This window comes from Thermobaculum sp. T2p (assembly GCF_059335935.1).
Window position 1 is genome coordinate 1 of the sequence record NZ_JANZYQ010000009.1, and the last position, 103,631, is coordinate 103,631.

Annotated in this window: 99 protein-coding genes, 7 tRNA genes, 1 pseudogene, 1 riboswitch and 1 other annotated feature; of the genes and pseudogenes, 55 read left to right on the top strand and 52 right to left on the bottom strand. The window is 46.2% G+C overall.

The features are described from left to right. Positions 1-498 precede the first annotated feature (498 nt). From N2245_RS04705 to N2245_RS04720, 4 genes and pseudogenes are all read left to right on the top strand, one after another. Positions 499-2,367, top strand: a complete 1,869-nt coding sequence (locus tag N2245_RS04705) for a heme o synthase (protein WP_494535582.1) — start codon at positions 499-501, stop codon at positions 2,365-2,367. A gap of 22 nt (positions 2,368-2,389) precedes the next feature. Then, positions 2,390-2,764: a hypothetical protein gene (locus N2245_RS04710; protein WP_494535583.1), complete on the top strand. Its 375-nt coding sequence runs from the start codon at positions 2,390-2,392 to the stop codon at positions 2,762-2,764. 58 nt (positions 2,765-2,822) lie between these two features. Beyond that, positions 2,823-4,741, top strand: a pseudogene (locus tag N2245_RS04715) (alpha-mannosidase); the annotation flags it as partial. 267 nt (positions 4,742-5,008) lie between these two features. After that, the gene (locus N2245_RS04720) at positions 5,009-5,254 is read left to right on the top strand and encodes a glycosyl hydrolase-related protein (RefSeq protein ID WP_494535671.1); all 246 of its coding nucleotides are present in this window, start codon (positions 5,009-5,011) and stop codon (positions 5,252-5,254) included. Here N2245_RS04720 and N2245_RS04725 read toward each other — a convergent pair. After that, complete coding sequence (locus N2245_RS04725; protein ID WP_494535584.1) at positions 5,249-5,878, bottom strand: YesL family protein; 630 nt, start codon at positions 5,876-5,878, stop codon at positions 5,249-5,251. The genes N2245_RS04720 and N2245_RS04725 overlap by 6 nt on opposite strands. Before the next feature lie 53 nt (positions 5,879-5,931). Between N2245_RS04725 and N2245_RS04730 the strand changes: the two genes are divergently transcribed. Beyond that, positions 5,932-9,162, top strand: a complete 3,231-nt coding sequence (locus N2245_RS04730) for an alpha-mannosidase (protein WP_494535585.1) — start codon at positions 5,932-5,934, stop codon at positions 9,160-9,162. Positions 9,163-9,251: 89 nt separating this feature from the next. Here the strand turns inward: N2245_RS04730 and N2245_RS04735 are convergent, their stop codons facing one another. Next, on the bottom strand, positions 9,252-11,024 hold the full coding sequence (locus N2245_RS04735; RefSeq protein ID WP_494535586.1) for a sensor histidine kinase: 1,773 nt from the start codon (positions 11,022-11,024) through the stop codon (positions 9,252-9,254). A 39-nt stretch (positions 11,025-11,063) separates the two neighbouring features. Then, positions 11,064-11,246 (bottom strand): hypothetical protein, encoded by a 183-nt coding sequence (locus N2245_RS04740; protein WP_494535587.1) that lies wholly within the window; start codon positions 11,244-11,246, stop codon positions 11,064-11,066. A gap of 492 nt (positions 11,247-11,738) precedes the next feature. Between N2245_RS04740 and N2245_RS04745 the strand changes: the two genes are divergently transcribed. After that, positions 11,739-11,948 (top strand): hypothetical protein, encoded by a 210-nt coding sequence (locus N2245_RS04745; RefSeq protein ID WP_494535588.1) that lies wholly within the window; start codon positions 11,739-11,741, stop codon positions 11,946-11,948. Positions 11,949-11,980: 32 nt separating this feature from the next. Beyond that, positions 11,981-12,054, top strand: a tRNA-Gln gene (locus N2245_RS04750). Positions 12,055-12,189: 135 nt separating this feature from the next. Here the strand turns inward: N2245_RS04750 and gcvH are convergent. Both gcvH and gcvT read right to left on the bottom strand, forming a co-directional pair. Next, positions 12,190-12,570: a glycine cleavage system protein GcvH gene (gene gcvH, locus N2245_RS04755; protein WP_494535589.1), complete on the bottom strand. Its 381-nt coding sequence runs from the start codon at positions 12,568-12,570 to the stop codon at positions 12,190-12,192. Further along, the gene (gcvT, locus tag N2245_RS04760) at positions 12,567-13,682 is read right to left on the bottom strand and encodes a glycine cleavage system aminomethyltransferase GcvT (protein ID WP_494535590.1); all 1,116 of its coding nucleotides are present in this window, start codon (positions 13,680-13,682) and stop codon (positions 12,567-12,569) included. Before gcvT ends, gcvH begins: the two co-directional genes overlap by 4 nt. A gap of 245 nt (positions 13,683-13,927) precedes the next feature. Here gcvT and N2245_RS04765 point away from each other — a divergent pair, with 245 nt between their 5' ends. From N2245_RS04765 to N2245_RS04775, 3 genes are read left to right on the top strand one after another with little or no spacing between them, the layout of a single operon-like run. Further along, positions 13,928-15,667 (top strand): GAF domain-containing sensor histidine kinase, encoded by a 1,740-nt coding sequence (locus tag N2245_RS04765; RefSeq protein ID WP_494535591.1) that lies wholly within the window; start codon positions 13,928-13,930, stop codon positions 15,665-15,667. Between the two features lies 1 nt (position 15,668). After that, on the top strand, positions 15,669-16,085 hold the full coding sequence (locus N2245_RS04770) for a response regulator (RefSeq protein WP_494535592.1): 417 nt from the start codon (positions 15,669-15,671) through the stop codon (positions 16,083-16,085). Further along, the gene (locus tag N2245_RS04775; RefSeq protein WP_012875434.1) at positions 16,082-16,783 is read left to right on the top strand and encodes a response regulator transcription factor; all 702 of its coding nucleotides are present in this window, start codon (positions 16,082-16,084) and stop codon (positions 16,781-16,783) included. Before N2245_RS04770 ends, N2245_RS04775 begins: the two co-directional genes overlap by 4 nt. Before the next feature lie 106 nt (positions 16,784-16,889). Here N2245_RS04775 and N2245_RS04780 read toward each other — a convergent pair whose 3' ends face one another. From N2245_RS04780 to N2245_RS04790, 3 genes are read right to left on the bottom strand one after another with little or no spacing between them, the layout of a single operon-like run. After that, positions 16,890-17,471, bottom strand: a complete 582-nt coding sequence (locus N2245_RS04780; protein WP_494535593.1) for a TlpA family protein disulfide reductase — start codon at positions 17,469-17,471, stop codon at positions 16,890-16,892. After that, complete coding sequence (ccsA, locus tag N2245_RS04785) at positions 17,455-18,321, bottom strand: cytochrome c biogenesis protein CcsA (protein ID WP_494535594.1); 867 nt, start codon at positions 18,319-18,321, stop codon at positions 17,455-17,457. Before ccsA ends, N2245_RS04780 begins: the two co-directional genes overlap by 17 nt. Continuing rightward, entirely contained in the window at positions 18,297-19,652 is a 1,356-nt protein-coding gene (locus tag N2245_RS04790; protein ID WP_494535595.1) for a cytochrome c biogenesis ResB family protein, read from the bottom strand. Before N2245_RS04790 ends, ccsA begins: the two co-directional genes overlap by 25 nt. 77 nt (positions 19,653-19,729) lie before the next feature. On the opposite strand from N2245_RS04790, the gene N2245_RS04795 reads away from it, so the two are divergent. The 3 genes from N2245_RS04795 (at position 19,730) to N2245_RS04805 (ending at position 21,480) form a co-directional block, all read left to right on the top strand. Then, a complete protein-coding gene (locus tag N2245_RS04795) occupies positions 19,730-20,539 on the top strand; it encodes a histidinol-phosphatase (protein WP_494535596.1) in 810 nt (269 codons plus the stop codon). Positions 20,540-20,589: 50 nt separating this feature from the next. Then, positions 20,590-20,665: transfer RNA gene (locus N2245_RS04800), tRNA-Arg, on the top strand. Between the two features lie 461 nt (positions 20,666-21,126). Next, positions 21,127-21,480 (top strand): GYD domain-containing protein, encoded by a 354-nt coding sequence (locus tag N2245_RS04805; protein ID WP_494535672.1) that lies wholly within the window; start codon positions 21,127-21,129, stop codon positions 21,478-21,480. Positions 21,481-21,556: 76 nt separating this feature from the next. On the opposite strand, the gene N2245_RS04810 is transcribed toward N2245_RS04805, so the two are convergent. The 6 genes from N2245_RS04810 to N2245_RS04835 form a co-directional block, all read right to left on the bottom strand. Further along, the gene (locus N2245_RS04810; RefSeq protein WP_494535597.1) at positions 21,557-23,554 is read right to left on the bottom strand and encodes a DUF505 domain-containing protein; all 1,998 of its coding nucleotides are present in this window, start codon (positions 23,552-23,554) and stop codon (positions 21,557-21,559) included. A 121-nt stretch (positions 23,555-23,675) separates the two neighbouring features. Then, positions 23,676-24,983, bottom strand: a complete 1,308-nt coding sequence (locus N2245_RS04815) for an amidohydrolase (protein ID WP_494535598.1) — start codon at positions 24,981-24,983, stop codon at positions 23,676-23,678. 5 nt (positions 24,984-24,988) lie between these two features. Next, the gene (locus N2245_RS04820) at positions 24,989-26,242 is read right to left on the bottom strand and encodes an adenosylhomocysteinase (protein WP_494535599.1); all 1,254 of its coding nucleotides are present in this window, start codon (positions 26,240-26,242) and stop codon (positions 24,989-24,991) included. Next, positions 26,242-27,489, bottom strand: a complete 1,248-nt coding sequence (locus N2245_RS04825) for an adenosylhomocysteinase (RefSeq protein ID WP_494535600.1) — start codon at positions 27,487-27,489, stop codon at positions 26,242-26,244. Before N2245_RS04825 ends, N2245_RS04820 begins: the two co-directional genes overlap by 1 nt. Positions 27,490-27,537: 48 nt before the next feature. Beyond that, positions 27,538-30,213, bottom strand: coding sequence for a valine--tRNA ligase (locus N2245_RS04830; protein WP_494535601.1), 2,676 nt, complete (start codon positions 30,211-30,213; stop codon positions 27,538-27,540). Positions 30,214-30,258: 45 nt separating this feature from the next. After that, positions 30,259-30,503: a binding site (T-box leader), on the bottom strand. A 123-nt stretch (positions 30,504-30,626) separates the two neighbouring features. After that, on the bottom strand, positions 30,627-31,460 hold the full coding sequence (locus N2245_RS04835; RefSeq protein ID WP_494535602.1) for a class I SAM-dependent methyltransferase: 834 nt from the start codon (positions 31,458-31,460) through the stop codon (positions 30,627-30,629). Between the two features lie 973 nt (positions 31,461-32,433). Between N2245_RS04835 and N2245_RS04840 the strand changes: the two genes are divergently transcribed. Next, positions 32,434-33,423 (top strand): endo-1,4-beta-xylanase, encoded by a 990-nt coding sequence (locus N2245_RS04840; protein WP_494535603.1) that lies wholly within the window; start codon positions 32,434-32,436, stop codon positions 33,421-33,423. 70 nt (positions 33,424-33,493) lie between these two features. On the opposite strand, the gene N2245_RS04845 is transcribed toward N2245_RS04840, so the two are convergent. Beyond that, positions 33,494-34,708, bottom strand: a complete 1,215-nt coding sequence (locus N2245_RS04845) for a hypothetical protein (protein ID WP_494535604.1) — start codon at positions 34,706-34,708, stop codon at positions 33,494-33,496. Between the two features lie 147 nt (positions 34,709-34,855). Between N2245_RS04845 and N2245_RS04850 the strand changes: the two genes are divergently transcribed. Further along, entirely contained in the window at positions 34,856-35,476 is a 621-nt protein-coding gene (locus N2245_RS04850) for a CPBP family intramembrane glutamic endopeptidase (protein WP_494535605.1), read from the top strand. Between the two features lie 6 nt (positions 35,477-35,482). Here the strand turns inward: N2245_RS04850 and N2245_RS04855 are convergent, their stop codons facing one another. The 3 genes from N2245_RS04855 to N2245_RS04865 are packed head-to-tail and all read right to left on the bottom strand — an operon-like array spanning position 35,483 to position 39,917. Next, on the bottom strand, positions 35,483-36,247 hold the full coding sequence (locus tag N2245_RS04855; protein ID WP_494535606.1) for an HAD family hydrolase: 765 nt from the start codon (positions 36,245-36,247) through the stop codon (positions 35,483-35,485). Further along, complete coding sequence (locus tag N2245_RS04860) at positions 36,237-37,898, bottom strand: alpha-amylase family glycosyl hydrolase (RefSeq protein WP_494535607.1); 1,662 nt, start codon at positions 37,896-37,898, stop codon at positions 36,237-36,239. Before N2245_RS04860 ends, N2245_RS04855 begins: the two co-directional genes overlap by 11 nt. 15 nt (positions 37,899-37,913) lie before the next feature. After that, positions 37,914-39,917, bottom strand: coding sequence for an aldo/keto reductase (locus N2245_RS04865; protein ID WP_494535608.1), 2,004 nt, complete (start codon positions 39,915-39,917; stop codon positions 37,914-37,916). Positions 39,918-40,130: 213 nt separating this feature from the next. Between N2245_RS04865 and N2245_RS04870 the strand changes: the two genes are divergently transcribed. The 3 genes from N2245_RS04870 to N2245_RS04880 are packed head-to-tail and all read left to right on the top strand — an operon-like array spanning position 40,131 to position 42,394. Then, a complete protein-coding gene (locus N2245_RS04870; protein ID WP_494535609.1) occupies positions 40,131-40,676 on the top strand; it encodes an NYN domain-containing protein in 546 nt (181 codons plus the stop codon). 54 nt (positions 40,677-40,730) lie between these two features. After that, a complete protein-coding gene (locus N2245_RS04875) occupies positions 40,731-41,546 on the top strand; it encodes an SPL family radical SAM protein (protein ID WP_494535610.1) in 816 nt (271 codons plus the stop codon). Positions 41,547-41,563: 17 nt separating this feature from the next. Beyond that, a complete protein-coding gene (locus N2245_RS04880; RefSeq protein ID WP_494535611.1) occupies positions 41,564-42,394 on the top strand; it encodes a DNA-methyltransferase in 831 nt (276 codons plus the stop codon). Positions 42,395-42,445: 51 nt separating this feature from the next. Here the strand turns inward: N2245_RS04880 and N2245_RS04885 are convergent, their stop codons facing one another. From N2245_RS04885 to N2245_RS04915, 7 genes are all read right to left on the bottom strand, one after another. Continuing rightward, positions 42,446-42,859, bottom strand: coding sequence for a DUF4383 domain-containing protein (locus tag N2245_RS04885; protein WP_494535612.1), 414 nt, complete (start codon positions 42,857-42,859; stop codon positions 42,446-42,448). Between the two features lie 58 nt (positions 42,860-42,917). Further along, the gene (locus N2245_RS04890; RefSeq protein ID WP_494535613.1) at positions 42,918-43,358 is read right to left on the bottom strand and encodes a DUF4383 domain-containing protein; all 441 of its coding nucleotides are present in this window, start codon (positions 43,356-43,358) and stop codon (positions 42,918-42,920) included. A gap of 3 nt (positions 43,359-43,361) precedes the next feature. After that, the gene (locus tag N2245_RS04895; RefSeq protein ID WP_494535614.1) at positions 43,362-44,363 is read right to left on the bottom strand and encodes a C39 family peptidase; all 1,002 of its coding nucleotides are present in this window, start codon (positions 44,361-44,363) and stop codon (positions 43,362-43,364) included. Between the two features lie 104 nt (positions 44,364-44,467). Continuing rightward, entirely contained in the window at positions 44,468-45,274 is an 807-nt protein-coding gene (locus N2245_RS04900; RefSeq protein ID WP_494535615.1) for a DUF2085 domain-containing protein, read from the bottom strand. Between the two features lie 25 nt (positions 45,275-45,299). After that, complete coding sequence (mobA, locus tag N2245_RS04905) at positions 45,300-45,908, bottom strand: molybdenum cofactor guanylyltransferase (protein ID WP_494535616.1); 609 nt, start codon at positions 45,906-45,908, stop codon at positions 45,300-45,302. Between the two features lie 6 nt (positions 45,909-45,914). Continuing rightward, positions 45,915-46,802, bottom strand: a complete 888-nt coding sequence (locus N2245_RS04910) for a polyprenyl synthetase family protein (RefSeq protein WP_494535617.1) — start codon at positions 46,800-46,802, stop codon at positions 45,915-45,917. A gap of 186 nt (positions 46,803-46,988) precedes the next feature. Continuing rightward, positions 46,989-47,921 (bottom strand): DMT family transporter, encoded by a 933-nt coding sequence (locus tag N2245_RS04915; RefSeq protein ID WP_494535618.1) that lies wholly within the window; start codon positions 47,919-47,921, stop codon positions 46,989-46,991. 102 nt (positions 47,922-48,023) lie between these two features. Between N2245_RS04915 and N2245_RS04920 the strand changes: the two genes are divergently transcribed. The 4 genes from N2245_RS04920 (at position 48,024) to N2245_RS04935 (ending at position 50,741) form a co-directional block, all read left to right on the top strand. Next, the gene (locus tag N2245_RS04920; protein ID WP_494535619.1) at positions 48,024-48,914 is read left to right on the top strand and encodes a KaiC domain-containing protein; all 891 of its coding nucleotides are present in this window, start codon (positions 48,024-48,026) and stop codon (positions 48,912-48,914) included. Positions 48,915-48,940: 26 nt separating this feature from the next. Next, complete coding sequence (locus N2245_RS04925; RefSeq protein ID WP_494535620.1) at positions 48,941-49,318, top strand: regulatory domain protein; 378 nt, start codon at positions 48,941-48,943, stop codon at positions 49,316-49,318. A gap of 101 nt (positions 49,319-49,419) precedes the next feature. Next, on the top strand, positions 49,420-50,139 hold the full coding sequence (locus N2245_RS04930) for a glycosyltransferase family 2 protein (protein WP_494535621.1): 720 nt from the start codon (positions 49,420-49,422) through the stop codon (positions 50,137-50,139). Between the two features lie 80 nt (positions 50,140-50,219). Beyond that, positions 50,220-50,741 carry a YkoP family protein gene (locus tag N2245_RS04935; RefSeq protein WP_494535622.1) on the top strand — a complete coding sequence of 174 codons (522 nt, stop codon included), beginning with the start codon at positions 50,220-50,222 and terminating at the stop codon, positions 50,739-50,741. 41 nt (positions 50,742-50,782) lie between these two features. On the opposite strand, the gene N2245_RS04940 is transcribed toward N2245_RS04935, so the two are convergent. After that, on the bottom strand, positions 50,783-51,649 hold the full coding sequence (locus N2245_RS04940; protein ID WP_494535623.1) for an ABC transporter substrate-binding protein: 867 nt from the start codon (positions 51,647-51,649) through the stop codon (positions 50,783-50,785). A gap of 606 nt (positions 51,650-52,255) precedes the next feature. After that, positions 52,256-52,534 (bottom strand): Lrp/AsnC family transcriptional regulator, encoded by a 279-nt coding sequence (locus N2245_RS04945; RefSeq protein ID WP_012875399.1) that lies wholly within the window; start codon positions 52,532-52,534, stop codon positions 52,256-52,258. 147 nt (positions 52,535-52,681) lie between these two features. Here N2245_RS04945 and rpiA point away from each other — a divergent pair, with 147 nt between their 5' ends. Together rpiA and N2245_RS04955 are read left to right on the top strand one after the other, a co-directional pair. Beyond that, the gene (rpiA, locus tag N2245_RS04950) at positions 52,682-53,371 is read left to right on the top strand and encodes a ribose-5-phosphate isomerase RpiA (protein ID WP_494535624.1); all 690 of its coding nucleotides are present in this window, start codon (positions 52,682-52,684) and stop codon (positions 53,369-53,371) included. A gap of 93 nt (positions 53,372-53,464) precedes the next feature. Beyond that, positions 53,465-54,043 carry a phosphatase PAP2 family protein gene (locus N2245_RS04955; protein WP_494535625.1) on the top strand — a complete coding sequence of 193 codons (579 nt, stop codon included), beginning with the start codon at positions 53,465-53,467 and terminating at the stop codon, positions 54,041-54,043. On the opposite strand, the gene rnhA is transcribed toward N2245_RS04955, so the two are convergent. Then, positions 54,040-54,519, bottom strand: a complete 480-nt coding sequence (gene rnhA, locus N2245_RS04960) for a ribonuclease HI (protein ID WP_494535626.1) — start codon at positions 54,517-54,519, stop codon at positions 54,040-54,042. The two genes, N2245_RS04955 and rnhA, sit on opposite strands and share 4 nt — an antisense overlap. 120 nt (positions 54,520-54,639) lie before the next feature. Between rnhA and N2245_RS04965 the strand changes: the two genes are divergently transcribed. Continuing rightward, positions 54,640-55,428, top strand: a complete 789-nt coding sequence (locus tag N2245_RS04965) for an SDR family oxidoreductase (protein ID WP_494535627.1) — start codon at positions 54,640-54,642, stop codon at positions 55,426-55,428. Here N2245_RS04965 and N2245_RS04970 read toward each other — a convergent pair. Beyond that, positions 55,425-56,279 (bottom strand): SDR family oxidoreductase, encoded by an 855-nt coding sequence (locus N2245_RS04970; protein WP_494535628.1) that lies wholly within the window; start codon positions 56,277-56,279, stop codon positions 55,425-55,427. The two genes, N2245_RS04965 and N2245_RS04970, sit on opposite strands and share 4 nt — an antisense overlap. A 127-nt stretch (positions 56,280-56,406) precedes the next feature. Here N2245_RS04970 and N2245_RS04975 point away from each other — a divergent pair, with 127 nt between their 5' ends. The 10 genes from N2245_RS04975 to N2245_RS05020 all read left to right on the top strand — a co-directional run bounded on the left by N2245_RS04975 (position 56,407) and on the right by N2245_RS05020 (position 65,921). Next, the gene (locus N2245_RS04975; protein WP_494535629.1) at positions 56,407-57,615 is read left to right on the top strand and encodes a molybdopterin molybdotransferase MoeA; all 1,209 of its coding nucleotides are present in this window, start codon (positions 56,407-56,409) and stop codon (positions 57,613-57,615) included. 43 nt (positions 57,616-57,658) lie between these two features. Further along, positions 57,659-59,059 carry a dihydrolipoyl dehydrogenase gene (gene lpdA, locus N2245_RS04980; RefSeq protein WP_494535630.1) on the top strand — a complete coding sequence of 467 codons (1,401 nt, stop codon included), beginning with the start codon at positions 57,659-57,661 and terminating at the stop codon, positions 59,057-59,059. Positions 59,060-59,083: 24 nt separating this feature from the next. Next, positions 59,084-59,503 (top strand): nitroreductase family deazaflavin-dependent oxidoreductase, encoded by a 420-nt coding sequence (locus tag N2245_RS04985; protein WP_494535631.1) that lies wholly within the window; start codon positions 59,084-59,086, stop codon positions 59,501-59,503. A gap of 82 nt (positions 59,504-59,585) precedes the next feature. Continuing rightward, positions 59,586-60,830 (top strand): cysteine desulfurase-like protein, encoded by a 1,245-nt coding sequence (locus tag N2245_RS04990; RefSeq protein ID WP_494535632.1) that lies wholly within the window; start codon positions 59,586-59,588, stop codon positions 60,828-60,830. 2 nt (positions 60,831-60,832) lie between these two features. Then, complete coding sequence (locus N2245_RS04995; RefSeq protein ID WP_494535633.1) at positions 60,833-61,702, top strand: Cof-type HAD-IIB family hydrolase; 870 nt, start codon at positions 60,833-60,835, stop codon at positions 61,700-61,702. After that, positions 61,680-62,453, top strand: a complete 774-nt coding sequence (locus N2245_RS05000; protein ID WP_494535634.1) for an SDR family NAD(P)-dependent oxidoreductase — start codon at positions 61,680-61,682, stop codon at positions 62,451-62,453. Before N2245_RS04995 ends, N2245_RS05000 begins: the two co-directional genes overlap by 23 nt. Before the next feature lie 210 nt (positions 62,454-62,663). After that, positions 62,664-62,736, top strand: a tRNA-Ile gene (locus N2245_RS05005). Positions 62,737-62,876: 140 nt separating this feature from the next. Then, positions 62,877-64,313, top strand: a complete 1,437-nt coding sequence (locus tag N2245_RS05010) for a sensor histidine kinase (RefSeq protein WP_494535635.1) — start codon at positions 62,877-62,879, stop codon at positions 64,311-64,313. A 104-nt stretch (positions 64,314-64,417) separates the two neighbouring features. Then, entirely contained in the window at positions 64,418-64,810 is a 393-nt protein-coding gene (locus N2245_RS05015) for a response regulator (RefSeq protein ID WP_494535636.1), read from the top strand. Next, a complete protein-coding gene (locus tag N2245_RS05020; protein WP_494535637.1) occupies positions 64,782-65,921 on the top strand; it encodes a S1C family serine protease in 1,140 nt (379 codons plus the stop codon). Before N2245_RS05015 ends, N2245_RS05020 begins: the two co-directional genes overlap by 29 nt. Before the next feature lie 13 nt (positions 65,922-65,934). Here the strand turns inward: N2245_RS05020 and N2245_RS05025 are convergent, their stop codons facing one another. From N2245_RS05025 to N2245_RS05045, 5 genes are all read right to left on the bottom strand, one after another. Further along, positions 65,935-66,720 carry an ABC transporter permease gene (locus N2245_RS05025; protein ID WP_494535638.1) on the bottom strand — a complete coding sequence of 262 codons (786 nt, stop codon included), beginning with the start codon at positions 66,718-66,720 and terminating at the stop codon, positions 65,935-65,937. A gap of 1 nt (position 66,721) precedes the next feature. Further along, a complete protein-coding gene (locus N2245_RS05030) occupies positions 66,722-67,525 on the bottom strand; it encodes an ABC transporter permease (protein ID WP_494535639.1) in 804 nt (267 codons plus the stop codon). Beyond that, a complete protein-coding gene (locus tag N2245_RS05035; RefSeq protein ID WP_494535640.1) occupies positions 67,522-68,502 on the bottom strand; it encodes an ABC transporter ATP-binding protein in 981 nt (326 codons plus the stop codon). The genes N2245_RS05030 and N2245_RS05035 overlap by 4 nt, the downstream gene beginning before the upstream one ends. Before the next feature lie 98 nt (positions 68,503-68,600). Continuing rightward, complete coding sequence (locus tag N2245_RS05040; RefSeq protein ID WP_494535641.1) at positions 68,601-69,029, bottom strand: OsmC family protein; 429 nt, start codon at positions 69,027-69,029, stop codon at positions 68,601-68,603. A gap of 422 nt (positions 69,030-69,451) precedes the next feature. Next, positions 69,452-69,523 (bottom strand) — tRNA-Thr (locus N2245_RS05045). Between the two features lie 348 nt (positions 69,524-69,871). On the opposite strand from N2245_RS05045, the gene N2245_RS05050 reads away from it, so the two are divergent. Together N2245_RS05050 and N2245_RS05055 are read left to right on the top strand one after the other, a co-directional pair. Further along, positions 69,872-70,771: an ABC transporter ATP-binding protein gene (locus N2245_RS05050; RefSeq protein ID WP_494535642.1), complete on the top strand. Its 900-nt coding sequence runs from the start codon at positions 69,872-69,874 to the stop codon at positions 70,769-70,771. A 24-nt stretch (positions 70,772-70,795) separates the two neighbouring features. Beyond that, complete coding sequence (locus N2245_RS05055; protein WP_494535643.1) at positions 70,796-71,617, top strand: ABC transporter permease; 822 nt, start codon at positions 70,796-70,798, stop codon at positions 71,615-71,617. Positions 71,618-71,675: 58 nt separating this feature from the next. Here N2245_RS05055 and proC read toward each other — a convergent pair whose 3' ends face one another. Continuing rightward, on the bottom strand, positions 71,676-72,521 hold the full coding sequence (proC, locus tag N2245_RS05060; RefSeq protein WP_494535644.1) for a pyrroline-5-carboxylate reductase: 846 nt from the start codon (positions 72,519-72,521) through the stop codon (positions 71,676-71,678). A gap of 16 nt (positions 72,522-72,537) precedes the next feature. Then, positions 72,538-74,112: a phosphoglycerate dehydrogenase gene (gene serA, locus N2245_RS05065; RefSeq protein ID WP_494535645.1), complete on the bottom strand. Its 1,575-nt coding sequence runs from the start codon at positions 74,110-74,112 to the stop codon at positions 72,538-72,540. A 134-nt stretch (positions 74,113-74,246) separates the two neighbouring features. Between serA and N2245_RS05070 the strand changes: the two genes are divergently transcribed. After that, complete coding sequence (locus N2245_RS05070) at positions 74,247-74,948, top strand: response regulator transcription factor (RefSeq protein WP_012875376.1); 702 nt, start codon at positions 74,247-74,249, stop codon at positions 74,946-74,948. Here the strand turns inward: N2245_RS05070 and N2245_RS05075 are convergent. Further along, positions 74,941-75,384, bottom strand: coding sequence for a hypothetical protein (locus N2245_RS05075; protein WP_494535646.1), 444 nt, complete (start codon positions 75,382-75,384; stop codon positions 74,941-74,943). The genes N2245_RS05070 and N2245_RS05075 overlap by 8 nt on opposite strands. A gap of 137 nt (positions 75,385-75,521) precedes the next feature. Between N2245_RS05075 and N2245_RS05080 the strand changes: the two genes are divergently transcribed. The 11 genes from N2245_RS05080 to N2245_RS05130 all read left to right on the top strand — a co-directional run bounded on the left by N2245_RS05080 (position 75,522) and on the right by N2245_RS05130 (position 84,985). Then, complete coding sequence (locus N2245_RS05080; protein WP_494535647.1) at positions 75,522-76,520, top strand: LCP family protein; 999 nt, start codon at positions 75,522-75,524, stop codon at positions 76,518-76,520. 44 nt (positions 76,521-76,564) lie between these two features. Next, positions 76,565-76,650 (top strand) — tRNA-Ser (locus tag N2245_RS05085). Positions 76,651-76,677: 27 nt separating this feature from the next. Then, positions 76,678-76,767, top strand: a tRNA-Ser gene (locus N2245_RS05090). Positions 76,768-76,812: 45 nt separating this feature from the next. Beyond that, positions 76,813-77,664: a peptide chain release factor N(5)-glutamine methyltransferase gene (prmC, locus tag N2245_RS05095; protein ID WP_494535648.1), complete on the top strand. Its 852-nt coding sequence runs from the start codon at positions 76,813-76,815 to the stop codon at positions 77,662-77,664. A 287-nt stretch (positions 77,665-77,951) separates the two neighbouring features. Further along, positions 77,952-78,185, top strand: a complete 234-nt coding sequence (locus tag N2245_RS05100) for a hypothetical protein (RefSeq protein ID WP_494535649.1) — start codon at positions 77,952-77,954, stop codon at positions 78,183-78,185. Between the two features lie 119 nt (positions 78,186-78,304). After that, positions 78,305-79,804, top strand: coding sequence for a trigger factor (gene tig / locus N2245_RS05105; RefSeq protein WP_494535650.1), 1,500 nt, complete (start codon positions 78,305-78,307; stop codon positions 79,802-79,804). Between the two features lie 100 nt (positions 79,805-79,904). Then, entirely contained in the window at positions 79,905-80,537 is a 633-nt protein-coding gene (locus N2245_RS05110) for an ATP-dependent Clp protease proteolytic subunit (RefSeq protein WP_494535651.1), read from the top strand. A gap of 14 nt (positions 80,538-80,551) precedes the next feature. After that, positions 80,552-81,820 carry an ATP-dependent Clp protease ATP-binding subunit ClpX gene (clpX, locus tag N2245_RS05115; RefSeq protein WP_012875369.1) on the top strand — a complete coding sequence of 423 codons (1,269 nt, stop codon included), beginning with the start codon at positions 80,552-80,554 and terminating at the stop codon, positions 81,818-81,820. Positions 81,821-81,847: 27 nt separating this feature from the next. After that, positions 81,848-82,585 carry an FHA domain-containing protein gene (locus N2245_RS05120; protein ID WP_494535652.1) on the top strand — a complete coding sequence of 246 codons (738 nt, stop codon included), beginning with the start codon at positions 81,848-81,850 and terminating at the stop codon, positions 82,583-82,585. Between the two features lie 19 nt (positions 82,586-82,604). After that, on the top strand, positions 82,605-83,042 hold the full coding sequence (locus N2245_RS05125) for an FHA domain-containing protein (protein WP_012875367.1): 438 nt from the start codon (positions 82,605-82,607) through the stop codon (positions 83,040-83,042). A gap of 8 nt (positions 83,043-83,050) precedes the next feature. Then, on the top strand, positions 83,051-84,985 hold the full coding sequence (locus N2245_RS05130) for a VanW family protein (protein WP_494535653.1): 1,935 nt from the start codon (positions 83,051-83,053) through the stop codon (positions 84,983-84,985). A gap of 46 nt (positions 84,986-85,031) precedes the next feature. On the opposite strand, the gene N2245_RS05135 is transcribed toward N2245_RS05130, so the two are convergent. From N2245_RS05135 to rpmH, 6 genes are all read right to left on the bottom strand, one after another. Continuing rightward, positions 85,032-85,889, bottom strand: coding sequence for a PfkB family carbohydrate kinase (locus N2245_RS05135; protein WP_494535654.1), 858 nt, complete (start codon positions 85,887-85,889; stop codon positions 85,032-85,034). Then, complete coding sequence (gene jag, locus N2245_RS05140) at positions 85,864-86,619, bottom strand: RNA-binding cell elongation regulator Jag/EloR (RefSeq protein ID WP_494535655.1); 756 nt, start codon at positions 86,617-86,619, stop codon at positions 85,864-85,866. The genes N2245_RS05135 and jag overlap by 26 nt, the downstream gene beginning before the upstream one ends. Positions 86,620-86,646: 27 nt before the next feature. Next, positions 86,647-87,687, bottom strand: a complete 1,041-nt coding sequence (locus N2245_RS05145) for a YidC/Oxa1 family membrane protein insertase (RefSeq protein ID WP_494535656.1) — start codon at positions 87,685-87,687, stop codon at positions 86,647-86,649. Between the two features lie 77 nt (positions 87,688-87,764). Further along, positions 87,765-87,977, bottom strand: a complete 213-nt coding sequence (yidD, locus tag N2245_RS05150) for a membrane protein insertion efficiency factor YidD (RefSeq protein WP_174259464.1) — start codon at positions 87,975-87,977, stop codon at positions 87,765-87,767. A gap of 5 nt (positions 87,978-87,982) precedes the next feature. Next, the gene (rnpA, locus tag N2245_RS05155) at positions 87,983-88,318 is read right to left on the bottom strand and encodes a ribonuclease P protein component (RefSeq protein WP_494535657.1); all 336 of its coding nucleotides are present in this window, start codon (positions 88,316-88,318) and stop codon (positions 87,983-87,985) included. 8 nt (positions 88,319-88,326) lie between these two features. Continuing rightward, positions 88,327-88,485 (bottom strand): 50S ribosomal protein L34, encoded by a 159-nt coding sequence (rpmH, locus tag N2245_RS05160; protein WP_083768837.1) that lies wholly within the window; start codon positions 88,483-88,485, stop codon positions 88,327-88,329. 138 nt (positions 88,486-88,623) lie between these two features. Continuing rightward, a riboswitch (cobalamin riboswitch) is annotated at positions 88,624-88,745 on the top strand. A gap of 149 nt (positions 88,746-88,894) precedes the next feature. On the opposite strand from rpmH, the gene N2245_RS05165 reads away from it, so the two are divergent. Genes N2245_RS05165 through N2245_RS05175 form a run of 3 tightly spaced genes read left to right on the top strand, consistent with a single transcriptional unit; the run spans position 88,895 to position 91,955 of the window. After that, positions 88,895-90,034, top strand: coding sequence for an ABC transporter substrate-binding protein (locus N2245_RS05165; RefSeq protein WP_494535658.1), 1,140 nt, complete (start codon positions 88,895-88,897; stop codon positions 90,032-90,034). 8 nt (positions 90,035-90,042) lie between these two features. Beyond that, the gene (locus N2245_RS05170; protein ID WP_494535659.1) at positions 90,043-91,128 is read left to right on the top strand and encodes a FecCD family ABC transporter permease; all 1,086 of its coding nucleotides are present in this window, start codon (positions 90,043-90,045) and stop codon (positions 91,126-91,128) included. Next, positions 91,125-91,955 (top strand): ABC transporter ATP-binding protein, encoded by an 831-nt coding sequence (locus tag N2245_RS05175; protein ID WP_494535660.1) that lies wholly within the window; start codon positions 91,125-91,127, stop codon positions 91,953-91,955. Before N2245_RS05170 ends, N2245_RS05175 begins: the two co-directional genes overlap by 4 nt. A gap of 56 nt (positions 91,956-92,011) precedes the next feature. Here the strand turns inward: N2245_RS05175 and N2245_RS05180 are convergent. The 5 genes from N2245_RS05180 to mocA form a co-directional block, all read right to left on the bottom strand. Continuing rightward, positions 92,012-92,085 (bottom strand) — tRNA-Gln (locus N2245_RS05180). 50 nt (positions 92,086-92,135) lie between these two features. Next, on the bottom strand, positions 92,136-95,681 hold the full coding sequence (gene smc, locus N2245_RS05185; RefSeq protein WP_494535661.1) for a chromosome segregation protein SMC: 3,546 nt from the start codon (positions 95,679-95,681) through the stop codon (positions 92,136-92,138). Continuing rightward, positions 95,678-96,565 carry a molybdopterin-binding domain-containing protein gene (locus N2245_RS05190; RefSeq protein WP_494535662.1) on the bottom strand — a complete coding sequence of 296 codons (888 nt, stop codon included), beginning with the start codon at positions 96,563-96,565 and terminating at the stop codon, positions 95,678-95,680. Before N2245_RS05190 ends, smc begins: the two co-directional genes overlap by 4 nt. A gap of 144 nt (positions 96,566-96,709) precedes the next feature. Continuing rightward, positions 96,710-97,201 carry an NUDIX hydrolase gene (locus N2245_RS05195; RefSeq protein WP_494535663.1) on the bottom strand — a complete coding sequence of 164 codons (492 nt, stop codon included), beginning with the start codon at positions 97,199-97,201 and terminating at the stop codon, positions 96,710-96,712. A 1-nt stretch (position 97,202) separates the two neighbouring features. Continuing rightward, a complete protein-coding gene (gene mocA / locus N2245_RS05200) occupies positions 97,203-97,832 on the bottom strand; it encodes a molybdenum cofactor cytidylyltransferase (protein ID WP_494535664.1) in 630 nt (209 codons plus the stop codon). A 116-nt stretch (positions 97,833-97,948) separates the two neighbouring features. Here mocA and N2245_RS05205 point away from each other — a divergent pair, with 116 nt between their 5' ends. Then, complete coding sequence (locus N2245_RS05205) at positions 97,949-98,578, top strand: LON peptidase substrate-binding domain-containing protein (RefSeq protein ID WP_494535673.1); 630 nt, start codon at positions 97,949-97,951, stop codon at positions 98,576-98,578. A gap of 96 nt (positions 98,579-98,674) precedes the next feature. On the opposite strand, the gene erpA is transcribed toward N2245_RS05205, so the two are convergent. The 4 genes from erpA to mltG all read right to left on the bottom strand — a co-directional run bounded on the left by erpA (position 98,675) and on the right by mltG (position 101,248). Beyond that, the gene (erpA, locus tag N2245_RS05210) at positions 98,675-99,031 is read right to left on the bottom strand and encodes an iron-sulfur cluster insertion protein ErpA (protein WP_494535665.1); all 357 of its coding nucleotides are present in this window, start codon (positions 99,029-99,031) and stop codon (positions 98,675-98,677) included. A gap of 81 nt (positions 99,032-99,112) precedes the next feature. Then, entirely contained in the window at positions 99,113-99,583 is a 471-nt protein-coding gene (locus N2245_RS05215; protein WP_494535666.1) for a flavin reductase, read from the bottom strand. Between the two features lies 1 nt (position 99,584). After that, entirely contained in the window at positions 99,585-100,208 is a 624-nt protein-coding gene (locus N2245_RS05220; RefSeq protein ID WP_494535667.1) for a prepilin peptidase, read from the bottom strand. Then, on the bottom strand, positions 100,205-101,248 hold the full coding sequence (gene mltG / locus N2245_RS05225; protein WP_494535668.1) for an endolytic transglycosylase MltG: 1,044 nt from the start codon (positions 101,246-101,248) through the stop codon (positions 100,205-100,207). Before mltG ends, N2245_RS05220 begins: the two co-directional genes overlap by 4 nt. Before the next feature lie 83 nt (positions 101,249-101,331). On the opposite strand from mltG, the gene miaA reads away from it, so the two are divergent. Then, positions 101,332-102,237 carry a tRNA (adenosine(37)-N6)-dimethylallyltransferase MiaA gene (gene miaA, locus N2245_RS05230; protein ID WP_494535669.1) on the top strand — a complete coding sequence of 302 codons (906 nt, stop codon included), beginning with the start codon at positions 101,332-101,334 and terminating at the stop codon, positions 102,235-102,237. A 34-nt stretch (positions 102,238-102,271) separates the two neighbouring features. Further along, a complete protein-coding gene (gene hflX / locus N2245_RS05235; protein ID WP_494535670.1) occupies positions 102,272-103,630 on the top strand; it encodes a GTPase HflX in 1,359 nt (452 codons plus the stop codon). Position 103,631 lies beyond the last annotated feature (1 nt).

Below are 103,631 nucleotides of genomic sequence, written 5' to 3' on the forward strand. Positions count from 1 at the left end.
GTTGGAGATCACCAGGTAGAGGATGGCGGCAGCTGCCACCAGTCCCACAACCAGCAGTCCCAGGTTTCTTCTCCTCGTGGTGTCTACTGCTACAGCTTGTGCCATTCCCTTGGCAGTATACCATATGGAACAATCTCTTCAAACTTCCAATACTTCTGGGGCTGGCTTTTTGGCATCTTACTACTCCTGCATTAGCTATCTGCTTGAGTTTCATTTGCTAGCTGATAATTGTAATTGCTTGATAACGAATCCGTGCCTTTTTAAGGAGCTATGCTTGGGGACTTGATAAAGGTTGAAGGAACATAGGCTGACTTACTGGATATTTAATTTTTAATGTTGGTAGCTGTTATCATAGAGCAAAGAGCGTTTGCTAGTTTGTGTTTGTAGTCACAAAGTGCGACAATAAGATGCAGGTAGCTTACAGAGAGATTATTTCTTGGTGACCTCTTACTGATATTTTGTGTACTTACAACCATGCTGCAAGGGGCTATATAAGACATGAGTGTTTTGAGCACCTTATTTGCTAATAAGGCAAAGAGCGATGGTACAACCCCTATCTGGTATCGACGTATAACCACCTTCAATGCTTTTGCTGTTTGGATGCTTATAGTACTTGGTGGCATAGTCCGGGTTACCGAATCTGGAACTGGTTGTGGTGCTTCTTGGCCTAAGTGTAATGGTCAATGGATTCCTCCATTTGAGTTTCATCCTATGGTGGAATGGAATCATAGGCTATTTGCTGTGCTCGTTGGTTTCTTGATGCTTTTCACCGTGCTCTCGACGCTGCTATGGTTCCGAAAGCCTCGTAGGTTGTTGGTTTTCGCTCTTCTTGCAGCTGCTTCCTATATAGCACAGGCCATATTGGGTGCTCTCACCGTTATCTTCGAGGTTGGTCATGGATGGGTGGCAGCCCACATGGGTAATTCTATGATCCTAATGGGCTCTACTATTCTCCTGGCCCTGTTTGCCAGAATAGGTGCAGTTCCTTTAAGTGAAAAAAGCGGATGGCTAAGATGGTTTGCCATCGCAACTCTGATATGGACGTATATAGCCCTCTTCTCTGGATCAGCCGTCATTGGTGAAGGCGCAGATATAGCTTGTCCTGCATGGCCTCACTGTAGCGATGCCAATATACTTCCTCAAAACTACTTGCAATGGGTGAACTTCGGCCATCGTCTGGCTGTCGGTGTGGCTGACATCTTAATGTTATTGCTTGCTATAGGTGTTTGGAGGAAGAGGCGAGGTGACCGTTTGGTGATGTCTGCCACACATGTATTGGCTATGTTCTATGTTTCTCAGGTGTTCATAGGGGCGTTCACGATCTGGACTAAGGCTTCGCCCGCAATGAAGGGGTTACATCTGGCTGTAGCTGCAGCTACTTGGGCAGCGCTCGTGGTTCTTGTAACCCTTATTTGGGTGGGAGAACCTCAGGCAAGCAAGATCAAGAGGGGGTCTAAGGGCCTGTCGCGGCGAGTACTTTCTAGGGTGCCAGAGCCTGTAAGAGCTTACTTCGCTTTGATGAAGCCCAGGATAATCCCTCTACTGCTTGTGCCTACCATCGCTGCGATGCTTATAGCGGCTGTTCAGCATCCACCTCAAGGCTCTCTGCTGGGGTTGATGTTCTGGACCGTTCTTGGTGGTATCTTGGCCACAGGTGGGGCACACTCCATCAACAACTTCCTGGATAGGGATATAGACGCCAAGATGAGGCGGACCAGGAATCGTCCTGTAGTTACCGGCAGGGTTAGCCCTGAGCGAGCCCTCTGGTTTGGTATTTTTCTTACCATCCTCGCCCTGGTTGAGATGTGGGTATTTGTGAATCCTGTGGCGGCGGTATTGGCTATACTAGGGAACTTATTCTACGTATTCGTCTACACAGCTTGGCTCAAGAGGACTACTACACAGAATATTGTTATAGGGGGGGCCGCCGGTGCAGTTCCGCCGTTAGTTGGTTGGGCGGCAGTTACAGGTGACGTTGGTCTACCGGCCATACTATTCTTTGCGATTATCTTCTTCTGGACTCCAGCTCATTTCTGGTCATTAGCTCTGGTTCGCCAGGAGGATTATAAAGCCGCTGGTATTCCGATGTTGCCCGTAGTAAAGGGCCAGGAAGCTACCATGAACGGCATACTAAAGTATGCCGTGCTGCTGTTTCTCAGTACTATCTTACCTTTTCTAACCCATTCCCTCGGTTATATTTACCTTGTTGTAGCTATATCTTTGGGATTGCTACTTGTCATCAGGGCTATTCAGCTCAAGCTGCATCCTGAGATAGCTTTAGCTTGGAAAGTATTCAAGTATTCGAACATATACCTAGCAATGCTTTACGCTGCCATGGTTATCGACAGGTTAATCGCTCTAAGATAACAATCCTTTCTGGAGGTAGAAGTTGAAGCTTCTTTGGGTCTTAAGGATTTGTCTATATATACAGCTTCTGCTTGGTATAGTCCGTTTCTTTGGGCCTAGAGTATCAGATTTCATACTTAACCAACACATATGGGAGTTACACAGAGGACTTGCTTTTGTTATAGCGATACTTGCCATTATCGCCCTTAGGCCCAAGCCAGGTGTTGAGAACAATAGTATACGGATTACAGCCAGATTTTTCCCCTTGCTACCTCTGCTTTTAGGTCTGGGGTTTATGCTGGGAATAGCTTATAGCGAATCCCTGGTAATCCTACATATGGTGTTGGGAATAGTCTCACTAGCCTTGGTGGAGATGGCTGCTGCTCGCGAGAGGAGATCTAGGGTAGCTAGCGCCTAGAATAATATAGACTTGGAGATGGCTATTGCCTTCCTCACACAAACCCCGCATAGTTTATATGGTGGGCAACGCCCATATAGATCCTGTCTGGCTTTGGAGGTGGAACGAGGGGTTTCAAGAGACCAAAGCCACTTTCAGATCTGCTCTGGATAGGCTCAAAGAGTATCACGATTTTATATTCACAGCTAGTTCTGCTGCTTTCTACGAGTGGGTCGAGAGCAACGACCCAGATATGTTCGAGGAGATACAGGAGAAGGTAAAGGGGGGGGGAGATGGCACATTTGCGGTGGCTGGTGGGTGGAGCCAGACTGTAACCTGCCGGGTGGAGAATCCTTTGTTAGACAAGGGTTATATGGTCAGAGATATTTTCTATCTAGGTTTGGTATTACTGCTAACATAGGCTACAACCCGGATAGTTTTGGGCATAACGCTATGCTCCCACAAATTCTGAGCAAGAGCGGGATACGATTTTATGTTTTCATGCGCCCTGGGCCGCATGAGAAGGAGTTGCCCTCGAGGCTGTTTTGGTGGAAATCTCCCGACGGTAGTTCAGTGTTGGCTTATAGGATACCTTACCCATACTGTACTGACGAGGGGGATTTGCGAGAGCATTTGTTGAATTGCATAGCAGACGATGATCTTGATATCTCTATGTGCTTCTATGGTGTTGGCAACCATGGTGGAGGTCCTACTCGCAGGAACATAGAGAGCATAATCTCATTGAGATCTGAAGAAGATTTACCTGAGCTTGTATTTGGCTCTCCCGATATGTTCTTTAACGCTGTTTCGGACTTAGCTCAGGATTCTCCCATTATCGAGGATGAACTTCAGCATCATGCCAGTGGTTGTTACTCTGTGCACTCCAGTATCAAGAGATTGAACCGATTGGCAGAGAACAGGCTGATAGTTGCCGAGAAGATGTCCTCTCTTGCCAATCTGTTACTTCGATATCCTTATCCGGGGGACTTTGATCGGGCCTGGAAAAACGTGTTGTTCAATCAGTTTCACGATATTCTTGCAGGCACGAGCATAGAGCTTGCTTATGAGGATGCTCTTTATACTTACGGTGAGGCTATTAGCATCGCAGATAGAAACCTTAATGCGGCGCTTCAGTCCGTATCATGGAAGGTTAACATAGAGGGTGATACGCACGGCCTGGAAGACTCCAAGGCAGTATTTGTTTTCAATCCTCACCCATGGAAGATTTCAGAGATTGTTGAGGTAGAGTCAAGCCTTAGAAAGGACCTGCAGTACGAATTGGTGGATGCTTCTGGAGGTATCCATCCTTTTCAATACGTTAAACCTGATGCTACCACAATGTCGCATCGTAAGATATGCTTTGTTGCTAATGTCCCAGCCTTTGGATGGCATACCTATATTCTTAGGCCAAAGTCCTCTAAATCACTTGATGAAGATACTAATCTGGTCACCTGTATTGCTGATGACCTTTGGATTGAAACGCCTAGCCTTGTCATGCATGTCGATGATTCTTGTGGAGGGATAGCTAGGCTGTTTGATAAAAGATATAACGTTGAGGTCTTTAGATCAACAGCCGCGCTTCCAGTGGTTATAGCCGACAACTCTGATACTTGGAGCCATGGAGTCTTCAAGTTTGATGATATATGTGGAAGATTTGAATTCACTGGGAGCAAGCTGGTTGAACATGGAAGTGTTAAGTCTGTAATTAGGACTGAAAGTCATTATGGGAATTCCATCTTAGTACAAGAATTCACCCTGTATCCTTGGAGAGATAGGATTGATGTGGAAGTTGTGGTAGATTGGCGAGAGAAGCATAAGTTGCTCAAGCTTGTTTTCCCAGTGAATTGGAATGCTGATTACGTGACATACGAGATCCCCTACGGGCATATTACTCGTCCTCTTAATGGAGAGGAGGAACCAGGACAATCATGGGTAGATATATCTGGTGTGTTGGAGTCTGGCCAGGAGTATGGTCTTAGCTTGATCAATGACTGTAAGTACAGCTACAGTGCGTTCGACAATGCACTTACTGTCACAGTACTGAGAAGTCCTGTTTATGCTCACCATGTGCCTGCTGAGCTAAATCCTGATGTTTCTTACACCTACATAGATCAAGGGATGCAGAGATTTAGATACACGCTGCTCCCGCATAGTGGCAGCTGGAGAGATGCCCGCACTCCGCTTGCTGCTGCACTACTCAATCAACCTCCTATCGCCATTTTTGAGTCCTTTCACTCCGGGTTGCTCCCGCCTACCTATTCGGCTATGGAAGTTTCTCCGAGTAATGTGATCGTCAGCGTACTTAAGAGGGCTGAGGATGGATATGGATATATCTTGAGGGCCTATGAGACGAATGGAGAAAGGGTTACTGCTAGAGTAAGGCTCTTCATGTTAGATCTGGATATTGAATTACAGTTTGCACCATATGAGATCAAGACCATTAGGATAGATCCTGAGAGCAAACAGTTTGAAGAGGTTAACTTGCTGGAGTTCGCCGAAGGGGATTCATGATTTCATTTCTTCCTCTGAACGACTAAGCCCTCGGATTCTCTCAACCTTCAGGAATACGTTGTTGCAAAGTAGATAGATAGTGTAAGCTCCTACACTCGGAGTTATTAGTACACTGAGAGGTAGAAGCCAGGCTAAGTAGATAACGCATATTGCTATCAAAATGTTGACCAAAGTTATGTGTGGGTAGCTGAGAGCATAGAGCAAAGAGTTGCGTACGATGTACAAGGATTTGAGTCTATAAGTTACTGCTACTGGGAAGATGTATACAGATGCTGCTAGATACAACAAGCAAATTATGCTGGTAAATGGTATTAGCAGTAGTTTGATTATCCCTGTCATATGATATATTGCGTATATGTCCAGGAGTAGTATTACCCCTAGTGGGATCCAAAAAGCACCTATAAACAAACTTTGTAAGAACTCTTTTCTTAGGTGTCTCAGAAAAGGAAAGAAGAAACCATTGTCTTTGCCAGTAATCCAGTCCTTTACCACTCCAAACAAGGCGGTAGTTGCTGGAAAGATTGTGAAAATTGGGGCAGCAACAAATAGCCAAAGCACATTCAGAAACAGGAAGTTAGCTAATACTTCAAGAGCTTTGTAGATCCGATTTTCGGTGACGTTCATGGTTCATAATCTTACAATAAGTAGCGATATTTTGCTTGTTTAGGAGGGTCTGTATGGATAGTCCTTATGATATACAGCTTGCTCGCATAGCTCGGAGGCTGGAGGAAATACGATTATGGCGCCATGCTATGGAGTATCCAGTTAGAGAGTGGACATTCATATCGAGCAAGCAGGAATACAGTCTGAGGTTGGGGGATTTTTGGCCTGTAGTTGAGACTCCGGTAAGGATGAAAGCTACTGCGGTAGTCCCTACCGAATGGAAAGGCAAGGCAGTGAACCTAGAACTTTGGCTTGGAGGAGAAGGATTCGTAAGCCTTTCCAATGGGGTAAAGGGCGGACTGGATCCCTTCCACAGGTCATACAAAATAGCAGATGTAGCTGAAGGTGGCGAGTCTATAGATATACATGCTGAGGTTGTGCCTAAGGGCATGTTCGGCCAGCATGTTAGAGAACCGAGAATTGAGTGGGCACAGCTGGTAGTTCCTCAGCAAGAAGTGATTGATCTGGATAGAGACCTCACAATGATTCTTGAGGCTGCTCGGCAGCTCGGAAATCACGAGGTGGTCCCCTACCTAATAAGTGCTGCTGAGGAGGCACTGGCTATCATCTCACGTTCCTGGCCCTCTAATACCGAGGTTACTGTGAGGCGTTTGCAAGAGGGGTACGAGAATCCCATAGGCAACGGTGTTACTATGGTGCCTCTAACCTACTTGCGAGAGGCTATAGATATAAATCCCTTCGATAGAGTTATATGGAACTTCCCTTGGTCTGATAAACCCGCGCCGCCTCTGCCTTCAGAGGCCATAGAAGCTATCGATGAAGCTCGGAGGAAGCTCAGGTCTCGCTTAGAAGAGATAAAAGAAAAATTCCCACCGCATGGTGCTATCGCCCTCACCGGACATGCTCATATTGACTTGGCATGGTTGTGGCCGTTGGCTGAGACCCATAGAAAAGTTAGACGTACTTGGTGGTCCGTAGTGAACCTGATGAAAACATACGAAGATTTCACTTTTAATCAATCATCTGCTCAAGCTTATGAGTGGATGGAGAATGAGGACCCCGAACTATTTCTGGAGATTCAGAAGCTCGTCAAAGAAGGAAGATGGGAGCCAGTTGGTGGTTCGTGGTGTGAGTCTGATTGCCAAATTACTGGTGGTGAGTCCTTCGTCCGACAGCTGTTTTATGGTCAACGCTACTTTCAGGAGAAGTTCGGAATAAGGAACGAAGTAGCTTGGCTTCCGGACGTATTTGGATTCTCCGGAGGTATACCACAGCTACTACTTGGTGCTGGAATCAAGAACTTCTTTACTATTAAGCTTACGTGGAATGATACTAATCAGTTTCCCTATCACCTGTTCTGGTGGGAGGGAATCGACGGTTCGAAGGTAAAGGCTCATATATTTTACAATCCAGGGCAAGGCTATAACGGACACATAGCACCCCTGGATATACTTGGTACTTGGCGCAATTACAAGGCCAAGACTCTGCATCCTGAGACACTACTGGCATTTGGTTGGGGAGATGGTGGTGGTGGGCCTTCGGCGCGCATGCTTGATAACTACCAGCGCCTCAAAGAGTTCCCGGCTATGCCAAGGTTGAGGATGGCGCACGTGGAGGATTACTTCGCATCATTACCAGATGCTCTTCCGAAGTGGTCTGGTGAGCTCTACCTGGAATTCCATAGAGGGGTGTATACATCTCAGGCTAAGCAGAAAGAACTGAACAGAGCCTCTGAACATAGACTTCTCGAAGCTGAGATGTTTGCTGCCATCGCTAGTCGTTACGGATACACTTATCCGAAGGAACAGTTTGATGCTGCTTGGAAGGACCTATTACTTTGTCAGTTTCATGACATACTGCCGGGATCTAGCATTCATGAGGTCTATCAGGACTCACACAGAATGTTGGAGAATGTAATATCCACCGCTGAAGCTATAAGGGACGAGGCCCTGGCTTTTATCGCTAATGCGGACTCTAAAGGCAATGAAGCGTATAGTATTCTCATAGCTAATGCCTCTCTCAAGGAAAGACCGCTGACACTGGTAATAAGAGACTTACCATCTGGAGCTACTCTGGTTGATCAGGATGGCAATACCTTACCATCTCAGCAGGTAGATGAAGGTGTTCTAATACATGCACCGACGAGTAGAATCCCTGCATGTGGATGGCAGGTATTCCAAACGTCAAGCGAGGCACCTGGCAAAGTAGAGACGGAAGATCAAGTGTATGTAAAACATGCTGGTGAGAAAATAACTGTTGAGAATGGATATTTATTGGTAGAGATAGACGCTGATGGTACCTTAGCCAGGGTTTACGATAAAGAGGTAGACAGAGAGGTTTTGCAAGGCAAGGGTAACCAAATTTGGGCTTATGTTGACAAGCCCCGTATGTGGGATGCCTGGGAGCTTGAAGCTAACTACACTGCAGAGGGTACACTCATAGATCAAGTCGATAGTATAGAAGTGCTGGAGGTAGGTCCGCTTAGAGTAGCGGTAAAAGTGGATAGAAGCTGGCGAAGCTCTAAGATAACTCAAATTTATAGATTGCTCTCATCCTCCAGAAGGCTAGATATAGAGACTCATATTGATTGGCACGAACGTAATGTCGTTCTTAAGGCTCATTTCCCACTAATGGTACATACAAGAACTGCTACCTATGAGACTATGTACGGTGTGCATCAGCGTTCTACGCACAGGAATACGTCTTGGGATGCAGCAAAGTTTGAGGTGGTAGCTCATCGTTTTGTGGATCTATCTGAGACCGATTATGGAGTAGCCATACTCAACAATGCTAAGTATGGCTACGGGGTTTTGGATAGCGATGTTTCTGTGACGCTCCTGAAGAGTGCCGTATATCCAGATGTAACTGCTGACGAGGGTGAGCATAGATTTATCTACAGCCTCTACCCACATGTCGGGGATTGGACGGAGGCTAACGTGGTTGAAGAGGCATTTTGGCTTAACAGTCCATTGGTATCTATTACCACGTCTGGGCAGAGTTCTAATACTAGTCGTTTCTCTCTGATAACTAGCGAGGGGTTGCCTCTGGCAGTTGGTGCTGTAAAGTTGTCAGAAGACGGAACTGGTTTGATAGTGCGGTTGTATGAGCATAGAGGTGCAAGGGGAACTGCAATATTAAGGTGTGGATTGTTACCAAGCTCAGTGCAAAGGGTTAACCTTCTGGAGGAACCAGATACAGAATCTGCCCAGCCCAAGCTCGAGGATGGAAAGATAGTCCTAAGAGTCAGACCCTTCGAAGTTATATCTCTTAGGTTGGAGTTCTAGTGCAATATATAGCTACCCCAAGAACGGTGCCGTTCTTGGGGTAGCTCTTGTTCTGTTATCTGGTGAAGCACAAATGCGAAGTAAGCAAGCTATTTGTTAGCGTCTGCTTGGATTGTATCTGTGTCTCGATTGCTGATGGGCAAAGAGAAGCTGAAGGTACTACCCTTGGAGGGTTCGCTTTCTACCCATATATGGCCACCGTGCGCTTCTACTATCAACCTGCTGATATACAGTCCGAGCCCTAAGCCTTCATTCCTTCCTCTATTGGTCCTGTAGTATTTCTGAAAGAGTTTGGGCACATCTTCTGGTTTGATACCTGGGCCTTGGTCCTTCACAGATATTATTAGACTATTAGATGATACTTTTGCTCTGACTATTACATCCGTTTCGGGTGTGGAATATTTCAGAGCGTTTGTTACAAGATTGCCTAGTACTCTCTCGATTCGATCTACATCTACGTCTAACGTACATCCACGCTCTATCACTAGGTGCACGCGGGAACGGTTTGCAGGTACAGTTACTCTTTCTATTGCATCTGGAAGCCATCTTTCTAAGTCTACCCTTTGAAGCTTCAGCTTGACAGCGCCCGCCTCTAGACTTGCTCTATCTAGTAGATTCTCTACCATGCGGGTAAGTTGTCTTCCCCCACCTATAATGGCATCTACATTACGCTCTTCTCTTTCAAGTCCCTTTTCCCTAAGTAAGGTCTTGAGTATTTGTGAGTGCCCTATGACCACCGATAGTGGCGTCCTAAGGTCGTGAGAGATCAGCGATAAGTATTCTTCTCTAGCTTGCTCTAGCCTGCGGAACTCCGTCATATCCCTAAAAGCTACTATTACTCCTATTGTTCGACCATCTAGGGTGATGGGAGAGGATGTGCAAGCAACCTGTATAGTTCCACCGTCTAGAGTACGAAAGGTACAATCATCGTTACGATAGATCTTCCCTTCCAATGGGACATTTACTAGGAGAGAATTGTCATGCCCTTCGACTGATACGAGTTCTACAAAGCTCTTGTTGCGAACTTCATTGAGGGTACATCTGAGCATTTGGCAAGCTGCTGGATTCATAAATGTGATGTATCCTTCTCTGTCCAGTGCGCATATGCCCTCTGCTAGGCTTGTAACCATGACGTCGGTCATGGTCCGTTGCTGATCCAGTGCCCGTTGCGTTATCTGTCTTGCTTCTACATGGTGGGCTAGAGCACGATAGACAGCGATGGCAGGCAGCAATAACAAAGGTAATGCCCACTTATTGGAGTAAGCTACTACTACTATCAGTGCCCCTATTGCTAGCTGAGATATATATTCCAATACTCCGAATCTGGCTCGTTCAGTCCAAATCTTGACTAAGCTCTTGCCTGCTTGGAGGGCAACCACCATTGATACCGCTAAGGTGTTGATTACAAAGATAGCTATTGCTGCCAGTACTAAAGGTATCCAAGAGTACAAAGTCCCAAGCTCTGGATTTAGATAGTCCCAGCCTAGGGCCATCAACAATAGAGCTCCGCAGCCAGCTTGTAACATTCTTTGAGATGCATTGAAAATAGTCTGGATGAAGGGTCGCTTAGTCAGGAGTTGAGCTATAACAGAGCCAGTGCCAGCTATTATCATTGCTACATATGGTTGAAACATAAGAGCAGAAGCGAAGATGACGCTGGTATCAAGGGTGGCTCTCGTACCGGCCGCGAACTCGAGGGGGAAGAGGCAGGCAGCTATCATGAAGACTATAAAAGTCAGTATTAGTATAAATCTCTCATAGCTAATACTATTTGTATGTGTAAGTGAGATTAAGAAAACACAGCATACTAAAGCTGCAAGAACAAGTACATATATCCTTACAGCTCTAGAGCTGTCTTTCATACGTATATTTCCAAGGTTGAACTAGTATTACTAGCCCTGCTAGGCGCCTTGGTTGTGCTTAGTAACTACTGCCGCCGAATGGTTATGGCTGTTAACTTTGCCCCATTCCCATCCAGAGCTACCTTGACGGTAAGTTCCCCATTCCCAACCTGTAGCTGCTGCTAGGGCCGCTATTAAAGCCAGTACTACTAATACTTTTCTTATGCGCTCGTCTATCTTCATTATTTTGCCCACCTTGTATCTAATCGTCCTTAGAAGGAGTATAAAACATATTTTACTGAAGTACTAGTACTTGTAGATAGCAGTCCTTGTTCCTGCAAGTTTACGAGTCTTTTACAAATGGTTGTGATTTGTTACCGCCGCTTTAATTCGTTCGTTTCTATACTCCTAACACCTAGTGAGCTTAATTCTGGAAGGAGTGTGAATCAAGGTGGGAAAGTACCCATGCCTGGATGAGAACAGGCGATATAGATCCTTTCCTTGTTCAGAGTGTTGGGCAGAGACCTGTATATTTGGGAAGAAGCCAGCCAAGAAGCCCAAGATTACCTTAGCACCTGGCCAGAAAGCCTGTGAGATATGCGGCACGCCTTATCAAGCATACGGAAAGAGCAAATATTGCTCTGATGAGTGTAGGCGTAAAGCTATATCTCAGCAACGTAAGAGAAGACGTACCAAGATATCTGACATGATTTACTAGCTCGGAGGAGAAAGGTTATGGCAATCAAAATAATTAAGGGCAGAACTAGGTTTGAAAGGGTAGCAGCATTAGAGCAGCTTAGCAACGATTGGTGGCAGCTACACAAAGCGGCTCAAGCTAGAAGATACGATTCAGTTATATGGCATCTGCATAAGATGAAGGTTTTCTCGAAGATGCACAAGATGTCTCTTCCCGAGATGTTAGTGGCAAGTGGCTCGATCAAATAGGGGTTAATTTCGTATAATATGATCTGGGCCGTTCGGGGGTCGTCTAATGGTAGGACAACAGACTTTGGATCTGTGAGTCGGGGTTCGAGTCCCTGCCCCCGAGCCAAGGGCTGAGGTATAGTGTCTCCTCAGCCCTTATTTTATGAGCCTACTTTTCTACTGGGCTTGTTGAGGCCCAAGCAATATCTAGCTCCTTATTTATTACCTCTTTGTGCCCTTTTATAACTTGGCTTGGGAAAACTTATTCTTCTCGTACGTACTCTCTATACTCTTGTGGGGTTAGAAGATTATCCAGCTCACTCTTATCCCTGGGTCTTACTTTGATCATCCATCCTTTGCCATAGGGATCCGTGTTTACCAGAGCAGGATCATCAGCTAGAGCGGAGTTAATTTCTACAACCTCTCCTGATATAGGACTATAGAGGTCGCTTGCTGTCTTGACAGAGTCTATGCTCCCAAAAATTTCCCCTTGTTGAACGGTGCTGCCCACTGCTGGGAGGTCAACAAAGACAACATCTCCAAGCTCCCTTTGGGCATAGTCTGTTATCCCCACTACAGCCAAATCATCTTCTATTCTAAGCCATTCGTGTTCTCTGGTATACTTCAGATCTTCCGGAATCAACTTTCCCCTCCTCTTTTTCTACTGTAGAACGGTAGTTGTACTATCTCAGCTTTTACTGGCTTGTTCCTAATTACTATGTCAATCATGGTACCTGTTCTTGCGAAGAGGCTTGGTACATACCCCATACCTATTGGTTTCTTAAGGGTAGGCGAAAATGTACCACTTGTGACAAAACCTATTTGCCTACCCTGTTTTTGTATGGGCTGTTCTGCTCTGGGTACTCCCATCTCAAGCAGAGTGAATCCTACTAGCTTTCTAGCTGGACCCAGCTGTTTCTCTCTCTCAAGCGCTTCTCTGCCTACAAAGTCTCCTTTATCCAGTTTTACTGCCCAGTCAAGACCTGCCTCATATGGATTGACCTGTTCGCTTAATTCATGTCCATAGAGCGGCATACCAGCCTCGATGCGTAATGTATCTCTTGAGCCCAGTCCTGCAGGTTTTAATCCTAAGCCTTTACCTGCATCGAGTAGAGATCTCCATACGTCTGTAGCTTTATCCCAAGGCAGGAAGATCTCGAATCCATCTTCGCCTGTATATCCTGTACGGGCTATAAGTGCATCGATCCCTGCTACTTCTCCTTGGGTAATGTGGTAGTACTTCAAATTTCGAAGATCGGCTGACGTCAACTTTTGTAGGATCTCCTCGGACTTGGGACCCTGTATTGCTATAAGAGCGGTCCTATCGGATACATCTTCGAGGTTCACTTTCTCGAAGCCCAGCTTCTGATGAGATAACCACTCTAAGTCCTTCTGGGTATTGGCAGCGTTTACAACCAACAAATATTTCTCTTCATCCAGCCTATATAGTATGGCGTCATCTGCTACTGAGCCATCAGTGTAAGGGATGAGTGTGTACTGAGCTTGTCCGATCTTCAGCTTTGCAGCGTTATTGGTGAGGCAATAGTTCAGGAAATGTACAGCATTTTCACCCGTTATCTCCAGCTCACCCATATGACTTAGATCAAAAATTCCCGCATTTGTTCTTACTGCTTGGTGCTCGACCATTACTCCTTCGTACTGTAATGGCATTTCCCATCCGGCGAAGTCGGTCATCTTTGCACCCAGTTTGAGGTGCTCATGGTATAGCGGCGTTTGCTTAGTGTTTTTACTCAACCTAGAAGCCTCCTATTAGTCAAACCGCGGCGTATTCTAGAATCACGAACAAAGAAAGTCAACTTATAAGAAAATTTTTACACATAACGTAATAGTATTGCCCCTAAACCCTTTCTAGGTATAAACAAGGTTCACAGACAAAATGGGCTGACCAAATCCTCAGTATGTGATAGAGTATTTGTCTGTAAGGAACTGCCAGGATGCTTAGCTGGCACAAGCATATGGCCACGGGAACGGAGAGGGGAATGGCAGTAAGAGAACAACGTCACCTTGCTATATCTGATTCAAACTTTGCATGGCTTCGTTTGGCAATAGTTTTAGTTACTGGTATGGCGTTGTTGGTTGGCATGATTAGGGTCGGCAGCCCTATGGTATGGCTAATCGTTGGTATAGCAGCAGTCTATGCTGTTGCCAACAGCTTCCTGGACCTCCATCGAAGATTTAGGAGTGTATTTACATACAGAACGTATGCTTTCCTAGATCTATTACTGATCACCCTGCTTGTCTACTTCACAGGTGGTCAGAATAGTCCTCTATTTCTGCTCTATGGCATACCCCTCTCTATAGCTGTTCTGAGATATGGAGCAGATGCCGGCGCTGCCTACTGCCTGGTGACTACGGCTCTCTATTCTTCAGCTGTTCTCTTCCACGGCCTCAATGGAACCTTCCATTGGTTGGCTCAGATTGGACTTCTATGGGCCTTGTATTTAGTTATGGCGTATGTCTACTACTCTGACGATACTCGTCAGGATAAAGCACGTCGTAGAGATGAACTTGGGGCCCTCCACAGAGCGGCAGCTGCGCCTATACATACAGGAGATATACCCACCGTCATAGGGAATATACTTAGCGGAGCTTTAAGTGCTACCAATTGCTGTTGGGCTGCGGTGTATCTTTATGAAGAAAAGGACGACCGTTTTACTGATTGTTACTCCCTTTCTTGTAGCGATCTCGATAGCGATGTAAAACATGAAACCCCTTGGGTAGCACCTTCAGATATCCTATATACGGTAATCTACACCAACTCTCCAAGAAACACTCAGGACATACTATCAGACAAGCGTTTCCAGAATTCTGTACTGAACAACGGTATTATTAGATCGGCAGTTATAATGCCGATGTTCGCTCCCGGCGCAAAGAGGGTGGGAGTTTTTGTGTTAGGGAGAGAAGAACCTCATAGGGTCTCGCAGCATGAACTGCGATTCGCATCTACATTGGCTGTTCAGGCAGCGGTCAGCATACATACTGCATTCCTATTTGAAGAGGCAAAGACTATTGAGGCTGCAAAAGAGGCTGATAAGCTTAGATCCCAACTCCTTGGGACCGTAAGCCATGAGTTAAGAACTCCCATTGCTGCTATTCAGGGGTTTGCATCCTCTTTGAAATGTGCAGATGAGGTTGAGATACCTAAGGAGATGCAGCAAGATTGGATCAATGAGATAGAACAAAATGCTGAGAGGTTGCGAAGATTAGTTACAGACCTTCTGGACCTATCCAGGCTCGAGTCAGGTGCGCTCAGGATGCAGATGGAATGGCAGGATATGAACGATGTGCTCGATGAACTAGCCCCTGACCTCCAAATGATAGCTGAAGATCGTAACCTTGTAGTGCAGGTCTCGGATACGCTTCCGCTTATCAAGTGCGATGCTGAGAGAATAGGGCAAGTCCTGCGCAACCTGGTCGAGAACGCTAGGAAGTTTTCTCCTCCTGGCAGTAACATCGTTGTTGGAGCTGAAAGATATGAGAATGGTATAAGAGTAGGTGTTCTGGACGAGGGAGAGGGGATACCTCCAGAATATCATGACAAGATATTTGAGCGATTCTTCCAAATAGAAGGGGCATCATTCAGACCTCAAAAGGGTACAGGTTTGGGTCTCGCTATTTGCAGGAATATAGTAGAGGCGCATGGTGGACGTATATGGGTGGAGAGTAGCCCTGGCAAGGGCTCCATATTCTACTTCACCCTTCCAGTTACTGGGAGCTAACATGGCTAGGATACTTGTGGTTGAAGATGAACCTAGCATACTCAAGCTTATAAGCCAGAATTTAACTCTTCGAGGCTTCGATATAGAGATTGCCACGGATGGTGAGACTGGCCTCACTCGGGCTAGAGAGGGTAAATATGATCTCATACTGTTAGATCTTATGTTGCCAGTAATATCTGGCTGGGAGGTTCTGAGGGAATTAGGGAAGCAAGGCATACTCGATCGTGTGCCAGTAATAGTTGTTACTGCCGCAGCACGTGAAGAAGATGAGAAGAGAGCTCGCTCCCTTGGCGCTAGAGACTACTTAGTAAAGCCTTTCTACATAAAGGAGCTTCTGCAGTGCGTTTCAACGGCACTGTCCAGCCACAACCAGGCAGGTAGGAATAAACAGGAGAAGCCGAGCAGGAGGTCATCATGAAGAAGGAAACAATAGTAGTAGTAGATGACGAAAAAAGCATCCTAAAGTATATCTCTCAGCAATTGAAAGCCAAGGGTTATAACGTGTATCCGGGTATGAATGGTGAGGAAGCTATCAGCCTCGTAGAGCAACACGATCCTGATCTGCTGTTACTGGATCTAAAGATGCCTGTGATGAATGGTCTAGAAGTATGTAAGCGCCTAAGGGAATGGTCTAAAGTGCCGATTATAGTTATTAGTGCTTACGACGACGTTGAGTATGTTGTGGAGGCTCTAAACTCAGGCGCTGATGATTACGTGCGTAAGCCATTTCATCAGGAGGAGTTGTTTGCTAGAGTAAAGACTCAGCTTAGAAGGGCTGAAGAAAGGCCCTCACAGCAGGTACAGTCGGTCTTCAGGTGCGGTCCTTTGACTATTAACTTCTCTAGACGACAAGTCACTCTTAACGATGAAGAGGTCAAGCTCACACCCACTGAGTACTCTATACTAGAGCAACTTGTTCAGAATGCCGGCAAAGTAATGACTCATCAAATGCTTCTAAACAGAGTTTGGGGGCCTGAGTATACTGAAGAAAACGAATACCTTAGAGTCTATATAGGTAGGTTGAGGAGAAAGCTTGATCCAGGTCCTAATGGTCCCAAGTTTATAGTTACCGAGCAAGGAGTTGGCTATAGATTTGTGGATGCCTGCTCACAATAGCTGCTCGGAGGATAGCTTCTGTTATTAGAAGTAAATACGTTGAGGATTGCTGACCTCTATAAGTAACTGTTTGGGTAGCAATCCTCAACGTCTAGACTAGACAGATTCATCTCTGGATTTTACCTAGTTCCTCCTCCATTGCCTTGGCATCAAGCGATCCCATATGTACGTCTACTACTTTCCCATCGGGTGCTATAAACACGTGCACAGGTAGAGTATAGATTCCAAGTGCATTCGCTATCTTGCCATCCGAATCCAGAGCTACAGGTATCCCTTGCAAACCTGTGGTCTCTAGGTAGGACTCAATAGTACCTTCCGATTCCCCTACGTTGATCGCTATCAGCTTCCCGCCTTTGGACTCAAACTTCTTCCCCACACTTGCCACGTCGGGCATCTCCGCTCTACATGGTCCACACCAGGATGCCCAGAAGTTCAACCATACAGGCGATCCTCTCAGATCATTCATCTCTATGTGCTTTCCGTCCATCATAGTAATCGTCCAGTTAGGTACTTGGTCCCCTACTTTTATGTGCCGAGAAGGTAAACTTACACTGTTTCTTGAGCTGCTAAGAAACATCCATGCTAGCAAAGCAGCCAGAATCGAAGCTAAGATGATAAGCCAAACTAGTAGTCTTTGATTGGCTTTCCTGCTGTTTCTGATTTCTTCCTCGCTATCGTAAACCGCCATAGCTATGCAGACTCTCAAAAAAATAATTCCCAGTAAACGTCAGCCCTGCTAGCAGTATACTGACTAGGATAAATAGATCTCCTCTATTCTTTAGTTTACCCTGATCCCTCCTGGAATGCAGGTATGCCCCTATGGATAGCCAAGTTGCAAGTGTGGATGTTTCTTTGGGATCCCAGTTCCAGTAGTAGCCCCAGGCAACGGATGCCCATATCGATCCGAAAAGCAGTGTTGCCCCCAATGCTAAGAACGCTATGCCTGCAGTGTTATATGAGATAGATTCCGTTCTGTCTATTAGTAACGAATACTGTTCTTTCCACAGGAATTTACAGAGATACTTGAGTAGTGTACTCGACGCTGAGCACAATAGTGCACTATAGGCCACTAGAGCAGATGTCACATGTAGAAGGAGCATAGTGTTATTTTGCAATGCTGGAGGAGCAGGAGTAGGCAAGCTGTTTAAGAAGCTTGAATACACGAGGACGATCATGCTCAGCACCGATAGTGAGGCATTAAGTAACTTGGGGTACCCCTTTAGGTACAAGAATAAGTTGACTAACAACAAGCAAAAAGCTAGAGATACGGAGAACTCATACTGGCTACTAAAAGCAGGTTTATCTGTAATCAGGGATCTCAAAACGATAGATGATGCCAACAATAGAGCCGATGAAAGTGTAAATAGAGAGAATAACTTATAAGACACCGAATGACGTTTGTCAGCATAACTGATGCTAAGGGCGCTGTATCCGTAGCCCATTAGCAGCAAGTCGGATATGGCAGCGAAGACGGCGAATAAATTTAAGATTGCTGCTGCGTAAACAGCATACGTTAGTTGTTGTCCCAACCAGTACATAGTGGTTTGCCACCTAAGGACTTTAGAGTCTGTGAAAAGTCTACAAGAGGCATACAATCTGCCTTAAGATCGCAGAAGCAGTTGTCGTTATTAGTGTACAGGTCAAATACCAGCTTGCCTTTTTTCCTGATGAACATACCGGCAGAGCCGACTAGCAGAAGTCCTCCACCTAGCCACACCGCTGGTGAGAATGGTTGATAGCTGAATGATAAGCCGACGTATCTATCTTCCCTTAAGAGCATGAACCTCATCTCTTCCATTGTTTGGGGAGCTGTCCGAGATACTATTTTTGTCCCTATGGGGCTAGTGCCAGATTTATACAGATCTAGTTTGACGGTACCAGCTGGGATATCTGGATCATAAGTGTTCTCTGGTGGTACGCTGACTTTGAGTTCATAATTCTCCACTCGTACTACGCCATAGCTTCTTCCAAGATCATCCTTTGATATTAAAGGAACACCACCTTTGAACACTAATCTCCCGCTTGTATCATAGACTTTCATTATTGCTGCCTGTCCAAAAGATCTCAGATGCAGGCTGATGCCTTCGTAGGACATAGGGTTATTGACCCTGAGAGGATAGTTATCGACTACCTTCTTATTTCCTTCGTAGAGGTCTATCCTTGCGACGTAGTCTATAGGGGCTGAGATCAGAGGATCCCAGGAAGTACTCAGGCCGTTACTTATCACGCTTAGGTTCGTCTTAGGTATCTCTACCCTTTCCCTATTGGGTACTGGTATATCTGTTATCTGCCACCCGTATATAGAGTTTAGTATCACCCCCAATAAAAGTAACATAAAACCTAAATGGGCAATCCAAAGAAGCCAAGTGTTTTTCCAATGCTTGGTTGCATATATAGTCAGGCTATCGTCTGATACTTGTAGGGTAATGTTGAAGCTCAATAAACTTAGATACGCCCTGATTCTGGAAGCTACGAATAAAGGTTCAGCTGAACCAAAGTCGTAGGTTTGATGGATGTGGCTTCTCCTTGAGGAGGGTATTGCTTTGGATGGGAATCGCGTAATTAAATACGCACAAATTGATAAAGCTATGGATAGCCAAAGTATTACGAACCACCAAGAGCTAGATACAGTGAATATCGATAGGGAAGATAGAAACTCAGTTATGCTAGCCTGTAGGTTGATTTTATTTTCTAGCCATTCTAGAGACTTTACAGGGTCTGCTCGTATTTGTAACGGCACTTGTGGTATAAGCGTTGCAGCTACTAGTACTAAGACTAGTATTGAGATTTCTAGGATTACTAACCTTATCGAGAGTAGAGCCCTCATGCTGTTGACATAAGTTCTATCTTGTCTGGCCTTAGAGGACATAATTACAAGTCCAAGTAAGTATTTTGGTAATTATAATACTCCTTGCCGGTTTGCTAAGTTTCGCGTTATCATACGACATGTCCAAGACGTTGTTTGACTACCATAACCATACTTATCTCTGTGGACATGCCATCGGTACTGCTGAGGAGTACGTGGTTGCGGCTATAAGACTTGGTCTCACAGAGATAGGCATATCTGATCACATACCGATGTACTGGCTTCCAGAGGATAAGCGTGACCCTACCATTGCTATGTCGGAAGATCAGCTTGAAGCGTATGTTGATATGGTCCTGTCACTTAGGTCCGCCTATCCTGAGATAAATATCAGGCTGGGGATAGAGGCCGATTATATTCCCGGAGCGGAGGAAAAGCTGGAAAGATTACTTGAACAGTATCCATGGGATTACGTTTATGGCTCTGTGCATTTTATAGATGATTGGGGCTTTGATAATCCTGAATATGCCTATAGATACGAAGAATGGGATTTACTAAAACTTTATGAGAGGTATTTTGAGATTATAGCTTGTGCTGCTAAGTCACATTTATTTGACATAATGGGGCATATAGATGTGATAAAGAAATGGGGACATGAACTACAAGAGAGCCCTATAGGGCTTTATAAAAAGGTTGCTGAAGTGGTAGCTGATTCAGGAGTGGCTGTTGAGCTCAATACAGCTGGTTATAGAAAGCCTGTGGGAAAGCTATACCCTTCGGGGGACCTACTTAGGGAGCTGGTATCTAGGGAGGTAGATTTTGTGCTAGGGTCCGATTCTCATCAGCCTTCCGAAGTTGGTTATAGGCTAGAGGATGCCCTGCATGAGGCTCAGGCTTATGGGGCAGTTCACTTAGTTGGTTTTAGCCAACGCCGAAAGTTTTCGATGGGATAAAGCGAGTAACCCTTGGTATGGATTCTTACCTCATGCTAAAATATAAATAAGCCCGATTAGCTCAACGGATAGAGCACCTGGCTTCGGACCAGGGGGTTAGGGGTTCGAATCCTCTATCGGGCGCCATCTTCCTCTCCTTCCCTGACATCTACGCCTCCTCACGTTGCTGTCCGTACTGCTGTCAGGTTGCCGTCAGCACGCCACAGACCCATCGCCAGAGGGAAAGCTAGCACAGGTGGTACAATCCTCCTGCCAAGAGCGAGTTTGGAACAATTAGATAGATTGTTAGCAAGAACGATGAGCTAGCGAGACTTGCATCCGTTTTGATATATGAACCCTACCCGGAGATTGTGACCTTAGCCCCAATTGGTTTGTGCACTACTGTGGTAAGCATTAAGAGCACTTGTGAATCATTAATAACTAGCTTATCTACAAACTACCTTCGACGGATTTCCTTCCAATTCTAGTAAGGTGTTTGTCATATACTTTGCCTATATTCTACGTTGATCTGAAATTATCTGCAACAGATCAGGGGAATACCAAACCGATGACACTGTTTGGTTTTTTAGTTGGCATCTTATTGGTTAGTGTTAAAATCACCTTCTATCGGCAAGGGCGTAGGAGCGGAAGCCCAAGGAGGATTAGAGAATGGCTGCGTATGTAGTACTTTTGAGGTTTACGGAAGAGGGGAGGAAAAATATCGGGATATAACTGGCCTCGATGCGTCAAAGCAAGCCGCAGAAGGGATGGGCTTGCAGTGGAAGCACTGGTACATGATCTTTGGAAGATGTGATGCTGTGGCTGTGCTTGAGGCTCCGGATGACGATACATTTATGAAGTTTGCACTTTCGCAGGCAAAAACTGGCACAACTGTTAGCGAAACCCTCAAGGCTTTTACTGAGGACGATTTCAGGCGGATAGTCGCCTCATTACCTTCCTAAAGCTAGCTTTTACTTCGGAATGCCTAGTGGGGACATGTCTTAAGTTACCCCACTAGGCATAAAATTTTTCTCTATATTAGGCTACTGCTTCTGATGGTATACTACTACTTATCTCTGTAAAGCCCGCGAGCTCTGTTGATGGGTTCATCATGTCGATAGCCTCAAGCAGCATAAGCCCAGATTCATTTATACTGTTTTGTCCTACGAATCCAGCAACTCGGGCCAGCTCGAGAGCATCTTCAAATGATTTGCGAGCTAGACCACTAGCCTTTATTGCATGATCTAAGTTTCTCGGAAGCATTCTTACCTTTTTCTCTTTCACATATAAGGTACCGACATGATATAGGGCCTGTAGTACTCTTACTATTGTCGGATTGACTGGTTCACCTAGACCCTGCGGTCTACCGGATAATGCCGCATCCATGTGTTCACCGGCCAGAGTTTCTACGATGTTGCCGTCCGGTAGGATGTCAATAAGATGCCTGGCCTCTAATTTCTCCAGTGCCCACCGAATACGCTCTTTAGGTAAGTGGGTGAGCTCGGAGTATAGCTCATCTATCGTCATGCCCTTTGGGGGAATAGTCTGGAATACCTCCATCTCATACTCTGAGAGGTAAGGCATGCGTATGGGTTGTTCCGCAAGCTTTGCGTAGAACCAGCCGGAATCAGACGGCTCACTAGTACCGATAAGCCCTGCTTCCTTAGCTTCTTGCCACCATTCCACATTGGGTGAGGAGAAGGTTTTACGTGTCATAGTTATAGCTTTAACTGCTACCGAACTAATATCTCTCTGATTCTGTGTTTGTTCCTGTAGTACTCTCCTACCCCAATCAGTCAGGCGATATACTGCTTTGTTGTCATGCTCTTCCTCGCGGATAAGGCTAAAGGCTTCCAGCGCATACAGACCTTGTCGTAGATCGAAGTTGTCGTCATACCAAGCTGCCAGGTCCTTAGCCTCCTGAAATCTGCGAGCTATGAGCTGATATTTTTCAGGCATCTCCTCAAGCTTGCGCCCATAGCGCTCTAGGAGATCCTTGTACTGTCTGATCTTACGGTCTATCATCTCGCGCCGAATCCTATCGAATGTGGGTACGTCCTCAGGGTTGGATTTAGTTTTCTCCCATATCTGGTCTATAGCTTCTATTATCTCTACTTCTTCGGCTTCAAGCGCGAAACTCCACACGTCCTCACGAGGGCCATCTTTCCACAGACGGTAGGCCTCGAGCAGCCATTCTCCTGAAGGTAGCAATTCGCCATTATTGCCTACGTAATTGAGGGTTTGAAGTAGAGAAAGCCCTGCAGGTGTACCCTCGCCGTCTACATGCTTGGCCAAAGCTATAAATATGTCTTCGCTAATAACAGTGCCCTCGGCAAATCCTCCATCCCGGAGGGCCATTTTGATGGCTTGGCCTAGAGCAGTAAATGCATAAACATCTGAGTTTGGAACAGAGTAGGCTATCAGCCTCATTGCTTCTAATAGATGCTCTTCGTGGCTTCCCGTAGGTAGTAGGCTTGAGTGCGCTGGCCCTAATGGTACATCTCTTACAAAGCCTGCAATTCTGTCGTCTATCTCGATGCGAGGTGTTATCTCCCTGTACAGGTTCAATATTTTTTTACCCGCATTCGAAAGAGCTATGTATTCTTTCTTCGTCTCATCGTCCCTTACTCTCTGAGCTAAGCCCCTCTCCATGAGTGCCTCTTGTGCAACTGGCCCTACCCTGCCAGCTTTGTGAGCAGCATCCAACATTGCTATGATCTCGCTACCTAAAAATCTCCAATCCTCGGTCCATTCTTGAGGAGTGGCTAGCCTTCCCTTTTCTAGGATGGTTACGTTTACTTGCTCGTCATCGGCCTTTTGGTCTCTTCCTTGATAGAGGTCGTGTAGGGTATTTGCCAGCTCGCTGCCCGCATAGGTAAGGGTGATTCTTATGGGAGTCTCATATCTAATAAGCCCCATAGCCTCCAGCTCTTTGACCATCTCCTCCCCTTCAGGGACCTCGGTGAATGACCTACCATTAGATATATCGGTCAATATTTGTTCCAGCAAGAGGGCGTGCCGCTTAAGAATTACCATCGCTTATACCTCCTTGCATTATCGTGTAGATGTGACAAGAGCGATCTCAGGCATGGGGGATAATAGCCACCTTGATTACAGCAAGTTCTATGCAAAGGCATGAGGAATCAGCCAAACGCTATTAATTCTCCAGCAGCCTGGCGGCAACTACACCTGCTTTCATTATAGTTTCGGTTTCATCAAGCGTGAGCAACTGGCCGTTCTCTACTACTTTGTTGCCATTAATCCAGACATGTCTAACCATGTCTTTGTTAGCAGAATATACCAGGTGATGTACGTAGTCGGAGGCTTTGGTAATTGGTAGAAACTCAGCCCTGTCTATATCCAATGCAATAATGTCTGCTTTCATGCCGCTAGCTATAACTCCTATATCACTCCTATGGATAGCCATTGCTCCTAATCTAGTTGCCATCCATAGGGCTTTTTCAGCTGATATCGCAACTGGATCCAGCGATACGGCCTTAGCGATCAGAGGCGCAAACTTTAGCTCCTCCCAAAGGTTCAGATTATTGTTGGATGCTGCACTATCTGTCCCTAAACCTACATTGACCCCAGCCGAAAGCATTCTGTTTATAGGTGCTACTCCTACTCCCAACTTGGCATTACTGATTGGACAATGAGCCACGCCAGCTTGGTGGCGTGCATATATACGTTCATCTCCCTCTTCTATCCATACGCTATGTGCTGATATTACCTTGGCCTCAAAGAACCCAGCTTCTTCAAGAGCAATGACAGTAGATCCTAAACCTTTGGAGTTGAAATTGTCCCGTTCTTCCTTGGTTTCTACTAGATGTATATGAACCGGCAGGTCGTTGCGCTTAGCTTCGCTGCTTATCTCTTTGAGGGCCTCGAATGGTAAAGTATATGGAGCATGCGGACCCAAGCCTGTGTGGATCCTACCTGCGTAGTTTTCCCACTGTCTGCAGAAGTCTATTACTCTGCTGGTTCTCTGATCCCAGTGTCCCAAGGTCTTTACTAATCCAGGCACTTCGATTATTCCAGGGGTTATGATGGCTCTAATTCCCGTGTCTAGTGCTGCACGTACCAGACTTTCCTCAAAGAAGTACATATCTACGTAACAAGTAACTCCCGATCTAAGCATCTCTATGGCTGAAAGCAGAGATCCCACATACGCATCCTCGTCTGTAAGCTTAGCCTCTAATGGCCAAACTCTTTCCTGAAGGAAAGTTCTCAGGTCGACGTCATCAGCTTTGGACCTGAATAGGGTCATAGAAGAATGAGTATGAGCATTTATGAGCCCAGGCATCAGAAGGTATCCGTCTAAAGATACCTTCTGATCGTACTCACCTTCGTATCTGGGACCCACGAAAGCTATTTTGTCATCTTCTATAAGTACATCTCCCGCCTCTATTACATCGTGCGACTCGTTGCATGTAACTACCACTGCTCCAGAAAGCAACGTTTTCATGGCAGCTATCTCCAGCTATGAAGGTAGTTGATCTGCTCCTCAGTAAGAGATCCCACTCCCATGCCAAGAGACTTAAGTTTTAGTCTTGCTATTTCTTCGTCCAGTTCCTTGGGGAAATTGTGAACTCCTGGCCCCAATTGATCGAAGTACAGAGCTACGTGCCTCATTCCGAGTGCCTGTACTGCAAATGTCATGTCTATTATCTCGACTGGGTGCCCGTCTCCAGCGACTAGATTTACTAGGAAACCATCAGCAAGTAAATGTATACGTCTACCATCTGTGAGCACATACTCAGTAATGTACTTACGCGCTTCCCTCTTTTCCTTTGCGATGGTTTCCAGTCCTTTCACGTTAATTTCATCATCCAAGCCTCCTGCATTAGCTAAAATGGCACCATCTTTCATTTGTTCAATATGCTGGGTGTCTATCGCATGCGGGGAACCCGTGGATGTGATAAATATATCCCCGTAAGAAGCGCACTCCTCCAACGGATGTACCTCAAATCCATCTGCCCAGGCTTCGAGACCCTTCACCGGATCCACCTCTACAACAGTTACCCTCGCGCCTAGGCCTTTAGCCCTGCGTGCAAGCCCTTTACCGCACCACCCGTACCCTACGATTACTACTTCTCTTCCCGCGATGAACAGGTTGGTGGCTGACATTATCGCGGTCCACACGGATTGCCCAGTGCCATAGCGGTTATCAAAAAAGTGCTTACACATAGCGTTGTTGGCAGCTATTACTGGTAGTTTTAATACTCCTTGCTTCTGCATTGCTAAGAGCCTAGTTACTCCTGAGGTGGTTTGCTCGGAAGCTCCTCTAACTGTGGACAATAGGTGTTGATAGTCAGTGTGCAGCATGCGAACGAACTCAGCCCTGTCGTCGATCAAGACATCGGGTTGAAAATCTAGTACCTTCTCCAGGTACTTTCGGAATTCATTATCTGATACCCCTGATATCGCGTAAACCCTCAAACCTCTAGCGACTAAAGCGGCTGCTACATCGTCCTGAACATAGGCTGGCCCTGTACCTGTGACTACTACCTGAGCTCCGGCATCTGCCAGCACTGTTGCCAGAAAACCGGTTTTGGCCTCTAAAGGTACGATGATTCCTATCTTAAGCCCGCCTATGGACTCCTTGTTCAGGTATTTCTCGCGCAGAGCATTCAATACAGGGGAGTGTTGATCAACCCACTGTATTTTTCTTTCACCGCTAGGCGCTAGAGATGGGTCTTTTATTATGGATTCATTGGATATCATTATGATGTCCTCCAGGAATTGAGATATTGCTGCTGTTTCTGGGTCAGCCCCTCGAGCTTTACACCAAGGGTCTCTAGTTTGGTGTTCGCTATGTTCTTATCGATCTCTTCTGGCAGGTTATGTACTCCTGGCTGTAGCTTGTCTCTATGCTTGACTACGTAATGGGCGGATAGTGCCTGTACTGCAAATGTCAGGTCTATGATCTCTACTGGATGCCCATCGCCTGCCGCTAGATTCACAAGTTCTCCTTCTGCTATTACGTGTATTCTACGCCCATCTTGCAGCTTGTACTCCTTGATATAGGGCCTGGCTTCTTGGACGCTCACACTTATGCTGCTTAGATCTTGAAGGTTTATCTCATGCTCATAGTGTCCGGCGTTAGCAATTAGAGCACCATCTTGCATGACTTCGAAGTGTTCCTTGCGTATGGCGTCGATGTTCCCCGTAGCTGTTATGAAGAACTCGCCTTCTCGAGCTGCTTCCTGCATGTTCATCACTCGGAATCCGTCGGCTACAGCTTCAAGAGCCTTTACTGGATCTACTTCTACGACAATGACTCTTGCCCCCATGCCATCTGCATAGCGTGCGAGTCCTCTTCCACACCAACCATATCCTATGATCACTACTTTCCTACCTGCCATGAGTAGATTAGTTGAGCTTAGAATCGCCCCTATAGCTGACTGTCCGGTGCCGTAGCGGTTATCAAACATGTGTTTGCACATAGCATCATTGGCTGCAATTGCGGGCCATGGAAGTACTCCATCTTTTTCCATAGCCCGCAACTTGATTACTCCCGTAGTTGTCTGTTCAGAAGATCCTATGACTTTATCTGCTAAGTGAGGCCTGTGTGTAATAAGCCTGCTTACAAGTTCTGCTCCATCGTCTATTATGATCTCAGGTTCTGTGTCGATAGTATTTAGTAGGTGTTTCTCCCATACCTCTCGAGGACAATCCTGCTTGGCATAGACCTTGATGCCCCGACTTGCCAGAGCTGCGCATACATCATCTTTTGTCGAGTGAGGGTTAGATCCAGTAACGACCACTTCTGCGCCACAGTCGGCTAGTATAGTCGCTAAATAAGCAGTCTTAGCCTCCAGATGTACACACAATGCCAAGCGCTTGCCTTGGAAAGTCCCATCGTTCAGGATTGTATCTCTCAGGCGGTTAAGCACGGGAGAGTGCTGGGCTACCCATTCGATTTTGTGTTCACCTTCTTTTATCAAGTTGACATCCGGAGAGATACTCATGATGGCCTCCAGTATTATTGTTTTGATTGCTGCTGTGGACTCGGTGTTCTAGCTATTGCCCAACCTTTGTATATGCTCATCCAGTGTTCTTAGTCTTTCTTCCGCCGCCGTGAGCTTGTCCCGTTCTCTTTGAACGACGTGCTCAGGAGCTCTAGATGTGAACTGCTCGTTTGAGAGTAGGTTGCGAACTCTCTCGACCTCTGCCAAGGTTCTGTCTCGCTCTTGGGTTAGCCTCTTACGTTCCTCTTCTATGTCTATCAGCCCTGCTAGGGGCAAGTAGACTCGAGTGTTTCCTATGACTAGCGTTACTACATCTTCTGATGGCACATCGCCCTCGGACTCTATCCTAAGCTGAGATTGATCAACCCTTGCCAACCTGCTGATAATGGGTGCTTGCTCCCGCAGGATATTTGCATCGTTACCTGCGATTATCATAGCGCTCACAAGCCGGTTAGTTGGCACATCTCTTTCGGCACGAACGTTACGGATTGCTCTGATGATATCTGTTACGAGTTCATATTGACGTTCTGCCTCGCTATCTATATCTCCTGCCTCTGGCCAGTTGGCTATCATTATGGATTCACCTTTATGTGGCAGGTAGTGCCATAACTCTTCTGTTACAAAGGGCATATAGGGGTGAAGTAGTCTAAGTGCTCTTTCGAGGACGTATACTAGTGTCTGTCTCGCGGCCCGTTTTGCGGGCTCATTATCTCCAGCAAGTACGACTTTTGTTGACTCTATATACCAGTCACAGTACTCAGACCAAATGAAGTCGTAGAGTCTCCTCCCCGCCTCATGGAGCTGGTAACGCTCCATCATATTGGTGACATCTCTTATGGTCCTATGCAAACGGCTGATGATCCACTTGTCAGCAAGTGTTGTATCCTCTAACCTCGTTGGCAGTGGATCTCCATCAGGACTTGTCTCTATCTGGCTATCTTCACAAGCTCGAATAACATAGCGGGTAGCATTCCAGATCTTGTTGGCGAAGTTGCGCATAGCCTCTACGCGCTGGATTCCCAGCTTCATGTCCGAACCAGCTGGGGCCGACGTTATGAGAGCAAACCTCAAGGCATCACTTCCATACTGCTCTGTGATCTCTGTGGGATCCAGCACGTTTCCCTTTGTTTTGCTCATCCTCTGGCCTTTTTCGTCCCGTACTGTGCCGTGGAAGTAGACATCAAAGAACGGCACTTCGCCCATAAAGTGCAATCCCATAAAGATCATGCGGTGTACCCATAGAAATATAATGTCGTATCCGGTCTCCATTACCGATGTAGGATAGAAATACCGCAGGTCATCTGTATCATCAGGCCATCCAAGGGTGCTGATTGGCCACAGAGCGGAGCTAAACCATGTATCAAGAACGTCTGGATCCTGTTCTATATGAGTGCTACCACACTTATCGCATCGATCAAGAGTCTCTTGATCAGTAGCCATCGTGTGGCCACAGTCTAGACAGTACCATATCGGTATTCTGTGTCCCCACCATAGCTGACGCGAGATGCACCAATCGTGCTCATTCTCGACCCAGTTGATGTAAATCTGCTTGAAGCGATCGGGAATCATGCGCACGATTTCATTACGAACGGCTTCGAGCGCAGGTTTATTGAGCGTGTCCATTCGAAGGAACCATTGTTCGCTGATAATAGGCTCGATTACAGACTCGCACCGATCGCATATCGCTACTGAATGGGTATAATCTTCTACCCGTGCCAGGAATCCTTCTTCTTCAAGCCTGCGGACTACATTATTTCTAGCCTCCTGTATTGTCTGACCAGCAAAGGGGCCCGCATTCTCATTGAGGGTTCCATTTAGGTTCAAGATGTTGACTGCAGGTAGGTTATGCTTCTGCCCTATCTCGAAGTCGGTAGGATCGTGTGCTGGTGTGACCTTGACCGCGCCGCTGCCAAACTCGGGATCGACTAGCTCATCCGCTACGATCTGTAGCTTACGTCCAATTATTGGTAATGTGGCCGTTCTGCCAATGATCCCTCTATATCGCTCGTCATCGGGATGAACAGCGACGGCCGTATCTCCTAGCATAGTCTCAGGACGCGTCGTAGCAACCTCTATAAACTGGTCAGTACCGTCTATTGGGTAGCGTAGCGTCCAAAGGTGAGATTTCACCTCTTCGTGATCAACTTCGAGGTCAGATAGAGCTGTCATGCATCGTGGGCACCAGTTGATCATGCGTTTCCCACGATAGATGAGACCCTCGTCGTAGAGTCTCTTGAAAGCGGTGCGCACTGCTCTTGAGGGGCCAGGATCCATTGTAAATTTAAAGCGGGACCAATCGCACGAAGCCCCTAGTATGCGAAGCTGCTCTCTTATCCTACCTCGATAACGGTTCATCCAGTCCCATGTGCGCTCCAAGAACTTCTCTCTGCCTAGATCGTGGCGTGTAAGTCCTTCGGCAGCAAGCTCCTTTTCAACTACCCACTGTCCCGCTATGCCAGCGTGATCGGCGCCTGGTAACCACAGCGTTGGATATCCCTGCATCCTGCGCCAGCGAGTGAGAATATCCTCAACAGTGACGAAGAGAGCATGTCCCATGTGTAGCTCCCCAGTTACGTTGGGCGGAGGCATGATGATCGTAAAGGGCTTACGTGTCGGATCTATCTTGGGCGTAAAGTAACCCTGTTTGTCCCACCAATCGTACCAACGTGATTCTACTGCGCGTGGTTCGTAAGCTTTAGCCATCTCCTGCTCAGAAATCTGCATATTGTCGCCTCCCTAGAGGGTGTTAAATAAAAACCGCCCACACGTCCAGTGGACGGTGGGCGTACCGTGGTACCACCTCTGGTTCGGCATAGGAGGAATCTCCTATACCCTCATTATCGCTATAACGGGCTTGCCCGTCTGGCCCTACTAACAGCCTATTTGCTGCGTTCGAACCAGCAGCTCGCGAGCTACGTTCAGCGGATTGCTTTCCCCCGACGAGCTCTCAGCCGATGACTCGTCCTCTCTGTCTGGCGCTTAATCCGCTTACTCCTCTCGGTCAACGCCTTTGAACATCCGTGTTTCAATTCTACCGATGATAGCAAGGCATGTCAATGTATTTCTACTCATGTGGTGCTGCTTCAGCAGCTGTCAATTACAAACGTAAAGCTGCTTCTTTTCTTATAAATACTGGCCTATATGCTTTCTGGTTGCCATATTATCATCGATCGCTCATTAGGCTGAGCATCTCGAGGCCATATCAAACCATCGCGTTGTATAGTCAAAGCATTCATAGCAGCACGAAGACGTTCTTCCAAAGGGTGACCTTGCCCTATGAATAACCTACGTCTAAGTTCTGTGAATGCTTCTTCTGGATTACCAAGCGGTTGGACAGGATAAGGTGGCAACTCGACTATTTCTGGCTTAAATCCAAGTTCTACTAGGACGTCTATTAGCTCTTTTCGGCACGGAAGGGGTAATCTTGGTTCCCCGTATATGTATTCCCAAAACGGTGCTATTGCGCTTTGTGGTGGATTGGCATAAACTACAATTACAGCGTTTTTCAGGGCTTTGTCATTCATCTTTCGTAGAAAAGGTTCTATGTCCTGAATGCCATAAGTGACATGCGATGCAAGTACGATTTCTGCCGGTTCTACATTCGCCTCTTGCCATGTTGAAGGTATAACTTGTATGTTCTTGATATCATGAACTTTTATCTCTGTTTCGAGCGCTGATCGCATAGCAGGTGATGGCTCAACTGCTACTATCTCTCTCACAAGTTGAGATAAAGGAACTGCTATTCTTCCAGCACCAGCACCAACGTCTATAACTTTGCCATCTGCGCCTGCCAGTTCGGCTAATATGTCTACTACTTTATCCTTCTCTCGATTGTTAGGTCGGAATCGATGGGCTCTCGCATGCCATATGTCGGATGGGGTTTCAATATCAGTACGTACCCTTTCTGCCTGAAGTCTTTCTTCTCTCACCATTCTATTGTGTTTCTCGATTGCCGATTCTTTCCATTTCATCTATTTTCTCTATGATATGTAATAAAAACCTTAAGAATCATTGCTAATCAGAGCCTATAACAAGCTAGAGCATGCCAGATTTTCTTAATATAAGATGAGAGTATGGATTCCTTGCCAAGATTTACTAGCATATTCTGACATGTAAAGACATTTGTTACTTAGTGCATAGAAAGTGTGTGCCTTAGAAGGATCTGCAGCTAACCTCCAAACTATTGTACCTCTTAGCTTGGTAGACCTTGTGTAATCATTTGCCAATGCGAATTGCCTCTCGTCTGTATATAAAAGATCTTGCTGATTGCAAGCTGTGCCCCTCACTATAAGTACTTGCACTGGAAACTAAGATAGCATCTGGATCTACAGAGTCTACAGCCAGACCCTACAGGTAACGGTGTTGTAGTCCATCATTTGATCTCTATTGCTAACATCTCTGCTTTCGTTGCATTCCCTACTAAGTAGCGATATTCCATCTCCTGCAGCTGAGTATAGCCTGTTAAGTGCTAAATGATGTATGGCTAGATTGTATGAATTAGAGTGAGTCTAGTCTTCTGTCTTGCCGTTTAAGGCCACCATCGAGTGTGCAAACTAGCGCTCCTGCCTCCACTGCAACGAATATACGTTCAGGTACACATAGATTAGGCTTTATCCATTTGATATGGCTTGTCAATGGTTCGAGTGGGAAGATTTATGTGGGTGCTGAAGGAATGTACTTTGCCAGCTATTTTGGTAGCCCAAATAAACTATTGCAATGACTGTATTTGTAGATATATAGATCAAATTATATTTGAAATTACCAATCCTTCTGTTTTGTCTCATTGTGGCAATTAAAGACTTAGTGAATCTCAAAAGGTTTAGACTACAGTGGGTGCGAGTATAGCCTATATACTTCGTTCAGCATACAAGCAGGGGATCTTATGAACAGCATTAATGATAAAGGCGTTGATTTACGGAAAGATATTGAAGGAGAGCAAAGCTATTGGGTCTTCGAGACTATGCAGCAAGAACTCATCTTAGTATTGGAACAGCGGTAGATGTAAATGCTCTTTCTAATGAAGAACAATATCAGCTGGTGGTGGTCAGAGAATTCAATAGTGTTACCCCAGAAAATGTCATGAAATGGGATACTATTGAGCCCATACGTGGTCAGCTAAATTTTGAGCCAGCAGATCAGCTCGTAGATTTTGCACGGCGGCATGGTCAGATAGTGAGAGAGCACACACTCGTCTGGCATAACCAACTGCCCAGCTGGTTGACAAATGGTAACTTTACCAACCAGGAGCTGGAGGAAATACTGCGACAGCACATCTATGATGTTGTAAGGCATTTCAAGGGCAAGGTGTATTCTTGGGACGTAGTGAACGAGCCCCTGAATGAAGATGGTACCCTAAGGGATAGCATATGGCTTAGGGCTATTGGTCCGGATTACATAGCCAAAGCTTTCCAATGGGCGCACGAGGCTGATCCACATGCCAAACTCTACATCAATGACTACAACATTGAGTGGATCGGGCCTAAGAGCAATGGAATGTACGAGCTGGTGAAGAGTCTCAAGGAAGCAGGTGTGCCTATCGATGGCGTGGGATTTCAAGGACATCTCGGCATACAGTATGGATTTCCTGGGGATATTCAACAGAATATTCAGAGATTTGCTGATCTGGGATTGGATGTGGCTCTGTCTGAGGTGGATGTGTGCATGATTCTACCTGTTACCCAAGAGAAACTTGCTACACAGGCTGAGTATTACCGTCGACTCATGGATGCTTGTCTGAATGTACGACGATGCGTATCTTTCACGGTGTGGGGATTCACCGATGCGCACTCATGGATACCCGGATTCTTCCAAGGACAAGGGGCTGCCACTATATTTGATGAGAATTATCAGCCGAAACCAGCGTATTTTGCTTTGAAGGATGAACTTGCTGAGCGTTCAGGTCGACCTCAGGGCAAACATTATAGGAACGAATAATCATAGCTATTGTCTTAGTGCTCCCCCTAGGTGCAGTTGATCAACTGCACCTAGGGTTTTCACTTACGGTTTATGGCTGGAATGGATTAGAGCGGTTGGCCGCAATGCAGTACCAAGATGTGGCACCAATATGTAAGGATGCGTAGTAACTATATCCAAACCCTGTCTGGAGCCCATCGCTACTGGCTGCTACTATGCCTTTACCGTCTGTGTTAGGAGCTTTTTCTTGAGCCAGTTGTATGTATTGGATCAGCGATGCTGATTGCTTCAGGTCCTGCGCAGCGCCACGATGATTGAAAGCTAATGCCAAGTGAGCCGTACCTTCGAACCACACTTTACTAGTATCTGCGGTGCTGAAGCTCACACCGCGAAATATTGAATCCTGAGCTGCTAGGCTTTCTGCAGCCCAATCTATGGACTGCTGGAATTGGGACTCTTGGATAGCTAGATAGCTCCATGTTTGCACATCCTCAGGTATGGGGTAAGTATTAGTAGTGGTACCATCAGTTTCGGTGCCAGTCCAGAAGAATCCACCCTCCTCATTCCACATGGATATAATGAAGTTATAGGCATGGTCTGCGGCATTTTTCCAATTGATATTGCCTGATATCTTATATAGTGACTTGAAAAGCGAGTATGTATCTATGTTGTGCTCTGTAGATTTCCATGTAAGTAAGTTATTGTCTGCATCAATACCACCCATATATCCACCTGTACCTCTTGTGTCATAGGTGTTCTCTAGTATCCATATTCCAATACGCTGTGCAGCTTGGAGGAACCTTCCCTGTTTAGTAGTTAAGTACAGCCATAAGAATGCTAACCCAATCCAAGCCTGATTACCTGTAGTGCTACCGCCTTGCCCCCAGCGATAAGCAATGTTAGGTGTACCATCCTCCAGAAGTAGTTGTGATGGTTCATAAGCATCACGTATCCTGCCATCTCCAATAGGGTCGTGTTCTTGCACGTACAGCAGAGAATCCCCTAAGATAGTTGCTCGTCTCTTATCTCTGCTGAGCCCTCTTGATAGATAGGCAATTATGGCTAATGCATTATCGTAGGTGAAAGCCGGGTCAAAACCTATGCTACCTAGGTATCCTCCTTTATAGCTTTGTATAAGCCTGAGCTGGTCACCACGAGTGTAGAGATCCATCATTGAATCAATAAAGCTATAGGCTCTATTGATGGAACTCTTTATACTCGATCCTGCTGATGCTTTACCCCAGGGCATAAGAGTGAGTGAGATGGTAGCAGCTATGGACATCTTAATAAATTGTCTTCTATGCATTTTTTGTCTCCATTTAGTTGCAGTAACACGAAACAAAGGATGCGTAAATGGTAACCTAGCTGACGGATTTCAACAAGAGACGTTGCCTGGGGCTAGAGGATACAACTATACTCTCCATAAACGGCGTTGGGAGAAGATTGTTGATTGATGAGGTCTTTTACTTTCTTATTGGTCTTGGCTCTCCTTATCAGGTTAGTGTTGAGACAGTTGATAGCACCGCTAAATCAGGATTTGGCATTTGGGGTCTATCTAGTGTCTTCTTACTCCATATTGCCAGTTATGGTTTTCATTGCTAGGGACAGATTGAAAAATTTCTTCTTGCAGTCAGGGGACTTACAGGGAGCCTTAGTCGAGGGATGCTTACTCTTGCTGCTAGCTCTAGCCGAAGGAGTAGGTGAAGCCTACTTACTGCTAGGAGGCATATCTTTTTTGCCTCTGACGGCAGTACCAATTGTGTTATTAAATAGCTTCTTTACGGCTGCGCTTATAGAAGAAGTTCTGTTTAGAGGCTTTCTATTAGGTTATCTCTGTGAGATTGGTATTGATAGTAGCTGGGCAATAGTACTACAGGCTTTCCTTTTTGCTGGTGGACACCTGAGATACCTCTTAGAGGGTAGGTGGTGGATGCTTGTAATAGTGCTATGTTGGGGACTTATTTGGGGATGGCAGGTGCTGCGCCACAAAACAATAGCTGGTACTTTGCTGGTCCACACATTGAGTAATACGATAACCTTCTTACTTATAGGTGGGACTGTCCATAGCTTGTAATAATCCTTATCTATGACTTCTGATGGCATCCGTATTGTGAGGTATTGGAGCAGAGAGAATCGTATCTGCTATCTCTCTCGCCGGGACCAGAGATCTTATCTCCGCAGCCAAAGATGTATCTGGACAGGAAAGCCCAAGCCTATTGAACCAGACCCCTCTTATGCCTACTCTTGTAGCACCGATGATATCCGTTTCCCATACGTCTCCCACCATAACAGCCTGGTGGGCTTTGCAGTTGGCTATCTTAAGTGCTGTCTGGAATATATCAGGCTCGGGCTTGGGAACACCAACTTCCTCCGAAGTCACCATGAAGTCTACGAGATGATTGAGCCCACAGCACAGAAGCTTGTCACGCTGCTCCTGAACGAAGTTGTTCGTTACTACCCCGATCTTGACACCTTGGTGTAGATAGGATAGAAGTTCAAAAGCTCCTTCCACCGGAGTTCTAAGATCTAGATAGAGTTGGCGATATTCTGTTGCGAATTGTTCCGCTTTTTCTCTATCTATTTTGTTCCCACACCACTCTACGAGTAATTGGAAACGAATTATGCGTGATTCCTCCACGGACAGTTTGCCACGAAGTACATCTAGCCAAATATCCTCCAAGAGATCGGAGTATTTGGTCTCAAGCTCCTGGAGGGTTCTGGTCCTTAGTTCTTTATGCTTTTTCCTTAGCGCTTCAAGTGTTCTTAAGGTAGTGCCTCTATGATCAAATAGCGTATCGTCGAGGTCAAACAGCACTACTTTTGTATCTGATCGATTACCGTTCAACCTGCAAGATCACTCCTTCATTAGCTCTTAGATTGACCTCTCTGCTAACTTTCTCTCCATGCCTGTCCATATGTGTTGATAGTACCACTTGGCAGGGTATGTCACCCAGCTCTGTGTATGTCTGTGGTTGGTTCCCTAGGTTAAGTACCACAATAAAGCGCTGCTGCCCATATGCTCGCTCGTATGCTATCAGATCGCCGCTACGAGGTAGAGATTTGTAACTTCCTACATGTAATGCAGGCTCGGCTCTTCTTAGTCCTATAAGTGCTCGATATAGCGATAGGAAAGATTTAGGGTCGTTCTTCTCCACCTCTACGTTATACTCTTTGTAGTCGTCGGCAATAGGCAACCATGGGGTGCCGGTTGTGAAACCCGCATTGGGGCCACTATCCCATTGCATCGGCGTTCGCTCGGGATCTCGGCCAAGCCCAAGCCCGGGGAATCTCTTTTCTACGGGGTCTTGAACTCTATCAGGGGGGATTCTAACATCTTGCATCCCTATCTCATCGCCATAGTACATAGTGGGAGTACCTCTAAGTGTAAGGAGAAGCATTGCGGCCACTCTGGCTTGATCTCTGCCAACTCGGCTGGCAATCCGATGGTTATCATGGTTGCCGAGTACCCAATTGGGCCATCCGTTGGGAGGTAGAGCTGCCTCGTAGCTATCTATAGCATGGGCAATCTCGTCTGCTTTCCATGGTAAAAGTATGAGCTGGAAGTTGAAAGGCATATGGGCACCGTCGCCGTGCTCTCCGTAGTATTTCACCAAACGCTCGACTGGCAAGTAAATCTCTCCAATAATGACCCTTTCTGGGTATTCATCTGCCACTTGTCTAATCTTTCTTACAATGTCGTGTACCTCAGGTCGATCAGTATTATAGACCGGTAGGTATTTCATCTGAGCTTCGGCCATCTCTATGATCTCCTGAGGAAGCCGAGTGCCCTCGGGCAAGTTCTTCAGGTAAGCTCCAGGTTTGTAGTCAGGGTTGATGGGATTGTCCCGAAACTGGTCGTCCTTTATAAGATGCCACATCACGTCTACCCGAAAACCATCTACCCCCCGGTCAAACCAAAACCTTAACGTATTTAACATAGCCTCTTGTACTTCTGGATTTCTCCAATTAAGGTCTGGTTGTTTAGCTAAAAATGCATGGTAGTAGTATTGCCCTGTGCGTTCATCATACTCCCAAGCACTTCCCCCAAATACACTCTGCCAGTTGTTAGGTGGGCCTCCGTCTGGAGCAGGATCTCGCCATATGTACCAGTCGCGCTTGGGATTATCTCTCGAGGATCTTGATTCAATAAACCAAGGATGCTCATCAGATGTATGGTTTGGCACCCAGTCTAGAATAACTTTGAGCCCTATTGAGTGGGCTTTTTCCACCAACCTATCGAAATCTTCCAGTGTCCCAAATATAGGGTGAATGTCGGTATAATCAGCGACATCATAGCCAAAATCTGCCATGGGTGAGGGATAGATTGGTGATATCCATATGGCATCTACACCTAGCCATTCCAGATAGCTTAGTTTGCTAGTTATACCTGGTAAATCACCTATACCATCGCCATTACTATCCATAAACGACCTGGGATAGATCTGGTAGATGATGCCCTTCTGCCACCAAAGATATCTCTTTTCTTCAGCGCTCATTCTTGCTCTCCTTATTTAGGCTTCAAGGTTGAGCCACCTTACCTCTTCTGAGGTGAGCTCTATCTCCAGAGCCTTTAAGGAAGAATGCGTTTCAGAGAGTGTTCTTGGACCTATCAGCGCAAACGTGGGGAAAGGTTGAGATAGTACATATGCAAGGGCTATGTTTATTGGCTCTACACCTTTCTCCCTAGCCAGCTGGTTGACTCGCTCCAGACGACGGAAGTTGTCCTCGCTATACCAGCAACGTACTAACTCAGGGTCTGAGAAGTCATCTGGACGAGCGCGGCCTGTGAAGAAACCTCGGGCCTGACTAGACCACGAGAACAACGGCATCTGGTTGCGCTCGAACCATGCTCGAGATTCTGGATCAGAGGACGAGATACATCCTGCCCAGGGTGGCTCTATCATCCTGGCAAGGCTAAAGTTGTTGCTTACCGCTGCAAACCCTGTCAATCCATGCTCTCTCGCGTACTTGTTTGCCTCTTCCACCCTCTGTATCGTCCAGTTTGAACCCCCAAAAGCTCTTATCCTACCTGCTCGAAGGTGCTCGTTGAGCACCTCTACAAATTCACCTACAGGTATTTCGGGATTGTCTCGGTGCATAAAGTATAGATCTATATAGTCTGTCTGCAGCCTATCGAGGCTTTCCAGCAGTTGCTTTGTTAGGTTTTCTGGATCACAATAAGGAGTGTGTGCTCCCTTCCCTACAATAACTACTTGCTCTCTAATGCCCCTGTTCTTCACCCATTGTCCAAGCAGCTTTTCAGATAGACCTCCCATGTATATGTAAGCTGTATCGAAGCAAGTCCCACCTCTCTCAAAGAAATCATCCAGCATAACTGCTAAGTGGGGCATGGTGCGTTGATTGTCCACACCCATCACTAGCCTCGAGATAGGCTTATCTATACCTTGGACATGTCCATATTTCATCTTGTTATCAGGTCGGATCCTCAGGGGGCGGCCGTGAACTGGGAGCGTATTTGCTTCGGGTCGCTCGCTGTCGTAGACCATGCCTATTTGTTCTCTCCACATGTCGAGCGTACGCATGTTTCCAAGAGAATCTTCCCATGTCATAGCTGGCGAAGGAGCCTGTCTATCTTCTATGTGAGAAGCAACTGTGTCCGCCTCGATAGCATAAAGCGGGCTACCAGGATCAACTACGATCTCTTCCGGGGTGCTCTGACCCTTCCTATATAGGAATATGCTTGTGGGTTCGCCATTTGGTCCCGGAATCCATGGCTCAGGTATGTGTATCCATCCATCTGAGCCGTAGATTCTGACTCCATCCTCCTGTTTCACCCGTACTCCTGTGGCAAGCTGAGCTATGATTTCTCCGGGGAACTGCAGCACTGCGGCTGTGTACTCGTCAACTCTGGATTCTTCGCCGATATGCCCTACGGCCTTGAGCTCTATGGGGTCTGCAAAGTCTTTCCCTAGGGCTACACCGGCTATGAGACGTGCCATTGATGTACAGTAGCATCCCACATCTAAGATGCCTCCGCCACCTAGATCTTGCCTCAGCAGCCTGCTTTCTAGATTGCTTCCTGCATCGAAGCTGAAAGTAGCCTGTATCGTTCGAACATGGCCAATAGTACCATCTTTGATCATGTCAACTACTCGAGCAGTCTGAGGATGGCATCTGTACATAAAGGCTTCCATCAGAAAGACATCGTGTTCCTTAGCTGCCTCTACTATCGCCATAGCTTCAGCGTGATTCAATGCAAGAGGCTTCTCACAAAGTATATGCTTGCCAGCTTCAGCTGCTCTAATAGCCCATTGGGCATGCATAGGGTGTGGTGTAGCTATATAAACTGCTTCAACCTCTGGATCAGCAAGCAGCTCTTCGTAGGATGCGTGAGCCTTGGGGATGTTAAACTCTTGTGCGAACCTGCTTGCGGATTCTCCTGATCTGCTGCCAATGGCAACAAGTTTACCCGAGACCGAGTCCTGTACGCCTCGTGCGAATATCCCAGCTATACGTCCAGTGCCTAATATCCCCCATCTGAGTATCCTGCTCAAGATCTACCTCCTCTGACGTAGTAACGGAATCGTGATCTTCGAAACTAAGCAATACTATAACGTATGCTCTGGGTACAAGGTAACTGGTAACTGATATTGGGCTTATACTTGACAACTGACAGATTGGGATTCTGAGCTTTGCATTGTCTCGAAGGGTCACCTTTATTTATGGGGGTTGAATCGAGTGTAGTATCTGTTGGTATGCTGTGTAAGATGTCTAGAATGATTGTGGATGGATACAACGTTATAAGATGTGATCCTTATTTGAGATCTATTGAGAGAAGTGGGGCTGACAAGGCTCGACTACAGCTAGTGCAGCTGCTTAGCAAGGCATCCAAGCTAGCTGCATATCAGATAGTAGTTGTTTTTGATGGTCCTCCATCTAGAGGGTTTAAGTCTAATAGTAGGATAAAGGTGATATACTCCGGTCGACATTCAGCCGACGATTTCATAGTTAACATGGCCAAGTCAGACGATTTAGTAGTCACTAATGACTCTCAGTTACGTACTCGAACTTTGCAAAGAGGTCCGAAAGTTTGGTCGGTGGAGAAGTTACTAGATGCTATTAGACCTAGATCCAGAAATTCCGAGGAATATTCTCCTCAGTCGGATCCAAAGCCATCCAAGACCAGGGTATCCAAACTTCGGTCCTTTTCCGTATGTAAACGCTGTATATTCTTCAACCGTGATGATTGGATCATGCTGTGTGTTGAGGACTTGGAGATAGGAGCTCCCAAGAACTTTCGAGACCAGTGGTAATCTGAGAACTTGTGTGCTATAATTTTCACGCATTGTTCTTGGAGGGGTACATATATGCCAAGGATTACCGCTTCTGAAGCTCGAAGTATTCTTACTCCTCAAAAGGTGGGAGCTCTTAGTGGTAGCTATTCCTACAGTCTAAACCCGTATCGTGGTTGTGCCTTTGGATGTTCTTATTGCTATGCCAAGGAATTTACCCATGACGATCAGCTTGAAGCTTCCTGGGGCAAGTGGGTGAGACCTAAGATAAATGCTCCTGAGCTAGTCTATAAGTCGTCCCGAAAATTAGCTTTCGCTTCTGTGTTTATTTCTTCGGCGACTGATCCTTATCAACCAGTTGAAAGGCAGTACAGACTGACTAGAGCCTGTCTTGAAGTCATGTTATCCATGATGCCAGGACCTAATAGGATCCACATCCACACAAGATCACCCTTTGTTGTAGATGATATTGACTTGCTGAAGTCCTTCGGGGACAGACTAGAAGTCTACATTAGCATAACTACGGATAATGATGATATTAGGAAAATATTTGAACCTCACGCACCGTCCATCCCTAGGAGGCTTGAAGCTCTAAGGGCACTGAAGTCTTCGGGTATACGTACCGGTGCTTCTATATCTCCTTTGTTGCCATGTGATCCCTATAAACTGGCTGATTTGCTATCGAATGCTGTTGACGCAGTATATATAGACCCTATTCGTTTTCCTAAGGTAGTTGGCTATGGGCTAGAGCTCTATAAGTATAATCATCTCCAGCGCTTCCTTGATGCATCTTATCCTGGACTAGTAGCGGAAACTCTCATTGAGGTATTAGGCGCTGAGAGGGTACATTGGCGGAACCGTAGATTGGAGATAGATAAAGTCCGCTCGTAAGTATATACTTGCCCTCGATGGGAACTATATATCTCGGAGATAATTTATCTTTTCTCAAGAAGCTGGCTAGCGGATCTGTTACTCTTGTTTATGCTGATCCTCCCTTTCGTACGAATAGGATCAGGGTTGATGAGAATGGTAGATACAATGATGTCTGGCAAGGTATAGACCATTATCTTGAGTGGCTGTCTCCAAGGTTGCAAGAAATACATAGGGTTTTGTCGGATGAGGGTACATTTTACCTTCATCTAGATAGAAGGAGCGTACACTACGTCCGCCTGTTGATGGATGATATATTTGGTGCCAGGAATTTCCAGAACGAGATTATATGGCATTACACTGGAGGTGGAAGGGGGAACCGTCATTTTCCCCATAAGCACGATAATATTCTCGTGTATCATAAAACTAGAAACTATAAGTTCAATACAGATGCTGTTCGTGAGCCTTATGCAAATACTAGTGGCTACGCACGTTCAGGTATACGCGCTCGTTCTGGAAAACATTATTATCCGCACCCCCTAGGGAAAGTTTTAGATGATGTCTGGTTTATACCTATAGTCAACCCTATGTCTCCTGAGAGAACAGGTTATCCTAGTCAGAAGCCTGAAGAACTGCTGCGGCGCATAATCCTGGCCTCGAGTGATGAAGGAGATGTAGTGCTGGACCCATTTTGTGGGTCAGGAACCACTCTTGTAGTGGCCCACAAGCTGGGTAGGCAATGGATAGGTATGGATTCCTCTTCAGAGGCCGTTGAAGTATGTATAAAGAGGCTGAGAGCTATTGGTGCTTTGGCCAGAGTAGAGTATACCTTGCTTGACTATCTAGCTCAGCATGAAGGTAGGGGGTAGGAATTCCCACCCCCTACTGGCTGGTCTTTGGAATCTGATGTGCTTTCGGCCCTAGGTCGTAGCCGGTGCACTCCTAGCGGACTGATAGTAAATTACCAGGAATATTACCGCCGTTACCAGATGCAAAATGTGATCTGGCATGTTCATGGGAATAAGTCCACCAAAATCTACACCTATAATTCCAAGTATGAAGAGGAGTGCGTAGATGATTCCTACTACTAGTGCATAAGTCCTGGATGCGGAGAAGTTTCGATAAACTCCTAGACCTATCAGTCCTATCACCAGATGTGCGATGCTATGGTAAAGATTGATTGCGAAGATACCTAGTAGGTTGCCTGACAGACTGTCAGGGCCCATGGCGTTAGCTGGAGGGTTACCTGTAATAAGGGCAGGAATAAACCCAGCTATGCCTACTATTGTATAGATGATTCCAAAGACCAACGCCAATGTTTGAACGGGAGCCATAATTTCACCTCCTTCCCGTCTTTTTGAGGGGATAGAACCCTCTACTGAAGGAGTAGCACTAATCGTGCCTAATAGCAATATCTTGCTCTAAATTATTTGCTCCCATAGCTCTACTAACTATGTATGCTGAAAGCAAGAGGGTAGAACTTAGAAGATGTACTGCATCCTGAGATAGATCAAGAGGCAAATACCCCCCTAGTGTTGGTATGCGCTGGTTTGCTTGTCCAAATATGAACAAAGCTGCGAGGAATAATCCGCCATAGAGGCAAAAGTTTCGAGAAGTTTTGTAGCTCTTCGAGCTAGCCAAAGCTATTACACCGATTAGTAGATGGAGTATCGCTAGATAGAGATTCGTAGACAGTAGTCCGAAAAGGTCTCCTGCAAGTGGTCCTTTTATGCCCCAAGGGCCTTGTTTTATCAGGGGAGGCATCATTTGAAGAATAGATAAACTTATGTACCCTGCTCCTGACAACAAGCTAAGAATCCAGCATAAGATCACAGACTATCTGTACCTCCTCATGAACTCCCTTAGTGCCTGCCTATAATACGGGTGGTATGGTGCATAGGCAAGAGCCGTACGTAGATCCTTCAAAGCTGCCTGGTTATTCCCAATGGCTTCGTACGCTATGGCGCGACCATAGTAAAGCTCAGAAGATGCAGGTATGGTTTGAAGAGCTTGATTTGCCAAGGCTATGGCCTGTTTGTTTAACCCTAGCTTGTTAAGCAGGTAAACAGGCCAGGGCATATACCAGAGGGCTCTTCTTGGCAACCCCAAGGATAGAGCTTTGCTCCAAGCTACGTATGAATCTTTGTACTTTTCTGAGTAGTAAAGTTCTCTGCCAAGATTCAACCACACCCAAGGGTCCTGAGGTGCTTGTCTAACGGCTTTTTGAGCCATCTCCAGCTCTGATGATTGTAGTCTCTTTCTAGGTAGATCGTATCTATTTCTTATCTGCTTTACAATCTTCGCCTTACTGGGGGGATAGATTACTATATAGATTCTTCCTCTTTGTTTCCAAAGGTTCAAGAAATAGCCGTAGGTCCAAATCAAGTCTTTGCCAAGGATGGAGTCTTGTACAACAAAGGTGCGGTTTGCTCTGTTGTATCCGCTGACAACTCTAAAGTGGTTAATATCAGACCCGGGGGTAAAGGGTTGTAGTACTATTACCGGAATATTGTTAGATATAAGAGCCTCTATAGTTTTCAGTGATCCGCCGTAACCTACATCCCCCTGGAACCCATACTCGATCTTTGAGAAGTTAACCATCTCCAGACCAGAAACAGAGACATCATCCCTACGAGGGCGAAGCTTGCTGGCAGTGTATGCCTGGCTTAGTCTAATTCCATAGAACCCAAGCACCATATTCGTGGTAACTGGGCCACAGTTGTTTTCCCATTGCTTCTGATAAGGAATGCCACTGAGATGCCATGAGTTGGGAATCCTTTGCAGGGAAGGTTTGTTGATATCTCTAGTCTTAGGCTCGCTGATATAGCTGTCGGGCATAACTAGTGCTCCGTGCACGTTGACAGGACTCAAGACAGCTGTCGTTAATGCGACTAGTAACTGTATCAATATCTGAATCAGCTTATGTTGCGCAATCTGGGTCATTATCCGAGCCTAAGTAGGAACCTGGGAACGAATATTGCTGCCATAGACAGCTCTCCGAGGGAGAGCAAGACCGAAATTGAGATCTCCGGAAGTATATCTAATAGGTTTCGTGCTTTATTGAGCCTGTTAAAGATGGCCACTATGAATATCAGGTTGATAGTGGCGAATAAAACAATAGTCGCCATAGTTGTTATTAGGGCGAGCGGTAAGGCAAAGAAGTCCAACTTCAGCGCTACTATTAGGAATAACGGGACTTGCATACATAGTAAACTAGCTAGGCTACGGGTGTTATCTACGAAAGGTTTGTTGCTAGATTCCTTCCATAACATCCCATTCAAGACTGGTACCAAGAAGCATCCTGCAGCTGTTCCCATAAGCAGTCCAGTACCAAGTCTAGTGAGCGTTGTGGTTTTATAAGGGGTTGATATGCCTAGATCGTTAGCTAAGGAGTTGAAGCCATCTATGGCCATGAGAACTACGAAAGATGCCAGGATCATGGAGATCCTCAGGCTAGGAAAACCGAATAACCTAGTTCTCGAGGACAGTAAAGACCAGAGGTACACGGTCAACGTGCCCACATAAATACCTGTATTACGTGCACATACTACGCTTGGAAATCCTCCAAGCATTATTGAATGAGAGTTATCTGGATGGTAATCTAGTCCAGAATGTAACCACCTGAGCATGTGGAATATCTTGGCTTGATCCAGGAAACTGGATCCTAGCAGGAATATAAGTAGTAGTGAAGCTATTGTGCCCGCCAACAAGTAGCGGTTGGTCTTGACCAGCGTGATTGAGCTAAACATCTTTCTGGGAGAGTATATCAGGTATTTAGATTTTCCTGTTCATGTAGCTCTTGGCAAACTCTAGCTCTTCAGGGGTGTTCATGTTGAAGAATGACATGAAGTCTGAATCAAATCTTGCTATGGTTTCTCTAGGTATATATTTAACCTTCGCGCGGTCAAACCACCCTATTATCCTGTAGCTTCCAGATTCTATGCTCTGGGCTATCCAGGGTAGGCACTTTTTAGAGTAGATTGCATGCATGGGTTCTGGTTCATCTAGAACAGGTATAAGGACATCGTAGTCCCTTGGTAGGGATATCATGTACTTCAAGAGGTCCGTGTTTAAAAAGGGCATGTCACATGCGACTACAATGGCATAATCGCTGTATGCCGCTTTAAGTCCTGAGTATATACCTCCTAGAGAGCCAGCATTAGGATATTCATCCGGAACCTGTGGGAGGTTCAGGAATCTATAAGGTTCTAATTGTGAGCCTACAAGAATTACTTCATGGCATATATATTTGAGCTTATCTGCTACGGTCTGTATAACCTTGGGCCCGCCAGGGGTGAGTTCTATTAGGGCCTTATTAATACCCATTCTTCTGGATTTACCACCTACAAGTACGAGGCCAGTGATATCGGTTGGGTTGCTCATAGCTGCTTACATTGATAGTGATTCTACAAAGACTTGAAGCCTTTGCATGGCCACGCCAGATGCCCCTGCCTGCTGTAAAGCTGCCATAGCCCGACTTAGGTACTCATGGACTTTTTCTATACCTTCCTGCATGATACCCCTGTTTTTGAGCGTTTCTTTTACCCAAAAGGCTTCTTCGTCTGTAATAGACTCGTTCGCGTAGATTTGCCTTAGTCGCTCCGCTTCGTTCCCCTCCAAGACCTCCATTGCTTTGACTATGGGGTAGCTCTTTTTTTTCCGAAATATATCTTCTAGTTCTCTCTTACCGGTGGATTCCGAAGATTCCCATATGCCAGCGATGTCGTCTCTAATTTGATAAGCGAGCCCTAGATTTTCACCAAAATGTCTGTATTGTTCTAGAACACACTCCTCCTTACCTGCCACTAATGCCCCTAGGTAGCATGATAGCCCCATGAGAGCACCAGTCTTCCTGCTGATCATAGCAAGATATTCCTGCAATGATACCTCTGCACGTGCCTCGAACATTAGGTCCATATGCTGACCTTCGCATACGCTAAGTGCTGCCTGATCAAAGTTGTCGATAGCAGTAAGGACAGTTTGCGCAGGGACTCCTATCTCCAACATGGATTGAAGTACCATATGAGAAATCACGAACATGCCGTCTCCAGCATTGAGTGCAAGCGGTATCCCGATCAGCTTCCATAAGGATGGTCCATGGCGTCTACTAGGACTATGATCTTCGATATCATCATGCACAAGCGTGAAGTTGTGAAGTATCTCGATTGCAGCTGCAGCCGGAATAGCCTTTCTTACTTCTCCACCAGCAGCCATGCACGACAGTATACAAAGGCGCGGACGCAGCATTTTTCCGCTTTGGCTGTTGCTAGGTGACATATGCTCATCCAGTAACCCCATTGGGTATTGGATGGCGCTATAAAATTCTTTGGGTTCTCGGCCATTATCGGTTAGAAACTGCTTAATGTAGTTCCTTACATCTTGAAGGTATTTGTCTAGCTGTTCTGTATCTTTATCTACCCTATTCATATTGTTTGATGATATCAAAAAACGATTGCTGGAACTCTACAAAGCGGCCTCGGTAGTTGGCGATATATTCTCTGATTTACTGCTTCCTGTTTGGAGCATAATAACCGCTAATAGTATCAGCGTTCCTCCTATTGATTGTATCAGGTTGAGTCTTTCCCCCATGAATGTAACGCTGATCAGTATAGCTATAAGTGGTTCAGCGGTAGCTACTATGCTTGCTAACGATCCTGGTATGTAATTTAGTGATGCTATATAGAGCACCATGGCAATTACAGTGGGGCCTACTCCCAAGTATAAGATTAATCCCCATGCTTCCAAGGATGGGGTAGGCACCCCTGTAGTAATGTAAGAGTAGGCACCTAGTATTAGAGCTCCTATACCTATAGGCCATACCACGGAGCTTAGTGGATCGTATTTCCGTAGAGTTATGCGTCCAAATATGGTGTATCCAGCATAGGTTATCCCTGATAGAATGCCCGCAATTATGCCTAAGAGGTTAATCCTTAGCTGTGATGTATCGTAAACCTCAGAGAGCAATGCACATCCCAAAAGAGCAGATATTAATGCCATCATTTGGAGTCTGCTTGGTCTTTCTCCGAATAGAATCCAGCCTAGGATCGTCACCCATGCTGGGGATGTATATAGCAATGTTACAGCTAAGGCTACGCCCAACAAGCTAACTGCCTCCACGTAGGCCAGGTAAAAACCAGCAATGCTTATGGAGCCAAATGCAAGGAATAAAGGTAGATCACTGATATCTATAGTGAGTGCCTGCGGCCTAAAAATTGCTAGCACAATTAGCAAGAAGAAGAACCCAGTCAGACAGCGTAGGAACGCCGCCTGAGCGGGTAGCACTTGTTGGTTTCTAGTTATTAGCTTGTAGACAGGACCTATCGTAGCCCATATGGTTGCTGCTGAAAGAACAAGTAAATAACCACCTGTGCTTGTTTTGCCAGTTCTGTTGCGCATCACATTCGCCTTATTGTACAGGGTGTCACGTCTAGCATCATAATTACAGTTTGTATCTCAAACTACGCTAATTGCCACATAACTCCTGGTGGAGGTAGATCTATGTCATACAGACGCTCAACCCAATCAGCGGAACCTATGCTGGATGCCTTGCAGATAGCTTCCGAGGCTATCAAACATGCAGAGCCTATACAAGGTGTGCCCAGTGGGGTCGAGGGCCTAGATAACTTATTCTATATAGCTGACTTTGAAAATGGTCACCCCGTTAGGCGTAACTTGGGAGGGTATCCGCAGGGGGCGGTTGTAAACCTAACAGGTGTGCCGGACACCGGGAAGAGTCTGATGGGGGAGCAGTTTGTAGTCAAGCAGGCTTCATTAGGTAATCCAATCCTATTTGTGACTGTTGAAACCCCTGCACCTTTTGTAAGTCAGAGTCTCGAATTCAGGGCAAACGCTATGGGGCTTCCATGGAAGGATATTCAAGATTCCATATACCTGCTGGATGCTGCAAGCAGATCACAATTACGCGAGGATCTTCCCAGTTTGCTTACCACCATGGCCTATGCCTATAAGCAACATCGAATCCGCCACACAGTTGTCGATTCTGTGACCGGACTTTATGAGGCCCGTGAGATAATGGCCCGTGGGATAGTTAGGGAAGTATATAACCTGATGAAGCGATGGCACCAGACCGCAATCCTAGTCACCCAGAAGCGCAGTGCACAGGAGGAGACTTCCGCTGAAGCAGCTGGAGGTTATGCGGTAGGACATATTGTAGACTGTACTATTGTGCTCTCCAAGCATCTCATTGAACGAGCATACGAGGAGAAGATTTATAAAGCTGCTCTAGGCGATGTAGTGCGTACCATTAGGATAGATGGGTGCAGGTTATCAGGGCATGATCAATCCACTCACATATTGGAGATAAGTGATCTGGGGCTGGTCAAGGTAGGCCCTCCTTTATCAACGATCTACTCCAATGATACGAGGTGATTTCCAAATTATAAGGAGGTGTCACGATGCCAGGTGAAGTGCAGCCAGTCAATGTAGATGTGGATGAGATAGTTCGTAAGGTTTATTTGAAGGCTATAGATGTGGTGGGTGGCCTACGTAAGCTTGTAGAGTACAGGAATCTAACTTGGGTGCCTTCTTTGATAGAGGCTTCCTATATAGTGGTTTTGCATGAACTTTATAATAAAACGGCAGACGAGATCGCTGAATTTTTGGGTATAAGTAGCTCTACGGTCTATAACGTTCTTCGAGCAGATACTGAGAAAGTATTAGAAAAACTAGAAGAGGAAAGGCAGCAGAAAGACCTAAGAACACATGTAGCTGGTGGCATAGCCAAGCTTGCTTTTCATGAGTTGCTGAAATCCGGCGAGATAGAGAAGTTGTAGAAGTTTTAGGACTTATAAGAGATTATAACAGCCAGGGATTACACCCTGGCTAGATTTTGTCTGGTGAGCTAATCTAATCTTGCCAAACTCAATTGGTGTGAATGCAATTGTATTCCACGACTAGTCAGTTCGATGTGTCGGTAGTTATCCCTGCTAGAAATGAATCGAAATATATATGCAGGGCAGTTTCTTCCATTGCCAAACAGGATTGGCCTTTGAATAGGTTAGAGGTGGTCGTTGTAGACAATGGCTCAACCGACGGTACCTCCGAAGTAGCTTCTGTATGTGCCAGTCGCTTTACAGGACTTAATTTCTCTTTGCTTGGTGAAAACCTGCGAGGTAGGGGAAGAGCAAAGAATCTTGGGGCCAAATTTGCTAAGGGCAGAATACTGATATTTATGGACGCTGACTCCTATGCTGCTCCCAACCTTATTGGCACTGTAATGCGCTATGTAGCTATGGGCTACCCTGTAGGTAGCATTAGAGTAAAAGCTGATTCAAACCATTTTATTGACTGTTTATTCTTCGATATGATGGAATACGGCAAGAAGCATTTTGGTATACGAGCTCAGATGGGTTATTTTGACCGGGAGCTCTTCTGGAGGGTGGGAGGGTTCGACGAATCCTTAGAAATAGCTGAGGATAAGAATCTCTTCGAGAGAATAATCAATCTGGGGGTGCCTACTTGCCACATAATGGAGACTTGGATAGCAACTTCTCCAAGAAGGTTACACACGCTGCCTCTCCACCTAGCAGTGATCACCATGTTTCTAAGATGGGCGTTGGCACACGTTGGTTTTGGAAGACGCTGGGTGTACTAGGTAAGCTGTTTTGGAGTATCCTGTGGCAGCTAGTTCGCCTGGGTTGAGCTGGCGGCGGTAAGGCAGTCGGAACCTTATCCGTGTGGCTCTGGTGGGAAAAGTTTACTATATGGTGGTGGAAGCTTCGTCCGTTATTCCCTGACTCTATACTCTCATATAAAGTCAATACTTATAAGGGAGGTCCTTTATCTCTCCCCGATGGTACCGTCGTCATGCCTGGCGACAGGGTAATTGACCTTCATTTGAATAATCCGATTTTAAGTCGTAAATTCCAAGAAGGAGCTTCCACATGGGAACTTATCAAAGAAGCGCGCAGGGAGCTGCGAGTATTATCATCACGTATAGCTTTAGGAACTCTACCGGACGTTGTGGCTGTTCGTGGTACTACATTACTTGTAGTACCATGTATCAGAATTGGGTTTACGGCCTTACCTTTGAGGAATAACTTATGGAACAGGTTCAGATTCTTTTTCTTTGTCGGTCTAAGGGCCATCTATCATCCACAAGGCTGGAAGGCTGCAGAGAGACTAGTACTACAGGGTTGGCCGCATAATGTTTGGATGAGTAAAGACCAACTCATTCATCGCTTTCCACCCATCTGATAATTGGCCTGTAGCTTCTAATTATTGTTCTTACTTAGTTCTTACTTATCAGCAGCTGATTCTATCCCGCAGCTGTTATTCGCACAAGGTGTGAATAGTGCCTGACCGTATTTGTCTTTACCGAAATTCCCAATCATCTTCTGAGTATCATGACTTAGCAGAAAGTCGACGAATGCTTTTGCCCCCTCAGCATTCACCTTGGGAAATTTATCTGGATTGATCTGGATCACGTGATATATGTTGAGTAACACGGGATCGCCCTCAAATAGTATGGATAGATCGAGTTGGTCTCTGAGCGCTAGGTACGTACCTCTATCAGTAAGTGTGTAGCCACCCTTCTCGGAGGCTATTTGTAGAGTCTGTCCCATGCTGTTACCTGTCTCCTGGTACCATTCTCCTTGAGGGCTGATACCTATCTGCTTCCAGATTTCCAGTTCCTTCTTGTTTGTGCCGGAATCATCTCCCCGCGAGAAGAATATCGACTTGCTGTTAGCTATTCTCCTGAAAGCCTCCATAACATCTTTCGCTGACTTGATATTTGCGGGATCGCTATGAGGCCCTACGACTACAAAGTCGTTGTACATTACGAGGTGCCTGTTTGTGCCTGCACCCGTCTTCATGAATTCCAGCTCAGAGGATGGGGCATGTACCAGTAGGACATCGGCGTTACCCTGCTCTCCCATCTCAAGTGCCTCTCCAGTTCCTACGGCTACTGTTTTTACGCGGTAGCCTGTTTGTTTTTCGAATTGAGGTATAAGTACATCAAGTAAGCCTGAGTCTTGAGTACTGGTAGTAGTTGCGAGAATTACGTCTCTCTTAGCAGATCCAGGTGGCGAACATCTGTAGGCTGATATGAGCCACAATACTGCCAGAGCGGCCATGCCTAACCTATATACTTTTTTAGACATACTTTCGCCCTCAATGTAAGTATAGGTCTTGAGCAAACTGCTAGAATTATAACACGATATCCCTATAGCTCTATTTTGCTTATTAAGGGTCTCATCATCTGTAATGGGCAAACAATATATAAAATGCTTTTGCCTACCTAGTTGACGTTTTATCGGCTCGATTTGTATATTATTAGCTGCAGGATTCGGTCCACCGCTGGCGCTAGTGCCAGAGGAACTTCCCCACTCCCAGCCCCGGGTCCGGACCTGCGAGGGCAAGGACGCCTGGCGAAACAGCAAGCCAGGGCGGGTCATGGCGAGAGCCGTGACGACCACAACCCCAACAGAAAACTAACCCGCCGATGGGCCCGTTAGGGTCACAGGTAAGGGGTGAAACAGCGGCGGTAAGATCGCCGCAGCGTCGGCAGTAATGTCGGCGGCTAGGGGAGTGTGCGTCCGGGAGCAAGGCAGTAATTGCCGCAGTGGCGAGCCGCCTAGGGCGAGCAGCCACCACGTCGTAAGGCGTGAGACAGATGGTGGACTAGAACAGAATGGGGGGTACGGAATCCTGCGAATGCCATGATGGGCCACCAGTTAGGTGGCCCATCATGTCTTTTAATCGGGCCGCTAATCTACTCCTATGTTCCAAGCCTCTTCTAGCTCTTGCTTCGAATAGACTTTGAAAGCCAGCATAGTCTTTGTCCTCACTACTTCTGGCAATGAAGCTATGTGATTTGTTACTACCTCGGAGAGCTGATCGTACTCCCTAAGTTTTAGAAGAGCTACAAGATCGTGATCACCTGTAACACTCCAGACTTCAGCTACTCCGTCTATGTCCACCAGCTTTTGAGCTGCCTCGTTAATACGACCCCTTTCTACATCTATCTCTACGAGTGCTGTAATCACTTGGCCCTCCTGGAAGGTTGGTATCTTGTGCTGAGTATAGCACTGTCTACCATGCTTCATCATAACTCGAGGGCAAAGATTAGATAGTACTATCTTTGATAGTAATCTATACTAGTGAATGATTGGCTCTTAGGAGGTTTCCCCAAATTGAATCAGCTTGATCTCAAAAGGATGGTAGCTTATAGAGCAGCACAACTCGTGCCCGATGGCGCATTATTAGGTTTGGGATCTGGATCCACCGCTGAGTTATTTGTGCAATTCCTAGGTGAGAGAGTAAGAAACGAAGGGTTAAGGGTCATAGGAGTTCCCACTAGCGAGAGGACTGTTGCAGCCGCCAAAGCAGCAGGAATAGAGCTTACTACATTGGAAGAAAATCCCGAGCTAGATATGGCCTTTGATGGTGCAGATGAGGTAGACCCTAAACTCAATCTTGTGAAGGGGCTAGGAGGAGCTTTAGCCAGGGAAAAGATAGTGGCTAAGGCTAGCAGAGTTTTCGTGGTGCTGGTGGATGAGTCGAAGTTGGTGGATGTCTTAGGCTCAAAATCCCCTGTGCCAGTAGAAGTGCTTCAATTTGGTTGGACTAGGACTTCGCGAGAGCTCGAGTCTATGGGTCTACAGCCGGTTCTGCGCAAGAGGGATGGGTTACCATATGTAACTGATAACGGTAATTATGTTCTTGACCTATACATTGGCCCTATATCTAATCCTAGCGACCTCGATCTCAAGTTACACCTTATAACAGGAGTCGTGGAGACAGGACTATTTATAGATATAGCTTCCCTAGTACTAGTAGGCACACAAGAGGGTGTGATAGAGATGAAAAGATCTCAAGATTAATTAGCTGTTTATGGAACTTGTCTCAGACGATATAGGTCTCATTTACGTATCCTTCTTTGGCTTAGAAGATGATTCCCAGTTTGAGGTTGATAAGTGGACTACGCTTTTGAACGATGGATCAACTCGCCCGCAGGGCATCACCCATTAATTGATAGTATGATGGTGCATATAGCTGCGTGGGGGGAGTACGCATTTATAGTTGTGGTAGCTCTATGGCTTTTGCAAGGCGTAATTACGGCTGATAGTTTAGAACTTCTCGGCGCTGTAACTGCTCTGCTAGCATCGGTGGCGGCATTATCCGCCAACCAGATTATAGCTCATATCTGGTACAGATCCAGACCTTACATCGCTCATCCTAATACAGTTCACTTGCTGCTCCATCACAATCCAGATGCTTCTTTTCCGAGCGATCATGCTGCAGCATCCATGGCAATATCCTTTGTGTTGGTGAATTTCCACAGGTATTTAGGTATATTGTTGCTGCTGTTTACGTTACTTATGTGCTACTCCCGGGTCTACGTGGGAGATCACTATCCGGGTGATATCTTTGCCGGGCTAATTGTAGGTCTAGTTTCTGCTCTTATGCTACTGTTTTGCTTCCAACGAGTTGCAGGGTATATAAGTAGTAGATTGGAAACTATACTTATTAAGGCTCGCGCTATGTTACTTTAGGGGATAAGACGTACTTGTATTGGAGGCGGTGGGGTCTGTCCTTTCCGTTTGTAGATCTTCTTTATCTCCTCATAGGCGAGTTTGTCGCACCTTTCGTTATCAGTGTTCCCTGCATGCCCTTTTACCCAGTAACACTTAACTAGGTGTCTAGACATAAGCTCATCTATTCTCTTCCAGAGGTCCGCGTTCTTGACGGAACCTTTCTGTAACCTGCCTTTAGCCTTCCACATTGGTAGCCACTCCATCATGCCTTTGCAAAGATATTCAGAATCTGTGTAAAGTTCTACCTCATGGGGCCCCTGAAGTGCCTCAAGGGCTTTTATTACTGCTGTCATCTCCATCCTATTGTTAGTAGTGTTTTCCTCGCCCCCTGAGATCTCTTGGACCTCTGAGTTGTAACGTATTACTGCTGCCCATCCACCTGGACCAGGATTAGGCTCACATCCACCGTCGGTATGTATGATTACTTTTTTCAACTTATCCCTTCCTAAATGACTCTATATTCAGGTGCCTTAAATCCTACCATCTGGAGTAGATCTTTTGCCTACTGGCATATCTCCTGCTTACATCCTTCCAATAACAATTTAGGAGGTTTGATGGTGGAACTTAGGTTGGAAGGCAAGGTTTCACTTGTTACAGGTGGAGGATCTGGCATCGGTGAAGCAGCCGCTGTTCTTATGGCCGATAACGGAGCTAAGGTGGGCGTGCTTGACTTCAGGCAGGAGGCTGCTGATAAGGTGTCTAAGCAAATTGTAGACAGAGGGGGAAGCGCTATACCTCTTGTGGCAGATGTCTCTAACCCAGAGCAGGTGAAAAGTGCTATAGATAGTTTGGTAAACGAGTGGGGGAGACTGGATATAGTGTTTGCTAATGCTGGGATAAACGGTGTATGGGCTCCTCTAGAGGAATTAGAGCCGCAGGAATGGGATAGGACTTTGGCTATAAACCTGAAAGGCACTTTTCTTACAGTGAAGTATGCTATCCCATACCTTAAAGAAAGAGGTGGATCGATAATCATAACTTCTTCCATAAATGGCACGAGAGTCTTCAGCAATACTGGAGCTACTGCCTATTCTTGCTCAAAAGGCGCTCAGGTTGTGTTTACTCAGATGGCAGCACTTGAGCTTGCTCAATATAAGATAAGAGTGAATGCTATATGCCCTGGTGCTATAGAAACCAATATAGATGAGCGTACTGAGAAACGTGACACAGAAGAAGTTGAGCTACCTGTTGAGTTCCCAGAAGGCTCTTTTCCTTTGGAAGGTGGGCCTGGGAATCCTCAACAGGTAGCTAATCTCGTACTATTTTTGGCCTCAGATGCTTCTAGCCACATAACAGGTACTCCTATCTGGATAGAAGGTGCAGAGTCCTTGCTAAGAGGTTAGACTCCACTGAAAGCTGAGAATCCGCCATCTACTGGTACGACTACGCCTGTTACAAAGCTAGAGGCTGGAGAACATAACCAGAGCAATGTCGTTATGAGTTCCTCTGGCCTGCCAAACCTGCCTAGAGGAGTCCGGTTTATAATCAGCTTACCTCGGGGAGTAGGATTGCCATCAGAGTTGATGAGTACGGAACGGTTTTGTTCTCCTAGGAAGAAGCCTGGAGCTATAGCGTTCACTCTCACCCCCTCTCCGAATTTGTGAGCTAGCTCCACTGCTAACCATTGGGTGAAATTAGTTACTGCTGCCTTGGCAGCTGAGTATCCCATAGTGCGAGTTATAGCTCGGAGAGCTGCCATAGAAGATATATTGACTATGCAACCAGATGGTTGCTGTACGTGTTCCCCCCTTACCATGGCTTCTCCAAATACCATGGTTGGTAGTATTGTGCCATAGAAGTTGAGGTCAACTACTCTTCGTGTTGCCTCGATAGGTACATCAAAGATCGAGCCTTGAGGAGGTACAAATGCATCAGGTACGTTACCTCCAGCAGCATTTACCAGTATATCGATGCGTCCCCATTCTTGGATTACTCGGTTGCGTATTTCTATTAGTTGATCCTGCCTGAGAACATCAGCAGGCAGTGCCATAGAAGTGCCACCTTCTGCTTGTATGGAATCTGCTACTTCCTTGGCTTTGGCTTCCCTCCTGCCTATTATGCCGACTCGAGCCCCAGCTCTGGCTAATCCATGGGCCATGGCACCTCCTAGAACGCCAGTTGAACCTGTGACTAGGGCTACCTTACCTTCAAGGTTGAACAACTCATACAGATAATCCTTGCTTGCAACGGTCACAGCACCACTCCTCCAGAAACCTTACTTGAAGATGGATTATAAAGCCTTAACGCTTATTAGTCGAGTTGCTTAGGTGTTACACTAAGGCTAAAATGCGCTTGCCGTTCACAAGAAAGGATTTGTTAGTATGCTAAGTGTAGAGGAAGCCGAGAAGAGGATCTTGGATTCCATTCATATTCTCGATGATGTTGAGGTGTCACTGCTTGATGCCTTGGGACTCACTCTAGCCGAGGACGTAATAGCTACTTTCGATGTTCCGCCTCATTCTAATTCAGCTATGGATGGCTATGCCGTTAGAGCAGAGGATATTGTTGGAGCTTCAAAGGATAATCCAGTAAGTCTCCAGGTTATAGCTAGTGTCCCTGCTGGTTATTTGGCAGATCAAGCTGTGCAGCCTGGTACAGCTATTAGAATCATGACTGGTGCGCCTTTGCCGGAAGGAGCGGATACCGTTGTGCAGGTGGAGCTTACAGAGACTCAAAGGGACAATGTATTGATTAAGGCTTCCCTGCCAAAGGGTAGGAATGTTAGGTTGGCGGGAGAGGATATAAAGTCTGGGCAGAAAGTCTTGAGCTCTGGAGATGTCATAAGCGCTGCCGATATCGGGGTATTAGCAAGCTTAGGGCGAAAGACTGTCCGGTGTATTCGCCGACCTAAAGTGGCGATACTTGCTACTGGTGACGAGGTGGTTGAGCCCGGAGAAGTTCTGCCTCCGGGTAAGATTTACAACTCCAACAGCTATGCCGTTGCTGCTCAAGTGAAAGAGGCAGGAGGTGTACCTGTGCTATTAGGAATAGCCCGAGATACCAGAGAGAGCTTGGTGAACAAGTTACAGGAGGCACTTGCGCTGCAGGTAGACTTGATAGTATCCAGCGGTGGAGTATCTGTGGGCGATTTTGATCTGGTGAAGGACATGTTGATGGCTGAGGGCAGCATGGAGTTCTGGCAAGTAAACGTGAAGCCTGGTAAGCCACTGGCATTTGGTCATGTTCGTGGAGTGCCTATGCTTGGGCTCCCAGGCAACCCTGTGTCCTCCATGATCTCTTTTGAGCTTTTTGGAAGACCAGCAATCAAGAAGATGATGCAACAATACCCCGAAGAGCGGACAATAGTAACTGCTTTTATGGAGGAAGGTTACAAGAAGACTGATGCCCGTCGTCATTTCGTGAGGGTAAAGCTTAATAGATCAAATGACAAGCTTTTTGCACGTTTGACAGGAGAGCAAGGATCAGGCATATTGACCTCGCTGATGCATGCAGATGGTATAGCTATCGTACCGGAAGATAAACCTGCACTAGAGCCAGGTGATGAGGTCAAAGTCATATTGATTCGCTAACATAGCTTGGAGATTCAGCAGAAAACAGGTAGGAGGGTAACAGTTGTCTGAGAATCAGGAGTTTGACATAGCCGTAATAGGTGGTGGCCCAGCAGGATATGTGGCTGGCATATATGCCCAACAGATGGGTGCCAGAGCTGTAGTGATAGAAAAGCAGTATTGGGGAGGCACTTGTCTCAATGTGGGTTGTATTCCAACGAAGGCCATGGTAAGCACTGTTGAGGTACTTAAGTTGGCGCGACAGGGGGCTGAGATGGGCCTTAGGGGAGATATCGAGCCCGATTTTGATGCGATAGTTGCTCGGCGTGACAAAGTAGTGAAGCAGCTAGTGTCTGGAGTGCAAGGACTACTGAGGGCTAATGGAGCTGCTCAGATATTTGGGGAAGCCACAATCAAGACGCCTAATGAGATCGAGGTGCGTACCCAGGAGGGTACGCAAACGGTTAGAACACGCAACATACTTATAGCTACTGGATCTGTCCCCGCCAAACCACCGGTAGAAGGGATGGATCTGCCAGGCGTGGTGGACAGTACAGGATTGCTAGCTCTTAAGGAGCAACCGAAGGAGCTAGTTATTATAGGCGGGGGCTACATAGGGATAGAGTTTGCAAGTATCTTCGTGAATCTCGGCACCAAAGTGACAGTGATCGAGATGCTTCCACGCATCCTTGCTGGCTATGATGAGGAACTCACCAAGCGACTGCAACAGCTTCTGCAGCGCGATGGGGTAGAGTTTCACCTAAACGCCCCAGTACAGGCAGTGGAACAGGGCGAAGGCAAGCTTTCGGTCAGATACAGTGAGAACGGACAGGAGAAGGTAGCAGAAGGGGATGTAGTGCTTGTGGCCACCGGTAGGACTCCCTATACGGAAGGTCTTGGACTAGACAACTTGGGTGTTGAGATGAATAAGAGAGCCGTTAAAGTAGATGACAGGATGCAAACTAATATCCCGAATGTATACGCTGCAGGTGACGTGGTGGCCAAGATGCCACTGGCGCACGTGGCTTGGACTGAGGCACAGGTAGCAGTCCGTAATATGCTAGGTAAGAGGACCAAGATGGAGTACTTTGCTGTACCTTCTTGCGTGTTCTCTGTCCCTGAGATGGCTAGCGTAGGGCTTACCGAGCAGGCTGCTTATGAGCAAGGATACGAGATTAAAGTCGGCAGGTTTCCCTTCTCAGCTAATGGAAGAGCGCTAGGCATGGGAGAGTCACAAGGTCTAGTCAAGATCATATCTGAGGCGGATTCAGGAGAGATACTGGGGGCGCATATTTTGGGTCCGCATGCTTCCGACCTCATAGCAGAGGTAACACTTGCGATGGAAATGGGTGCAACTGCTGAAGACGTTGATCTCACTATTCATGCACATCCTACTCTGCCTGAAGCGATCCAGGAGGCAGCGTTGGCTACGACAGGACGTGCAATACACTATGTAGTCAGATGATTCACAGATGATTAGAGGAAATACATGCCCGGTAGAGGTGGTCCGTATCTAAAGCCAGGATGGTTTGTGAAAAACCTGATCAATCCTTTATTGATGAGACTGGGATTAGTGCCTGTGCTTGTAGTTCGCGGCAGAAGGACAGGTAAGCTGCGAAGTGTACCCGTTAACGTGCTTGAGTACCAAGGCCAAAAATATCTTGTGGCAACTAGGGGTAACACCGACTGGGTGCTTAATCTGAGATCTGCTGGAGAGGGCATGATTCGCTTCAAAGGAAAGACTGAACACTTTAGAGCTGTAGAGATACCAGATCACGATAAGTCCCCTATTATTCAAGCCTATCTTCAAAAGTGGGGAGCTCAGGTAAAGAAGCAGTTTGAAGCCTTGCCTGAATCAGATGATCACCCTGTTTTCAGAATGGATAGCTCTACGACAGAAATGAGCTAATAGTAGCTCCAATGAAATAGTTGCTCCTGCCGAGTCGGATATAAAATGCTTTCAGAGAGTACCAGTAAGGAGCTGAATTGCCATGAAAGTTGAGCACTTTGAATCGATCTTGAGAGCTCGGCAGGAGTTCCCATCCGTAACTGCACCAGGCGCTCCCGTGTTTTTCGATAATCCTGGAGGTACGCAGGTACCACATCAGGTTGCGGAGGCTATATCTTACTATTTGACACATAACAATGCTAACTCGCATGGAGCCTTTGAAAACAGTAAAAAGACAGACGCCTTAGTAGAAGATGCGCGTCAAGCTATGGCAGATTTTCTAGGAGCCAATTCTCATGAGGAGATAGTGTTCGGCCCAAATATGACTACTCTCACCTTTTCTATTAGTCGAGCCTTGGGTAGGATCCTGCAACCTGGTGATGAGATCGTGGTTACAACCCTAGATCATGATGCCAATGTTGCGCCCTGGCTATTGTTGGCTGAGGATAAGGGGCTTACGATTCGGACAGTGGATATCAATCCGGAGGATTGCACACTTAGTGTTGATTCCCTACATGGGGCTGTAAGTCCTCGCACCCGTATCATAGCTGTAACCTATGCGTCCAACGCAGTTGGAACTATAGTCGACGTACAAAACATAACTAGAATAGGACACGAGGTAGGAGCACTTGTCTTTATAGACGCTGTTCATTATGCAGCGCATGGGCCAATCGATGTAACGGCTATCGGATGTGATGTGCTGGCTTGTTCAGCCTACAAGTTCTTTGGGCCACATGTAGGCGTGCTCTATATTCGACGAGATCTCTCGGAAATGCTTAGACCTTATAAGGTCAGGCCAGCATCTAATAAGCCGCCCTATAAGTGGGAGACTGGGACTCCAAGCTACGAACTTTTGGCAGGAATTACCCCTGCTGTGGATCATATAGCCTCTCTAGGGAGTGGGAATACTAGGAGGGAGAGAATCCTATCTGCTATGCATACTATTCAAGAATATGAAGCCTATATAGGTAAGCCGTTGCTGGAAGGATTGCTTTCTTTACCAGTGAACATCTATGGTATTAGAGATCTGAATAGATGGCATGAGAGGGTTGCCACATTCGCTTTTAGGTGTGAAAGTATCCATCCTCGGAATATGGCTCAGATGCTGGCTGAAAAGGGATTTAATGTATGGGATGGAAACTATTATGCCCTATCGCTTATGCAGAGGCTGGGACTTGAAGATAGTGGTGGGGCAGTGCGCATAGGGTTGGCCCACTATAATACACGTGAAGAGGTTGATCGTTTCCTTAATGCCCTAGAGGATATTGTAGTGGGTAGTGGTGTTTAGAAGTGAAGTATAGGATGATTGCCCTTGACCTGGATGGTACCTTGCTGGATTCTCATGGCCGCGTACGTCCCCGTGTAAAAGAGGCTGTTAGGAAGGCAATAGATCTTGGAGTTATAGTGACTATTGCCACTGGCAGGAGATTGCATTTTGCCCAGAAGATAGCTGAGGAGATTGGTATAGACGTGCCGCTTGTCCTTCATGGTGGTACCCTCATCCAGGACTCCGCTACGGGAGAGGTGATCTACGAGGACGTAATGTCCCCAAGATTGGTACAAGAGGCTGTAGAACTTGTTGTAAATTACGGTCATCAGCCAGTGTTATTTGTGAGCCCTTCCGTGGGGGGTGGACTATTGGCTGGACCACCAGAGAAGGACAGCATTCTAGCATCGCAGTATCTGAACAGTCAGCGCAACGTGAAACGACTGTCGTACGACGAGCTCGCGAGGGCCGAGCATGTGCTTAGCGTTTGGGTGATAGAAGATCATGATGTACTTGGGCCTCTTTACGAAGCAGTTGTCAAGAGGTCCTACTACAAGGTTCTGCTGTGGGGGCCAGAGCCTGACAAGCCAGATACCGGCTACTTACTAGATATACTCAACGTAGGGGCCTCCAAAGCCAAGGCACTGAGACACTTAGCTGCTAGCTATGGCATCCGTATGGAGGAGGTCATGGCTATAGGAGATCAGATAAACGATCTTGAAATGATGGAGGCAGCGGGTCTAGGGGTAGCCATGGGTAATGCCATATTACCCGTAAGAGAGCTCGCTAATGCTGTTGTAAGTTCGAACGATGAAGATGGCGTGGCAGAAGCTATCGAAAGATTCGTCCTCTCTGAGGGGGCTGTAGGGGATGAGGCGCAGGTTCGAAGGTAGATCTGTGATAGTAACGGGTGGCACAAGTGGTATAGGTCTCGAGATAGCGATCAGCTTCCTGAGAGAAGGTGCAAGCGTTTTGATCACGGGTAGGGATAGAGAAAGGGGTAAGGATGCTGAGACTCGTCTCACCTCTTTAGGTCCTTGTTGCTTCATATCAGCTGATGCCTCCAGTGTCGACGATGTGGAGTCAGTCATGGAGCGAGTGGTAGCTTTGTATGGTGGGCTGGATGTGCTAGTGAACAACGCAGGAGTGGGGCTAGTGGCCCCCATATCGGAAACCAGCGAGGACGACTGGGACCGTATTATGGATGTGAACGTGAAGGGTTACTTCCTGCATGCACGCGCAGCCTTGCCCTTGCTTGCCGAACGGAAGGGCTGTATGGTGCACGTGGCTTCGGATGCTGGCCTGATCGGGGAGAGGATGGCTGGTGCTTACTCCGTGAGCAAGGCCGCTGTGATCATGCTCTCCAAGATGTTCGCGCTGGATGGAGGGCCGCTGGGTGTCCGCTCCAACTGCGTATGCCCTGGAGACACCACTCCCGGAATGAGACATATGATATTGCCGGGTGGGAAGATGAGACCTAATGATCACTGGCATGCATGGCCGCTACCACCGATCGGCAGGTATGGCACGGCGGAGGATGTAGCCTCTGCCGTGACCTTCCTCGCATCCGATGAGGCAAGCTTCTGCAGCGGCGCCGTGCTTCTTGTAGATGGAGGTATGCGTGCAGGCTTCCTCGATAGGTAGCGATAATCTGGGCTAGATTTATTTGCTCCTGCTTGCTAACTGGGTAGTGCAGAATAGAATTATGCGCATTGATCTAGCTGACAACATCCTTTTACCCCCTTAGGTACACGGAACTATTCTTGGATTTCAAGTCAAACTGTGTAGTATGCATGAACACCGTGCGTATTTCCTACACAAACACCATCTGCATTGCTATAATTATTTTTGCATGGGCTCGTAGCTCAGCGGTTAGAGCAAGCGGCTCATAACCGCAAGGTCGCAGGTTCGAATCCTGCCGAGCCCACCGGCCGCGAGAGCGGCCTTTTGCTTTTTAAGCTAAACTTTGCATACGCTAACCTCATATGTGCCTTTTGTGGGATATACTTTCATCAGGAAGTATCCTATAAATGGTAAAGTAGAATGTTCCCAAGTATCCGATCCTTTTTGGCATTTAGCTATACGGTCACAGTACTGCTTATAGTCTCAGCTCTCAGCGTGGGAATAGAGCATATAGTAGAGCGCACCCTGCACGATTCTATCGATGGTTCCTTAAAAGAATACTCCCAGCAAGTATCTCAGTACTTGGTGTCAGACACCGATACCGATATAGCTGAACAGATCGAACGGCTGATAGCTGTAATAAACTTGGGGCGGCAGAGTGAGGAGAGTGTCCAGCTCAGATTATATGGTCCTGATGGACTACCCCTAGCTCCCACCATAAGTGATACGAACATTCCTGATGCTAATCCTGGTTTCCTCAAGAGAGTTAAACGTCCTGTGCTGCAGACCATGATGCTGGACGATGGCAGTAGGATGAGGGTGCTTACTAGACCCATCAAATACGGGACCGAGGTGCTTGGTTACCTGCAGGTTGGTAGGAGTCTTGAACCTGTTGACAGGATACTTGCTAGGTTAAAGACCATACTTATACTTGGCGGAGCAGTGGCTTCGGTATCCGCAGGAGTATTGGCATATTTCCTGGCATGGCAGGCGCTTAGGCCATTCTCTCGCATTGTAGAGGATACGCGTAAGATTGGTGTTGATGATCTTAGTAAGAGATTGCCTGCAGACTATGGAGTACTTGAGGTCAATAGACTAGCTCGTACTTTCAACTCCCTGTTAAACAGACTTGAGAAGGCTTTTGAAAGCCAAAAGAGATTTGTAGCAGACGCCTCTCATGAGCTCCGCACTCCTTTGACAACCATTAGGGGGAATGCGGAAGTGATGCTCATGGATCCAACTCTACCTCCTGATGTCAGGGAAGGGCTAGAGAACATACGTGGTGAAGTGTCTAGGTTAAGTCGTCTGGTCTCTAATCTGTTGATGCTGGCGAGAGCAGATGCTGGACAGGTAAATCTGACGTACAGACCGGTCAATCTGCATGATGTAGTTTTGGATACTCTCAAGCAGATGCACACCTCTATTGACGGTCTATCTGTAAGGCTTGAGCGTGAAGATCAGGTGATGGTATCTGGTGATGCTGATCAGCTCAAACAGGTGATGCTGAATCTACTGGATAATGCATTCAAATATACACCTAAAGGCGGCAGTGTTTATGTGTCGGTATATGCCGAACCTCCATGGGCCAAGGTTGAGATCAGGGATACGGGGATAGGTATAGCTCCATCTGAGCTTAATAGAATATTTGAGAGGTTTTATAGATCTAGCAAAGCTCCCAAAGGTGCGGGTAGTGGCCTGGGGCTCTCTATAGCTCAATGGGTAATAAGGGCTCACAACGGACGTATAACTGTCAGTAGCAAGCAAGGGGAGGGAAGTACCTTTACTGTATGGTTACCTCTCTTTGAGAGTGACTCTACATATAATCGCGAAGAAGAAAGACACTCTAGTGCACAGACTCAAAGTTTAGCTCCCAATTTATAACCCTCTTCTAACCTTCAAGTAACTTGTCTGTAACGGGATAAGTGTATCTTTGCCTTGAGACTTATTTTCTTCCGGCCATAACGAATGGCAAGGGGGGAAGAGAAGTGGACAGAAAGAGGGTCATCCTTATAGGCGATCGTTGGGAGACACAGATGCTTGCGGCGTGCGCACTTGAAGGTGCTGGATACGATGCTATCACCTTATTTGACAAGAGGAGAGCTGTTGAGGCTGTAAAAGACATCAAGCCTGATCTTGTCCTTCTTGATATGGATCTGCCCAAGCTGAGGTCAGTTCAAATAGTACGCTCTCTTCGTAGAGATGCAGCTACGCAGAATGTGCCTATAATAGGTATAGTATCCTCTGGAGAGGAACAAGCTGTGGTGGGGAGGTTTAATGGCTTAGCGGATGTCTTCCCACAGCCTTTCGACAAGAGAACTCTTCTACGTAAGGTTAGGAAAGTTCTAAGGGATGGTAGAACTGAGAGAAACGGACGCTGAGGAGCAGGATAACTCCGATAAGCGTCAACCCCACTTTACTTATGTTTCTATTATACTGTTGCTGATAGGAGCACTTGTATTCGGTGCCCTTGCAGGTGGCATGGCAGGCTTTGCCCTTTCCAGAAGGGGCTATCCCACTATGACCTCGGGGCAGCCCCTCAGTCAAATGAACCCTGCTGACGTTGTAAAATCCTCAGAACCATACATGGTCACTATCACAACTCCCACCAGCCCAGAGCAAGGTAGAGGACAAAGGACTTTGCTTGGTAATGGTGTGGTTATGAACCTCGATGGTTACATACTCACTACTAGTCAGGTCCTCCAGAGATATGACCAAGTGCAGGTAGTCTTCTATGATGGACGCTCAGCAAGAGGAGTGTTAGTAGCTGCTCCTGATCAGGACACTGGGTTGGCGGTGATAAAAGTGAGCGTACCTGTTCCAAAAGAACCTGTTTTTGCAGATCCAAACTCGATAGAGACTGGTACCCAAGTTATTGCCCTTGGAATCTCGCGGAATGGAGCGGGGGTTACTGCTGATATGGGTATCATAGGCTCGATAGGATTTCAGAATAACATAGGCGGGGCCCAGATGGCAGATAACCTTATTTGGACAGATGCCAAGGCACCAGAGGTGGCGTTGGGAGGTCCGGTAGTCAATTTAGCTGGGGAAATTATAGGTGTAACGGTGGCTGTAGATAACAGAGGATGGTCACTGGTATTGCCTGCCAATACGGCACGCAATATCGCGCAGCGGTTACTCAAGACGGGTGCAGGTCCAAGGGCAAGCCTAGGTATATATTATGTCACGGTAACCCCACAACTTGCCCAACTTAGAGGACTGGATCAGTCAGGAGCACTAATCACTGCGGTGTTGCCAGATTCACCAGCAGATAGAGCTGGCCTGAAGCCTGGCGACTTGATAATCTCACTTGATGGCAGGGTAGTCAATGAGAAGCAGACGCTTGAGTCTTTGCTGGCGGCCAAGCGTCCAGGTGAGACTGTACATTTGCAGGTCATTCGCAAGGGCACAGTCAACAGGTATACTGTTCTACTTGCTCGTAAACCCGCACCTGGAGCTACTCCTACAGTAGTAGCCACTCCCAGTCCCTGACTATCAAGAAACTCTAAGCTGAGGCACCTGAGTAGTGCCGTATGCCTTGATGCCAGAACCATCTCGAGAACAATAGAAGTGCTATAGATAGCATGATAGCACCTACTAGCAGCTGCCAAGTAATCTTGCCAGTAAGTGCCTGTGCAGGCACGGTCACAGCAAATGCCACTGGTACCAAAAAGGTGAGTGCTGCCCTTAGAGGTTGGGGATATATAGTTATTGGCCATCTTCCAGCCTGATACATGCTCTCAAAGATCACAAGCAGGTTTTCTACTCTTATAAACCAAAATGCTAGCGTTGCAAGCGAGAGAAGGAAGCTATAGACGATCACACTTCCTGAGAACAATACTATCCCAAAGCTTATAGCTTGGTATATACCTATGCTGTTACCTATTTGTACTAGGGCTATGATTATAACTGCTATGCCCAATCCTACGTCGAACAGACGCCATATCTCTAATTGCCGAGTGCTGACGTAGACCTGCGAGTCTAGGGGTTTAGTTAGAGCAAAATCCAGGGTGCCTTGTCGCACATCTTCCATGAATCTCTCTAAGCTGGGTCTTACGATAAGCCCCACAATTCCACCTATAAGGATGTAAACTCCAAGCACTGCTAGGAGCTCCTCTGGCAACCACCCGTCGAGATTATCTGTTTGCCCGAAGACGATTGCCAAACCTCCCAACCCCGTCAAAAGCCCTACTACTGATTGAAATGCTTGAACAAAGAAATTGGTTCTATACTGGAGCTCACTTATCAATCCTATACGGAAGAATGTGCCAAGCAACCTAGCATATCTCATGTCATGCTCCTACTGCTGAGTATCTACTTATTCCCAGTGTCCAGATGAATCTAAATGCTACAAGACTTACAAACAGCCATAACGCTTGTATCGCGAAACCCAACAGGACTTGCATAGGAGTTAGCCTTCCTAGAACTATCTCTGTAGGAAATGCTACTGCCCACTTAAAAGGTAGGATATTCGCTAGCATCTCCAACGGACGAGGTAAGAGCGAAAGCGGTGTCATCTGCCCAGAGAGGAATAAGAAAAGCGTGCTGTATATCTGATTGATAGCTGAGGTACGCGTGACCCAGAATCCTATTAATCCTATTGTCCATTCCATGACAAAGCGCATGAGAAACGCCGATATCAAGGAAGGAAAGAATACAACTATGTGCCATACATGAGGGTGGAACTCCGCATGGAAAGCCCATCCTATCAGAAGTGCTGACGGCAAAATTAGAGCGAATGTTATGGCCTTATATGAGATGTTCCATGCAACATCCTCGTGTATTGGATGAATGGGGCGTAGGAGCTTGGGAGAAAGTTGTCCGCTACGTATGCGTTCCCCCATCTCCCATATCACCCAAGTGAAAGTTGTCTGTTCAACTATAAGCAGCGCAATGAAGTAGGCCGCAAAGTCACCTGAACTATAACTTCCGACTTGCCCTCCTTGAGATTTTGCTACAGTTACCCATACAACAAGAGGTATTAGCACCCAGACTAATGACGAAAATGCCCATATCAGAAGGGATGCTCTGTACTGCAATTGCATAGCTACCACTATCTTCATGTAAGAGTAGTAGATATCGAATAGCCTTTTCATGCTACCTCCTGCTGGGCGAATACCTGTCCTATAACCTCCTCAATAGGAGGGTCCTCTACGGTTAGATCTAGTACTGGCATGTTGGCTAGTAGCTGTGAAGTGATTCTAGGTGTATCATCTTTAGACACCCTAAGGACCACCCTTGCACCATCTTGCTCTATAATCCGTCCGAAGTGAGAAAGGTCAAAGCTACCTTCTCTAAGCTCCACAACAATAGTCTTCTCAGGAGAGAACCTGTGTACTAGACCAAGGAGATCACCATCATACAGGATAGTACCATGATGGATAACTATGACCCTTTTACATAGAGCCTCTACATCCGCCATGTAGTGGCTAGTAAGTAATACTGTTGACTCATATCTCTGGTTGTACTCTTTGATAAATGCTCTGATTCGCGCCTGCATAGTCACATCCAAGCCTATGGTGGGTTCGTCTAAGAAGAGAACTCTGGGTCTGTGGAGCAGTGCTGCAGCGAACTCACACTTCATGCGTTCTCCAAGACTAAGGTTGCGTACAGGCTTGCGGAGTAAATGCTCTAGTTCCAGTAGTTCGGTAAGCTCGTCTAATGTACGTCTATACTGCTTATGAGGGATCTCGTATATAGCCCTATACATCTCAAACGAGTCTATTACCGGGATATCCCACCAGAGTTGTGTGCGCTGTCCCATAACAAGGGTAATCTGCTGCAGGAATTTTCTTTCTCGACGCCAGGGATGATGTCCAAGTACGAGTGCTTCTCCCGAAGTTGGATACAGTAGCCCTGAGAGCATCTTAAGGGTAGTAGTCTTTCCTGCTCCATTTGGTCCTAGGAAGCCTACTACCTCACCTGGAGGTAAGTCAAAATAGATGTTATCTACTGCTACCACCTCACGAGTTTTGCGGTTAAACAAACTTGCTACTGCTGATACAATGCCGGCTTCACGTTCAGGGACATGATAAACCTTTCTTAAGGCTCTAACTGTGACTATAGAGTCCAAGATTTATTCTCCTGATGTTGCTAATCGGTTTCTAATTGCAGGAACAATTATTGATGTTCAAGTATTATCGAAGTCAAGGATGTTTTATATTGTGATCACTAATCTCTAGGAATATTTGTCGTTGCTTGAGAGGTGCTTGCAAGCCTTATCTCTTCCTCCATCTCTACTCCTCGGCGCAGAGTGAGGTTAACAGGGCACCTAGTAGCAATATATCTAAGACGCTCTATCTGATCTTCCGTGAGATCTCCTGTTACTTCGATTTTCTTGTGTACGACGTCTTTTTCTCCTGGTGACTTGCGGATGCTTAGCTCAACTCTGATATCCTCAAGATTCCACCCTTTTCGCTCTGCGTACATTCGAAGCGTCATCGATGTACATGCTCCAAGAGCTGCTAGCAGAAGGTCGTAGGGTTCCGGAGCCGTCTCGTTACCTCCCTCGCTTATTGGAAGGTCAGACATAAAGGTGTGGCTTCCAGCCATGATCTCTTGCTGATATCCCTCACGAGAGTGGACAGTGACGGTCTTCACTATCATCCTCCAGCGCTAACTAGTAACGCATGTATTCTACTCTAGTGTTAGGATATTGAGCAAAATAATGTTAGAGCCTTGTCTCTGACTAGTGTCGCCAATCTCGACAACTGATAAGTTTGCTTAGTGTGCTATTAAGAGGCAGTTGTTGGTGCAGCGATACGCGGAGAATTGATAGCTAACTTAAGGTTCCTGGCGGTGGAGAATACTCGAGACGATAAAGCCTCGCAGCTGTGGGGCAGCCAGGGGCTACACCAGCAGGGATAGGTTACTTACAAGAAGATTCTGCCAATTCTTCTGCCTTCCAGCTTTCCCCTCTCTGGTACAACCTGACGTCAACGCAGATATAGTCTTGCTGTCAGGGAGGGAGGCTTGAATGGGAATATGGAGCTGGAATTCCTTGCAGGATCTATGTTACAAGGAGCCGACGGAGGGATTCGAACCCTCGACCTACTGTTTACGAAACAGTTGCTCTACCGCTGAGCTACGTCGGCAATACCGATTGTTATTATGGGTTATTGCTTATTGGTTAGTCAAATTTTGCTTCTATGAATATATCGTTTTCGGTTGCTTTCTTCTTCTAATGTCGCTATAGTAGTGGTTGACAACGACAAGGTGGAGAGGACGAATGAGTATCAGCAACATAACTGTTTCGCATAGCATCGGCAGGTTGCTAAGCTCTGTTCGTCTACGAGCGCGGCAGCTGTATCCTCTCCGCCAGAAGCATCCCTTCGGCTGACATAGTTTTACCACACAATTAGATCAAATGATTAGGCCGTGGCGGAGAGTAAGGGCTCTCCTAACGGCCTATTTGTTTGTCATTTTTCTGAAGGAGGAACGGCGTGGGTCTAAGTAGTGATTCTTCCCTTTCTACAGCCAATAGATCATCTTTGATAGGAGTGTTGGACCAAGAGTATGCATTAGTAGTAAGAGATGCCTATAAAACGTTCGGAGGAAAGAGTTTCTTGGACAGGTTCCGAGGGACCGATGAAGTTGAGAAACCTCAGCAGGTCGTGGCTGTGGACCATATCTCACTCAGGGTTAAGAGGAATGAAATCTATGGAATACTTGGGGCCAATGGCTCTGGTAAGAGCACCTTAATAAGGCTGATGTCTACCCTTCTAATACCAGATGGTGGGGAGATAAAGATTTTTGGCTTTGATGTTGTAAAGCATGAGAAGATGGTCAAGAGACTACTCAACAGGGTATCTGTAGAGGCTAGCTTCTTCAAGAAGTTGTCGCCAGTGGAGAACCTGATGTATGCTACCAGGTTATATGGTGTGCCTGCCTCTAGGGCCAGAAGAGAAATTCCCGAGATTCTAAGCAGACTAGGCATACCTCCCGATCGATTTTCACGTCCCCTAGAGCAGATGTCGCGTGGGATGCAGCAGAAGGTAGCGATAGCTAGAGCCTTCCTGACTACTCCCGTGTTGCTACTGCTTGATGAACCAACAACTGGTCTTGATCCTAGGTCTAAACTGGATGTGCAGCAACTGGTCAAGCAGCTTAGGGAAGAGCACGATGCCACTATACTCCTGACCACACATGATATGATGGAGGCTGATGCGCTCTGTGACAGGATAGCCATCATTGATAAGGGTAAGCTGATAGTTGAAGGGACACCGCAGGAGCTGAAGGGTATGGTGGCAACACCCGCTAATCCTGCACCTACCCTTGAGGATACTTTCATGTTTTTCACTGGTCGCAGCCTTGAAGAAGATGAACAAGAAATAGAGGATTAATACACTACTAGGAGTTTCAACAGTATGAGCACTTATAATCCACCCACGCTCCTTCGAGAGCTTCGTGCCAGCTATGCTTTTGTGGAGCGAAACCTCAACTTGGTCAAAAGATACTGGGGATGGGAGCTTGCTTTCTTTGTATATAGCCTTACTAGCTCTCTATCGGTTATTTATATAGGAAAGGCCCAAGGTACGGATGCTAGGCATCTAGTGCTTTATTTGGTCATAGGTACCCTTGTCTGGGCTTATCTGAGATCGGTGTTCGACTCAATAAGTGAAATGATAGCCTGGGAGAGATGGGAAGGTACTATTGAGTATACCTTTATGGCACCTATAAGCCGCACCACTCATATGCTGGGTACTGCATTATTCAGTGTAGTTTACGGCTTACTACGTACTGCTGTGCTCTTTGGGGCTATTGGTCTTTTTGTAGACTTGGATCTTGCAAGGGCCAACTACATTGGTGCACTAGTGGTAGGTGTAATAGGGTCCCTAAGCTTTATTGGTGTCGGTATAATGGCTTCTATCTTGCCGCTCCTCTTTACAGAGAGGGGGGCGGAGATGACCTTTATGATAAGCGGCATACTGCTGCTGGTGTCGGGAGTCTACTACCCTATATCAGTCTTACCAGGTTGGATGCAGCCTCTGGCTAAGATATCGCCAGCTACCTACGTATTAGAGGGGATGAGACGCACGCTTATGGAGGGTAGTGGAGTTGCTCAACTTGGTGATGTGTTGGTCCCCCTGGTTATAACGGGCGTGGTAAGCATCCCAATTGGTGTATGGATATTCCTGAAAGTTGAGCACTACGCTAAGCGAACGGGTAGACTGAAGAGGAGTGGATAGTAACAATCTTGGTTGGATACCATCCGAACCCTAGTATTGGTAATAGGTTCGGATGGTATCATTCTTTGTTGATACTTTTGCTCACACTCTCACTCAGTGTTTGAGTGCGTAGAAAAGCTGCATAAACAGCCTTAGAGAGTACTGTTCTAAGGGCTCCTTTCTCCATCTGGTATATAGCTTCAGCTGAAGTTCCTCCCGGGGACGTTACCATGTTGCGTAGCTCTGCTGGATGTTTTCTGGTCTCTAGCGCAAACATTACCGACCCGAGCATCGTTTGCTCCACCAGCTCTGTAGCTACTCGTCTTGAAAATCCTAGGTGTACACCCGCATCTATAAGAGCTTCCATCACCATAAATACATAGGTAGGGCCAGTACCACTCAGCGCTGTAGCCATATCTACCATCTGTTCGTCCTCGACCCAGATCTCCTTGCCGAGTGCACCAAGCAACTCTTTTACCTGCGCTTTCTGATCATGATGGACTTCATGGGTAGTGGTCCATACGGTCATTCCCTGGCCTATCTGTGCTGGAGTGTTGGGCATTGCCCTGGCTATGGCTGGATGCAGTAGCCCAGTTGCCAAGGCATGAATTGGAGCACCGGCTATTATGCTCAGTACCAGTTGGTCCGCTCTCAGGTTGCCGCGCAACTCAGGTATTATCCTCTTAAGGATCTGAGGCTTGATAGTTAGCACTACTATATCACTGGCCTGGGCTGCTTCCAGGTTCATGTGATGTACTTTGATTCCATATCTAGATTGCAGTTCCTGGCGTCTGTCAGCTCTAGGGTGGCTTGCATGGACCTGCTCCGGCTTGATCATTTGCCGGTTTAGTACACCAGCTATCATGGCCTCGGCCATGGCTCCTGCACCTATGAAAGACACGGTAGCTGAGCCTAACGAACCCATAGTTATTGCTCCTCGGTTATAGACTTGCGCGTGTTAGCCGGCCTATACCAGGGACTTTCTGCCTGATTTCCTCACACACCTCATCTGGCACGGGCTCATCTAATGTGAGTACCAACATAGTCTCGCCCCGTGGGGTGAGCCTGCCGCTCATAGCAGCGCTGATATTGATGTTGTGATTACCAAGTATAGTACCTATTGCACCTATAACACCGGGCCTATCAATGTGCGGACAGAACAAGAAGTATCCGCTAGGAATAAAGTCCACGGGGAATTTGTCCAAACGTATTACTCTCTGCTCTTCACCTATCACCGTGCCCTCTAGCACGCCCTCAGCACTCTGCAGCCTCAAACTACTGGTATAGCCTTCCGGGGCCATTCCCGTGGCTTCAGTTACTCTCAAACCTCTCTCCTGGGCCATAATCTCTGCGTTCACAAAGCTGATTCTCTCGCTGCTAATAGGCTCTAGCAGCCCTCGCAAAACAGCACTACGTATCAATCTATGGTCCTGACTCGCCAGGTCGCCGCAGTACACTATCTCTATGCCCGTATGGCTAAAGCCATGTACCTGTGTGTACAGCCTACCGAGTTTGTCTGCTAGCTCTATGTAATGACCAAGCTCTCCAGCAAGCAGTTCTGGAGGTAGGGAGGGAGCATTGACCGCCCCTCTTGCCGGCCTGCCATTAAGTACATCAATGACCTGCTCAGCCACCTCGAGTGCTACCTTGACTTGCGCTTCTTTGGTTGATGCCCCCAGGTGTGGAGTTAGTACTGTGTGCTCCAGATGTATAATAGGGCTATCTGGTGGTAGAGGCTCTTTTTCATAGACGTCCAAGGCTGCTCCTGCAATCTTGCCTTCTTTCAGGGCCTCCACGAGTGCTTCTTCATTGACCACACCCCCCCTTGCTACATTGACTAGCAAGGCTTCAGGCTTCATAATGGCAAACTCACTACTGCTGATTAGATTACGCGTGCTCGGAAGTAGCGGTACATGGACAGTTACAATGTCGGAGTTTCTCAATAATTCATCTAGAGAAACCAGCCGAGCTCCTAGGCTTTCAGCGATGCTCGCTGATACATATGGGTCATATGCTAATAGGTTCATATTGAAAGACCTTGCTCTCCGAGCCACCTCTGCGCCTACCTTGCCCAGTCCTACTATCCCTAGGGTTTTCCCGGCAAGCTCTACACCCATGAACTTGCTTCTTTGCCACTCTCCTCGCCTAATGGACGCGTCTGCCTGAGGAATATTTCTTGCCAAGGATAAAATTAGCGCTATGGCATGCTCAGCAGCAGCTACCGTGTTACCTAGAGGTGCATTGACAACGAGTATGCCTTTTTTCGTGGCAGCATCCACATCTATGTTATCTACTCCGATTCCTGCCCTAGCGATCACTTGAAGCCTATCGCCTGCCTCAATGATCCGCGATGTAACCTTAGTTTCACTTCGTACTACGAGTGCATCATATTGATGTATGGCTTGTATGAGATCGTGCTCTGATAAACCGGTCCTGACATCTACTTGGGAGTATTTTCGAAGTAACTCGACACCTTCAGGGGCTATGGGATCAGCAACTAAGACCCTAAAATCCAACTTTGCCTCCAAAACGCTATATTTACAAGCTTATTGTAATAGTTGTTAGGTTACTATATAAAGGCTAGTCATCATTGGGTGTCTAATGGAGCCACTATTTATTTTTGTTATCACTGGTATAATCTCGTAGAGATATGTCCAACCAGCAGGCAAGAATCTTAGTAATCGAGGATGAACATCAAATAGCTGACCTTCTGCGCAGAGGGCTAACATTTAAGGGCTACCTGGTCGATACTGCAGCTTCAGGCGAAGAAGGGCTGGATAAGGCCAGGGATAATCCCCCCGATCTCGTTATCTTGGACTTGATGCTTCCTGAAATGAGTGGGGAAGAGGTATGCAGGCGCCTGCGGGAAGGGCTAGATCCTGACTTGCCTATTATCATCCTTACTGCGAAGGACGCGACTGAGGACAAGATAGCGGGCCTTGATGCTGGTGCTGATGATTACATAACTAAGCCGTTCAATTTTGAGGAACTTCTAGCGCGGATCAGAGCTTCATTGAGAAGGAGGCAGCCCCAGGAGAAGAGTATTATTAGAGTTGGCGATCTGACTCTCAACCTAGCTTCTAGAGAGGCTATGAGGGGTGAGCGCAAGCTTGACCTTACTACACGTGAGTTTGACTTGTTGGAGTTCTTGGCTCGCAACGAGGGGCATGTCGTAAGTAAAGAGGCCATATTCGAACGTGTATGGGGTTACTCCTTTGACATAGACTCTGACGCCGTAAAAGTCTACATAAGCTACCTACGTTCCAAGCTAACGGCTGGCGGCGAGCCCGATATGATACACACCATACGGGGTATAGGATATATGCTAAGGGCTCCCCAGCCTGTTAAGTGAGCCAGTCTGGCTTGTTGCCAGCCCCCATGTTCTCTAGCTCATCCTTGGTAAATCTGAGTAGTACCTGCTGCTCACGAACTTCCTTTATAGCTGTCATAGGAATGTACAGGCTCTTTGAGAGTAGTCCACCACTCTTTACTTGCATATAACCCCCTCCAGCGGTTTGTAGGGGTTCATTTGCTAGCTTCTCATCGAAGTCGGTGGTAGGTTGTAGACTAGGTTCTATAAGGGATTCTCTAGGGGCCATTCCGGCTCTTATGAAATCGCCCGTTGGGGGACCACTTGCGGGAGTAGGGGGATTGATACCTCTGCCTTCTGGTTGTTCCTCTGATCCTTCAATGATTTTCTCTTTTTCTTCCCATACTTTGGTTATCTCCCCTAATTTGTTTCCAGTAGCATCTATGACATCCATACCTTCGCTTACTATATGGTTCATGCGCCTCTTCTCCTAAAGATCTTTGTAAAAATAGGATTAGCAATAACGGTGCCGAAAAACTAATACTTATATGTTTCGTTATCATTATTAGAGGTAACTAAATAGTTTCGACTACTAGGAGAAGTTTTCTGTATAAGATGAGGGTTATAAAGTTAGCATCTTTAGTAATAGTACTATTGCTCATTGCTACCGTGGTGTTTGGCATATTTGCCTACAATCGAGCGAATGCTTTCAGTATGGCAATTAGCCGCAAAAGCGCCTTGGAGTCAGATATTAACCAACTAGCTCGTAAAGAGGGGCACTTTAATCTATTAGTTATGGGTTATGGCGGTGGTAATCATGATGGAGCTTACTTGACGGATTCCTTGATGATATATAGCGTGCCCTTAAATGGAGGTCCTGCATCTCGTCTTAGCATTCCTAGAGACCTCTGGATAGAATCACCTTACGGCTCTGGCTACTATCGTAAAATAAATGCCGCCTATGCTTATGCGTTTGCCCAGACTCGTAATCACCGCAAAGCGGCTGCGGCTGCCGCAGAGGATATATCTCATGCACTAGGCATTCCCATTCAGGGCTGGATGACGGTCGACTTTAACGGCTTTAGAGACCTAGTAGATGCACTCGGGGGGGTCGATGTAAATGTCCCTAGGTCTTTTACCGCAAAGTATCCAGCTAATGATGATCCGAGAATAAACTATAAATGGATTACTATAAGGTTCAAAAAGGGTGTGCAACATATGGATGGCGAAGAAGCTATACGTTATGCCAGAGCTAGGTATACGAATGACCCTCGAGAGTCTAGTGACTTTGCGCGGGCTGCTAGACAGCAGTTAGTGGTATCTGCGATCAAGCGTAAGCTACTCTCGCCATCTGGCATTATAAGAGGGTTCAAGCTTGCTGATGCTGTGCAGGATGATATAAAGACCAATCTATCGGTCAGGGATCTTGCAAGCATATTTGGTAGAAAAATAGATGATAAGAGATCAGTGGTTTTAGGGCTCGATAATGCCCTCGATCAGGGTATGAGCAGCGATGGACAGTACATCCTGTATCCCAGAAATAACAACTGGAATTATCTGCATAGGTTCGTAAGGAACTCTCTTTACGGCTCTCAGAGTGCTGCCGAGAGGTAATACCCTTGAAACGCATATATAGTAGTTTGGTATACTAACACGCTGGAGGGGTCGCATAGTGGACTAGTGCACCCGCCTCGAAAGCGGGCAGGGCGATGAGCCCTCGTGGGTTCGAATCCCACCCCCTCCGCTCAGGGATTCCTGAGCGTGTATACGCGGAGAGGTCGCATAGTTGGTCTAGTGCGCGCGACTGGAAATCGCGTAGGCGGTAAATCCCGCCTCGTGGGTTCGAATCCCACCCTCTCCGCCTTTATTTTTTAAGCGACCCTCAAAAGTTAATAAGCTCTTCGTTATGGCTACTATTAGAGAATTGCTTCTGAAAGCAAAGGCCAGGCTGAAAGCCGCCGAGGTAGAAAATCCTTCTTTGGATTCAGAACTCCTTCTTGCTAGTGTTTTAGGGATTGATAGAACCAGTTTGTTAGCTAACCTGAATCAAGAGGTAAGCCTACCGGATCAAGAGAAGTTTCTTGGTCTAGTCGAGCGTAGGTCCCGTCACGAACCTATTGCCTACATCCTAGGTTACAAGGAGTTCTATGGAAGGCTTTTTTGTGTCTCTAGGTCAGTACTTATCCCAAGACCGGAAACAGAGATGCTTGTTGATCTGGCAAAAAAGCTTGCTCCAAAGGGAGCTGTGGTAGCTGATGTGGGTACTGGATCGGGGGCTATCGCTATATCTATTGCTATAGAACGTCCAGATGTGAAGGTTGTTGCTACTGATATTTCACACGATGCGCTGGATGTTGCTCGAAGGAACGTCCAGAAACATGGAGTGCAGGATAGAGTATTTCTCCTACAAGGTAATCTTCTGGACCCGGTGCATGAGATGGTAGACATGGTAGTTGCTAACCTCCCATATATACCTGAATCTGAGGCTGATTCACTTCAACCCGATGTGATTTTATGGGAGCCGCGAACTGCTCTCTTCGGCGGAGAGGATGGTTTGGAGTATATAAGAGAGCTCTTGGATCAACTACCAAAACATTGCTCATATGGCGCTTACTGCTTACTAGAAGTGGATCCAAGGTTAGTTGACAAGCTAAAGCACGAAATAAAACTCAGGTTTCCTGGCGCCAGTATTGTCGTCCTTCAAGACTTGGCAGGACTTCCCAGAATGGTCTCGGTCAGTAATTTTACATCTTCTTGACGACAATTTCCTATTCTTTCACACCTACTTAACACCTGTGTAGGCATCTTAATAGTGGATGCTTAAGAAATCTCGAAGGAGAATCAAGTGCTCAGCTGCAGCTCCAGAAGGGATCATAAGTTTACAGGCCCGCCTGTCAAAAATGAGTTAGGAAGATGGTATCAATGCGCACTTTGCGGTTCTACCATACTTGTTCCAAATATTAGGTGGCGGCTCATACTGAAGCTTATTAGTCTCTATGGAGCTGTCAGGAAAATTGTTGCTCATCGTATTGCAGGTGGAAAGAGATGACAGAGATCAAAACAAAAGCCCAGCTGATTAGTTATCTAAGAGACCTTCAGGCAGATTCTAGAAGACACAGATATATTTATTGGAATAGCCGTAGAATTACTTTGGGCAATGCCCTGAAGAAGGCTGAAGGACTGTCGGGGCTGGAGACTATAATCCAGTGGCATGACCATATATTAGTTCTCGACCCCTCAACCCTCAGGAGGCTGCGCGGCTACACTCTTGGCGGCTAAAGCCAAAATGGCCCACAAGGTGATATAATTGCGCGCCGGGTATTTATAAGTAATACTATACTTATGCCCACTGATCTAAGTCAGTGACTAACAAGACTATATGGGGGTTAGAGTCTTTGGTGAAGGTCGAATCTGAGAGACTTCCTGGTAGCGTAGTTAGACTTGAGATAGAGGTAGATAAAGAAACTGTTGATAAAGAGATAGACAGAGCCTATCGCAGGTTGGCTAATAGAGTAGTTATTCCTGGATTCCGAAAGGGGAAGGCTCCTAGGGTATTGATTGAGAGGTACCTAGGGGAGGAAGCTATTTTTGAAGAAGCCACCCGAGAGATAGTACCCAATGCTATCGAGCAGGCTGTTGAGCAGGAGAAGATAAACCCTATAGCCGAGCCTCAGGCTTTTAAGTTGCTTGAGCGTGAGCCTTTCAGGTTTGAAGTCACCCTTCCAGTTGAACCCACAGTAAAGCTAGGTGATTATAAATCTGTCCGGGTCGAGCGCCGTGAGGTAATTGTCACCGATGAGGATGTTGACAAGTATATAGAATCTCTTCGAGAGAGAGAGGGTGTGTGGGTTACTCCTGATCCTGCGCGCCCTGCCAAGAATGGTGATCAGCTTGTCGTAGATATAGAAGAACAGTACGAAGGCGAGGAGCCTCGTAAGAGAGAGGATCTTACTATAGTCCTCGGTAGAGGTTATCTACCTGAAGATGTTGAGAAGGCTTTAGAAGGTGCAGAAGAGGGCAAAGACTACGAGGTTGAGTCTAAGTTACCTGAGGACTATCCTGTAGAGGAGTACGCAGGTAAGCCTGTTAAGTATAAGGTTACCGTAAAGAGCATAAAGGAGCTTCAGCTTCCTGATCTGGATGATGACTTTGCTAAGCGGACTGGCCTAGGCGCTGAGAGCGTTGAAGATCTGAGGCAGAAAGTTAGGGAGAGGCTCCAGGCTGAAAGGGAAGCTGAGGAGCGTGACAGAGTGGCAAATGAAGTCATAGAGAAGATGGTAGAGACCTCTACGGTGGACATGCCTCAGGTGCTTATCGAACATGAGGTAGACCATCAGCTGGCTCATATTCGTGAAAACCTCAGTGCTCAAGGGATACCTCTCGAGCAGTACCTAAGATTTACTCAGCAGACTATAGAGGATCTCAGAAAGACTCTACGCCCTGACGCCGAGAAGAGGCTGACAAGGCGGTTAGTTCTATCGGAGATAGCTAAGGCTGAAAATATAGAGGTCGATGAATCCGAAATCCAGCGAGAGATAGATAGGATCGCAGAGCGTATAGACGAATCTGAGCGCGCCGAGGCAAGAGCCTTGCTAGATACCCAGGAGTGGCGAGATCGTATAAGGGCTGACATTTACGATCGTCGGTTCCTCGACAGAATCGTGGAAATAGCCACTGGAGAGCCACTTTATCCTAAGGAGGAACCAGCAAGTGAAGGCTCAGAGCAAACTCCTGACTCCTCGGCCTCACAAGTGGATGCTGAGAATTCGGCTATTCAAGATGTCGCGAGTGGTGCCAATGAAAGCGAGGTGACTGCTGAGGGTGAAGCCTTAGTTCAGGCTTCTGAAGAGTCTCAAGAGTCTGAAGCTGAAGGTAATGACGAGGCTCGTAAGGTGTAGAAGGGCATGTAGTTGATAGCAAAATAAGCGACAAGCTTTAGATCCTTGCCTGCGTTGTTAAAATGGATAGTAGAGGTGTTATTTTTCGGAGGATAGAGAAATGGTTACCGATCCCAGATCGCTTATTCCTATGGTAATAGAGACAACCAATAGAGGTGAGAGGGCTTTTGATATTTACTCTCGCCTTCTAAAAGATAGAATAATTATCCTTGGAACTCCCATTGATGATCAGATAGCAAATCTCATTATCGCTCAACTACTATTTCTGGACGCCGAAGATCCTGAGAGGGATATACAGTTTTACATAAACAGTCCTGGCGGTTCTATCACAGCTGGTCTTGCGATATACGACACTATGCAATTTGTCAGGCCTGATATCGTGACAATTTGTATGGGCTTGGCGGCCAGCATGGCTACACCGCTGCTTGCTGCGGGTACTAAGGGTAAGAGGTATGCCCTGCCCAACGCTACTATACATATGCATCCTGCGAGTGGTGGGGCACAAGGTGCTGCTGCTGATGTAGAGCAGCAAGCCAGGTTTCTAATCAGGATGCAGCGTAGGGTGCGTGAGCTACTGGCAATGCATACTGGCCAACCTTTGGAGAGAATAGAGATCGACTTTGACAGGGAGAAGTTCATGACTCCCGAAGAGGCCAAAGAATACGGTATCATTGACGAAATAATGGCGAGTACAAAGCAGCTACCTGCAGGTAATGTGCAGAGTACTACTTAGTTACGGGAGAGGAAATGTCCAATTCTAGAAGTTCCAGATCAAGCTATAAATGCTCCTTCTGCGGCAAGCGCCAGGAAGACGTTCGAAGATTGATAGCTGGTCCAGGAGCAGTTTATATCTGCAATGAGTGTGTGGACCTGTGCCGAGAGATTATAGATGAGGAGGAGTCAGCTGGTCTCCGTCGAGAGCCGGCACCGTCTAGAATTCCACCTCCTAAGAAGATTTATGAGCTCCTGGATAATTATGTGGTGGGGCAGGACAGGGCTAAGAAAACCCTTTCGGTGGCCGTTTACAACCACTACAAGCGCGTTGCCGCAGATATGCAGATCGATGATGTGGAACTTCAGAAGAGCAATATACTTATGATAGGTCCTACCGGCTCCGGTAAGACGCTCCTTGCTCAAACTTTGGCTAAGATTTTGGACGTGCCGTTCTCAATAGCTGATGCTACTGCTCTTACCGAGGCCGGTTACGTTGGAGAAGACGTCGAGAACATACTCCTGCGGTTGATACAAGCTGCAGATCTGGATATCCAGAGGGCCGAGCGAGGAATCATATACATAGACGAGATAGATAAGATTGCCCGTAAAGGTGACAATCCCTCGATAACCAGGGATGTATCAGGTGAGGGCGTACAACAGGCACTCCTGAAGATCATAGAGGGAACCGTCGCTAATGTACCTCCACAAAGCGGACGGAAACATCCTCATCAGGAATTTATACAGATCGATACGACTAACATACTGTTCATTTGTGGTGGTGCTTTTGAGGGCCTGGAAGACATAGTAGCCAAGAGAATAGGCGCAAAGAGATCTCTAGGTTTCGCGCGGCAAGAATATGACTCTGGTCAGTCTGAGGGTTCGGTGCTTCAGCATGTTATTCCAGAGGATCTGTTGAAGTTTGGGCTGATCCCAGAGTTCATTGGTAGATTACCTGTTGTGGTTACGTTGGATCCTCTAACTAAGGAGGATTTGATCCATATACTGACCAAGCCCAAGAACGCGATTATAAAGCAATATCAGAAACTTATGGCTCTCGATAACGTAGAGCTACAGTTCACAAACGATGCTCTGGAAGCTGCGGCTGAGGAGGCTATAGCTCGCAAGACGGGTGCTAGAGGGCTAAGGTCCACGATAGAGGAAGTCTTGCTAGAGACCATGTACGAGATACCCTCCCTGACCGGTGTACGTAAGTGTATTGTCGATGGGGATACTATACGGAATAGATCTAAGCCTAAGCTTGTGACATGGGAAGATAGCAAGCAACTTGAGGAGAGCGCCTAAGTTGATTGCTATCTGCGGAGGTAGTAGGTGAGTGTACTCAGGCGCCTGGAGAGCGGGTTAGAGGCCTTATTTGAGGGGGCCTTTACCCGTATCTTTAGGCCCAGAGTACAGCCAGCTGAAATAGCTCATCGCCTAGAAAGGGAACTTGAGACCAACCAGGTTGTAGGCCTAGGTCAGATACTCGCTCCTAATTACTACCAAGTATCCTTGCATCCTAGAGATTATGAGCCATTTGAGCGTTTCAAGACAGCTCTAGAGCGTGATTTTTCCGCTTATATTCAGGACAGGGCAAGGGCTCATAATTTAACACTCGTTACTAAACCTAAAGTCCAGATAATTTCTGATCCAAATGTCAAGCCTGGATCAGTTCATGTAGAGTCTTATCTGCAAGATCTGGGACCTGGTGAGATCGATCCACAGCTTGAATTTACTCAACCTATAGAGGTTACTAGAGCACGACCAAAGATCCCAGCATCTGCTTTCTTGACGGTAATAAGTGGTCCCCAAAATGGTCAAAGATTTCACTTATCTCCTTCTGGCCGTGCATCCATAGGCAGGGGACTGGATAATCAGATAATTCTGGAAGACCCAATGGTATCTAGGCATCATGCCGAGATATACCTTCGTGGTAGCGAGTGGTACATAAAAGATCTGAACAGTACTAATGGTACATACGTCAATGGCCATGCGATTAGGGAGAAGGCCTTGGAACATGGTGACAGGATAACCCTGGGTAGCGTAGACATTAGGTTCAGTCTAAGATAGAGGTTTGGGAAGGACCGCAGTGAGGATAAACTACGATCTACTTGTGTTCCTTCTCAATGTGGGATTCGTAGCCCTGCTATATATCTTCCTCTTTGAGGTGGTGAGAATAGCTCTAAGGGAGCTTAGAGCAGTTACTGCTACTACATCTCAAAACAGCCGGTTTGGTCAACTTGTGGTCGTAGACCCAGGGCGTACTGGCCTAAGGCCAGGAACAGTTTTCCCTCTTGAGCCGACTACTGCTATTGGCAGGAAGATATCGAATGCTATAGTCTTGGATGACCCTACCGTTTCTGGAGAGCATGCTATTTTGTATCTTTGGGACGGCACTTGGTACATTCGAGATGCTGGTAGTACCAACGGTACATTAGTTAACGGCCAAGATGTCATTGAACCCTCTCCTGTGAATGTAGGTGACATACTAACTCTAGGAGCTGTAAAGCTTAGGCTGGCAAGATAGAATAAAGCATGCGTGATTACAAAGACTGGCGATTCCCAACTAATCCTCATAGTCATCATCCCTCAGCTCGTGAGACCCGCAGGGCTCAAATGGAAAAGATCGTCGCCAGGGAAATCGAGTCTTGGCGAGAAGAGGCATCTGAGCTCAGAAACTACCCCTACGGTAGATCATTTCTACTTAGGCTTATTCGGGCCGCTTTGCCAGTACTGGCGGTCTTTGTGGTGGTTTTGTTAGGCTCTGCTTTTCTCATCACAAGAGCTTACTCAGATAGGATATACCCTCAGGTTGTGGTTGGGAATATAGCTGTAGGCTCCCTTACTCAGGATGATGCTAAGGAAAAGCTGGAGTCCTCGCTAGAGGATTACCTGAATAACCCTGTCGTACTGACTTTTGGCCAACTTCAATGGCATCCCGCTGCTGAGGACATAGGACTTACGATAGACGTAGAAGCTACCGTCAACAGGGCTATGAGAGCTGGTAGAGAAGATCCAGTTATCTTAGTCATTGCTCGCACACTAGTTGGCCAGCAAAGTCCAGAGGTCGTGCCTATTGTCATGCGTATAGATGAAAGTAGGTTGTCAAGCTATTTGTCGGACATAGGCAGGCAAATCAATCGGGATCCTCTAAATCCTTCCATCCAAGTCTCTGACGGCAACATTCAGATAGAGGGTGGTGGAGCCGGTTATACTTTCCTTCAGCCTGAGACAGAATCCAAGGTTTTGACCTCTCTAAGGAAGATGTCTAAGGGGCCTGTTAGCATCGCTGTGTACACTACTGCTGGTACTATCAGCAGTCAAGAAGTCAGTAAGGCAGAGTCACTGGCTAAGAGCATGATTTCATCGCCTATAACGTTAGTTGGTGACAATCAACAGAAATGGCAGATAACCACTGATAAGCTCCAAGATTGGCTTAGAAGTAAACCCGTAAAGGTAAAAGGTAACACTGAGCTAGATGTCTACTTAGATCCTGTTGAACTGGAGAACTACCTTGATTCAGTTGCTAAGGATATAAATTCAGAACCAGTAAATGCTCGATTAAGATGGGATAATGGGCATCTGTCGGTTCTTGCTCCAGGAAAACTGGGCAGGAGACTAGATATTGATCGAGCTATTGGCCTAATACAGGAAGCTGCTAAATCGAATTCTCGGCAGGTGCAACTCCCTATTTCTCGTATCAGCCCATCTGTATCAGAGAACAACATAGCTTCGCTTGGTATCAAGGAGCTTATAGCCTCAGGTGTATCGGGATTTAGAGGGTCGAGACCGGAACGTATAGATAACATCAAGAAGGCGGCCCAGGCTATCAATGGTTATGTAATACCCGCGGGCAGCGATTTCTCGTTCGCTGATGCTATTGGTAAGATCTCAGAATCTGCAGGTTATAAGCCTGAACTTGTTGGGGATAATAGGCTTGAGCTACAAGGGTGGCCAGGCGGTATTAATCAGGTCGCCACAACTGTTTTCAGAGCCGCGCTCTATGCAGGATTGCCAATTCTAGAAAGGCATTCCATGCCTTACCGATTGGATTTCTATCAACAGGAGAACCAGCAACCTGGGACCGACGCTATGGTTCTCGTTCCGGGTACCGACCTGAGATTTACGAACAGCACGCCTGCTGCTATCCTGATTCAGGTCAGCGTGTCAGACCAGGACCAGACCGTACAGGTGAATCTTTATGGTACAGATCCGGGTTGGTCGGTTGATGTAAAGCCACCCATCATAGAAAATGTCGTTCAGCCTATAGGCGATATCTATTGGACTGACCCTACATTAGAATCTGGCAAGACTGAGACTTATCTATACGCTTCTGCAGGTGCTGATGTGGTAATAGAGCGTACTGTACGTAAGGGAACGGAAGTCATCCTGGATGATAATATTACGAGCAGTTATGATCCGTTACCTACAGTATTCGCTGTAGGTAGTGCTAACTCAGACAATGGTTAGAAGATTTAAGGTTATTTGGTGAGACCTTGGCAGATTACTTACTAGTTTATTCTGTTAGTATGTAACAGGCATCAGCAATTCTTTTTTCGATCTTTTCCCTAGTAGGTATACCGGTAGGTCCTACAGCTTCGATCGCAAAGGAAGCTGCTGCATTTGCAAAAGTGGCAGCGTGTTCTATACTGCCTGTACGGTATAGCTCTATAAGGAATGAAGCGGCAAACACGTCGCCGGCTCCAGTAGCATCCACTACATTGCAACGAAATGCAGGGAATGACCTCTCCTGTCCTTGGTGAAATACTGTTGCTCCTCTATCGCTTCTTGTAACTACGACTGTGGGAACAGTATTGAGGTACATGTCTAAATCGGACTCATCCACTAGATCGTCCTCGCTGAGAATAGCGACCTGCACGTGCTTTAGAAGCTTATCAGCTTCCTTCCAGTGGATTGGGAATACCTTATGGTCTTCTCCCCATCCGCGCATCATTCCCTGAGGGGTTATACCTACCAGAGCGTGAGGAAAAGCATCGAATAAGTCGTTTTCCAGCTCTCTGGCGACAGGTCCAAGTAGTATCACTGGGGCTTGTCTCCAATTGGACGGAACATCATCAATCGATATTGGAAGTGCCCTGGCTAGTAGCCTCTGTTGTCTCTTATTTCCTACGTAAATATTTTCGAATGTAGTGGAGTATTGGCTGGGTATAACCTTGACCTCAGCTCCAGAGAGAGCTCCATTTACGTCAATATCATTGTCGCAGCTAGTTACCACAGCGGTACGAACACCTAACTTTATACCAACGATTCCCGCATAGGTAGCTGTACCGCCTATAACATAGCCCTCTTCTAGTATGTCCTTGGTTACGTGTCCAAGTATTAGGAAATCAGGACTTTCTTCTGTTGCCGGCATTAGGTCTCCTAGGATTGGGATAAACAACTACGTGCCTCGCGTCCCCTTCTCCGGAGCTTTCAGATCTCACTCTATTATCTCGGGAAAGGGTTAGGTGAATAATTCTTCTCTCTCTAGGGGGCATAGGTTCGAAGCTGTAAGGTTGCCTTGTTCTGACGACGCGTGCAGCTGCCCTCTTGGCCATTTCTCTGAGGACTGCTTCTCTTCTCTTTCTGTATCCTGCTACATCAAGTAGTAAGTTTGGCCAGTAACCTACCTTCTTCTGGACTATATGATTCAGCACAAACTGGACATCATCTAGGTTATCTCCCTTTCTCCCAATGAGTATCCCTAGGTCCTCTCCCTCTACTTCGAGAACTACTGGAGACTCGGCTTGGTCTGGCCTTAAACTCCTTTGGTTGATTTTGCAACTTGCAATCAGATTTAGGTGATGCAGAATGTCGCTCATGACTTCCTGCCCGAGATTGGCAACGGTCTCTCTTTCATCAGGTGTAAGCAGGTGTTTAATCTTCTCAGCTTCTTGATCTTCTGGCAGCTCGGAAGTGCTGCTCTTGACGCTAACTGATACGAGAGCTTCGTCCGTTATAAAGCCGTGCTCGTCAGGTTCGTTTGGATATCTTAGGACTTTTATATCTACTTCATCTCTTGACTTGCCTAGCTGTTCCAAGGCAAGCTGTATTGCATCCTCCACAGAAGTAGCCGAGATCTCGACTTTCTCAGGCCTCTCCAATTTTCCAGATTACCTCCACACCCTTATTTATCTTCTCTTTTTTTTCTTTGATTCAAGCTTTTTGGCTTTATTTGACTGTTGTGGCTTAGAAGGTGCGTCTAATGCAGCCAGAGCACTACTGCCTGAAGTACCAGGTGCCCCAGGCAGCCCCCAAGCATCATCAGTGAATCTTATCCCACTGTGAAATTCGGCTTCCTGAATGATCTCTTCGTTGGCGCTACGATTAGTGCTACGATTGGCGCTACCGCTAGAGGCATTTGAAGCCGCTGCTGTTTGAGCCTGTAACTTTTGCTGCTGTTGCTGCATCTCGAGAGCTTTTTCCTGCATTCTTTGCATGAAACTTTTTCTAGCTGGTTGCCCCTCCTTAGGCTTGATAGGTTCCAGAGGAGGGAACTTCTTTCTTGGCAGGAAGGGGAACATATCCACGAGTGAGCCCCAGCCGGTTACGAAGTACTGTTGCACAGCACTGAACAAGCTTGATACGAACCAGTAGAGTACAGCACCTGCTGCTATGTTCCAACCTATGAATATAACCATTAGAGGCATGATCTGCATTATAGTGTTCATGCTGCGCTGTTGAGGATCTATTATTTGATCTTTGGGCTGTATGGCCATCCTAGTTTGCAGCCACTGTGCTAGTGCAGCAAGGAAAGGTAAGATGTGATCAGGCCTCGCAAGGTTATCTATCCAAAGCAATCCCCCAACATTGTTACCAGTACTTAGATGCATTATTGCCTGCCATAGAGCAAGGAATATTGGGAATTGGATTAACAGTGGCAAGCAACCACTCATAGGGTTGATGCCATACTGTTGATACAATGCCATAGTCTCTGCACTTATAGCGGCCCTGTCCTTGCCATGCTTCTTGTAAATTTGCTTGATTAGTGGAGCAATCTGCTGTTGTTTTCTAGAGTTTCTGAGTGCTGGAAGAGATAGTGGTAGGACTATAAGCTTGATTATGATAGTGAACAGAATTATGGCTAGAGCAGTACTTCCGGTAAGTCCTTGGAAGAATAATAGTCCGTCAGTTATTAACTGTACTAATGAGTTCCAACCAGGTATATGCAAAACTAACTACTCCTTCTAAATAGCTGTTCTAAGGAGAAATTCCTCTTATAAATTATAGTCACAGGTGTAAATCACGATCATGGAACGGGATCGAACCCACCTTTTGACCAAGGGTGACATCTCAAGACCCTTCTGATGGTCAACCATCCTCCCTTGAAGATACCATATTTTTCGATAGCTTCATACCCATATTGTGAGCAGCTGGGGTAGAAACGGCATGAAGGGGGGAGAGCTTTCGATATAGTAAGTTGATAGAACCTTATAGCACCTAACGCGGTGAACTTAAGAATTTCTCCTACGATATAGGCAGCCCTAGATCCGAAAGCTGCTGGGCTAATTTGCTTTTTAGTTCTTGGAAATCCATAGTTAGACATTCTGGTCCCGCTATAGCTATAACTAGACAGGGCTTGCTACCAAATTTATATGTCTGCCTGAACGCTTCCCTGAGCCTGCGTTTCGCTCTATTCCTTTTTGCTACCGACCCTATAGATTTGGCAGCTGCAAACCCAAACTTCTCTGACTCGCCTTCAAATAGCACGCAAATAGTAGCAAAACTAGTACGGCTGCATCGACCTCTAGTTCTAACCTCTTTCCAGTCTTTTGATGAGGTAAGCCGATGCAGCCTATCCAAGGTGGATCTTATTTCCAGGTCTTGCTATCGCTTGCTGTAAGGCGCCAGCGACCCTTCCTGCGGCGAGCAGCTATCACTGCCCGCCCCCCGAGAGTCTTCATCCTGGCCCTGAATCCATGCTCTCTTAAGCGAACTCTCTTCTTAGGCTGATAGGTTCTTTTGGGCACAGTCAAATACCCCTTCAATCAATAGTGATCTTACTAGGACGGGGAATTATACACTATAGGAGGTTTTTTGTTCAATTGTTGTCTGTAGATGGTCTCTAAAGCATTGACATTCGTCTTTAGATATGGGCATAATTATGCCCGCAAAAACTAAATAAAGGCAGTGAGGTGACAGGGGAAGTCCGGTTAGAGACCGGCGCTGTGCCGCAACGGTAAGCAGTCTGCTGCTGAGCCCGAATACCTGCCCTCACGGTGTCAGCAGGCAACCCTTCGAGCAAAGGGCGCCGCTGGGAGATTTGTAATCTAACAGATTGTGCGCCTTGCTGCCAAATGGGGAGCAAGGCTTTTTTGTTAGTTTTACGCCAGCTAGGCGCCCAAACTTTGAATAAATAAAAATTTTCTGGAGGTAGAAGTGGTTAGGCGTCTAGCATTTCTGATTACGATCCTTACTTCTCTAGCCTTGCTGGTAGTCTCTTGTGGACAACAGAACGTTTCCTCAACTCCAACCCCTTTGATTTCTGCTGCACCAACCTCTCCTGTGTCTTCTGTTACTGAAACTCCACAGGAGACTCAGGGGGATACTCCGGTTACATCTCCTTCTCCCACAGTTACACCTCAAAATACGGTCACGGCTTCTACCACACCAGCAGCGACGGAAGTACCTACCAGTGGTTCCTCGGAGAATGGGTATCCTTTTACCTATACGGATGCTACTGGTCATAAAGTAACTCTGAGATCTCAGCCTCGTAGGATAGTTTCGCTATTTCCCTCAAATAATGAGACGGTATTCGCTATCGGTGCGGGTGATCAGGTTATAGCTGTGGATCAGTTTACTAGTTATCCTAAAGAGGCTGCCGAGAAACCTAAGATAAAAGGCACGTACCAGAAATTCAATATAGAACAGATAGTTTCTCTAAAACCGGATCTAGTACTAAGTAGTCTAGGGGCTGAGCAGATAGTAGATAAGCCCCTAAGGGATGCTGGTATAACGGTGATCAATACGGGGTATCCAGGCACCATAGACCAGGTGGTAAGGCATATCCGAGATCTAGGTAGGATTACAGGCCACACCGAGGAGGCGGATAAACTTGCCTCTCAGCTGGAGGATACTGTCGAGCAGGTGAAATCTAAGACCAGCAAACTGCCAAAAGTTAGGGTCTATTTCGAATCAGACATTAGTACTCCAGGCAAGCCTTATACCTATGGTGCTGGATCTTTGGTTGACCAAATGATAACCATCGCGGGAGGGCGAAATATATTTGGTAGTGTCAAGAATCCTTTTCCACAGGTGAGTTATGAGTCTATAGTGAGACGTAACCCTCAGGTAATAATCCTAGGGGATGTCAAGGGCTTTGTGGGTCCTGATTTCCTCAACCCGACTACAGTTGAGGATGTGAAGAGCAGGGAAGGTTTCAGTACTATCGAAGCTGTAAAGAAAAATAGGGTAGTACCTGTCAACCCTGATCTTTATACAACGCCGGGCCCGAGGTTGACTCAAGCTATCAAGCAGCTTGCCGCTATTATTCATCCAGAGGTATTTGGCGAAAGATAGGTTTAATCATGAGCAGTCAAGTCCAAGCCACTAGCTCTGAGATTAAAAAGAGTTCCCACTGGCTCAGAGCTGGTGGTGTCATATTTTTTCTTATGATCTTAGCCTTTATATCTATCATCTTGGCATCCTCTATTGGTTCGGCCTATATTTCACCACTCCAGGAAATCAGGATGATAGCCCATGCCCTAGGATTACCTATTGCGGTCACTTGGTCTGAGAGCGATAGCGCTATTTTATTCCAACTTAGATTGCCTCGGGTGGTAGCAGCTTTCCTTGTAGGGTGTGGGTTGTCATCAGCAGGACTTATTATGCAAGGGGTATTCCGAAATCCCCTGGCTGATCCTTATATCTTGGGATCATCCTCAGGGGCTGGACTAGGAGCCGTACTTGCAATGGCACTTGCGCTAAAGTGGGATTTTCTTGGATTTGCCCCAGTTCCACTTCTGGCGTTTGTGGGGGCTATGCTATCTGTCGTGTTAGTGTACCTAATAGCTGGAGCCTTCGGATCCGTTGATCCGACTCGGCTGATACTAGCTGGCGTAGCTGTAGGATCTTTTCTGGGAGCGATAATGAGCTTTATCATGGCATTTACTCCCCTAGTACAATCTCAGTTGAAAGCAGTATTTGTATGGCTGCTAGGAGGTGTTGGAGTATCAGGGTGGAATGAGCTAAGAGTCTTATTGCCTTTGTTCTTCGTTACTATCTTAGTACTGTTTTTCATGGCTTCTGATCTTGATGCACTCACCCTTGGTGATGAGGGTGCCTCTTACCTGGGTGTTAATGTAACCTATACACGCATTGTTCTTATAGGTTTATCTGCTTTGCTCACCGCAAGTGCCGTATCTGTTAGTGGGCTCATAGGTTTTGTTGGATTGGTTGTGCCGCATGTTATGAGAATGGCTTTCGGACCCAAACACACTACAATGATTCCAGTAACTGCTTTGGTCGGTGGATCCTTCATGGTAATCATTGATTTGCTAGCCCGTGTAGTTCTCTCTCCAAACGAAGTGCCTGTAGGGATATTGACTGCTATGATTGGAGCTCCATTCTTCCTGTTTATGCTACGGAAGTTAGGAAAGGGATATTCATTATGAGAACTGATGGGGCAGCGATAGTGCTAAACAATCTGCACTTTTCGTATGGGCACGTGCCTGTGCTACGAGGTGTCAACTTGGACGTAAAATACGGCGAGATGTTTGCTGTGCTAGGTCCCAATGGAAGTGGCAAAACAACCCTGCTTAGGGTTATCAGCGGTTTCTTGAAACCTTCTATGGGCGACGTGATCATTGAATCTAGAAGTATAAGGGCTTATTCTAGGAAGAATCTTGCTAGAGTTCTAGGTATATTACCACAAGAGCAGAATGTGCTGCCCACGTGGAGAGTAAGGGAATTCGTATCTCTAGGACGTATACCCTATAAGTCACGGCTTGAGCTTGGATTCAAAGACGAGGATGTTCAAGCCGTCGATCGTGCTCTGGAGATGATGCAACTTGAGGGTATACAACATAGGCGTATAAGCAGTCTTAGTGAGGGACAGAAACAGCGGGTTATGATCGCCATGCTATTAGCTCAGAAAGTTAAGATCATGCTTCTGGATGAGCCTACTGCCCATTTAGATATGAAATATAAAAACTTGGTGTTCGATGCATTATGCGACATAAGAAAGAGTTTAGATATAACCATAGTAGCCTGCTTACACGATCCTATCATTGCTGCACTGTATTTCGACCGTGTGGCTTTGCTAAAAGATGGTAAGGTTTACGCTTTGGGAAGCCCAGATGATACTTTGAATACTAGTACTCTGTCAGGACTGTATGACACTCGGATCAAGGTAGTTCAAGATGAAGAAATAGGAGTACCTCTTGCCTATGCTGTACCGATTAGTCGGTCTGCACAGGATAACTTGAATGAGGGAGCTTAGAAAGGCTGATCACTGATCATATAAATAAAGCTGGTAACCTAGCTAGGCCTACCAGCTGGCTGGGGGACGTGGATTCGAACCACGATTAACTGATCCAGAGTCAGTCGTCCTACCGTTAGACGATCCCCCATCGACGCCAAATAGTTTACCAAAATGATGACTTCTTTGGCAAACCCTTCATTAAGAAGCCTTATCTGTTGCTAGATAGTCTTCCATTCTGACACTTAATACAGTACTTACACCCTGTTTATCTTGGGTTACTCCAAATATCCTACTAGCTCTCTCAACAGTGAACCTGTTGTGGGTTATGACTATAAACTGGGTGTCGCTTGCTAACTCTTCTAAGAGGTCACAGAACCTTGTAACGTTACGTTCATCAAGTGCTGCATCCACCTCATCCATAACACAGAATGGAGCTTTACTATCCTTTATTAGAGCTAATAACAATGCGCAAGAGCATAAAGCTCTTTCTCCACCTGACAATGCCGATAAAGTTGAGATTCTTTTACCTGGCAGTTGGACTTCTATTTCAACTCCTAACTTATCCTTATCATCTTTGGCTAGCTTTAGACCTGCCTTGCCACCTCCAAAGAGTCGATCAAAGTACTGGGCAAAGGTTTGTGATACTTCCTGGAATGTCTCCTGAAATGCCTGTTGCATCTCATGCTCTAGCCTATTGATGAGATCTTCTAGGTTATGCTTAGCTTTGTTGATGTCCCTTAGTTGAGACTCGAGAAAATCTACCCTATTACGTACTTGGTTATATTCTTCGATTGCCAGTGGATTTACTGGTCCTATTCTGGATATTTTCTGTCTTGATTGTTCAATCTTTTTATTCAAATCTCCTAGATCGTCACTGCTTTGAATATCGGCGGAGGGAGCTTTACCTGTTTCTCTTTGGCATGCATGTATGATGTCGCTTTTTTGTCTTTCAAGATGTTCTAACAATGTACATGCGTCTTGTAGGGAGTCATGTATAGAGCTCAGCTCATTACTTGATGAGGCTATTTGATTCTCGATTGCTATGAGGGATTCTCTTAATGAATCCATTTGATTAGAATCTTCATCTATCTGCTCTTGCAAGCTGCTGATCTCTTTAGATACAACATCTAGCTGTCCCATTAAATGGGATACCTGAGGTGACAATTGTTCTACTCGTCCATGAATGTCATCTAGCTCCGACTGCCTGCTAGCTATCTCAGAATCTATTTTGACGATCCTGGCCTTGTTTTCATGTAAGCTGTGAGTTGTTTTTGCAAGCTCTCTATTGAGCGTTTCTAGAGAGGAGGATACCCTTAGAAGGTTAGTCTCCATCTCAGATATGCTACTCTCATACCCTCTAAGGACTTCCCTTTCTTGATTAATTCTGGCTTCGATATTCTTTTCTTTTTCGATAAGCTTATGCAGCTGTTCTTCTTCTCGAGGCAGCTTTTTATTTGCTTCGTTTAATCTTCTTTGGAGTCGTGCTATTTGTTGTTCTACCCAATCTAATCTTTCGGTAAGCAGTCTATATTGGTCTTCTAAAGACTTCTCAGAGCCTTTTTCCCTGAGCAAGCGCTGCTCCAATTGCAACAGGTCTTTAGTGAAACTGTCCTCTTGTTGTCTGAGTGTTTGTAGGATATTCTCCAGCTTATATACTTGATCTTTTACCTCCTCAAGCTTCTTGCTGATCTCTCTGGCCCTTTCACGTGATTCTTTTAGCTCACGTCTTTTGGCTAGAATCCCTCCTTGCGTCTTAGATAAATTACCTCCAGTAACCGCTCCTCCTTGTCTAACCACCTCGCCTTCTAAAGTTACTATTGAGCTAATACCTCTGGCACTAGACAATACTCGTCTTGCTGTGCCAAGATCACGTACGATCAATATTCTTCCTAGCATGTAAGATATTGCTTTATCTATCTGTTCCGGATAGTCTACTAATTCGCTTGCGATTCCAACTACACCGCCGATATTTGGTATGTAAGAAGCCTTTAGAGGCGTTACTGTATCTATAGGAAGGAAGGTTACTCTCCCAATTTTCTTCATCTTTAGCCATTCGATAGCTCGCTCTGCATCCTGCCAGGTTAGGGTTATGATGTTCTGTAAGCCTGATCCAATTGCTGCTTCTATAGCTATTTCCAGCTCTGCTGGGACAGCTATGAGATTGCCAACAGGTCCCAATATCCCGTGCAATACTCCGGAGGTACTTGCGCGCATAACCTCTCTTACACTAGGCTGCATATCAGCTGCGCTCTTGCTGATATCATCAAGTATCTTCTCTCTAGACTGTACTTCACGTAGCTGTAAGGATAGATCGCTGTACCTTTGCTGAAGTTCTTGATGTTCACGTTTAGTTGCATCTATTTTTTGCTTTATATCTTTGATTTTTTCTGATAACCTTAGTCTTTCCCGTTCAGCGACTTGTATCCTATCTCTTAGGTCTTGTCTTTGGGTTTGTATCTCTTCGCTGCGAGCTTGAATGTTAAGCCTCTCGCTGGTATGGATCTCTATTTCATTTCCTAAGTTACTTATCTCCTTAGTTAGGATTTCCACTAGTCTCTTCTTAGAAGCTATCTCCCTTTGCAATTCTGATAGTTCTTGCTCGGAGCCTGCGATAGAATTTTCTATTTGTTGCTTTTTATCTAGACCATCCCTTGAGCATCGCTCTAGATTTAGTAATTCAGTTTCTACCCGTTGCTTTTGTTGACACAGAAGTTCTATTTCAGCTTCAAGTTTATGTATCTCGGTTAAGACTTGCAGCTTCTGAGCTTGTAGGTGCTCTATCTTGGATTCTATTATTCTTGCTTGGGTTTCATTTTCTGTTAATTCTTTCTGAAGATCTGTGATCTGCCTCTGTAGGGAAGCTATTATAGCCTTGTTCTCTCTTAGGGAGGTGTTTGCTTGCTCGATGTGGTTTTGCCTTTTTTCGATATCATGCTCTATAAGCTGCTTTTGCGATTCGAGTTTGGGTAAATGATCCAGTATCTGCTCGCGCCTATTCTGAAGATGAACTTTTCTGTGTCTAGCTGATCCTATTTGGCTCTCTAAGTCCTGAATTAGCCGGGAGTAGTAGGCCGTTAATAGCTGCCTTAGCCTGTCCTCTTCGAATTCTTTTGATCGCAGGCTGTTTACTTGCTTGATAAGGCTTTTGAGACGCGGTCTGGTTTCGTTCAATAAATCTTCTACTCGCCTGAGGTTATCTTCTACCTCTGCAAGCCTTTTCAGAGTTTCGTCCCGTCTTTTGAAGTGGTGTGTTATATCTGCTGCCTGTTCGAGGAGCAATGTACGATTTTCAGGGCTAATCAGTAACACTTCATCAACTGATCCCTGATTTATGAAGGTGAAAGATTCACCTATGATTGCCCCTATCTCCTGGACGTCACGTAGCCTTGCCTTTCTGCTGTTTATCAGGTATTCGTTCTCACCACTTCTGTAGGCTCGCCTTGTTATGCTGATTTCTTCGTACGGGAGGGGGATAGATTTGTCGTGGTTATCAATCGATATCTCTACTTCAGCCATGCCGGCCCTTGGTTTGCCAGGGCTGCCCGCCCAAATTACATCTTCTGCTCTCTTACCTCTAAGTAGGGAATAGCTCTGTTCACCCAGAACCCATCTTATAGCTTCTAGTATATTGCTCTTGCCTGAGCCGTTGGGGCCAACTATAGCCGTTATGCCATGATCAAACTCTAGTAATGTGTGATTACTAAAGCTCTTGAATCCTTGTATTTTCAGGGAATTGATCTTCAATTTTCCGCCTGAATATCCCTATACTCCGTATACTTGGGGAACATATGGGTTACTTCCCGGGTTATAAGTCCTCCGTGTCCTAAGTTTGCGATTAGGGCGTTATCCAGTTGCTCTCCCGTAAAGAACCTAGTCATTATAAGATCTAAGGCTGTTCGTTGTGAAAACATACCACACGAAGCCACACCAATGATAGGGGTATTCGCTAAATACGCTAACCAGTAGGTACTTCCCGGGTGTGCAGGTATCCCTCTTCTGATTACTTTCCCTCCAAGATGCTCAATAGCTTTTATAGCAGGGTCCAATGGATCTAAGGAGCTTGTGCCACCAATCATAACCAAATCACATCCAGACGCTATTATATGCTCCAGATCCTCTTTTATCTTTTCGCTAGCAGAATAGACTAGAATGGTTTCTTGAGATCCAAACCAGGCTATTTTGTCTTTGAGCACCATTTCAAACTTCTCTCTAGCCTTCAAACCCATGGATTCTTGTACGATTACTCCAATCTGTTTGCTCTGATAGGGAGCAACATGAATTACTCCATTGTACATCTGAGATTCGGCTTCGCGGATGCTTGCCTCAGATATAGCTAGAGGTGCTATCTTAGCAGACGCTACGTGTTGCCCAATCTCTACGGGTGTTCTATCATGCAGAGTCCATAATAGTACACCGTCTATCTCGTTGACTCTTTGTAGACGGTCTATATCAACTCTAAGCAACCCACGAACCGTTGCTTCAATGCGTAGGCTACCTTCGCTTATGGGGCCTAGCTGTAGCCCCGTCCCTGCTGCTGCTCTTGCGATCCTCTCAGCAGCTGTAGCTTCGTCTATGTCGCCTTTCTCGAGTATGACTAGGTGTATTTTAAGATCTCCCAGATAGCTCATTACCTGTTGCTCAGAGCCATCTATTATGTGACCTTTTCTTATTAGGATCTTTTTAGGATTAGCAGGATCAAAGATGTTATGACATATAATACTTCCCTGATAGCTGGTTACTTGACTAGCTGGTAGCTCTATAGCCCGCATTTGCTATTCTTGTTCCTTTACTAGTTTCGTGAGCCAGTTATTTATTATAAACTTGTCGTGTTCAAAGGCCATATCAGGGAGGGCACGAGCATCAAACCAACCAATGGCTGCAATTTCGTCTTGATTGGGTAAAATCTTACCTTGTACGTTTTGGACTTCATATACGGCCAGAATTACTGGGTTACTCCTTTCCGACCAAAGTTCAATCAGTTTTGGATTAGATATTCGTAACCCTGTTTCCTCGTAGACTTCCCGTTCCAGCGCATCTTCTAGCTTTTCACCTCGGTCGACGTAGCCTGCGGGAAAGCTCCACTTGTCTTTGCCGGGGTCGTAAGTCCTCTTACATAGCAAAATGTTGAAGTCGGAGTGTATTAGGGCAGCAACTACTACTTTCGGATCGTTCCATAGTACCCATCCACATGAAGGACAAACGGGCCTTATCTTATCTTCCAAATTTCGTCTGGTAAGCTCGTGACCGCACTGTAGACAGTACATGCTATTGTTCCATAAATCTTGCAATGATGTTTTTATAGTCTTCAGGTGTATCAATATCCTCCATGGAACCCAGATCACCAACTTCCACTTTTATTACCATGTCTATGTGATTGTAGATGATATTTTTTGCCCCTTTATCTCCACTTATCGTCTTTAAATCATCGAGGGATTCTGTAGGGAAAATAACTGGGTTGCCATCTTTACCGTTATAAGTAGGAACTATTATCTTCTTTGAATGAAGATCAAATGCGTCGATTAATTTATCTATGACCTTAGCGCTCACTAAGGGTTGATCTCCAAGCAGGATCATTACTCCCATGGTGTCTTCGCTCACTTCCTCTAAGCCTAACTTGATAGATGAGCTTATCCCTCTTCCTGGGTCTGTATTGACCACTATAAGCACATTTTTGTCTAGTGATTCTAGTATTTGGATGGCTTGCTGCTCTATTTGGGGTGATACTACTACGATCACTCGGTCCAATTTTGACCTTATAGTGTTAAGCATGACTTGTGATAGGAGTGTTTGAGACCCTAATCTTAAGAGCTGTTTAGGTTGTCCCATCCTCTGGGAGAGTCCAGCTGCTAAGATTATGCCTGTAACCTTTGTTGGATTTATCTTATCGTCTATCATCGGCTCTCAATAGTCATATTTGCAGTTATGCTCTTGCGTATTTACCATAGTTATGGGAGAAGAAGCTAGATTTTTGCTTCCTAGTTTAGATACAGGAGTATTCCTTGCAACCATCCGTGAATATAATACCTTTGTTTCCATTACACACTGTGCTATTTCCAGGCATGCTTTTACCCCTCCACATCTTTGAGGAGAGGTATAAGATAATGATCTCGCGCTGTCTTGCTCACGATGGAATGTTCGGGGTGGTTAAGATTCGCAGGGGTAAAGAGGTTGGAGGTCCGGCTGAGCCAGAAGAAGTTGGTACTATAGCAAGAATAGTTTCAGCTGGGAAGTATCCAGATGGTCGTATGGATCTACTTACGGTAGGTAAGGAGAGATTTCGGATCCTTCGACTTATAGATGATGAGCCTTACTTGCAGGCTGAGATAGAATTTTTACAAGATGAAGAAGAGGATGAGCATGAGGTGTATATATTTGCTGAAGAGGTAAGGGATTTGATATCTGCTTATCGACAAAAGGCAGGTATAAAAGGGGCTTCAGATGAGATCAGCCATGATATTCAGTCCCTGTCTTTTGTAGCAGGAGCACTTCATATTCCTTTATCTGAGAAACAGAAAATCTTAGAGTGCACCTCTGCCAGGCAAAGACTAAGCTGGATAGCTAAGCATCTACGTGCAGAGGTAAGCCTCTTGGATAAAATAGGACCTACTAGACCTATTATTGAGCCCGATAGTGATATTTAGAGTTTGACCTAAATCTTTCTTCTAAATTACAAGGGAAGTACCTACTAGTAGGTACTTCCCTTGTAGTGGCTCTTCCGATTTTATTTACTTATAACACTATCTGCAGCTTCTGGCTGTAGCGGCGTTATTGCCAGTATCAAAAGAGTGGCCGCAAGCGCAAGTGCTTACTGCGTTAGGGTTGTTGATCGTGAATCCTGATCCAAAGAGACCATCAATGTAGTCTATCTCAGAGCCTTTGACATAAGGATAACTATAGCTGTCTATAAGAATCTTGACCCCGTTTTGCTCGAACACATGGTCTTCAGGATCAACCTCTTCTTCAAAGGCCATGCCATAGTTGAGACCGGAGCATCCGCCGCCTGCAACGTATAGCCTTAGGGCAGCACCCTGTTGTCCTTCCTTCTCCATTAGGTCCTTGATCTTGGCGGCTGCACTCTCCGTAATTGTTACCATCTTTTCAGAAACCTCCCAACTGGATATCCTACTCTCTGGAGCAGTATATAACAAGACGACGTTACTAGTCAATCTGATTCACTAGTAAAAATGACTAGCCAGCCCGCTTTGCCTGAGGGTTAGCGGTTGACCTTGGGAGGGTGTTAAATGCCTGTTTGATCTCAATATTATAAGCAAGCTATCTCCTTGCTCTATGATCTCTGTTACGCTACATTCCAGGGCCAATACTGATTTTGAAAGCGCGGTATTGTTATCCTGGTGCACTTCTACATCATCAGGGAGTTTGGGGCTACTCTCTAGCAAGCTTTCCACAGTTGTTCGCTCTCCTGCCATGAGAACATTTATCCACACTGTTTGATCCTTGCTTATCGATGCAGCTAGATGGTCTGTTTTCTTTATCCCTGCTACTAACAACAGCGGATTCCAAGAAACAGGCATCAAGCATGGTGTTACCGTCTGGGCGATATCGTTATTAATTTCGAGAGTAAGCACATACACTCCTAGGGTAAATAGCTCTCTTATGTTGCTGTCGGTAGATTTAGATCTTGGCATCTTATTTTCCTAGGCTCAGGCTAATTACAGCTATTGCAGCCAGGGACAATGGAGCTCCAAAAGCAAAGTAACTTTTTCTACTTGCCCTCCCTGTTATCAGAAGTACTACAGCGTAGATCCCAGCAAGGACTATCCCAAATATCAGGGCTGCTAGCACTAATCTCGCTCCTACCATGCTACCTATCATGGCAGCTAATAGAATATCTCCTACCCCAAGTGCCAATGCTCGGAACATCACTATTCCTATTGCAAATATCAGCATAAACACAATAAGCCCTTCTAATAGCCCTAATAAAGTATTAGCCAGGTTTGTATTGCACAATAATGGATTAAGCAGCAGGGATGCCAGTATCCCTGTTACCACAACTGATGGATATACAAGTCTCCTTTGCAGGTCTATAGCCCCGCATGCAGCCAGCAGAGCAATATATACGCCAGCGGCTAAGTTGCATTCAATGCCTACTTGCAGTCCATGAACTACAACTGCCAGGAAGCAAATAGTAGCGAGTAGGAGTGATTGCTTACTGTCAACTCCGGGTTTTATTCCACCTATCTTTGATGCAATTATATTTGCCGCGGTGGCTGATAGTAGACCTGTCACTACAGATATAAGAGCTTCGATCATCTTCCAAGATATCTTTGTATGTTTTGTTCGTGTTCCTGCAAGGTTTTTGCAAAAGCATGTGACCCGTCGCCCTTAGCAACAAAATAAAGATAATCTGTGTGAGCGGGATACGCCACGGCTTTTATTGATGGTAATCCAGGACTACAGATAGGTCCTGGTGGAAGCCCCTTATGTACGTATGTATTGTAAGGGGAGTCGGATTTTAGATCTTGCCTTGTCAAAGAGGATTTCCACCACTCTCCCCTTCTTCCAACTGCATATTGGACTGTTGGATCAGCTTGCAGGGGCATGCCCTTTCTTAGTCGATTGAGATAAACCGAGGCGATTATTGGTCTTTCAGATGGAATTTGAGCCTCTCTTTCCACAATGCTGGCCAGGGTTAGTCCTTCGTTTATAGTCAGCCCTTGGCGTTTGAAGCCTTGAATTATATCCCTAGAGAGGTGCTTTTGCATGTTAGCTATTCCCTCTCTTACGAGCTGCTGTGCAGCATTCTCCTCTGTGAAGATATACGTATCTGGAAAGATATAGCCCTCGATACTAACTCTCTCAGGCTTAGAAGCTAACAACGGAAACTTTGGTGGGTTATTTATCGCTTCCTGCCATTGTTGTGGGGTAGTGAGTCCTAATTGAATCATCCTGTCCTCGATTTGTCCTAGTCTGAAACCTTCGGGAATAGTGATCTTAGATTGATTGCTTGCATCTGTAAAAATGGCTATGAGATCCCTAGCACTCGTTCCCTTCTTTACCAAATATCTACCCGGTAGGAGATGTCCCCTTTCACCTGAGAGTACGACTAGAGCCTTGAATATTAGAGGCCTTCTTACGATTCCAAGTCTGTGTAGCCTGTCTGTAAGGTCGTTCCAGCCTTCTCCAGGCCTCACTACAATCGTCACCGGTTTAGAAGATGCATCCGCTCTAGGTGTTGGGTCCAAATACCACCATATTGCTGGAATAGTTAAGACAAGAATCACCAACGCCCAAAACAGGGGCCAACGTGCTGGTTGATCATCTGGAGATTGCCTGTTGATATCCTGGTTCATCTTGCGATTCTAGCAAGCAGAGATGCACATTACAATTTCGGCGGCACCTGATACTATATCATGTGTCCGCACAAAAGCTACCGGTGATAGTAATCCTTGGTCCTACTGCTGTGGGTAAAACTGCCCTATCCATAGACCTTTGCCTTGAATATAACGGAGAGGTGGTCAATCAGGATAGTAGGCAGGTTTATAGGTACATGGATATCGGAACTGCGAAACCTACCCGTGAGCAACGGGCCAGGGTTCATCATCACTGTATAGATCTAGTAAATCCGGATGAGACATGGACACTAGCACAGCAGCAGGAATTGTCTTATAGAACAATTGATGATTTACTCAGCCGGCATAAAGTCCCTTTTGTGGTGGGAGGTACTGGTCAATATCTGAAAGCAATCATTGAGGGCTGGAATATACCAAGGGTAGCTCCTAATCCTGAGATTAGAGATTCTTTGCGTGCTATCGCTGAGGAAAAAGGTACAAAATTTCTCCATGACAAGTTGAGAAATGTAGATCCTGTGGCTGCTGAGAGGATCCTTCCAGGCGACTTGCGAAGAATAATTAGGGCTTTAGAGGTGTTTAAGTCAACAGGGAGACCAATATCTGAGCTTCAGTCCTCAGAACCTCCTAAATATGATTTTTTGATACTTGGCCTGACAATGAATAGGGCCAAGTTATACGAACGTATTGAGAACAGAACTAAAGATATGTTACGTAGAGGGCTATTGGAAGAGATACAAAGCCTGCTAGATATGGGTTACGGATGGAATCTGCCTTCCATGCAGAGTATAGGCTATGGGGAATTTCAACCATATTTTGAGGGTCGATCGTCTCTTGAAGAATGTTTGAGACAACTTTCCTATCATAATCACAAGTTAGTCAGACACCAGTACGTATGGTTCAGAAAGTTTAGAGACGTGAATTGGTTTGATCCAACTATAGATATGGATTTGGTAAGCATGAAATCTCTAATAGATAGACATCTGTCTTAATCTGTTATTGCAACTTGGTTGTAGTAGTATAACTATGAAGAATAAAGACGTATTTAGAGGAGATCAATTGCAGGACACAATTGATAGAGTGGGACCTATAAAACCAGTTTCGACTGCACAGCCTGAAGAGCTAGCGATCTTAGTAGGGGTTCAGACTCCCAATAGCAAATGGGATGTTAATTCATCTCTAGATGAATTAGAGAGGCTAGCTGATACAGCCGATGTCAAGGTTGTAGGACGGATAACACAGCGTCTTGCGACCCCTGATCCCAGGACGTTTATTGGTAAGGGTAAGTTACGTGAGCTAGCTGATATGAAGAATGCAACTGGTGCTACAGTTGTTTTATTTGACGACGAACTCTCCCCAAGTCAGGAGCGTAATCTAGAGGATGAGCTCAAGTGCAAGATAATAGATAGATCTGCCCTGATACTAGACATATTTGCTCGACGTGCTAGGACTAAAGAGGGAAGATTACAGGTAGAACTTGCTCAGCTTGAGTATCGCCTTCCGAGACTTACAAGAATGTGGACACACCTCTCCAGACAAGGGGTAGGAGGGGTTGGTCTTAGAGGCCCAGGAGAAACTCAGCTAGAAGTTGACCGAAGACAGTCTAGGGAGCGTATAACTCATATAAAAAGAGAGATCGAGCAGGTAAGAAAGCATCGTAAGATACTGCGCGAACACAGGAAGGCCGAGGGGCTACCTGTAGTCTCGCTTGTAGGCTACACGAATGCTGGTAAGAGTACGCTTCTTAATAAGCTTGCTGGTGCTGATGTCTTGGCAGAGGATAAGCTATTCGCAACTCTTGATCCTACTACCAGGCAAGTGCGGCTTCCTGCTGGCATGCTTAGCCTGTGGACCGACACGGTAGGGTTTATCCAGAAGTTGCCTACAGATCTAGTTGCTGCCTTCCGTGCTACTCTTGAGGAGATACTTGAAGCGGATGTGCTAGTCCACGTTGTAGACATAACTCACGAGAGTGCAGAGGAACAAGCAGCAACTGTGAATGAGACCCTAAGATCCCTAGGGGCGGCTGATAAACCTACAGTAGTGGCACTTAACAAGATCGATAAGCTAGCTCCTAATCTTGATAGTGGCCTACCGTCCTTAGAGGATATCCCAGATAATTACGTCCTTATTTCTGCTGAGTTGGGGTGGGGCATAGATACACTTTTATCAAAAGTTGAGCAAGTGCTAGAGGGCAATCTAAAGGAACTTGATGTATTGCTTCCTTATTCGGAGGGAGCTCTTGTGGACCTGTTCCATAAATATGGTCAGGTTAGAACTGAAGAGTTTACTCACGCCGGCACACACATCAGAGGCAAGTTACCTGAAAAATACGTAAGTCTTATGAGACGATATGAAACTGCTGAAGCTAGGTCCGGCGACTAGT

What these genes read in the sequence shown, in the direction of transcription:
- N2245_RS04705 (WP_494535582.1), top strand. Translation starts at nt 499, where the DNA reads ATGAGTGTTTTGAGCACCTTATTTGCTAATAAGGCAAAGAGCGATGGT.
- N2245_RS04720 (WP_494535671.1), top strand. Translation starts at nt 5,009, where the DNA reads ATGGAAGTTTCTCCGAGTAATGTGATCGTCAGCGTACTTAAGAGGGCT.
- N2245_RS04725 (WP_494535584.1), bottom strand. Translation starts at nt 5,878, where the DNA reads ATGAACGTCACCGAAAATCGGATCTACAAAGCTCTTGAAGTATTAGCT.
- N2245_RS04730 (WP_494535585.1), top strand. Translation starts at nt 5,932, where the DNA reads ATGGATAGTCCTTATGATATACAGCTTGCTCGCATAGCTCGGAGGCTG.
- N2245_RS04735 (WP_494535586.1), bottom strand. Translation starts at nt 11,024, where the DNA reads ATGAAAGACAGCTCTAGAGCTGTAAGGATATATGTACTTGTTCTTGCA.
- N2245_RS04740 (WP_494535587.1), bottom strand. Translation starts at nt 11,246, where the DNA reads ATGAAGATAGACGAGCGCATAAGAAAAGTATTAGTAGTACTGGCTTTA.
- N2245_RS04745 (WP_494535588.1), top strand. Translation starts at nt 11,739, where the DNA reads ATGGCAATCAAAATAATTAAGGGCAGAACTAGGTTTGAAAGGGTAGCA.
- N2245_RS04765 (WP_494535591.1), top strand. Translation starts at nt 13,928, where the DNA reads ATGGCAGTAAGAGAACAACGTCACCTTGCTATATCTGATTCAAACTTT.
- N2245_RS04770 (WP_494535592.1), top strand. Translation starts at nt 15,669, where the DNA reads ATGGCTAGGATACTTGTGGTTGAAGATGAACCTAGCATACTCAAGCTT.
- N2245_RS04775 (WP_012875434.1), top strand. Translation starts at nt 16,082, where the DNA reads ATGAAGAAGGAAACAATAGTAGTAGTAGATGACGAAAAAAGCATCCTA.
- N2245_RS04780 (WP_494535593.1), bottom strand. Translation starts at nt 17,471, where the DNA reads ATGGCGGTTTACGATAGCGAGGAAGAAATCAGAAACAGCAGGAAAGCC.
- ccsA (WP_494535594.1), bottom strand. Translation starts at nt 18,321, where the DNA reads ATGTACTGGTTGGGACAACAACTAACGTATGCTGTTTACGCAGCAGCA.
- N2245_RS04790 (WP_494535595.1), bottom strand. Translation starts at nt 19,652, where the DNA reads ATGTCCTCTAAGGCCAGACAAGATAGAACTTATGTCAACAGCATGAGG.
- N2245_RS04795 (WP_494535596.1), top strand. Translation starts at nt 19,730, where the DNA reads ATGTCCAAGACGTTGTTTGACTACCATAACCATACTTATCTCTGTGGA.
- N2245_RS04810 (WP_494535597.1), bottom strand. Translation starts at nt 23,554, where the DNA reads ATGGTAATTCTTAAGCGGCACGCCCTCTTGCTGGAACAAATATTGACC.
- N2245_RS04815 (WP_494535598.1), bottom strand. Translation starts at nt 24,983, where the DNA reads ATGAAAACGTTGCTTTCTGGAGCAGTGGTAGTTACATGCAACGAGTCG.
- N2245_RS04820 (WP_494535599.1), bottom strand. Translation starts at nt 26,242, where the DNA reads ATGATATCCAATGAATCCATAATAAAAGACCCATCTCTAGCGCCTAGC.
- N2245_RS04825 (WP_494535600.1), bottom strand. Translation starts at nt 27,489, where the DNA reads ATGAGTATCTCTCCGGATGTCAACTTGATAAAAGAAGGTGAACACAAA.
- N2245_RS04830 (WP_494535601.1), bottom strand. Translation starts at nt 30,213, where the DNA reads ATGCAGATTTCTGAGCAGGAGATGGCTAAAGCTTACGAACCACGCGCA.
- N2245_RS04835 (WP_494535602.1), bottom strand. Translation starts at nt 31,460, where the DNA reads ATGAAATGGAAAGAATCGGCAATCGAGAAACACAATAGAATGGTGAGA.
- N2245_RS04845 (WP_494535604.1), bottom strand. Translation starts at nt 34,708, where the DNA reads ATGCATAGAAGACAATTTATTAAGATGTCCATAGCTGCTACCATCTCA.
- N2245_RS04850 (WP_494535605.1), top strand. Translation starts at nt 34,856, where the DNA reads ATGAGGTCTTTTACTTTCTTATTGGTCTTGGCTCTCCTTATCAGGTTA.
- N2245_RS04860 (WP_494535607.1), bottom strand. Translation starts at nt 37,898, where the DNA reads ATGAGCGCTGAAGAAAAGAGATATCTTTGGTGGCAGAAGGGCATCATC.
- N2245_RS04870 (WP_494535609.1), top strand. Translation starts at nt 40,131, where the DNA reads ATGTCTAGAATGATTGTGGATGGATACAACGTTATAAGATGTGATCCT.
- N2245_RS04875 (WP_494535610.1), top strand. Translation starts at nt 40,731, where the DNA reads ATGCCAAGGATTACCGCTTCTGAAGCTCGAAGTATTCTTACTCCTCAA.
- N2245_RS04880 (WP_494535611.1), top strand. Translation starts at nt 41,564, where the DNA reads ATGGGAACTATATATCTCGGAGATAATTTATCTTTTCTCAAGAAGCTG.
- N2245_RS04885 (WP_494535612.1), bottom strand. Translation starts at nt 42,859, where the DNA reads ATGGCTCCCGTTCAAACATTGGCGTTGGTCTTTGGAATCATCTATACA.
- N2245_RS04895 (WP_494535614.1), bottom strand. Translation starts at nt 44,363, where the DNA reads ATGCCCGACAGCTATATCAGCGAGCCTAAGACTAGAGATATCAACAAA.
- N2245_RS04900 (WP_494535615.1), bottom strand. Translation starts at nt 45,274, where the DNA reads ATGTTTAGCTCAATCACGCTGGTCAAGACCAACCGCTACTTGTTGGCG.
- mobA (WP_494535616.1), bottom strand. Translation starts at nt 45,908, where the DNA reads ATGAGCAACCCAACCGATATCACTGGCCTCGTACTTGTAGGTGGTAAA.
- N2245_RS04910 (WP_494535617.1), bottom strand. Translation starts at nt 46,802, where the DNA reads ATGTCACCTAGCAACAGCCAAAGCGGAAAAATGCTGCGTCCGCGCCTT.
- N2245_RS04915 (WP_494535618.1), bottom strand. Translation starts at nt 47,921, where the DNA reads ATGCGCAACAGAACTGGCAAAACAAGCACAGGTGGTTATTTACTTGTT.
- N2245_RS04920 (WP_494535619.1), top strand. Translation starts at nt 48,024, where the DNA reads ATGTCATACAGACGCTCAACCCAATCAGCGGAACCTATGCTGGATGCC.
- N2245_RS04925 (WP_494535620.1), top strand. Translation starts at nt 48,941, where the DNA reads ATGCCAGGTGAAGTGCAGCCAGTCAATGTAGATGTGGATGAGATAGTT.
- N2245_RS04930 (WP_494535621.1), top strand. Translation starts at nt 49,420, where the DNA reads ATGCAATTGTATTCCACGACTAGTCAGTTCGATGTGTCGGTAGTTATC.
- N2245_RS04940 (WP_494535623.1), bottom strand. Translation starts at nt 51,649, where the DNA reads ATGTCTAAAAAAGTATATAGGTTAGGCATGGCCGCTCTGGCAGTATTG.
- N2245_RS04965 (WP_494535627.1), top strand. Translation starts at nt 54,640, where the DNA reads ATGGTGGAACTTAGGTTGGAAGGCAAGGTTTCACTTGTTACAGGTGGA.
- N2245_RS04975 (WP_494535629.1), top strand. Translation starts at nt 56,407, where the DNA reads ATGCTAAGTGTAGAGGAAGCCGAGAAGAGGATCTTGGATTCCATTCAT.
- N2245_RS04985 (WP_494535631.1), top strand. Translation starts at nt 59,084, where the DNA reads ATGCCCGGTAGAGGTGGTCCGTATCTAAAGCCAGGATGGTTTGTGAAA.
- N2245_RS04990 (WP_494535632.1), top strand. Translation starts at nt 59,586, where the DNA reads ATGAAAGTTGAGCACTTTGAATCGATCTTGAGAGCTCGGCAGGAGTTC.
- N2245_RS05000 (WP_494535634.1), top strand. Translation starts at nt 61,680, where the DNA reads ATGAGGCGCAGGTTCGAAGGTAGATCTGTGATAGTAACGGGTGGCACA.
- N2245_RS05020 (WP_494535637.1), top strand. Translation starts at nt 64,782, where the DNA reads ATGGTAGAACTGAGAGAAACGGACGCTGAGGAGCAGGATAACTCCGAT.
- N2245_RS05025 (WP_494535638.1), bottom strand. Translation starts at nt 66,720, where the DNA reads ATGAGATATGCTAGGTTGCTTGGCACATTCTTCCGTATAGGATTGATA.
- N2245_RS05030 (WP_494535639.1), bottom strand. Translation starts at nt 67,525, where the DNA reads ATGAAAAGGCTATTCGATATCTACTACTCTTACATGAAGATAGTGGTA.
- N2245_RS05055 (WP_494535643.1), top strand. Translation starts at nt 70,796, where the DNA reads ATGAGCACTTATAATCCACCCACGCTCCTTCGAGAGCTTCGTGCCAGC.
- proC (WP_494535644.1), bottom strand. Translation starts at nt 72,521, where the DNA reads ATGGGTTCGTTAGGCTCAGCTACCGTGTCTTTCATAGGTGCAGGAGCC.
- N2245_RS05070 (WP_012875376.1), top strand. Translation starts at nt 74,247, where the DNA reads ATGTCCAACCAGCAGGCAAGAATCTTAGTAATCGAGGATGAACATCAA.
- N2245_RS05075 (WP_494535646.1), bottom strand. Translation starts at nt 75,384, where the DNA reads ATGAACCATATAGTAAGCGAAGGTATGGATGTCATAGATGCTACTGGA.
- N2245_RS05080 (WP_494535647.1), top strand. Translation starts at nt 75,522, where the DNA reads ATGAGGGTTATAAAGTTAGCATCTTTAGTAATAGTACTATTGCTCATT.
- prmC (WP_494535648.1), top strand. Translation starts at nt 76,813, where the DNA reads ATGGCTACTATTAGAGAATTGCTTCTGAAAGCAAAGGCCAGGCTGAAA.
- N2245_RS05100 (WP_494535649.1), top strand. Translation starts at nt 77,952, where the DNA reads ATGACAGAGATCAAAACAAAAGCCCAGCTGATTAGTTATCTAAGAGAC.
- N2245_RS05110 (WP_494535651.1), top strand. Translation starts at nt 79,905, where the DNA reads ATGGTTACCGATCCCAGATCGCTTATTCCTATGGTAATAGAGACAACC.
- clpX (WP_012875369.1), top strand. Translation starts at nt 80,552, where the DNA reads ATGTCCAATTCTAGAAGTTCCAGATCAAGCTATAAATGCTCCTTCTGC.
- N2245_RS05130 (WP_494535653.1), top strand. Translation starts at nt 83,051, where the DNA reads ATGCGTGATTACAAAGACTGGCGATTCCCAACTAATCCTCATAGTCAT.
- N2245_RS05135 (WP_494535654.1), bottom strand. Translation starts at nt 85,889, where the DNA reads ATGCCGGCAACAGAAGAAAGTCCTGATTTCCTAATACTTGGACACGTA.
- N2245_RS05170 (WP_494535659.1), top strand. Translation starts at nt 90,043, where the DNA reads ATGAGCAGTCAAGTCCAAGCCACTAGCTCTGAGATTAAAAAGAGTTCC.
- N2245_RS05175 (WP_494535660.1), top strand. Translation starts at nt 91,125, where the DNA reads ATGAGAACTGATGGGGCAGCGATAGTGCTAAACAATCTGCACTTTTCG.
- N2245_RS05190 (WP_494535662.1), bottom strand. Translation starts at nt 96,565, where the DNA reads ATGAGCTATCTGGGAGATCTTAAAATACACCTAGTCATACTCGAGAAA.
- N2245_RS05195 (WP_494535663.1), bottom strand. Translation starts at nt 97,201, where the DNA reads ATGTACTGTCTACAGTGCGGTCACGAGCTTACCAGACGAAATTTGGAA.
- mocA (WP_494535664.1), bottom strand. Translation starts at nt 97,832, where the DNA reads ATGATAGACGATAAGATAAATCCAACAAAGGTTACAGGCATAATCTTA.
- erpA (WP_494535665.1), bottom strand. Translation starts at nt 99,031, where the DNA reads ATGGTAACAATTACGGAGAGTGCAGCCGCCAAGATCAAGGACCTAATG.
- N2245_RS05215 (WP_494535666.1), bottom strand. Translation starts at nt 99,583, where the DNA reads ATGCCAAGATCTAAATCTACCGACAGCAACATAAGAGAGCTATTTACC.
- N2245_RS05220 (WP_494535667.1), bottom strand. Translation starts at nt 100,208, where the DNA reads ATGATCGAAGCTCTTATATCTGTAGTGACAGGTCTACTATCAGCCACC.
- mltG (WP_494535668.1), bottom strand. Translation starts at nt 101,248, where the DNA reads ATGAACCAGGATATCAACAGGCAATCTCCAGATGATCAACCAGCACGT.
- hflX (WP_494535670.1), top strand. Translation starts at nt 102,272, where the DNA reads ATGAAGAATAAAGACGTATTTAGAGGAGATCAATTGCAGGACACAATT.